Here is a 112,660-nt window from a genome sequence, read left to right as displayed (position 1 = left end):
CCGGACTCGTGCCACGGTACGCGCAGGAGCTGCGCGGTGCGCGGGCCGCCGTGCTGTCCCGGCTGTGGCGGGCCCTCGCCCATGAGCCGCTGCCGTGGATCACCGGCCGGGAGCGGGGCCGGGACGCGCTGGTCCTGCGGCTTCGCGACGGCCGCCGGCTCAGCGGGCCGCCGGCGGATCCGTACGCCACGGCGGCCTACGTGACGGTCGTACACCTCGACGGAACGCCCTACGACGATCCGGCGGCCCTGGCAACGGCCCTCGCCGTGCCGCACGGTGACGCCTTGGCGGCCGAACTGGCCCACAGCGTCGCCTCCTTGGCGCTGTCGCGCGCCGATCAGCCGGCCCCGTCCGGTGCCCACCCGAACGAGTGGCCCGCCGAGGACTGGCAGTGGGAGCAGCGGGTGGTCGACGGTCACCCCTTCCATCCGAACTGCCGTGCGCGGCCCGGTTTCTCGGTGGCCGAGCAGCTGGCGTACGGGCCGGAGCACCGTCCTTCGGTGGAGCTGGGTCTGCTGCCGGTGGCGCGGGAGGAGTGCCTGGTGTCGGGGGTCTGGCCCGAGGAACTGCGCGACGGGCGGCGGCTGCTCGTGCCGGTGCATCCCTGGCAGGCGGCGCACGTGCTCAAGCGGCCCCGCGAGGAACGCGCGCTCACCGCCCACCCGCTGATGTCGCTGCGCACCCTGGCGCTGCCCGGCGGGCCGCACGTCAAGACGGCGCTCACCGCCCGGTTGACCTCCTCGGTGCGGGACATCTCGGTCGGCTCGGTCGCCGCGTCGGCGGCGCTGTCGGAGTTCGGGCAGGTTCTGGCCGGACGCACGGACGGCCTGCTCGGGATCACCCGCACACCGGCCGCGATCGCGGCCGGCTCCCCGGACCTCGCGGCGCTGTGGCGCGAGTCGCCACGCGCCTGCGCGGGCCCCGGCGAGCACGTACTGCCGGTGGCGGCCCTCGCCGCCACGGAACTGCCTCACTCCCCGGGCTGGTTGGCCGCATTCACCCGGCTGGCGCTCACCGCCGGGCTGCGGCTGCTGGAGCTGGGCGTGGCCCTGGAGGCGCACGGTCAGAACCTGCTGGTGGTCCTCTCCGGGTCGGGCGAGCCGCTGCGCCTGGTCTACCGCGACCTCGCCGACATCCGCGTCAGCCCCGCCCGGCTGGCCCGGCACGGCATCCCCGTGCCCGACCTGCCCGCCAGGAACCTCACCGACGACCCGGTGGCCCTGCGCCGCAAGCTGTTCGGCTCCCTGGTCGCGGGGGCGCTGGCCGGCGCGGCGGGTTCGGGGCCGGCGCTGGGTGCGGCCCTGGAGCCGGCCGTACGGGATCTGCCGCGCACACCGGACGTGCTGTCGCTGCGTCAGGATCCGGTGCCAACCAAGGCGTTGACGCTGATGAGGCTGTCGCCCGGGACTCCCGGCGACCAGTGGACCGAGCTGCCCAACCCGCTCGTTTTGGAGCCGCGCGCGTCCGGTCAATAAGATCCGCCGATGATCACAAGACAACGGCTGGCGGCGGGAGTCTGTGCTCTGCTCGCCGCCCTGACGGCCGGGTTCGCCCTGCCCGCCGGCGCCGTCGCCGACGAGACCGACGGCCAGGCCGCCCCCAAGGTCGAACTCGTCCTGGACGTCAGCGGCTCCATGCGGACGCGGGACATCGACGGGGGCACGCGCATGGCCGCGGCCAAGCAGGCGTTCAACGAGGTCCTCGACGCCACGCCCGAGGACGTCCAGCTCGGCATCCGCACCCTCGGCGCCAACTACCGCGGCGACGACCGCAAGACGGGTTGCAAGGACACCGCCCAGCTCTACCCGGTCGGCCCGCTGAACCGCACCGACGCCAAGACCGCCGTCGCGACGCTGACCCCGACCGGCTGGACCCCCATCGGACCCGCGCTCCTGAAGGCGGCCGACGACCTCCAGGGGGGCAACGGCACCCGCCGTATCGTGCTGATCAGTGACGGCGAGGACACCTGCCAGCCGCTGGACCCCTGCGAGGTGGCCCGCGAGATCGCCGCCAAGGGCGTCGGCCTGACCATCGACACCCTCGGCCTGGTGCCGGACGCCAAGACCCGCGACCAGCTCAGCTGCATCGCGGACGCGACCGGCGGCACCTACACCTCCGTACAGCACAAGGAGCAACTCAGCAACCGGGTCGGCCAGTTGGTCGACCGGGCCGCCGACCCGGTGGTGACGCCGGTGGCCACCGAGGGCGCCGCCGACTGCACCAGGGCGCCCGCGCTCAAGTCGGGCCTCTACACCGACCGCGAGGAGTTCGGGCAGCAGCGCTGGTACCGGGTGGACGTCAACCCCGGGCAGGAGCTGCGCGCTTCGGTGAGCGTGGCCGACGACCGCACCGTGAACCCCGACTACGGGGTGCTGCTGCGCGCGGTGACCGTGCACGGCCGGGAGATCGTGCGCGGTGAGGCGGCGGGCAACGGCCGCACCGACGTGATATCCACCGGCCTGCGCTACCCGCGGCCCGGGAGCGACGACGACAACGCCCCGGCCGAGACCGTGTGCCTGCAGGTCACCAACTCCTTCTCGGCCGCGCCGGGCGTGAAGACCACGCCCGGCCTGCCGCTGGAACTGACCGTGGACGTGGTGGACGGGCCGGCCAAGGCCGCCGACGTGGCCGCCTTCGGCCTGGGCCGCGGCTGGTGGCTGCTCGGCGTGCTCGTACTGACCGGCTTCCTCGCCGGACTGCTGTGGGGCTGGGTGTCACGCTGGCGGATCGCGGTCTGGAGGACCAACTGATGCGGATCACAAGAGCACTGGGCGCACTGACCGCCGCGCTCCTCACCCTCGGGGCGGTGGCCGCCGGCCCCGCGGCGGCGGACTCCACCCCCTCCCCGAGCCCCTCGGGCGACTCGAAGACGCCGACGCAGGCCGGTACGTCGTTCCGTACGGCGACGGAGATCGAGCAGGGGCAGCGGGCCACCGCGAGCGCCGCCGCCGGCGACTACCTGTACTGGTCGTTCCCCGCGGACGCCGGCGTGCGCCCCACCGTCCGGGCGACGGTGAAGCTGCCCGGGACGCACGCGTCGCAGACCTGGCAGATCGACGTCTACGACGGTCTGCGGCGCCGCCAGTCGTGCCAGTACGGCGCCCAGACGCGCACCGCCGCGCAGGGCACCGCCTCGGTGGAGCTCGCGTGCGTGCTGCGCACGGTCCGCGCCTGGTCGGAGGCGTGGTCCAACGACCCGCTGCCGGGCACGTACTACATCCGGCTGACGGCGGTGGGCCTTCAGCCCTCCGACCTCGGTCTGCCGGTGAGCGCCGAGGTGCGGGTCGACTCCAAGGACATCGGCGGCGCGGCCGCGGTGGACGGCTCGCTGGCGCAGCCGCTGGTGCCGGGCGTCGCGGTGACCTCGCGGCAGAGCGGGAGTGACTCCGGGTCCGGGTCGGACTCCGGGTCCAGCTCCGGATCCGGCTCCGGTTCCAAGAAGGCGGCGGTGCTCTCCAGCATCGAGCCGGACGGCGGCTGGTCGTCCGGCTGGTGGTCCGACCGGTGGGTGTGGACGGGGATCGGCGCCGTGCTGGCCGCCCTCGCGGGCATCGGCGGCTACGCGCTGACGCGCGGTTCGGGCCGGCCGACGCGGGTGCCGCCGGGAGCCTGACAAGCAGTCATGCGCCGGTGGTGGAAGGCCCGTTCCTGAGGGAGCGGGCCTTCCGTCATTCCTCCCGCAGGGCGCGCAGCGCCTTCGCCGGCGTGCCCTCGCCGGACACCTCGATCCGTCCCGCGCGCACCGCGTCCGCCAGGCTCAGCTCCCCCCGGGCGAGGGCCGTGCAGGTCGGCGAGTCCAGCACCAGCCGGGCGTCCGGCTCGCCCGGGGCCGGCCCGTCCCCGTAGACGGGCCCGTGCTGCGCGCCCACGTACAGGTGGAAGTCCCCCTCCTCCAGACGCACTTCGACGACACCCTCGCCCTCCAGCGCGCGCAGCAGCGGCAGGGCGAACCAGTGGGCGCGCACCGCGTCGGTGGGGCGCGGCTCACCGAGTTCGCTCTCCCCCCACTCCCCCAGCGCCTGGAGCACGGGCAGCAACGCGGTGCCGCGCTCGGTGAGTTCGTAGACGAAGGCGGCGGCGGGCGGGGGCAGCCTGCGCCGGGTGGCGAGTCCGTCGCGCTCCATGTCCTTCAGCCGCGAGGCGAGCACGTCGGTGCTCACTCCGGGCAGGTCGGCGTGCAGGTCCGTGTAGCGGCGCGGGCCGGCCAGCAACTCCCGGACGATCAGCAGGGTCCAGCGGTCGCCGACGGCGTCGAGCGCGCGGGCGGCGGAGCAGTACTGGTCGTAGCTTCGGCGAGGTGACATGCGACGCAGTCTAGACATGTTGTTGGACTTTCCAAGCTCGAACTTGGTAAAACCAAGCAACACCTGATGGCGGAGGGGAAGCGACGCATGGAGTTCCGGCAGTCGAGCAAGCTCAGCGAGGTCTGCTACGAGATCCGCGGTCCGGTGATCGAGCACGCCAACGCGCTGGAGGAGGCGGGCCACAGCGTGCTCCGCCTGAACACGGGCAACCCCGCGCTCTTCGGCTTCGAGGCGCCCGAGGAGATCCTCCAGGACATGATCCGGATGCTGCCGCGGGCGCACGGCTACACCGACTCGCGCGGTGTCCTCTCCGCCCGCCGTGCGGTGGCCCAGCGCTATCAGGAGCGCGGGCTGGAGGTGGGCGTCGACGACGTGTTCCTCGGCAACGGCGTCTCGGAGCTGGTGTCGATGGCCGTACAGGCGCTGGTGGAGGACGGCGACGAAATCCTCATCCCCGCGCCGGACTTCCCGCTCTGGACGGCCGTCACGACCCTGGCCGGCGGCAAGGCGGTGCACTACCTGTGCGACGAACAGGCCGACTGGTACCCGGACCTGGACGACATGGCCTCGAAGATCACCGACCGCACCAAGGCCGTGGTGATCATCAACCCGAACAACCCCACCGGCGCGGTCTACCCGAAGGAGATCATCGAGGGCATCCTCGACCTCGCCCGCCGGCACGGCCTGATGGTCTTCGCCGACGAGATCTACGACCAGATCCTCTACGACGGCGCCGTGCACCACAGCGCCGCCGCGCTCGCCCCGGACCTGGTGGTCCTCACCTTCTGCGGACTGTCCAAGACCTACCGCGTCGCGGGCTTCCGCTCCGGGTGGCTGGTGGTGAGCGGGCCCAGGCAGCACGCGAAGGACTACCTGGAGGGCCTGACCATGCTGGCCTCCATGCGTCTGTGCGCCAACGCGCCCGCGCAGTACGCCATCCAGGCCGCGCTCGGCGGGCGCCAGTCGATCACGGAACTCACCGCGCCCGGCGGGCGGTTGCACGAACAGCGCGATGTGGCCTGGGAGAAGCTCAACGAGATCCCGGGCGTGTCCTGCGTGAAGCCCAAGGGCGCGCTGTACGCCTTCGCGCGCCTCGACCCCAAGGTGCACCGCATCCACGACGACGAGCGGTTCGTGCTCGACCTGCTGCTGCGCGAGAAGATCCAGGTCGTCCAGGGCACCGGCTTCAACTGGCCCGCCCCGGACCACTTCCGCATCCTCACGCTGCCGCACGCCGACGTCCTGGAGACGGCGATCGGCCGGATCGGCCGCTTCCTCAGCGGCTACCGACAGTAGCGCGCTCGCCGGACGACGCGAGGCCACTCGGTGCCGCGCCGGGCCACGGGGGACCGCCCGGTGCCGCGCCGGGCCACGGGGGCCGCTCGGTGCCCCGCCGGGCGACCGGGGCGGCCCCTGCCGCGCGACCGGGGCGGCCCCTGCCGTGCCCCGCCCCGTCCGGCGCAGTCCGCCCTGCGGGGCCGGGGGCGGGTGTGGCAGGCTGCTGACGCACGTGTCAGGAAGGGACGACGGGACGGAACGACGGCGTGGGTGATCTCTTTCTCGTCCGCCACGGCGAGACCGAGTGGTCGAGGTCCGGGCGGCACACCGGGTACACGGACGTGCCGCTGACCGAGCGGGGCCGCGAGGAGGCGCGCCGACTGGTGCCGCTGATCCGTTCGCACCGCATCGGCGCGGTGTTCGTGAGCCCGCTCCAGCGGGCCCGGGAGACGGCCGAGCTGATCGGCGTCCAGGACGCCCGCGTCGACTCGGACCTGCGCGAGTGGGACTACGGCGGCTACGAGGGCGTCACCACCGTCGAGATCCAGCGCACCCGGCCCGGCTGGTTCCTGTTCACCGACGGGGTGGTGCCGGGGCCCCCGGCGCACCCCGGGGAGACCCCGGAACAGGTCGGGGAGCGCGCCGACCGCGTGCTGAGCAAGGTCGACGCCGCGCTCGCCAACACCGAGGGAGTCGTCCTGCTCGTGGCCCACGGCCACTTCCTGCGCGTCCTCACCGCCCGCAGGCTGGGCCTGGCGCCCGAGGCCGGCGCCCTCTTCCAGCTGGCCACGGGCACGGTGTGCCGCCTCGGCACGGAACACGGCCGCCCGGTGATCGCGGGCTGGAACATCAGGCCCACGCCCCAGGCGTAGCCCGGGGACCGGGCCCCGGGGCTCGTGGCGGGGGCGTTGTCAGTGGTGGGCCGTAGTCTTCAAGTGGGCCGCACGACCATCGGCAACGGGGAGGAGTGCGTCGTGACACGAGTGCCGACCGCCGCGCAGCGGCGCGTCATCGACGGCGCCGATCCCGGGACCGGGCGGGTCAGGGGGACCGAGTCCCAGCTGGCGGGGCTGGTGAAGCGCGGGCTCGTCTTCCGGCATCCGCGGCCGCCGCACGATCATTTCCTGACGCCTGCCGGTCATCGGATACGTGAGGCGGCGCCCGGTGCGCCCGGTGCCGGGGAACCGGGTCCTGCGGCCCGTACGGGCGTGTTCGCCGCGCGCGTCGGCGGGGACGAGGACGCGGGGACGGCGGCGGAGGACGGTCCCGCACGGGCCCGCGAGGTGCACAGCGCGTGGCAGGGGCTGCTGGAGCTGCGCCGGATGACCAACCCGGACGCGGACACCGGCCGGCCCTGCGGCTGGGAGCGCGCTCATCTGGTGCAGGCCGCCGCACTCGCCCTGGAGGCGGCGGGTCACCGTGCGGCGGGACCGGGGGGCGACGGCTACCGGGTGCGGGCGACTCCACAGCCCGAGGCGGTCGCGGTGTACGGGCCGGACACCGGCGTACTGCGGGCCTGCGCGGCCACGCTGGAGGCGGCGGGCTGGCAGGCCGGCGAGTACACGGAGCCGCGTACGCGGGCGCGGTATCTGCTGGCTTCGCCCCGCAGGGTGTGAGGCGCGTGTCAGGATCGGGAGAGCAGAGAAACAGGATCAGAGCTTTCGTACGAGGCGAGGGAGTGCAGTGAGCGAGCCGTTCTCCGTCCGGGTGACCGTGCGCGGGTACGAGACCGATGTGCAGGGCCACCTCAACCAGGCCGTCTACCTCAACTACGCGGAGCACGCCCGCTGGTCGCTGCTCCAGGCCGCGGGCATAGGCCAGGCGGACCTGGTGGCGTCAGGCGTGGGGCCGGTCGCCCTGGAGACGACCATCCGCTACCGGCGGGAACTGCTCGCCGGTGACGAGGTCGATGTGACCTGCGCCTTCGAGTGGGGCACGGGCAAGACGTTCACCATCGCGCAGACCATCCGCAAGACGGACGGCACCGTCGCCGCGGAGATCACCGCGGTGGGCGGGCTGATGGACCTCAAGGCACGCAGACTCGTCGCCGACCCGCGGGAGCACTTCAAGGAACTGACGGCGGATCCGGCGCTGTTCGGCCTGTGAGGCCCGCTCGCCCCGTGGCGGAGTGGCTCAGGAACCGGCGGGCTCCCGCGTCGGAACCGGAAGCTGGTTGTAGCCGTAGTAGAGGGCGATCAGGGCGTGCGCTGCCAGGGTCAGCGGGGCCGATACGAAGGCGAGTCCCACGGTGACCGGGTAGGCGAGCGAGCCCAGCGCGAAGCGGACCCGAGTCGCGCGGGCGGCCGGGGCGTCGACACGCTCGTCGAACAGGTGGCCCGTGCGGGTGAGATGCCACCACAGGGCCTGGAAGGTGTACGCCATCACCACCATGACCAGGCTGTAGACCGCGGCGGCCACGTGCGAGGTCCGGTCCTCGCGCAGATACGCGGCGAGCATGGCCGTGGGCCAGGGCACCGCGGCCACCACCATGAGCACCAGCAGGTTGAGGAACATCAGCGTGCGGTCGACCCGCTTGACGTAACTGAACAGCTGGTGGTGGTTGATCCACATGATGCCGATGACCAGGAAGCTGACCACGTAGGCGGCGTACGACGGCCACTGGGCGCCCAGGGCGCGCCACAGGTCGCCGTTCTCGCCGACCTCGGGGACCTTGATCTCCAGGATGAGCAGGGTGATGGCGATGGCGAACACGCCGTCGCTGAAGGCCTCTACCCGGCCGGATTCGTTCATGGCGCCAAGCCTGCCGCATCACGTGCGCGGGGCGCGGCGCAACGGCCGTGCCCCGCGGACGAGTTCAGCGGTCCGGCTCGGTGGGCCGGCTCGGTGGCTTCCGTGGCGAGTTCAGTGGACGGCGGCGATCTCCTCGGCGGTCTCCATGGGGTGGGTGACCTCGCGGGCCTCGCGGCCCTTGCCGACGTGGTTGAACAGGAGGTTGAGGACGACCGCCACCAGGCAGCCGGTGGAGATGCCGGAGTCGAGGACGATCCGCGCGGTCTGGGGGAAGGAGTGGTAGAAGTGCGGCGCGGTGATGGGGATGATCCCGGCGGCGAGCGACACGGCCACGATGAGGACGTTGTTGTCCTTGTCCAGCCCGGCCCGTACGAGGGTCTGGATGCCGCTCGCGGCCACCGACCCGAACAGCACCACGCCCGCGCCGCCGAGCACCGGACGCGGCACCACGGCGATGAGGGAGGCGGCGGCCGGGCACAGGCCCATCAGGACCAGGAAGCCACCGCCGAAGGCGACCACGAACCGGCTGCGGATGCGGGTCATCGCCACCAGCCCGATGTTCTGCGCGAAGGCGCTGCACATGAAGCCGTTGAACAGCGGGCTGAGCGCGGAGCCGAGGGTGTCGGCGCGCAGGCCGGCGGCGATGGTCCGCTCGTCTGCTGGACGTTCGACGACCTCGCCGAGGGCCAGCATGTCGGCGGTGGACTCGGTCATCGACACCACCATCACCACGCACATCGACAGGATCGCGGCGAGCTGGAACTGCGGGGCGCCGAAGTGGAAGGGGGTGGGGAAGCCGATCAGCCGGGCCTGTGCGACCGGGCCGAAGTCGGTCATCCCGAACGGTACGGCGACGAGCGTGCCGGCGACCATGCCGAGGAGGACGGCGATCTGCTTGACGAAGCCCCGGGTGAAGCGGCGCAGCAGCAGGACGAGAAGCAGGGTGGCCCCGGCGAGGGCGAGGTGGGACGGCGAGCCGTAGTCGGCGGCGGCCGGGTCGGGGCCCTGGGCCCAGCCGAAGGCGACGGGCAGCAGGGACACGCCGATGAGGGTGATCACGCTGCCGGTGACGACGGGCGGGAAGAACCGGATCGCCTTGCAGAAGACGGGTGCGGCCAGGAAGCCGAGGAGGCCGGCCACGATCACCGCGCCGAAGATGACCGGCAGGGCGTCGGACTTGTCCTTGGTGGAGGCGACGATCGCGGTCATCGGGGCGACCCCGGCGAAGGTGACGCCGTTGACGAAGGGCAGCCGGGCGCCGATCTTCCAGACGCCGAGGGTCTGCAGGAAGGTGGCGAGTCCGGCAGTGAACAGGCAGGCGCCGGTGAGGAAGGTGAGTTCGGCGCCGGACAGGCCCACGGCCGCGCCGACGATCAGGGGCGGGGCGACCACGCCCGCGTACATGGCGGCCACGTGCTGGAGGCCGCTGGTCGCCATCTTCAGAGCGGGAAGTTTCTCGTCGACGGGATGGGTGGACCCCGCCGGGGTCGGTATCTCGTCGATCTTGTCGCGGGGCGTGCGGTGAGCGGCCACGGCGGCTCCTCCGGTCGGTGGACACGTCGTCGTTGACGTGGGTTCAGGGAGGTGGTGCGTGTGTGGTCGTGCGGGACCGGGGGCGGGGGCCCTGGGCAGGGTCCTCGGGTGGGCGACGGAGGACCGTTCCGGGGCGCGCTGCCACGCGCGCCCCGGAGACGGCCCGCCGCGGACCGCTCGGGTCCACGGCCACCGGCCGGGAGCCGTCCCTCCCGGCCGGGGTTCTGGGGGTTCGGCCGCTCAGGCCCGCGCGCCGGCACGCGCGAGCCGGCTGGGCCTGCCCGGCCCGCCCGATGGTGCGGGCGGGCCGCTGGGCCTGTTCAGGCCCGCCCGGCGATGCGTGCGAGCCGCTGGGCCTGCTCGCGGGTGGAGCGCGCGATGGCGTCCTCGTCGGCGTGCAGCAGCCGGCCGTCCGCCACGATCTGCCGGCCGCCCACGAACGAGGCGGTGACCGGGGCGGCGGCGCCGAGGACCAGCGCGGCCACCGGGTCGGCGATCGAGGCGTGGGCGAGGGTGTCCAGCCTCCACAGCACCAGGTCGGCCAGCTTCCCCGGTTCCAGGGAGCCGGTCTGCCCTGCGCGGCCGAGCACCCGCGCGCCACCGTAGGTGCCCAGGCGCAGTGCCTGACGGGCGGTCAGGGCCCTTTCCCTGTGCGGGCCCAGGCGGTTGACGAGCAGGGCGTTGCGCAGTTCGGTGTGGAGTTCGCCGGACTCGTTGGAGGCGGTGCCGTCCACGCCGAGGCCGACCGGGATCCCGGCCGCCAGCATGTCGGGGACCCGGGCGATGCCGGCCGCGAGCCGGGCGTTGGACGAGGGGCAGTGGGCCACCCCGGTGCCGGTGCGGGCGAAGGCGGCGATGTCGGAGTCGTTCATGTGGACGCAGTGGGCCATCCACACGTCCTCGCCGAGCCAGCCCGTCGACTCGAAGTAGTCGGTGGGGCCCATGCCGAACAGCTCGTGGCAGAACTTCTCCTCCTCGACCGTCTCCGAGCCGTGGGTGTGCAGGCGCACACCCTTGCGACGGGCCAACTCGGCGCCCTGCCTGAGCAGTTCCGTGGTCACGGAGAACGGCGAGCAGGGCGCGACGGCCACCTGGGTCATGGCGCCGAAGGAGTCGTCGTGGTGCTCGTCGATCGCCGCCTCGGTCGCGGCGAGCGCTCCGTCGATGCTCTCGACGGCGAAGTCCGGCGGCAGGCCGCCGTCCGACTCCCCGCGGTCCATCGAGCCGCGGGCCAGGGTGAAGCGCACGCCCGTCTCACGTGCGGCGCGCACGATCGCGCCGGTCAGGTCGCCGCAGCCGCGCGGGTACACGTAGTGGTGGTCCATGGCCAGGGTGACGCCGCCGCGGGCCATCATGGCCAGCGATCCCTGGGCGGCCGCGTGGACCATGTCCTCGTCGATGCGGGCCCACGTCGGGTACAGCGCGACCAGCCAGTCGAAGAGGTTGTGGTCCGTTGCCAGACCCCGGGTGATCCACTGGTAGAAGTGGTGGTGGGTGTTGACCAGGCCCGGGGTGAGCAGGTGGCCGGTCGCGTCGATCCGGCGTACGACGCCGTCCAGGTCACCGGGGGCCCGGCCCGCGCCGACGGACTCGATGCGGTCGCCGGCGATGACCAGGTGTCCGGAGGCGTACTCGGTGTCGCGCGCGTCGACGGTCGCGACGGCGCAGTTCTCGATGACGATGCGCTGGGGCGCCATGTTCGTCCTTCTCGCTTCCGTCACAGGTTGGTGAGGTCCGCCGGGATGCGCGCCTCGCGGCCGTCGCGCAGGACGGTGGCCTCGATCAGGCCGTAGGGGCGGTCGGCGGCGAAGTAGACCTCGTTGTCGTTCTTCATCCCGAACGGCCGCAGGTCCACGAGGAAGTGGTGCTTGTTCGGGAGGGAGAAGCGGATCTCGTCGATCTCGGCCCGGTGCTCGATGATCCGCGTGCCCATCTGGTACAGCGTCTGCTGGAGCGACAGGGAGTAGGTCTCGGCGAAGGCCTCGAGCATGTGCTTCTTCACCTGCTCGTAGGACTCGTTCCAGTCGGGCGTCTCCTCGGCGCCGTCGCTCCAGCCGAACCGCCAGCGGGCGCAGACGTCGGTGGCCAGGATGCGGTCGTGCGTCTCGGGGAGCGTCGTGTACTTGTCCTTGACGTAGCCCCAGAACTCGGAGTCCGTGGAGTTCAGCACCGTCAGGTCCTTCAGGCCGGAGACCACCTCCCAGGACGAGCCGTCGTACGTGATCTGGGCCAGCCGGGTCTCCTGGCCCTTGCGGACGAAGGAGTGCGCGCCGCGCCCCGCGTGCTCGATGCGCTCCCAGGCGTACTCCTCGACGCGTATGCGGGCCCGGTGGATCGCCGGCTGGGAGGTGACGAAGTGGCGTGCGAGGTGGATGCCGAACTGCTCGGCGGAGTCGATGCCGTGCTCCTTGGCGAAGGCGAACACGGTGTTCTTGGTGGTGTCGGTCGGCAGGACGCTGGCGTTGGAGCCGGACGTGTGGACCTCGTCCATGTCGCCGGAGAGGGCGACGGAGACGTTCAGGTCCTTGATGTAGTGGGTGTCGCCGTCCCGCGTGATCCTGACGACGCGGCTCTCGGCCTTGCCGTACTGGTTCTGTCCCAGGACCACGGGAGCGGCGGGGTGGGCGGGGCGGGAATTGTCTGCCATGTGTCTGCTAGCTCCCTCGGTATACGGAGTAGCCGAACGGGTTGAGCAGCAGCGGCACGTGGTAGTGCTCGCCCGGTGCGACGGCGAACGTGATCGCCACCTCCGGGAAGAACACGCCCGGGCCGCTGTCCCGATTCGCGGGGGCGTCCTGCTGCGCCTCGGCTTGCTTGTCGGTGAAGTAGGGCTCCACGGCGAAGTCGAGCCGTACGTGGGTGGTCCCCTCCGGCAGGGCCGGGAGGTCCTTGCACCGCCCGTCGGCGTCGGTCGACGAGCCGCCGAGCGACCGCCAGTCCGCGTCCCGGCCCGGGCGGGCGGAGACGTGGACGGCGACTCCGGCGGCGGGCCGGCCGGCGGAGGTGTCCAGGATGTGCGTGGACACGGAGGGTACGGAGGCGTCGGCGGCGGTGCTCATGGGTCAGGCGTCCTCTTCGGCGAGTCGGGTCAGTCGGATGCGGTTGATCTTCCCCAGCTCGGTGCGGACGATCTCGCGCTCGCGCTCGGGTGAGTTGCCGATCCGTTCCTCGATCGCGTCCCGCATCTGCTCGCCGGTCCTGCCGGTGGCGCAGATGAGGAAGACATGGCCGAACTTCTCCTGGTAGGCCAGGTTGAGTTCGAGCATCCGCTCCCTGAGTTCCGGGGAGGCCCCCGCCATGCCGCGCTGCTCCCGGGCGGAGGCCGGGTCGCCCGGCCTGGGGCGGCCGATCGGCGGGTGCCCCGCCATCGCCTCCTCCAGGCCGGCGGCGTCGAGCTCCGCCGTGGCGGCGTCACCGGCGGCGCACAGGTCGTCGACGGTGGCGTACGGACGTGCGGCGAGCAGGTGCCGGGCCCACGCCGTGGCGGCGCAGACCTCCAGGAGCGCGGCGCGGGCCGCGGGTTCCGGGAGGTCGTTGAGGCGGGCGAGGCCCGGCGGCATGGAATGCGAAGTCACGGCAGCCTCCGTGGCCGCGAACGGCCGTCGTGCTGAACGGGCTGCGGATAGCTAACGCCCTGAGGAACAGGCCGTCAACACTTTGTTGAAAATTCCGGGTTATGGGGGCTGGGTGGGCCCCGGGGCGGCCCTGCGGGGGCGGCGGGTGCGGGCGCCGGGGGGCGCGAGGGGTCAGGTTCCCTTTTCGCGGTTCAGGTAGTTGTAGACCGTGAAGCGGCTGACGCCCAGGGCGCCGGCCACGGTTTCCACTCCGTGGCGCACCGAGAAGGCGCCGCGCGCCTCCAGGGTCCGTACGACCTCCTGCTTGGCCTTGCGGTCGAGGTCGGCGAGCGGCACACCCCTGCGGCGCTCCATCGCGGCCAGGATGTGATCGAGGGAGTCGGCGAGCTGCGGCAGGCGCACGGCGACGGCGTCGGCACCCTCCCAGGTCAGCACAACGTCGTCGGGGCCGGCCTCGTCCGGCGGCAGCAGCTCGCCGCCGATCGCGTCGACCAGCGGTTTGACGGCCGCGATGAAGGGCTCGTCGCCGGTCACCCCTGCCCCTCCCCGCCCGGCGCGGCGCCGCCCTGCGCGGTCCCGCCCGGGGCCTCGGCGATCACGTTGACCTGGAGGGAGATCCGGGTGGCGCCGGCGTCCAGGGTCCTGCGCAGCAGGGCGTCCACGGCGGCGAGGACCACGTCCGCGCCACCCTCCACGGTGTTGCCGAACGGCCCGACGTCCACGGCGTCCAGTTCCGCCGACTCGACGACCCGGCGGGCCTCCAGCGCGTGGGCGGGCGCCTCGTCCAGGTCGAAGGGCTCGGTCGTGAACTCCACTCTCAATCGCACGGGCTCAACCTAACGCGCGCGAGGGCCCCCGGGGCAGCCCCGGTCCGGACGGACGCACCCCTTGACAAGCCACGACGGACGACGGCAGTCTTCCATTAAGCAGAAACAAACTTCCGCTATACGGAATAGCCGGAAGGGCGACCACGGAAGGGAGCGCGGCCCCGATGGGATTCGCAGACCAGCGCTTCAACGTCAACCTGTCGATCCTCTTCACCGAACTCCCGCTCCTGGAGCGCCCCGCGGCCGCCGCGGCGGCGGGCTTCACCGCGGTCGAGCTGTGGTGGCCCTGGGTCGACACCCCCACGCCCGCGCAGCCGGAGCTGGACGCGCTGAGGAAGGCGATCGAGGACGCCGGCGTACGGCTCACCGGCCTGAACTTCTACGCCGGCCGGCTGCCCGGCCCCGACCGGGGCGCGCTGTCGGTCCCGGGCGAGGAGTCGGAGCGGTTCCGCGCCAACGTCGAGGTGGCCGCCGGCTTCGCACACTCGCTCGGCTGCCGCGCCCTCAACGCCCTCTACGGCAACCGCGTCGAGGGCGCTGACCCGGCCGAGCAGGACGCGCTCGCCCTGGAGAACCTCCTGCTCGCGGCCCGGGCCGCCGACCGCATCGGCGCGACCCTGCTGATCGAGGCGCTGAACCGGCCGGAGTCGCCGCGCTACCCGCTGGTGTCGGCCCCGGCCGCCGTCGGGATCGTCGAGCAGGTCAACGAGGCGACGGGCCTCGGGAACGCGAAGTTCCTGATGGACCTGTACCACCTGGCCATGAACGGCGAGGACCTGCCCACGGTCGTCGACCGGTACGCACCCGTCACGGGCCATGTGCAGATCGCCGACAGCCCCGGCCGTGGTGCCCCCGGCACGGGCTCGCTCCCCCTGGAGGACCTGCTCGACCAGTTGCGGAAGGCCGGTTACGACGGCTGGGTCGGCCTGGAGTACAAGCCGGGCGACCGCCCCAGCGCCGAGGCCTTCGAGTGGCTGCCGCGCGAAGCGCGCTGAACTGTCCGACCCCGCCCGGAAGTCGGGCCAGAAGTCAGGAAGGCATTCCCGTCATCATGAGCAGCAACCTCCCGAAGATCGCCTGGATCGGCCTCGGCATCATGGGCTCCCCCATGTCCGAGAACCTGATCAAGGCGGGTTACGACGTCACCGGGCACACGCTGGAGCAGGAGAAGCTGGACCGGCTGGCCGCCGCCGGAGGCAGGGCCGCCTCCTCCATCGCCGAGGCCGTGCGCGACGCCGACGTGATCATCACGATGGTGCCCGCGTCCCCGCAGGTGGAGGCCATCGCCTACGGCCCCGGCGGCATCCTGGGCAACGCCCGCGCCGGCGCCCTGCTGATCGACATGTCCTCGATCACCCCGCAGACCTCGGTCGACCTGGCCGGGGCCGCCCGGGCCAAGGGCATCCGCGTACTGGACGCCCCGGTGTCCGGCGGGGAGGCAGGCGCGGTCGAGGGGGTGCTGTCCATCATGGTCGGCGGCGAGCAGGCCGACTTCGACGAGGCCCGGCCCATTTTCGAGGCCCTCGGCAGGACCATCGTGCTGTGCGGCCCGCACGGGTCGGGGCAGACCGTGAAGGCCGCCAACCAGCTGATCGTCGCCGTCAACATCCAGGCGTGCGCCGAGGCCGTGGTGTTCCTGGAGAAGTCGGGCGTGGACCTGAAGGCCGCGCTGGACGTGCTCAACGGGGGGCTGGCCGGCTCGACCGTGCTGACGCGCAAGAAGGACAACTTCCTGGACCGCGACTTCAAGCCCGGCTTCCGCATCGACCTGCACCACAAGGACATGGGCATCGTCACCGACGCCGCCCGTGCGGTGGGCGCCGCGCTGCCGGTCGGCGCGGTGGTCGCCCAGCTGGTCGCGTCGCTGCGCGCCCAGGGCGACGGGGGCCTCGACCACTCGGCCCTGCTGCGGGCCGTCGAGCGCCTGTCCGGCGCCCGCGTGTAAGGACTTCCGGGCCGTGGTGCCGCCGACACTTGTCCTGTCGCGCCCAGGCGGCACCGCGGCCCGGAATCACAGCAAGCCGCGTTCCGGGTGCCTTCTGCGCGCCCCGGACGCGTACGCCCCGCACGGGGGCCCGGACGACGACCCGGATGAGGGACGGCCGTCCGGCCGCCGGCCGTGCGGTAGGGGCTGGGACCGCGGTGGTGTGCGAGCCAGTGCGGTGGTGAAGGGGACGCGGCGTCCTCCCGCCCAGAGGGAGAACGCCCGACCCCCATCGCACCCACCGCGGTCCCAACCCGCCCCACCCACTCCCGACGGCGCCGGCCACACGATCCCGTGACCGGCGCCGCAGCCGTGTCCGCCCCCGCGGGGCCGGACACGGCCAAGGGGGGCCTGGGGCAGCACCCCGGTGACGGTCCCCTCTGACCCCACCGAGACGAACGGGCGGCCAGGAAACCGGTGCGCAGGGGGCACAACCCCCGACCGGGGTCCGGGGGCGAAGCCCCAAACGGGGAGGGGGACGTGGCCCAGGACTGGGGCTGGGGCGGGGCCCCGGACGAGGGCCGAGGCGGTGCCCCAGACGAGCCCCGGGGCGTTGCCCCGGACGGGGCCCGGGCCAGTGCCCGACCGAGGGCTGCGGCGGAGCGCCGGACGAGGGCTGGGGCGGTGTCCCAACGAGGGCTGCGGCGGAGCGCCGGACGAGGGCTGGGCCAGGGCCCCGAGCGAGGGCTGGACCGGAGCGCCAGACGGACCCGGGCCGGTGTCCCGGACGAGGGCTTGGGCGGAGCCCCGTGGGCGGTCACCTCTGAGCCCACCGCGACGGGTGGGTGGGTGGGAAACGGGGGTGCAGGGGGCGGAGCCCCCTGCCGGGGGCTGGGGCGGAGCCCCAGGGACGGTCAGCCCTCGGCCTACCGAGACGGGCGGGTGGGTGGGCGGGGGTGCGCACACGCGTCGCCGGCGAGAGGGTGAACGTATGGACAACCTCACCCAGCATCCGCACATCGTCGTGCACGCACCGGCCCTCGACGGCTCCCGGCGGGTGACCGAGGGGGACGTGACCCTCGGCCTGGCGTCCCACCTGGACGACGTGGTCGAGATCCTCCGGCTCGCCGACCTCGACCGCGTCGAGGTGGAGGAGAGCGACCTCATCGAATGGCAGGGCGGCGGCCCCGAGGACTGGCCGGGCCTGACGGAACACGAGGACGCATGAGCCCCCGTCCCCACGGGAGGTAGGAGGCACCCCCGCCCCCGCCGCACCGCAAAGCCAAAGGGGCGGCCCTCCTCGCAGGCGGGCCGCCCCTGTCAGCCGGCGCGCGACGCCCGGCGCGCAGCGCGCGGCGTCAGACCTTCAGAGGCCTGACGGCCGTCGGCGCGTGCCCGCCCTCCGTCGCCAGGTCCTCGAACTCCACCACGTTCGCGATGTCGTTGGTGACCGACATGGCGATGTTGGTGACGCGCTCGAGGATCGCCTCGACCACCACCGGCACCCGGAACTCCGCGGCGAGCTTCCTCGCCCGCTCGAACGCGGCGCCCAGTTCCCCCGGCTCCCTCACCCGGATCGCCTTGCACCCCAGCCCCTCGGCGACCTTGACATGGTCGACGCCGTACACCCCCAGCTCGGGCGAGTTGACGTTCTCGAACTCCAGCTTGACCTGGAAGTCGATGTCGAACGCCCGCTGCGCCTGGCGGATCAGCCCCAGGTAGGAGTTGTTGACCAGCACGTGCACGTACGGGATCTTGTGCTGCGCGCCCACGGCCAGTTCCTCCAGCATGAACTGGAAGTCGTAGTCACCGGAGAGCGCCACCACCTCCGCCCCGGGATCGGCCTTGGCCACCCCCAGCGCGGCCGGGACCGTCCAGCCCAGCGGGCCCGCCTGGCCGCAGTTGATCCAGTGCCGCGGCCGGTACACGTGCAGCATCTGCGCACCGGCGATCTGCGAGAGGCCGATCGTGGAGACGTACCGCGTCTCGGGCCCGAAGGCCTTGTTCATCTCCTCGTAGACCCGCTGCGGCTTGATCGGCACGTCGTCGAAGTGCGTATGGCGCTGGAGCCGCGCCCGCTTCTCCTGCGCCGCCGCGGCCCACGCGGAGCGGTCGGGCAGCCGGCCGGCCGCCTTCTGCTCCCGGGCCACCTCGACGAACAGCTCGAGCGCCGCCTTCGCGTCGGAGGCGATGCCGTAGTCGGGCGCGAAGATCCGGCCGATCTGGGTCGGTTCGATGTCGACGTGCACGAAGGTGCGGCCGGCGGTGTAGACGTCGATGCGGCCGGTGTGGCGGTTGGCCCAGCGGTTGCCGATGCCGAGGACGAAGTCGGACTCGAGGAACGTGGCGTTGCCGTAGCGGTGGGAGGTCTGCAGCCCGACCATGCCCGCGTTCAGGTCGTGGTCGTCGGGCAGGACGCCCCAGCCCATCAGCGTCGGCACGACCGGAGTGCCGGTCAACTCGGCGAACTCGGCGAGGAGTTCGGCGGCGTCCGCGTTGATCACCCCGCCGCCCGCGACGATCAGCGGGCGCTCGGACGCGTTCAGCATGCCGAGCGCCTTCTCGATCTGGGCGCGGGTGGCGGCCGGCTTGTAGACCGGCAGCGGCTCGTACGTCTCGGGGTCGAACTCGATCTCGGTCTGCTGCACGTCGATCGGCAGGTCGATCAGCACCGGCCCGGGCCGGCCGGAGCGCATCAGGTGGAACGCCTGCTGGAAGACGCCCGGGACCTGCGCGGCCTCCAGGACGGTGACGGCCATCTTGGTCACCGGCGCGGCGATGGAGGCGATGTCGACGGCCTGGAAGTCCTCCTTGTGGATCACGGCGGTCGGGGCCTGGCCCGTGATGCACAGGATCGGGATCGAGTCGCCGATGGCCGAGTACAGGCCGGTGATCATGTCGGTGCCGGCCGGCCCTGAGGTGCCGACGCAGACGCCGATGTTCCCGGCACGCGCGCGCGTGTAGCCCTCGGCCATGTGCGAGGCGCCCTCGACATGGCGGGCGAGGGTGTGGGTGATGCCGCCGGAGGCCTTGAGCTCCGCGTAGAAGGGGTTGATCGCCGCGCCCGGCACACCGAACGCGTCGGTGACGCCCTCGCGCTTGAGGATCTCAACTGCCGCTCGGGCAGCGGTCATACGAGCCATGGAGTACTCCTGCTTCGGCTGACTTCAGCTGTCTTCGGCTGCCGGATTCGCACGCCCGTCGCGCCCTGCGGGAGCTCTTCCGTAGCTCTCCAGTTGTCGTGCACGGGATCCACGCGGTCACCCATGCTTTCCGCATTACGGAAACCAACTTCTACTATCTGGAAGCAATGTAGAGGGGGGCCTCGGGAGCGTCAAGAGAGGGCAAGAAGGTGCCTGGCGGCGCCCGGCGGCGCCCGGCAGTGTCCGAAGTGCCGAACGGCGGAGGCGGGCGGGAACACCGCGGGAGGCTGCCTCGACCGCGAGCTCGATAAGACGTCCGATGCGATAAGACGTCCGATACGACGTCCCGGAGGGGCCATGGCGGAGACCAGCGGGACGGCCGCCCGGCGATGTACGGGCCGCCGCGCCACGGCGGCGGCGGAAACGCGTGGACCGCGCCCGCCGACGGAGGCGGGCCCCAGCCCCCCGCCCCCCGCTTGACGGCAGCTCGGCCGCGAGCCCCCTACAGCCCGTACTTCTCCCGCAGTTCGACCTTGCGCACCTTGCCCGACACCGTCATCGGGAAGGAGTCGAGTATCCGCAGCCGGCTGGGGATCTTGTAGTGCGCCAGCCGGTCCTCGCAGAAGGCCCGCAGCTCCTCCAGGGTCAGCGGGTCGGCCGGGTCCAGCGGGATGACGCAGGCCAGCACCTCCTCGCCGTACCTCTCGTGCGGGACGCCGACGACCTGGACGTCGCGAATCTTCGGGTGGCCGTAGAGGAACTCCTCGACCTCGCGCGGGTAGACGTTCTCGCCGCCCCGGATGATCATGTCCTTGATGCGGCCGACGATCTCGACGTATCCGTCCTCGCGCATCACCGCGAGGTCGCCGGTGTGCATCCAGCGGCCGGGGTCGACGGCCTCGGCGGTCTTCTCGGGCTCGTTCCAGTAGCCGAGCATCACGCTGTAGCCGCGGGTGCACAACTCGCCCGCCGTGCCGCGCGGCTGGGTCACGCCGGTGGCCGGGTCGACGATCTTCACCTCGATGTGCGGCAGCACACGGCCGACCGTGCCGGTGCGGTGTTCGAGGTCGTCGTCCATGCGGGTCTGGAGGGAGACCGGGGAGGTCTCGGTCATGCCGTAGCCGATGGAGACCTCCTCCATGTGCATCTCGCCGACGACCCGTTTCATCACCTCCACCGGGCAGGGCGAGCCCGCCATGATGCCGGTGCGCAGGGAGGTGAGGTCGTACTCGGCGAAGCCGGGGAGGTTCAGCTCGGCGATGAACATCGTCGGCACGCCGTACAGGGAGGTGCAGCGCTCCTGCTGGACGGCGTCCAGGGTGGCCTTCGGCTCGAAGGAGGGCGCCGGGATGACGATGCAGGCGCCGTGCGAGGTGACGCCCAGGTTGCCCATGACCATGCCGAAGCAGTGGTAGAACGGCACGGGCAGGCACACCCGGTCCTGTTCGGTGTAGCCGACCGTCTGGCCCACCCAGTAGCCGTTGTTGAGGATGTTGTGGTGGGAGAGGGTGGCGCCCTTGGGGAAGCCGGTGGTGCCCGAGGTGTACTGGATGTTGACCGGGTCGTCGCAGCTCAGCTCCGCCTGCGCGGCGGCGAGCCGCTCGGCCGGGACCCGCTCGGCGGCCGCGGTCAGCGCGTCCCAGGTCGGGTCGCCGATGTAGACGGTCTCGCGCAAGTCGGGGCAGCGGCCGCGGACTTCGTCGACCAGGGCGCGGTAGTCGCTGCCCTTGTGCGCCAGGGAGGCGATGAGCACCGAGATGCCGGCCTGCCGGAGCACGTACTCCAACTCGTGGGCGCGGTAGGCCGGGTTGATGTTGACCATGATGGCGCCGATGCGGGCGGTGGCGTACTGGACGAGCACCCACTCGGGGCAGTTGATCGCCCAGATCCCGACCCGGTCGCCCTTGACCACGCCCTTGGCGAGCAGGCCGCGCGCCACCTCGTCGACGGCGGCGCCGAACTCGGCGTAGGTCCAGCGGCGTCCGGAGGGCACGTCGACGAGCGCCTCGCGCTCGGGGAAGGCGGCGACGGCCCGGTCGAGGTTCTCGCCGATGGTGTCGCCGAGCAGGGGGGTGGTGCTGGTTCCGTGGGCGTACGACGGCTGCGTGGTCACCGGAAGTCCTCCTCGCGGTACTCGGCCTGCGAGCCCTCGGCCGTGGCCTCGCGCAGCTCGATCCGGCGGATCTTGCCGGAGACGGTCTTGGGCAGCTCGCCGAACTCCAGCCGGCGGATGCGCTTGTAGGGGGCGAGGACCTTGCGGGAGTGCTCGAAGAGCACCTTCGCGGTGTCGGGTCCGGGCTCGTAGCCGGCGGCGAGGACCACGTACGCCTTCGGCACCGCCAGGCGCAGTTCGTCCGGCGCGGGCACGACGGCCGCCTCGGCCACCGCCTCGTGCTCCAGCAGGGCGCTCTCCAGCTCGAACGGGCTGATCTTGTAGTCGGAGGCCTTGAAGACGTCGTCGCTCCGGCCGATATAGGTCAGATATCCGTCTTCGTCGCGTGATGCGACGTCGCCCGTGCGGTAGTAGCCGCCCGCCATCGCCTCCGCGGTGCGGTCGGCGTCGCCGTGGTAGCCGGTCATCAGGCCGACCGGGCGTGCGGAGAGGTCGAGGGCGATCTCGCCCTCGCTCGCGCCGGGCGCGCCGGAGACCGGGTCGAGGAGTTCCACGCGGTAGCCGGGGCTGGGCCGTCCCATGGAGCCGGTCTTCAGCGGCTGGCCGGGGCTGTTGGAGACCTGCACGGCCGTCTCGGTCTGCCCGAAGCCGTCCCGGATGGTCACCCCCCAGGCCCGCCGGACCTGCTCGATGACCTCGGGGTTCAGCGGCTCGCCCGCGGCCACGGCCTCGCGGGGCGGGGTGCGCAGCTGGGTGAGGTCGGCCTGGATGAGCATGCGCCACACGGTGGGCGGGGCGCAGAAGGTGGTGACGCCCGCGCGGTCCATCTCGGCCATCAGCCGGGCCGCGTCGAAGCGGGTGTAGTTGTGGATGAAGACGGTCGCCTCGGCGTTCCACGGCGCGAACAGGTTGGACCAGGCGTGCTTGGCCCAGCCGGGCGAGGAGATGTTCAGGTGCACGTCGCCGGGTTTCAGGCCGATCCAGTACATGGTGGCCAGGTGCCCGATCGGGTACGAGGCGTGGGTGTGCTCGACCAGCTTGGGGCGGGCGGTGGTGCCCGAGGTGAAGTAGAGCATCAGCGGGTCGTCGGCGAGGGTGGGGCCGTCGGGCAGGAACTCGGCGGGGGCGGTGTAGCCGTCCTCGTAGGGCTCCCAGCCCTCCTCGGGCAGCCCGCCGACCGAGATACGGGTGTAGGCGCCGGGAACGTCGGCGAACTTTGCGGTGTCCTCGGCGCGCACGATCACGTGTTTGACCCGGCCGCGCTCGACGCGGTCGCGCAGGTCGGCCGGGCCGAGCAGCGGGGTGGCCGGGATGACGACCGCGCGCAGCTTCATCGCGGCGAGCGCGGTCTCCCACAGCTCGGCCTGGTTGCCGAGCATGACGAGGACGCGGTCCTCGGCGGCGACGCCGCGGTCGCGCAGCCAGTTGGCGATTCGGTTGGAGCGCTCGGCCATCTCGGCGAAGGAGAGCCGGGTCTCGGTGCCGTCCTCCTCGACGATGTGCAGGGCGGCGCGGTCGTTGCCCTCGGCGACGGCGTCGAACCAGTCCAGCGCCCAGTTGAAGTGCCCGGGGCGGGGCCACTCGAAGCCCTCGTAGGCGGTGGCGTAGTCCTCGCGGTGTTCCAGCAGGAAGTCCCGCGCCCCGCGGAACTCCTCCGTCGCCGTCGTCATCTGTCCTCCTCGGTGCCGGACCATTGCCGGGCGGCTCTGTCACATCGTGTAATCCGTGATGCGGGTCTCACTACCCCCGAACGGGGGTGTGGTGAGCACGGGTCCGTGAAGAAGGAGCGAGCGGGTGACGGCGAACGCGTCCGGGACGGTGGAGATTCGGGCCGCACTGGTGCGGCTGCGGCGCGCGACGGGCCTGCCGGTCGCCTTCGGCGGGCTGGTCGAGCCGGGCCGGCCCCGGGTGCGGATCAGCGAGCTGACCGGCACGTCGACGCTCGCGCTCCGCGCGCTCGCGGTGACCTCGGGCAACGGGCTCGGCGGCAAGGCGGTGGCGCTGGCCAGGCCGTGCGCGGTGACCGACTACTCGCTGTCCCGGCAGATCAGCCACGAGTACGACGTGCCGGTCGCCGCGGAGGGGCTGCGCTCGGTGCTGGCGGTGCCGGTGGTGGTACGGCGCCGGGTGCGCGGGGTGCTGTACGGGGCGCTGCGCACGGCCCAGCCGCTGGGCGACCGCACGCTGAGCGCGGCGGTGGCCGCGGCGCGGGACGTGGAGCAGGCGCTGGTGGTGCGGGAGGCGGCGCGTGACCTCCTGGCGGCGGCCCGGCCGCTGCCGGCCGCCGAGGCGGCGGGACCCGGCGCCGAGTGGTCCGGAGCGGCCTGGGAGGAGGTGCGCGAGGCGCACCGGGAGCTGCGCTCGCTGGCCCCGCGTGTCGCGGACCCGGCACTGCGGGCCGAGGTGCTGGGGGTGTGCCGGCGGCTCGCGGGGGCCGCGCCGGCGGACCTCCTGTGGGAAGCCGGGGAGGCCAGGGAGGCAGGCCGGGGCGTGGCGGGTGAGGCCGGGGCGGACGGGTGCGCGCGGGCGGCCGGGCTGTCGCCCCGGGAGCTGGACGTGCTGGCGTACGTGGCGGCGGGCGCGACCAACGCGGCGGTGGCCGCACGGCTGGGCGTACGGGCGGAGACGGTGAAGGGCTATCTGCGCTCGGCCATGCGCAAGCTCGCCGCCCACACCAGGGGCGAGGCGGTGGTGTCCGCCCGGCGGGCGGGACTGCTGCCGTAGACCTCGACGGCGCCTTCGGACAAGAGCACCCCCGGGATCCCTCCGGGGCCTTTTTGCGGCGACAGGAGACTGAATCGGAGTCGGGGCCGGAGCCGCGGTCGGGGCCGGAGCCTGGAGCCGTGCGCGGGGAGTCCGGGCAGGAGCCCGCGACCGGCGCCGAGCGGCGGCTGCACCTGCACCACTGCCCGTTCCGCGAGGTGGCCCAGCGCCGCCCGGACATCGTCTGCGCCATCCATCTGGGCCTGATGCGGGGCACCGTGGAGACCCTGCGCGCCCCGCTGGCCGCGGAGGGCCTGGAGCCGTTCGTCACCCCGCACCTGTGCGTGGCGACCCTGCGCCGAACCGACGCGGGCTGAACCCGGCAGAGGTCCCGGTCCAGGTCAGGGCGGTGCCGGTCACGTCCGCGCCGCGGTACCTGTCTCCTGCGTGATCCGCTCGATCAGGCCCTGCAGTACGCGCTCGGCCTGCTCCGGGTCGAAGTCCTCGCCCAGCCGCTTGCGCACCCCGTCGTCGCTGAGCAGGTGGTGCACGGCCGGCGTGACGCCGTGCCGGGCCAGGCAGCTGCGGGCGCACTGGAGCACGCAGCCGTCGACGGCGATGACGGGCCGGTCGCCGCGCGCCTTGCGCACCAGGCTCGGCACGTCCCCGCCGACGCCGGCGATGCACGACATCTCGGCGATGCCGCGCCGGTCGAGCTGGACGGCGATCCAGTTCGTCATCTGCGCCGCGCTCGAACAGCCGGAGCAGGAGTACACAAGGGGCAGATCACGGCGACGGGTCACCAAGGCGGGCCTCACTCAACGCAGCGCTCGACGCGGCAGGAACAGGGCGAGCCTAGGACGGGCGGACGGCGCGATCCTGGGCCGACCGGGGTCCGGAAAGGTCCGTTCGGGCCCTGTGAGCTGTTGCTCTTCGGTCACCTTGTTATCTCCCTCACCGCCCTGACCCCCCTCAAGGCAATGGTCCGCTGCCTAAGATTGGCCTGGACGCGACATAAGAGGGGAGCGGCGGTCCGTGGGAGGAGACTTCATGGAGCCGGGCATACCCCGCACCGACGTCCTGATCGGCCGGGAGGAGCTGCTCGCGGGGGCGCGCGCACAACTCTCGCGCGGAGGCAGCCTGGTCGTCCAGGGTCCCGCCGGAATCGGCAAGTCGACCGTGCTGCGCACCCTGGCCGCGGAGCTGTCCGGCACCGTCCGGACCGTGCTGCGCTGCACCGCCACGGAGTCCGAGTCCCACCTGCCCTTCCTCGCCCTGGCCGACCTGTTCGGCCTGGTCCTGGACGAGGTGTCGGCCGGCCTGCCCGCCGCCCAGCGCACCGCCCTGGAGTCGGCGCTCACCGGACGCGGCGAGTCCAGCCTCCAGCGCGACGGCCTCGCCCTGCGCCTGGCGGTGCTGTCCGCGCTGCGCGCGCTCGCCGCCAAGGGCCCGGTCCTGGTCGTCGCCGACGACCTCCAGTGGCTGGATTCGGCCAGCGCCGAACTGCTCGGCTTCGCCGCCCGCCGGCTGGGCGAGACGCCCGTGCAGATGCTGTGCGCGGTGCGCACCGAGGACGAGGACTGGGACCGCCATCTGCGCGCCTGCCCGCCCGACACCCTCGCCGTGCGGATCGGACCGCTCTCGCGCACCCAGGTCTCCGCCCTGCTCGACCACCGCGGCTACACCGGCCTGCCCCGCTCCACCGTCCGCGACATCCACCGCACCAGCGGCGGCAACCCGCTCTTCGCCCTGGAACTCGGCCGCGCCCTGGCCGAGAACCCCACCCCGCCCCGACCGGGCGAGCCGCTGCCGGTACCCACCTCGCTGCGCGCGCTGGTGCTCAGCCGACTGGAGATGCTGTCCGACGAGGCCCGCCGCACCCTGCTCGTGGCCAGCGCCGGCGCCCGCCCCACCCCGGCGCTGCTGCACGCGGCGGGCCGGGAGAACGCCGAGGCCGAGTGCGCCCAGGCCGCCGAACTCGGGCTGCTGGCCACCGAGCCCGAGGGCCCGGCCGTACGGTTCGCGCACCCGCTCATCTCGGCCGCGCTGTACGCGGAGGCGCCCGCGCAGGAACGCCGGGCCGCCCACTCCGCGCTGTCCACGGCGGCCTCCGACCCCATCGAGCGGGCCCGCCACCTGGCGCTGGCCAGCACCGGCACCGACCCGGGGGTGGCCGCCCGGCTGGCCGAGGCGGCCGAGCTGGCCCGGGACCGGGGGGCGCCGTCGGTGGCGGCCTCGCTGTCCCTGCTCGCCGCCCGGCACACCCCCGCCGACGGCGAGCCGGCCCCGGACGACCGGCGCCTGGAGGCCGCCGAGGACGCCATCACGGCCGGCGAGGTGGACCTCGCCCGGGACATCGCCCGCGAGGTGCTGACCCGGGCCACCATGCCCGCCGACCGGGTGCGGGCGTGGATGGTCGTCGTCGAGGCGGCCGGCCAGGCACTCGGGGACGTCGACGCGGTCTTCCCGCAGGCGCTGGCCGACGCCGGGGACGACCCGCGGCTGCTCGCCCTGGTCCACTACCAGCTGGCCTGGCGCGCCATGGTGGTGGAGGGCGACTTCGCCGAGGCCCGCGCGGAGGCCGCGCACGCCGCCGAACTCGCCGCGCGCGGCCGGGACCGGCGCACCGAGCTGATGGCGCTCGCCTTCCAGTCCTCCACCGAGACCCTGATGGGCCATCCGGACGCGCCCGTCACCATCAAGCGCGCGCTGAAGGAGCCTCAGGACCCCTACGTGGCCTGCCACCACAACGGCGTCGGCTCGGCCCGCTTCCGCTGGCTGCTGATGAGCGACCAGTTGACCGAGGCCCGGGCCACCATCACCGGGCTGCTGCGCGAGGTGCGGCGGCGCGGCATGGTCGAGAGCGAGGTGCACTACCTGCGGCTGCTCGCCGAGACCGAACTGCACGCCGGGCACTGCGGCCGCGCCCTGGACCTGGCCCGCGAGAGCCTGCGGCTGGCCCGGGACACCGGCATCGGCGAGGGCGCCTCCGCGATGCTGGCCTGCTTCGCCGAGGCATCCGGCGGCGACACCGGCCGGGCGCTGGCGCTGGCCCGGGAGGCGGTGGAGCACGCCGAGGAGGACGGCGACCAGATGTACCTCTCGCGCGCCCTGGCCGCCCTGGGATACGCCCACTTCGTCGCCGGGGACGCGCCCGCCGCCGTGGAGGCGCTGCGCCGGGTGCGGGAGCTGGAACAGGGGCTCGGCATCACCGACCCGGCGCGCGGCCGCTGGCACGGCGACCTGGCGGAGGCGCTGGTGCTCGTCGGGGAGCCGGCCGAGGCGCAGCAGGTCATCGACGTGGCGCGGGGGCACGCGATGCGGCTCGGCCGGGAGAGCGTGCTGGCCGTCCTGGACCGCTCCGAGGCGCTGGTGCGGGCGGCGCGCGGCGACGAGGAGTCCGCCGCCGTCCGGCTGACGTCGGCACAGGACCGGCTGGCCAGGCTCGGACACGGCCTCGAGGAGGCGCGGGCCGCGTTCGCGCTGGCCCGGCTGCGCACCACCCGGCGTCAGGGCCCGACGTCGTACGACGAGGCGGCCCGGCTGTTCCGGCGCTGCCGCGCACTGCCGTGGCTGCGCCTGGTGGACGCGGCGGCCGTCGCCCGTCCGGCGGAGTCGGGGATCGCGCCCGGGGCGCTGGACGGGCTCGCCACGATGGAGCGTCAGGTGGCCGCGCTGGTCATGGAGGGCGCGACCAACCGGGAGATCGCCGGGCGGCTGTTCGTCAGCGTGAAGACGGTGGAGGCGACGCTCACCCGGGTCTACCGCAAGCTGGGCATCCGTTCGCGTGTGGACATCGTCCGTTTGGCGGCGGGCCGGCGCGCGCGCTGAGCCCGGCGCGGGTTGACTGACCGCGTGGATCCAGTGAGGGCGGCCACCGGGTGGCGCGCCGCCGGACGGCCGGGAAACGCCGGCCGGGACCGCCGGGCCGGACCGAGGGTTTTCCCTGTCCGACTCCCCTAGGGGGTTCCCTCATTGGAGGAGGGTGGGCCCGGTCCTAGCGTATGGGGCGTGCCGCTCGCCCGGGCACACGGGGTTCTGTGCAGAACTCCCATGGACTCCCGTGCTTCCGCCCCCGCCCGCGCGACCCCCCACCGGCCAGCCCTCGAGGAGACGCATTGTTCCGCCTCACCCGAGCCAGACGGGCCGCCGCCGCGCTCGCGGCAGGCGCCGCCACCGCCGCCCTCGCGCTGTTCACCGCTCCCTGCGCGGCCGCCGTGCCGCAGCCCGTCGTCGGCGGCACCACGACGACCACGGCCGCCTACCCGTTCGTCATGCAGATCACCGACGCGTCCGGCAACCAGTTCTGCGGGGGCACTCTGGTCGCGGCCCGGAAGGTCGTCACCGCCGCGCACTGCGTGGTCGACGAGAGCACGGACAGCGTCCGCGTGGTCGGCGGCCGCACCTACCTCAACGGCACCGACGGCACGGTCAGCAAGGTCAGCCGGATCTGGGTGGACCCCGGCTACACGGACGCCACCAGCGGCGACGACGTGGCCGTGCTGACCCTGTCCACCTCCATGCCGTACACGGCGGCGAAGTACGTCTCGGCCTCCGACACGGGCGTCTACACGGCCGGCGCCACCGCCCGCGTCCTCGGCTGGGGCACCACCTCCGAGAGCGGCGGCTCCTCCAACCAGCTGCGGACCGCGACCGTGCCGGTCATGTCCGACTCCAGCTGCCGCGACTCGTACGGCTCCGACTTCGTCGCGAGCGACATGGTTTGCGCCGGATACTCCTCCGGCGGCGTAGACACCTGCCAGGGCGACAGCGGCGGTCCCCTGTTCATCGGGGGCGTCCTGGCAGGGATCACTTCCTGGGGCAACGGCTGTGCGGAAGCGGGTTATCCGGGTGTCTACACCCGGCTGACCACCTTCTCCGGCCTGGTCAGCGCGCAGGTCGGCACCTGAGAGCCCTGCCCCGGTGAAGCCAGGGGGCGTTGCGAGCCACCACGAGCGGCCCGCAGCGCCCCCTCTCCATGCCCGCGCCGCCGTGTCAGCGGGGCACGACCGTCCCGAAGCGGACCTCGTACGGCTCTCCCGGGTGCAGCACGGACATCGTGCGCAGCCCTTCCTCCACCACCTCGTCCCGCTGGGCGGCGGTCAGCTCCCCGAACGGCTCCACGACGACCACGCCGGCGTCCGGCTTCCACACGCCCGCGAGGAACCCGTCGACGAGGAGCGTGCGGAAGGCCTGGTTGCCCCGCCTGCCGCGGCCCCGGAACTCCGGCGGTACCACCCGGCTCCGGTCGGCGTGGGAGAGGAGCAGGTTGTCGTACTCGGGCAGGAAGCGGGGCGGGGCCGGGGTGTCCGGGTCGGGGCGGGGGGCTTCGGGGAGGTCGAACAGCTCGGTGCCGTTCTCGTCGTCGAAGGTGACGAGGCGTGGGCGCAGGCGTTCGAAGGCCTCGCGCAGGCGGGTGAGCCCGGCCCAGGTCTGCATGTCCTTCACGGAGGCGGGACCGAAGGCGGCGAGGTAGCGGAGCACGGTCGCGTCGGCAGTGGGCGCCTCGGGCGCGGGTGCCTCGGGCGCGGGCGCCTCGGGTGCGGGTGCCTCGGGTGCGGCGGGTGAGGAGTCGCCGAGCCAGTGGCCGGCGGTCGTGAGGGCGACCTGGCCGCTTCTGCCCCACAGCCCGCGCGGGGTGACCTGGACCAGCGGCAGCCGGCAGCGCGCGGCCAGGGCGAGGGCCTGCGGATCGGCGTCCGGCCACCGCGCGGTGAGCGCCTCGCGCAACTGCGCCATGGTGCGCGGCTCGGCCTCCACCAGTTCCCGGACGAGAACGACAAGCAGGTCGAGGTCCACGCCCGTCAGCCCCCGGCGGAACTGGCCGAGTTCGCGGTCGCGGGCGGGCTGCACGAGCGGGCGCAGGGTCCGGCAGTCCTCGGCGGTGTGGGTGTGGATGGTCGAGCGCAGGGTGACGATCCGGACCACCTCGCGCTCGGCCATCAGCCGCGAGAGCTCCTCGGGCGCGAAGCCGTCGAGGCGGGCGGCGAGGGCGTAGTACGGCGGCTCGACGTTCTGGGCCTGGAGCCCGAGCAGATGCCCCACGGCGTCCCGGGCGCCCATCGTCGAACGGCGCAGGAGCAGCTGGCGCGCGAGAGTGGCCCGGTTCAGCGCGCGCGGCCCGAGCACGGGAGGAGCGGCGGAGGTGGTCTTCCTCGTCATGCCCGGCACCGTAGCGCCGTATGCGGACAGGTGTTGTCCTCGATCAGCGGTTGGGGTCGGCGTTGCTGATGTCCGCGAGGGCGGAGTGCGGGTCCTCGGTGGCGGCGAGGTCGCCGAGGCTCACCATGCCCACGGGGCAGCCGCCGTGCTCGACGACCGGGAGCCGGCGCACGGCGTACCGGCGCATCAGCTCGACCGCGTGGTCGGTGGTGTCCTCGGGGGCCAGGGTGACCACCGGGGGCCGGGTGCAGACCGAGCCGACGGTCGCCTCGTGCGGGTCGCGGCCCTCGGCCACGGCACGGATCACGATGTCGCGGTCGGTGAGGACGCCGAAGAGGTCGCAGTCGTAGGCCACCAGGACGTCGCCGACGTTCTGCTCGCGCATCACGTACGCCGCCCGCTCCAGTGTGGTCATCGGCTCTACGGCCACCGCGCCGGGTGACATCACGTCGCGCACTCGCCGGGTCATGGGGCACCTCCCGGATCGGATCCTCGGTGGTCAGCGGCTGCCCGCCGCGTAGCCAGAACCGGCGGTCCCAAACGGCGGCGGGCCGGCGGGACCGGCGGGCGGCGGGTCCGCGGGGAGCGCGTACGGTGTGTCCGGCGCGTCCGCGGATGGTGCGTCGGCTGCCCGCCAGCCGGTCCAGCGGTGGACGGTGACGGCGATCACCGGGCCCTCGGGCGGGGTGCGCCGGTACTGGGCGTACTTCTCACGCAGAAGGGCGAGCGCCAGTCCGCACTCCCGGCGCGTCTCGGGGTCGGTGGCATCGGCGTGCAGGATCCGCGCGCCGCCGTCCGCGCGGGCCCACCACAGCCGGTCCCAGTCCTCGTCGTAGACGTCGGCCAGCAGGCACACCGCCGGGGTGACCTCGATGTCGTGCAGGCGGGCCAGGCGTGAGGTGCTCTTCGGCTTGCGGTCGACCGCCGTGACGATCCCGTCGCGACCGTGGGCGGCGAAGACCACCGGGACCAGGCGCGGCAGGCCGGCGTCGTCCACCGTGGCCAGCCGCGCCACCCGGGCGGCCGTGAACCGCCGGCGCGCCTCGCCGGCGTCCATCCTTGGCACGGGCGTGCCCCCTCTTCGCGTCCCCCGCCTTCCGGCACGTCTTCCTCCCATGTCGGGTACCCCTTTCCGGCGACGGACGAGCACGTACGGGCACACAATGGGGCGGCGGGGCGGACGCGCCGGCGACGGGAGGCGACCTATGCCGTGGCTTGCGGCCGGGCTGTGGGACGTGGGCAACGGGCAGGGCGGGCGCCAGCTCGCCGAGCTGGGGCTCGCGCTGCTGCTGTCGAGCCTGATCGGCTGGGAGCGGGCCGCGCAGCAGAAGAGCGCGGGGATGCGCACCCACACCCTGGTCGGCGTCGCGAGCGCGCTGATGATGGAGGTGTCCCAGCACGGGTTCACCAGTGTCCTGGGGCTGGAGAACGTCTCCTTCGACCCCTCGCGGGTGGCCGCGCAGATCGTCTCCGGGATCGGCTTCATCGGCGGCGGGCTGATCTTCGTACGGCGGGACGCCGTGCGCGGGCTGACGACGGCCGCCACCATCTGGCTGACCTGCGCGGTCGGCATGGCCTGCGGGGGCGGCCTGCCGATCCTTGCGCTGGCGGCCACCGCGCTGCACTTCCTGGTCGTGCGCGGCTACCCGCGGCTGCCCGGCCGGCTCTCCCCCGGCCCGATGCCCGCCACCGTCGAGCTGCGGCTGACGTATCTGACCGGCCGGGCGCTGCTGCCCCGGCTGATGGAGACGTGCACCCAGCGGGGCTTTCGCATCGTGCAGGTCAGGGCCGACCGGCTGCCCGGCCGCACGGACTTTGCCGCCCGCGTGCTGCTCCGGCTGGAGGGCACGGCGGACGCCGGTCGGCTGGCCTCCGAGCTGTTCCACGGCGAGGGCGTGCTCGACGTCGATCTGAGCCTGGGGGACGGCGACGACCAGGACGAGTGAAGGGGCGGGCGGTCGGGCGGGCCGGCCGTGATTGGTGTGGAGCCCGCCGGGCACCCGGGGCGCACTGTGCACCAGGAACGGCGAGCGTCACGGATTCTGCTCACGGGGTGGTTCAGCTTCCCGGACGGGGAGGCGACCGCCGGTGACGTGCTGGCGCTGCACCGCGTGGAGGACGTGCTGCGGCGGTCCGCCCTCCCCTACGACGTCGCCTGGAGCCCCGGTTTCCGGCCCGGCGCGCTGCACCTGGACGACGTGGACGCCGGACGGTACGGGCGGCTGGTGTTCCTGTGCGGTCCGCTGCACGGGCCGCAGGTCGAGGCGTTGCACCGCCGGTTCGCGCACTGTCTGCGCGTCGCCGTGGGCACCTCCGTGATCGATCCGGACGGCCCCGCCGTGACCGGCTTCCATCACGTCATCGCCCGCGACGCCCCGCGTTGCGAGCCGGCCCTGGACCTGGCGGCCCGCGCCCCCGCCCTTCCGGCGCCGCCCGTGGTGGGCGTGGTGCTCACCCATGGGCAGCACGAGTACGGGCGGGCCAGACGCCACGACGTGGTCGCCCGGGAGGTGGGCTCCTGGCTGCACGGCAAGGACTGCGCGCGCGTGGAACTGGAGACCCGGCTCGACGCCCACGACTGGCGGCTGTGCGCCACGCCCGCCCAACTGGAGTCGGTCCTCGCACGGTTGGACCTGGTCGTCACCGACCGGCTGCACGGGATGGTGCTGGCGCTGCGCGCGGGGACGCCCGCGCTGGCCGTGGACCCGGTCGAGGGCGGGGCGAAGGTGACCGCGCAGGCGCGGGCCTGCGGCTGGCCCGCGTTGGTGGCCGCCGAGCGGCTGGACCCGGGGGAACTGGACCGCTGGTGGGACTGGTGCCTGTCCTCCGGTACGGCGGCCGCACGCCGGGTGCGGGACGGCTTCGCCGGGGACGGCACGGGGCGGAGCGGCATCTGCCGGGGAGGCATCGACCGGGAAGGCGCGCGGGACGGTGCGGAAGGGCTCCTGGAGGCGCTGGGGGCGGGCCGCGCCGGTTAGTCCTCCGGCGGCCGGGCACCCGGGATTCGACGCGGCAGCCAGGTCGGTCCCCCCTCGTACGCCCGTAGGAGCAACAGTGTCGACAAGCCGACTCCCCGATCGCGAACAGCGGATCCTCAACGAGATAGAGCGTGCCCTCAGCCGTGACCGGCGCCTGGCGCGGCGCCTGCGCGCGGCGCGCCGTCGCCGCCGGCCGGATCTGTCCCGGGTGGTGGCCTACTCGCCGCGCCCGTGGACCGTCGTCGTACTGCTCGCGGTGGCCGTCGCGCTCATGGCGGCCGGGATCGTCACCTCGCGGCCCGGGGTGATCTGGGCGTTCGCACTGGTGTGGCCGGTGAGCCTGTACGCCGCCTTCCGGCTGCTGTGCCGCTGGTCGGGGTCGGCGGGGCACTGAGCGTTTGTCCAGGGAGACGGAGGGGACCCGCGGGGCAGGAGGTGATCGTCGTGCCCGAGCCCGGAAGCAAGAAGTACGACACCAAGCGCGCCCGTGCCCGCAAGGAGGCCGAGCGGTCCGGGATCTCCGACCAGGACGCCAACGACGCCGCGAACGCGGAGCTCCAGCAGGACCCGAAGTTCCGCAGCAGCGGCCCGCGCACGGAGCGCGGCCGGGGCCCGAAGGGCGAACGCCCAGGCAGCACCGGCTGACCGACTGGCCGGCTGATCGACCGGTCTTCCGAACTGATTCTTCCGAAGTGATCACAGGCCCCGTCGCATTTCCGGCGGGGCCCGACGCGCTCAGCCCTCAGCCCTCACCCGGTGTAGCGGCGGGCCGTGGAACGCCGCTGGCTGTCCTCCAGGAGCCGGAGCCGCCCCTCCACCTCGGGCGGCAGCACGCGGCGCTCGCGCAGGACCCACGGCAGTGCCGCGCCCGCCTCGGCGAAGGCGCGCAGCGAGGCGGTGTCGCGCGGCACGGTGCGCGCCAGGTGCAGGGTACGGCGCAGGGCGGGCCGGGCCGGCCGGCGCAGCCAGGTGAACCACAGGGTGTTGCGGATGCCGTCCCGGCGGCGGCGCCTGGAGTCCCTCGCCACCGACGGATGGTGATGGATCGTCAGGTCTTCCGCGTACGTGAGCCACCAGCCGTCCGCGGCCAGGTCGGCGGCGAGCAGTTCCTCCTCACCGCCCAGCCACAGGCGCGGGTTGAAGCCGCCCGCGCGGCGGAAGGCGTCGGTGCGCAGCACGGTGGCCGCGGCGAGGAAGGAGCCGAGGGCGGGGCCGGGGAGCCAACGCGGGCCGGGAACGGGTGAGTTGCGCAGCTCCTCGACGATCGGGTCCTCGGTGCCGTCCGGTTCGACGACGATGCGGGCGGTGACCGCGCCCAGCGCGGCGTGCCGGTCGAGGAGGTCGGCGGCGCCGGACAGGGCGCCGGGGGCCCACCAGGAGTCGTCGTCGCAGAAGGCGACGTACGGCGTGCGCACGCGGCGGACGGCGAGGTTGCGGCCGACGGCGCCCAGGTTGCGGCCGGGGCGCAGCAGCCGTACGTGCGGGTGGTGGCGGGCCACGGCGGCGGAGGTGCCGTCGGTGGAGCCGTTGTCGGTGACGAACACCTCGGGGTGTTCGGGGAGTTCGGCGAGGCGGTCCAGGGTGCGCAGGAGTTCGGGGCGCCGATTGTGGGTGATCACCACGACGGTGGTGCGGGGGTCGGTCATGTGCGGGCCTCCGGGCGGGCGCCGTCCAGGAGGCGGGCGGCGTTCTCGACGTGCGGGGGGAGGGGGCGGCGGGCGCGGACGGCGGCCGGCAGGCGGGCCAGGGCGCCGCGGAGGGCGGCCCGGGCGTGCGGGTCGCGGCGGGCCTCGGCGGTCAGGTCGCGGGTGCGGGCGAGGGCGAGCGGCAGGGGGCGGCGCAGCCAGGTGGTGAGCAGTTCGTTGCGGCGCTGCACGGCGGGGCGGCCGGTGCGGGGGGCGGGCGCCGGATGGTGGTGGGCGGTCACCTCGGGGCAGTGGGTGACGCCCCAGCCGCGGGCGGCGAGGTCGTAGGCGAGCAGGGTCTCCTCGCCGCCGAAGAACAGCACCGGGTGGAAGCCGCCGGCGTCCAGGTAGGCGGTGCGGCGGGTGACCGAGGCGCAGGCGAGGAAGCCCAGTACCTGGGTGCCGGGCAGGTCGGTGGCGGTGCCGAGGGGCGAGTCGGCGAGGAGCTTGTCGAGCGGGTCGGGTTCCTCTTCGGGGCCGACGAGGGTGTGGGCGGCGAGCAGGCCGAGCCGCGGGTGCTCGTCGAAGAGGCGGGCGGCCCGGGCGAGGGCGCCGGGCGCCCACCAGGAGTCGTCGTCGCTGAAGGCCACGTAGGGGGTGGTCAGGGCGCGGACCCCGTCGGTGCGGGCGAGGGCGCCGCGGTTGACGGGCAGGGCGAGCACGCGGACCTCGGGGAAGTCGCGGGCGAGCATCGCGCGGGTGCCGTCGGTGGAGGCGTTGTCGGCGACGACGATCTCGGGGCGTTCGGGGAGGGCGAGCAGGTGGCGGAGGGTGACGGCCAGGCTGGCGCGGCGGTCGCGGGTGGCGATGACCACGCCGACGGGTGAGCGTTCCATGGTGCGGGTCCCCATCGTGTCGGCGGCATGTGTCGGTCGGCGGACGCACGGCGGGTACGTCAGCGGGGCGGTGGCGGCCCGGGGAGCGCGTCGAGGGCGTCGACGACCTCCTCGGGGGTGATCCGCAGGAGTGCGGGGTCGGGGCGGCGGCCGTGCGGGTCTCCCTCGGTGCCGTGCCACAGGGCGCGGTGGCGGGGTTCGTCCGGGGGCGGACCCCAGCGGCTGGGCGGGACCGGGCCGCACAGGGTCACCGAGGGGGTGCCGTGGGCGACGGCGAGGTGGGCGATGCCGGTGTCGCCGCTGACGACGGCGCGGGCGCCGGCGACCAGGGCGGAGAACCGGTCGTGGGGAAGGCCGCCGCCGAACACGTCGGTGTCGGGCAGCCCGGCGCGCTTGGCGAGGGTGGCGACGAGGTCGCCCTCGTCCGCTCCCCCGGTGACGACGACGCGGTGCCCGCGGGCGAGCAGGGTCCCGGCCACGGCCGCGAACCGGTCCACGGGCCAGCGGCGGGCCGGTGATCCGGCGCCGGGGTGCAGGACGACCGCGCCGGGCGCCGGGGAGGGGCCGGGCGGCCGGGGCAGGCGGAGGTCGGTGGGGTCGGCGTCGACGCCGTACCAGCGCAGCAGGCGGCACCAGCGGTCCCGTTCGTGCTCCTCGGCGTACCACGGCGGGCCCTCGATCTCCGGCGTCCCCGGGTGCGCGAAGGCGAACAGCCGGCCGGGGCCGAGGTCCGCGAGCAGCCGGTGGCTGGGCGGCCCGTTGCCGTGCAGGTCGACGGCGACTTCCGGCGCCGGCCCGGTCCAGTCGAGGCCGCCCGGCACGGCACGGCCGGGCGCGGACGCGGGCAGCAGCCGGTCCACCGCTCCGGTCGCCGCGGCCAGCGGCTCCAGCTCGGCGGGAGCGGCCAGCACCACCTCGTGCCCGGGAAACCCCCGCCGCAGCGCCCGCAACGCCGGAATCCCGGCAAGCAGATCCCCGAGCCCCAGAGCCCGCAACACCAGCACCCGGGGCCGCCGCCCCCCGGTCGCGGTCCCCGGCGTCTTGGGCAGACGCCGAGCGCCGCCGGCCGGGGACCGGCCCGACCCGGGCCCACCGGCTTCGCGGTCGCGGCCCGGTGCCGTCGGGCGGGGCGCCGGACGCCCCGGCGTGCGCGGCGATGCGGCCATCGGAAGTCCCGCGCCCCCGCGCCGGCCGTCCGCACGGCCGCCGTCCGCGCGGCCGCCGGTCACTGCGGACGTCCGGTCCGGCAGGACATGAGGCCCGCCGGGCGGGGCCGGCAGGCGCCCCGTTCCCCCGGACACCGCGCCCGCCGGGCGGGTGCCCCCTTCGCCCACCGGTCCCTCCCCCGCCGGTCCCTCGCCGGGCTCGTGGACGCGGAGACGTGCGGGCGAGCCGGGCGCGGGGCGCTTGGGGAGACGCGCCGGCGCCGTCATCGGGCGCCCTCCGCCGCCCTCGCCAGGAGGGCCGTGGACGAGTGGCCGTCCAGGTACGGGAGGAGGACCGCCTGGCCGCCCCATTCCTCCAGGAGGCTCGCTTCGGGGAGGTCGGCGCCGGCGTAGTCGCCGCCCTTGACCCAGACGTCCGGGCGGAGTTCGGCGAGGAGGCGTTCGGGGGTGTCCTCGTCGAAGACGGCGACGGCGTCCACGCAGGCGAGCGCGCGCAGCACGCGGATACGGTCGGCCAGCGGGTTGACGGGCCGGCCCTCGCCCTTGCGGCGCCGCACGGAGGCGTCGGAGTTGACGCAGACGACCAGGCAGTCGCCGATCCGCCGGGCGGCCTGGAGCAGGCCCACGTGCCCGGCGTGCAGCAGGTCGAAGCAGCCGCCCGCGGCGACCACCGTGCCGCCGCCGGCCCGTACCCGGGCGACGAGGGCGGCCGGGTCGTCGCCGGGCGGCCGGGTGTCGCCGGCGGGCGCGGTGCCGAGCAGTCCGCCCGCTCCCCCGGCTCCGACGAAGGCGGTCGCCGCGGTGACGGCGCCCTCCACGGCCTCCCCGACCAGCGCGCCGTCGGCCAGCAGGCCGGCCGCGGTGGCGGCGAAGCGGTCGCCCGCGCCGCACGGGTCGCCCTGGTGGGCGGCGGTCACGGGCACCAGCAGCGGGTGCTCGCCGTAGGACAGCAGCGCGCCGCGCGCGCCGAGGGTGACCGTGACGGCGGCGACGCGCCAGTGCCGTACGAGGGCGCAGGCCTCGTGGGCGACGGAGCGCAGTTCGTTGCCGGGGCCGCCGGGGGCCGCCCGGTCCTCGGCGTCGCCGCGCTCGGCGGCCAGGGCGGCCGCGAAGCCGTGGGCCTCGGCGCGGGCCGGGGTGACCAGGCGGGTGCCGGGCGCCGGGGGGCCGCCGCGTGGGTGGGGGTCCCACACCGCCGGGGGGCGGCGGCGCAGTTCGTCGCGCAGGGCGTCCGCCGTGCCGCGGCCGTAGTCGGAGACGAGGACGGCGGAGGCGGAGGCCAGCGCGGCGCGCGCCTCGGCGGTGGCCTCGCGGGCGCGGCCGCCGCCCCGGTCGAGGCGGACGACCGGGCGGCCGCGGGCCAGGACGCGGGTCTTCTCCGGCAGTTCGCCCGTCATCGGCAGCGGGACGAGCCGCAGCCAGGGCTCGAGGAGCCGGCGCAGCTCGCGGGCGGCCGGGCCGTCGTCGAGGCCGGTGATCAGGGTGACGTCGCGGCCGTCGCGGGCGGCGAGGTACGCGGCGAGGGCGGCGCCGCCCGGCCGCAGCCGCTCGTCGCAGTCGGCCACGACCGGTACGGGCGCGTCGGGCGCGAGCCGGTCCGCGTGTCCGGTGAGGTCGCGGTCCAGCAGGGCGTCGCCGACCACGACGAGGGGTGCCTTGCCCGTCATGTCACCTCCCGCCCTGCTCGAGGGCCGCGTCGAAGGCCGCGCACACCATGTGCACGGCGACCAGGTGGAGTTCCTGCACGGTGGCGGTGGAGGCCCCGGCCACGCACAGCGCCTCGTCGCTGCCCGCGCTGAGCGGGTTGGGCGCCGGTCCGGTCAGCGCCCACACGCGCATGCCGGCGGCGCGTCCGGCGTCGGCGGCGGAGAGCAGGTTGGCGCTGGCGCCGCTGGTGGACAGCAGCATCAGCACGTCGCCGCGGCGGCCGTGGGCGCGCACTTGGCGGGCGAAAACCTCGTCCACGCCGTAGTCGTTGGCGATGGCGGTGGTGCTGGAGGTGTCGGCGTGCAGGGCGATCGCGGAGAACGGGGGGCGGTCGTCGCGGTAGCGGCCGACGAGTTCGGCGGTCAGGTGCTGGGCCTGGGCGGCGCTGCCGCCGTTGCCCGCGGCGAGCATCCGCCCGCCGCCGCCGAGCACGGCGGCCAGCCGCTCCCCCCACCGCTGGGTGATGTGTGCGGAGCCGCGGAACTGGCCGAGGGCGGCGAGGAGTTCGTCGCAGTGGCCGGTGACGGCCGGTGTGTCGACGCTCATGACGTCACCTCCGGAGGTTCAGGGGACGGCGGACCGGGTGGCCGGTTCGGGCGCGCATCAGGCCACCTCCGGCTTCAGTTCGCGCTCTGCGGTGACCCGCCGGTAGACCTGTTCGGCGCCGTCGGCGACGCGCCGCCAGGTGAAGCGGGCGAGGACGCGTTCGCGTCCCGCGGTGCCGTAGCGGCGGCGGGTGCGGTCGCTGCCGAGCAGTTCGCGGGCGGCGGCGGCGATCGCCCCGGGGTCGCCCTCGGGGACGAGCCGGCCGGTGCGCCCGTCGGCGACCGAGTCGCGGTGGCCGCCCACGTCGGTGGCGACGACGGGCACCCCGCACGCCATGGCCTCCAGCGGCACGATGCCGAAGGGCTCGTACGTCGGTGTGCACAGCACGAGGTCGCTGCTGCGCATCAGCGCGGGCATCCGCCGCGGGTCGACGGCGCCCAGCAGCCGTACCCGGTCGCCGACGCCCTCCTCGTCGGCGAGTCGCAGCAGCCGTTCCGCCTCGGGCTCGGTGTGCAGGAGTTCGGCGGGCGGGCCGCCGGCGACGAGGAGTTCGGCGTGCGGGATCCGGGTCAGGGCGCGGATGGCCTGGTCGTAGCCCTTGCGGCGGACCAGCCGGCCGCAGGCGAGCAGCCGGTGCCGCTGTTCCCGCGCGGGCACGCCCAAGTCCTCGCGCAAGGCGCCGGGGTGGAAGTGGCCGGCGTCGACGCCGCAGGGCACGACGGAGACGTGGTTCGGGGAGATGCCCATGGCGGCGAGTTCGTGCACCTCGTCGCCGCAGGTGGCCAGCACGCGTTCGCAGGTGCGGCCGATCTGCCGCTCGATGCCGATGCGCTCGCGCGGGCTGGTGTCCTCGCGGCCCTGGTGGCGGCGCTTGACGGTGCCGAGCGCGTGGAAGGTCTGGATGACGGGGATGCCGTGCGGGCCGGCGCCGAGCAGGGAGGCCATGCCGGACATCCAGAAGTGGGCGTGCACGACGTCGGGCGGCTCGCGGCGCCAGACGCGCGCCAGGTACGCGCCGAAGGACGGCATGTGCGCGAACAGGGCGTCCTTGGGGATGGCTTCGGGCGGTCCGGCGGGCACGTGCTCGACCACCGCGCCGCCGGGCAGCGGCACGCGGTCGGGCAGTTCGGCGCTGTCCCGGCGGGTGTAGACGGTGACGTCGTGTCCGCGCCGCGCCAGCTCTTCGGTGAGGCGGGCGACGTACACGTTCTGGCCACCGGCGTCGACCCCGCCGAGCGCGGCGAGCGGGCTCGCGTGCTCGGACACCATGGCGATCCTCATCGGGTCACCTCCTTGAGCAGCCGCTCCCAGTCGTCCAGGAAGCGGGCGAGGCCGTAGCGGGCGAGCGCGGCGGCCCGTGCTCCCTCGCCGGCCGCGCGGGCGTGCAGCGGGTCGGCGACGAAGTCCCGTACGGCGTCGGTCAGTACATCGATCCGGTTGGAGACCACCCCGGCGCCCGGGGGCACCGCCTCGGTGACCTCGGTGGTGGCGAGGGCGACCACGGGCATGCCCAGGTGCATGGCCTCCAGCAGGGACAGTCCGAGGGAGGTCCAGCGGACGGGGTGGAGGTAGAGGCGGCGCCTGGCCATGGCCGAGTGGAGGTCCTTCTGGACGAGTTCGTGGGTGCGGCACCGCTCGGGCGGCAGGCCGAGGTGGCCGGCGAGGCCGTCCGTGCCCATGCCGAAGACGTCCAGCGGGGCGGCCCGCGCGAACGCCGGCAGCAGGTCGGTGCCCGTGGTACGGCCGCGCCGCACGGGCTCGTTGACGACGACGGCCGCGTGGGGCAGTTCGCCGGTCCACAGCGGGCCGGGGTCGACGATGCCGTGCTCGATGACGGCGGTCTCGGCGCCTCCGGCGTCCCACATCAGCCGGTTGAAGTGGGTGACGTGCACCAGCGGGATGCCGCCGGGGAGTTCGGCGACGGGGTGCCGGGTGTCGGGCACGTTCCCGTGCGGGGCGTTGTGCTCCAGGTAGACCATCGGCGGGCGGCGGCCCAGCCATCGGCGTACGAGGTCGTACTCGTGCGGGCGTTGCAGCACGACGAGGTCGATGTCCGCCTCGCGCAGCCGCTCGGGCGGGAGTTCGGTCACCGAGTCGGGCCAGTCGAAGGTGCGGGCGCGGCCGAGGCCGTCGGGTCCGCGGTCGGGGGTGACGGGGACGATGTAGGTGTGCGGGCCCTGGACGAAAGCGGTCGTCCAGGAGCCGTGCACGTGCCAGATGAGGATCCTCACGCCTGCATCACCTTCTCCACGGCGGCGAGCACGTCATGTGCGGTCACCGACTCAAGGCAGGGGTGTCCGGGCACCGGGCAGTTCCGGGCGCGGCTGTCGGCGCACGGCGCCTTCTGGTCGCCGAGCAGTACGTAGGGCACGCCGTAGGGGCGCCAGCGTTCGGCGGGCACGACCGGCGCGAACAGGGAGACGACCGGGGTGCCGACGGCGGCGGCCAGGTGCGCGGGGCCGGTGTTGCCGGTGACGACCGCGCGGGCGCCGGCCAGTACCCCGGCCAGTTCGGGGGCTCCGGTGCGGCCGCCGAGGTCGAGGCCGTGGGCGCCGGCCACGCGTGCGGTCAGGTCCCTCTCGCCGCGGCCCCCGGTGACCACCACGCGGTGTCCGGCCGCGGTGAGTTCGCGTACGGCCTGGGCGCAGCGTCCGGGGCTCCAGGCGCGGGCCGGGACGCTCGCGCCTGGGTGCACCACGAGGTAGGGCTCCGGGCCGGTGAGCGCGGAGGTGGCGGGCGGGGGCAGCACGCGCAGCCGGGTGTCGTCGGGGCGGGGGAATCCGGCGGCCTCGGCGAGGTCGAGGGCGGCCTCGGCCTCGTGGGCGTGCGGGGCGCGCTGGTGGCGTACGTCGAGCAGGGAGCCGGGGTAGTCCACGCTGTCCGCGGCGATGCGGCGGACGCCGGCCAGGCGCAGCAGCAGGGCGGTGGGCAGCGGTGACTGGTGGAAGGAGGTGAGGACGAGGGCGGTGTCGGCGTCGACGGCGGCGAGGAGGGCGTCGATCTCCGCCCGGTTCACGGGCGGCGGCTCGAACCCGGCCCAGGGCGCGTCCCACACGAGGATGTCGTCCACGCCGGGCAGCAGCCGCGCGGCGGGCTCGCCGCGCGGTCCGCACAGCAGGGTGACGTGGCCGGCGCGGGCGGCGACGGCACGGACGGCGGGCCCGGCGAGGAGCACGTCGCCGAAGCTGTCGAGCCGGGTGACCAGGGCCTTCATCGGGGCCTCCGGGCGGCCGCGCCGGGTGCGGGCGGGGTGCCGCCGGCGAAGGCGGCCTCGGCGGGGCGTTCGTCGGCGAGGACGCGGCCCCGGGGCGGGCCGGCCAGGATCGCGCGGACGGCGGTGGTCAGGTCGGGGGCCACGTGCTCGGCGCGGGCGGTCTCCTCGGGGCGGGTGACCGGGGTGGGGACGAGGATGCCGTGGGCTCCGGCGCGGCGGGCGGCCTCCATGTCGGCGCCGATGTCGCCGACCACGACGATGCCGGCGGGTTCGGCGCACAGCCGGCCGGCCGCCCACTGGATCATTCCGGGTGCGGGTTTGCGGCAGTGGCAGCCGTCGCCGGGTCCGTGCGGGCAGACGGCCCACACGTCGAAGGGGCCGAGCAGCGCGTCGACGCGTTCGTTGACGCGGCGTACGTCGGCCGCGGTGATCAGGCCGCGCGCGATCCCCGACTGGTTGGTGACCACGCCGGTGCGGATGCCCCGCGCCCGCAGCAGCCGCACGGCCTCGCGGGCGCCGTCGACGGGGCGTACGAGGTCCGGGTCGCCGTTGTAGGGGACGTCCTCGACGAGGGTGCCGTCGCGGTCGAACAGCACGGCGCGCACGGGGCGCCGGGGGCGGCTCGCGGCGCCGCCTCCTGCCGGGCGGGGGCGGTTCACGGCGCCACCTCCTGCCAGGCGGGGGCGCTCCGGTGGCGCCACCGTCCGCTGAGCCAGTGCCAGCTGGCGGCGGGCGGGATGAGCACGCTGGTGGCGGCCATGGTGGTGACCTCCTCCCGGGTGCGCGGTCCGGGCGCGATGCGCGCCCAGGCGAACTCGGCAGTGCCGGCCGCCCAGCCGAGCGCGGCGAGCGCGGCGGCCCGGCGGTGCCCGGTCAGCGCGAGCGCGCAGGCGGCGGCGCCGGCGGCGGTGACCGCGAGGTGGGCGCGGATGCGGCCGCGCGGGGCGACCGCCTTCTGCCACCAGTCGGGGCCGTGCAGGCGCAGCATGAGCGCGTCGTCGGCGTTGCCGCGCTGGGCGCGCAGGGACACCCAGCGGTCGGCCGGGCGGACGGGGTGCCGGGTGGTGCGGCGGCCCTGGCGGATGCGCCAGCCGGCGTCGAGGACGCGCAGCGCGAGGTCGGCGTCCTCGCGGAAGGCGCGGCGGAAGCGTTCGTCGAAGCCGGCGACCTGCTTGAGGGTCTCGGTGCGGTACGCCATGTCGGCGGTGATCCAGCGGGCGCGGGCCAGGCCCGCGGTGCCGCGCTCCCAGTCGGTGGGGCGGCGCTCGCCGGGCAGGGGAACGGCGATGACGCCCTGGACGGCCCCGGTGTCGGGGCTCGCCTCGGCGAGGTCCTGGGCGAGCTGGTCGCACCAGTGGGGGCCGACCTGCACGTCGTCGTCGAGGAAGGCGACCCAGCCGGTGGTGACCGCGCGCAGCCCGGTGTTGCGGGCGGCGGCGGGTCCGCGGCCGCCGCTGGTGAGCACGGTGGCGCGGGCGCGCAGGTCGCCGAGCACGCTCAACGGGTGCTCCAGGTCGGCCGGTTCGGGCTCGGGCCGGTCGTCGACGAGGACGATCTCCTCGGGCCCGGGTCCGTGCGCGGCGGCGAGCGCGGCCAGGCAGTCGGCCAGCGTGTCCCGCGCCAGGGTGGGGATCACCACGGCGTAGGCGGGCCCGGCGGCGGGGCTGCTCATGCGTACGCCCTTCCCCTGCGCACCGCGTACGGGCCGATCGCCAGCAGGTCGACGGGCGCGGATCCGAAGCACTCCAGCGCGTCGCGGGGGTCGTCGACCATGGGCCGGCCGGCGGTGTTGAGGCTGGTGTTGACGACGACGGGCAGTCCGGTGCGCCGCTCGAAGCCGCGCAGCATCGCCGCGACCAGGGGTTCCTGCCGCTCGTCGACGGTCTGGATGCGGGCGGTGCCGTCGACGTGCACCACGGCGGGGATGCGCTCGCGCCAGTCGCGGTGGACGTCGTGCACGAACAGCATGTACGGGCTCGGGACCGGTCCCTCGAACAGTTCGTGCGCGCGCTCGGCGAGGACCATGGGGGCGACCGGCCGGAACTCCTCGCGGCCCTTGACCCGGTTGAGCCGTTCCAGGTTCTCGGCGCGGCCCGGGTGGGCGAGCAGGGAGCGGTGGCCGAGGGCGCGCGGCCCGTACTCGCTGCGGCCCTGGAACCAGGCGACCACGCCGTCGCGGGCCAGTTCCTCGGCGACCGTCTCGGCGATGTCGTCGGGCCGCTCGTACGGTACGGCGGCCTCCTCCAGCCAGGCGCGCAGTTCGTCGTCGCTCCAGCCGCGGCCGAGGTCGGCGCCGGGCATGGGCGCGGGCACGTTGCCCTCGCTCGCGGCGAGGTAGAGGGCGCCGCCGAGGGCGGTGCCGGCGTCACCGGCGGCGGGCTGCACCCAGACGTGCCGGTACGGGCCCAGCGCGGCGATCTTGGAGTTGGCGACGCAGTTGAGGGCGACGCCGCCGGCCATGGCGAGGGCCTCGCCGCCGGCCTCGCGGTGCAGCCAGTGGACGAGTTCGAGCAGGACCTCCTCCAGTACGGCCTGGCAGCTGGCCGCGAGGTCGGCGTGCTCCTGGGTCCACGGCTCGTGCTTGCCGCGCGGCGTGGCGAGGGCGGCCCAGTCGACGCCGTGGGCGCGGAAGCCGCCGTCGCCGGTGGGGTGGACGTACTGGCGCAGCCGGGGCAGGAAGCGGGGCTTGCCGTAGGAGGCGAGCGCCATGACCTTGTACTCGTCGCTGCTGCGCAGGAAGCCGAGGTGTTCGGTGAGTTCCTCGTAGACCAGGCCGAGGGAGTCGGGCAGGGCCTGCGCGGCGAGGGTGTCGAGCTTGCCGTCGTGGAAGCGGCCCGCGAGGTGGGAGGCGGCCTCGCCGCGGCCGTCCAGGACGAGGACGGCGCTGTCGGGGTGCGGGGAGGCGGGCCCGGCGGAGGCGGCGTGCGCCACGTGGTGGGGGACGAACACGACCTTGGCCGGGTCAAGGCCGGGCAGCGCCTCGGCGAGGAACTCGGGGGCGCGGCTCGCGTACTCCAGGCGCAGCGGGTCCCAGGGGTCGTTCAGGCCCATGTCGGCGGCGGGCCGGGCGAGGGCCGGGTCGAAGGAGTAGGTGACCGCGTCGAGCTCGTCGGCGCGCAGTCCGGCGTGTTCCAGGCACCAGCGGGCGGACAGTTCCGGCAGTTCCCACGCGGAGAAGGGCACCGGGCGCTTGCCGTGCTTGCGGCGGCTGAAGCGCTCCTCCTCCCCGGCCGCGACCGTCCTGCCGTCGACGACGAGGGCGGCGGCCGGGTCGTGGAACAGGGCGTTGATTCCAAGGATGCGCATGGGGTGGGCTCCGTCCCGTTCGGCTGCTGCGGTGCGGGTGGGACCGGTCGGTGCCGGTGGGTGCCACGGGCTTCTGGGTGCCGCGTCCCAGCTGTCTCAAACACGTGAAGACAACTGGCCCCGAAAAAGGCAGACTTTTCCCCCTATGTCATTTCTTAGTCACCCTGCGTGAGACGCACTGGCCAGGGCGGCGCAGTACGGTTCAGGACACCGCGGTCGACCGCCGCCGGGGGCGTACGCCGCCTGGTGAGCGGCCCACGCGGCGACCGGTCTGCGCGGCGACCGGCCTACGCGGCGACGGCGCGGGTGAACCAGCCGATGGTGCGCTCCAGCCCCTGCGACCAGGGGACGCGCGGCTGCCAGCCGAGCCGCTCGCGGGCGAGCCGGGTGTCGGGCCTGCGCCGGCAGGGGTCGTCCGCGGGGCGGTCGACGAAGCGGATGCGGGAGGCGGAGCCGGTCAGGTCGACGATCCGGCGGGCCAGCTCCAGCATGGTGATCTCGTCGGTGCCGCCGATGTTGACCGGGCCGTCCTCGCCGGAGGCGGCCAGGGCGAGGATGCCGTCGACCGTGTCGTCGACGTAGCACAGGGAGCGGGTCTGGCTGCCGTCGCCGGCGACGGTGAGCGGCATTCCGTCCAGCGCCTGCGCGATGAAGGTGGGTACGGCCCGGCCGTCCCCGGTGCGCATGCGGGGGCCGTAGGTGTTGAAGATGCGCACGATGGCCGCGTCGGTGCGGTGGACCTTGCGGTGCGCGGTGACCAGGGCCTCGGCGAAGCGCTTGGACTCGTCGTAGACGCTGCGCGGGCCGACGGGGTTGACGTTGCCCCAGTAGTCCTCGCGCTGCGGGTGCTCCAGCGGGTCGCCGTACACCTCGGAGGTGGAGGCGAGCAGGAAGCGGGCGCCGTCGGCGCGGGCCCGCTCCAGCGCGTTGCGGGTGCCGTCGCTGCCGGCCCCGAGGGTCTCCAGGGGCAGGCGCAGGTAGTCGGCGGGCGAGGCGGGGCAGGCGAGGTGCAGGACCAGGTCGAAGCGTCCGGGCAGCCCGCGCACGGCGTCGGCGTCGGTGGCGTCGGCGCGTACGAAGCGGAAGCCGCGGTGCTGTTCGAGTTCGGCGACGTTGGCGTGCGAGCCGGTGGCCAGGTTGTCCAGGCACACGACGCCGGTCCCGGCGTCGAGCAGCCGCGCGCACAGATGGGATCCCACGAAGCCGGCTCCGCCGGTCACCAGGGCCCGGCGCCAGGTGCGTCCGCTCACGGGACTCTCCTCCCTCTCGCCTTCACTTGCGTGTCGGCTTGAGTAACCCCGTGGCGGCCGGGCACACATCGGGGCCAACCATGCCCGAACGGGATCGATCACCTGTCCGTCGAGCACGTTTTCGACACCCGTGCACAACGCACCCGTACGCCCTGCATAGAGTCCCCCGCATGCCTTCTGCGACCAGGAAGACGAAGACGAGGGGGCCGGGCGCGGGGGTCCGGCGGGGGCTGCGCGCGGCCGGGGCGCTGGCGGCGGCCGCGTGCCTGACCCTGACACTGTCCGGCTGCGGCCACGGGGACGCGATACGGCCGAGCTCCGCGCGGGCCCGGGCGGCGGACGCGCCCGCCCGGTTCGGCACCGTCGACTGCCGTCAGGCCAAGTGCATCGCGCTGACCTTCGACGCCGGACCGAGCGAGAACTCCGCCCGGCTGCTGGACATCCTCAAGCGGAAGCAGGTCCCGGCGACCTTCTTCCTGCTGGGCGCGCGGCACATCGACAAGTACCCCGAACTGGTGCGGCGGATGGCGGCCGAGGGCCACGAAGTGGCCAGCCACACCTGGGACCACGAGATCCTCACCCGGATCCCCCCGGCGCGGATACGCGACGAACTCGGCCGCACCAACGACGCGATAGAGCGCCTGACCGGGCACAAGCCGACCCTGATGCGCCCGCCGCAGGGCCGTACCGACTCCACCGTGCACGGCATCTGCAAGGAGATGGGTCTGTCCGAGGTGCTGTGGAGCGTGACCGCCAAGGACTACGCCACCACCGACTCCGCGCTGATCACCAGGCGCGTCCTCGACCAGGCGACCCGGGACGGCATCATCCTGCTGCACGACATCTACCAGGGCACCGTGCCGGCCGTGCCCGGCATCATCGACGCCCTCAAGGCGCGCGGCTACGTCTTCGTGACCGTGCCCCAGCTCCTCGCCCCGGGCAGGGCGGAACCGGGCAAGGTGTACCGGCCCTGACGCGCCGTACGGCCACGCGGGTGAGCCGGGTCCGAACGGGCAGGCCACGGCCGCTCGTTGCCTACGATCGAGCCGTGGTCAACTTCTCCCTCGAACGCACCCCGCCGCTGCCCCCCGACGAGGCCTGGCGGCGGCTCACCCGGTGGCAGCGGCACGCCGACGCCGTGCCGCTGACCCGCGTGACCGTTCTCACCCCTGAACCGACCCGTGAGGGCACGCGGTTCGTGGCGCGCACCGCGCTCGGCCCGCTCGGCTTCGACGACCCGATGGAGGTCACCGTGTGGCGCCCGCCGGCCGGCGGCGAGCCGGGCCTGTGCCGGCTGGAGAAGCGCGGCCGGGTCGTCCTGGGCTGGGCCGAGATCGAGGTGCGGACCGGTCCGGGCGGCCGGGCGCGCGTGGTGTGGCGGGAGGAGCTGCGGATCCGCTTCCTGCCGGGCCTCTTCGACCCACTGGTGGCGGGCTCGGCGCGGTCGGTCTTCGGCCGGGCGGTGAACAGGCTGCTGCGGCGCGGCTGAACGACGGATGCCGGCCCCTCACGAGGGCCCCGAAGCCCCGGAAGAGCCGTATGGCCCTCCTCACGGTCCGGACGGCCCCGGACTGCGCACCGCTAGGTAAGGGTAGCCTCTCTTCACTGGAAGGTGTCGTGGGGGCGGGTTCGCCCGGCGTAGTACCGGAGACGGAATGAACAGTGGTGACCGGGATGTGGATACCGAGCCGGGACGCAGGGCCGCCGGCCCGGACCCGGACGGCGCCGGCCGGGCGCTGGCGGAGCTGCCGCCCGGCGCGCGGGGCAGGGTCGTGACCGTGACCGACGACGGCTCCTCCCGCACGGCCCGCCGGCTCAGGGACCTCGGCTTCACCCCGGGCACGGTGGTGGAGGTGGTCCGCCGGGCCCCGCTGCGCGATCCGGTCGTCTTCCGCGTCAAGGACTACGACCTGTGCCTGCGCCGCGCGCAGGCCGCCTGCGTACGCGTCGTCGAGGTGGGACCGTGACCACGAGCTGCCACGACGTCGCGGGCGGAGGGGAGGTCACCGCGGGGCAGCCGCGGTTCGCCCTGGTCGGCAGCCCCAACGCCGGCAAGACCAGCGTCTTCAACGGACTGACCGGGCTGAACGCCAAGACCGGGAACTATCCCGGCGTGACCGTCGCCCGGTTCGTCGGCGTCTGCCGCACCGGCGGGGACAGCTGCCTGATCGAGGATCTTCCCGGGACGTACAGCCTGGAGGCCATCAGCCCGGACGAGCAGATCACCGTCGACGTGCTCGACGGCCGCCTGGACGGCGTCGACCGGCCGGACGCGCTCCTGTTGGTCGCCGACGCCACCACGCTGCGCCGCTCGCTGCCCTTCGTCGCCCAGGTGCTCGCCCGCTCCCTGCCGACCTGCCTGGTGATCACCTTCACCGACGAACTGGCCCGCCGCCAGGGCACCCTGGACACCGACGCGCTCGGCGAGGCCCTGGGCGTACCCGTGCTGGCCGTGGTCGGGCACCGCGGACGCGGGGTCGCACAGTTGCGGGACCGGCTCGCCGAGTGGGCGTCGTGGCCCACGCCGGTCCTCGCGCCGCCCACCGACCCCGACGAGGTGGACGCCTGGGCCGAGTCGGTGCTGGAGTTCGCCGGCTACCGCGCTCCCGAACGGCACCGCGTCACCCAGCGGGTCGACGCGGTGCTGCTCCACCCGCTGTGGGGCACCCTGGTCTTCTTCGCCGTGATGATGCTGTTCTTCCAGACCGTCTTCACGCTCGCCGCCCCCTTGCAGGGCGCGGTGGAGTCCGCGTTCGGGGAGCTGTCGCGGCTGGTCTCGGCGCACGTCGGCAACAGCTGGCTGTCCGGGCTGCTGGGCGACGCGCTCATCGGCGGGGTCGGCGCGGTCATGGTGTTCGTACCGCAGATCATGCTGCTGTTCCTGCTGCTCGCGCTCCTGGAGGGCGTGGGCTACATGTCGCGGGCCGCCTTCCTGATGGACCGGGTGATGGCCCGGGTCGGGCTGGAGGGCCGGGCCTTCGTGGCGCTGCTGTCGTCGTTCGCCTGCGCGATCCCCGGCATCATGGCCACCCGCACCCTGCCCTCGGCCCGGGACCGGCTCGCCACGATGATGGCCGCCCCGCTGATCACCTGCTCGGCCCGGCTGCCGGTGTACGTGCTGCTGATCGGGCTGCTGGTCGACCCGTCGTACCGGGTGGGCCCGTTCGGCGCGCAGGGCCTGGTGATGTTCGGGCTGTACGTGCTGGGCGCGGTGTCGGCGATGCTGGCCGCGTGGGCGTTCAAGAAGCTGGGCGACCATCGTGGCGCGCTGCTGCCGTTCCACATGGAGCTGCCGCCCTACCGGCTGCCGTCCCCGCGTTCGGTGCTGGTGATGACGTGGTCCTCGGCGCGCGCGTTCCTGCGCAAGTGCACGACCGTCATCGCCGCCACCAGCGTGCTGCTGTGGCTGCTGCTGAACCTGCCCCTGCACCCGGCGGCCGAGCTGCGGGCGGCCGGCGTCGACACCACCGACCGCACCGCCGTCTCCGCCTACCAGGCCGACCACAGCTACGCCGCCGGCCTCGGGCACCTCGCCGCCCCGGTGTTCTCCCCGCTGGGCTTCGACTGGCGCATCAACGTCGGTGTGCTGTCGGCCCAGTCGGCCCGGGAGACATTCGTCGCCACGCTCGGCCAGGTCTCGGCCGCGCAGGACCCCGAGAACCCGGCGCGGGCCCTGCGGACCATGACCTACCCGGACGGCCCGCACGCCGGTGAGCGGATCTTCACCGCGCCCACCATCGCGGCCCTGCTGGTCTACTTCGCCTACGCCCTGCAGTGCATGGCCACGGTCGCGGTGCTGCGCCGGGAGACCGGCACCTGGAGATGGCCGGCGATCGCCTTCACGTATCTGACGGGGCTGGCCTGGGTGATGGCGTACCTGGCCCGTACGCTCACGGCGTGGCTGGGCGGGTGAGGAACCGGTGATCCCCCTCCACCCCCAGCCCGTGCCCGGTCACTCCGACCGGCTGCGCTGGATCGTTCCTCCGGACGCGCTCCCCTGCGCCGGTCCGCTCGCCGGGGTGCCCGGTCCGCTGGCCGCGCTGCTCGACGACGGCACGCTCGCCAAAGTCACGGCGGAGCCCGGCGCCGTGGTCACCAGCCTCGGGGCCGGCCGCACCTGGACCGGCGCGGGCGCCCGCGTGCGCACGGCGCTGCACGCGGCCCTGGAGGACCCGGACGGCTGGACGCCCGCCCCCGACGCGGACGGCGACGGCGGCGACGCGCTGCTGCGTGCCGCCGTCACCGAACTGCTCACCGGCCCGGTCGGCGGGGTCGCCCGCTCGCACGGCGGCGGCATCGAACTCGTCGGCGTGCACGACGGCGTCGTCACCGTCCGCCTGCACGGCGCCTGCCACGGCTGCCCCGCCGCCTGGTTCACGCTGCACCGGCGCCTGGAGGCCCAGCTGCGCCGCACCTGCCCCCAACTGCGGGAGATACGGGCGGCCGGCGCGGCGTGAGAAGACCCGGAGCGGCATGAGAAAACCGGGCACACCCGAGGGTGCGCCCGGTTTTCCAGTGGCCGGCCCTCCACCAGGCCGGCCGGTCCATTGGGTCCGGACCGGGCGGTTCAGCGGGCTCCGCCGGGGCGGGACAGGTCCCGTGCGGTGAGCACGAGCGCCGCGCCCACGCCGGTGAACAGGGCGCCCAGGCCCTGGACGAGCGTGGTCAGTTGCCAGGCCTGGTAGGCCGACAGCAGGGAGCCGCGCAGGGTCTCGCCCATGAACGCGGTCTGCCTGAGCCGGGTCAGCTTCTCGTCGTCGCCGCCGGTGGCGTGCAGTTCCTCGGTGATCTCCGCGTAGGTGCGGCCGCCGGTGGCGTGGGTGAGGTGGTCCTTGATCAGCTCGGCGTAGGCGTGGGCCTGCGGGCCGGTCCGCACGGCCGCGCCGGCGTGGGGCGCGAGGCGGGCCGGCAACCCGTGGCCGGGGAACGCGATCCGCTGCGCCGCGAGTTCGGCGCGGATCTCCTTCCGGCCGCCGCGGCCCCGCAGCAGCATGACGGCCCCGGCGGCCACCATGGCCGCGCCGGCCGGCCCGACCAGGGCCGCGGCCCGGCGGTGCACACAACGCATTGACGTGTCTTCTTCCCCTGTGGGCCCTTGCGGGCCGGGTGACTGAACTCGTGCGGGCGGCGCGGCCCGGGGGCGGCCGCCGTCAGTGGTGGCTCAGGAGCAGCCGCCAGGCCTCCGGGCCCCGCTGGAGGTACTCCACCGCGAAGGCGCCGGGGGCGCGGTGCTCGATCTGGGCGAGCAGCGGGAGCGGGTCGTGCGGGGCCACCAGCACCATGGCGCCGCCGGCCGGTACGGCGTCGAGGGCGCCGAACACCGTGGCGTGGCGCAGGGCGTGGGGCACCTGCCGCACGTCCAGCTCGGGCACGCCCGCCTCGTCGGCGCCGCCGCAGCCGCAGGCCCCGCCGCAGCCGGTCTCCTCGGGCTCCTGGTCGTTCACCGTGCTGTCTCCTCGCCCGTCCCGGGCGCCGGCGGCGCCGTCAGTGGGTGTGTGGTGTCCGACCCGGCCGTGCATGTCCCCGAGCAGCTGGGCCAGGGAGACGCCGGGTTCCCTGGCGAGCAGGGACAGCACCATGCCGTTCTCCTTGACCACGTGCTCCTCGAACAGCACCTGCAGGGCCCGCGCGTCGGCGGCCGCGGCGACCGGTGCGGCGGCGCCCCGCAGCGCGTCGACGAGCGCGGCCAGCCGGCGGTGCTCGCCGATCAGCGCCTCGACCAGCAGCCGGGCGTCGGGGAGGCGGTGGGCGGCGGCGTAGAGGGTGTCCTCCTCGGCGGCGGCGTGCGGCAGCAGGTCACGCTCGCAGAAGGCCACCAGGCCCGTCCGGGGGCCTTCGACGGTACGTGGATCGCTTTCGGCGGCGGTCAGCAGCAGACCGACGTGTCCGGCCATCTGCCCGACCAGGTGGGCGTGGTGTGCCTCGGCGGCTTCGAGGGCGGTGGCGTCCTCGGGGGCCGATGCGAGAGTGAGGGCGCTCATGGCGGTCCTCCAACGGTTCGGGGTGGTCCGGGTGCGGACCGGTCGGATGCGGTGGCCGGCCCTCCGGGCGCCGGGCCCGGTGGGTCCGGGCCGGCGCCGCACCTGGCGTGCCGGGCCGGCGGCGGGGCCGGGACGGGGCGGGGCGGGCCGGGTGCCCGGCCGTGGCAGGTGGGCGGCCGGGCACCGGCCGGACCGGGGCCCGCCGTGCCTGCCACGGCCGTCGGCACGAGAAGACGTGGCCGGACAGGCAGGGTGCGGCGATCGGCGGCGGGTCCCGGTCGGTCGAAGGCCAGCATCTCCGTGCCGCCGCGGGCGGCGCTTGGGTCGTACGGTCCTTCCCGGCGGGGGCCGCTGGTCCCTGCCCCGCGGCCCCGGGCAGGGCCGGACGGCGGCCGCCAAGGGGCCGCCCCGGCCCAAGGAGCCCCGCCGGGCGGGCGTCTAGCGTGCGGTTGCATGCACCAGCGGCGACGTGGACCATCCCGGCGCCCGCGAGCGAGGGGATCGGCGAAAGAGATGACGGCACGTCCCGGACGGCCCGCGCCGCACGCACCCGCGACGGCGGGGCGCACGCCATGATCCTGGAGGACCTGCGCACCGCCTGCCGCAAGGATCCCGCCCTGCACGGCGCCCATGTCGTCGAGGTGCTGCTGTACCCGGGCCTGTGGGCGATCTGGTCGCACCGCGTGGCGCACCGGCTGCACCGGCTCGGGCTGCCGCTGCTGCCCCGGCTGGTCTCCCAGCTCTCACGCGCCCTGACCGGCATCGAGATCCACCCCGGTGCGGTCATCGGCCGCCGCTTCTTCATCGACCACGGCATGGGCGTGGTGATCGGCGAGACCGCGGTGGTGGGCGACGACGTGATGCTCTACCACCGCGTGACCCTGGGCGGCACCGGCTGGTGGACCGACACCCCGGGCGCCCGCCGGCACCCCGTCGTCGGCGACCGGGTGGTCCTCGGCGTGGGGGCCACCGTGCTGGGCCCCGTGCGCGTCGGGCACGACACCGTCGTCGGGGCCCACTCCCTGGTCCTGTCCGACGTGGCCGCCCACTCCTCCGTCCGCGCCGCCCAGTCCGGCGCCCTCGTCCGCACCCGCGACGCCCGCGCGGCGGCGCACCGCACCACAGCTCCGCGTCCGGAGCCGACCCGGAAGGCAGCCCCATGACGGCGATTCACCCCTCGGTCACCGCGCTGATCGGCCGGACTCCCCTGGTGGAGCTGTCCCGCTACGGCGCGGACCTGCCCGTCCGCCTGGTCGCCAAGCTGGAGTCCGCGAACCCCGGCGGCAGCGTCAAGGACCGCATCGCCCTGGCGATGATCGAGGACGCGGAGGCCACCGGCGCGCTCCGGCCCGGTGTCCGCATCGTCGAGCCGACCAGCGGCAACACGGGCATCGGCCTGGCCATGGTGGCCGCCGCCAAGGGCCACCAGGTGACCTTCACCATGCCGGAGAGCATGAGCGCCGAGCGGCGGGCCCTGCTGCGCGCGTACGGCGCGGAGCTGATCCTCACCCCGGCCGCCGAGGGCATGCGGGGCGCGATCGGCCGTGCCGTCCAACTGGCCGAGAAGCACGGCTGGTTCATGCCGCAGCAGTTCCGCAACCCGGCCAACCCGGACGCCCACCGCCGCACCACCGCGCAGGAGATCTGGCAGGACACCGACGGACAGGTCGACGTCCTGGTGGCCGGGGTGGGGACCGGCGGCACCGTCACCGGGGTCGGGCGGCTGCTCAAGGAGAAGAAGCCGGAGGTCACCGTGGTGGCCGTGGAGCCCGCCGAGTCCGCGGTGCTGTCCGGCGGCTCCCCCGGCCCGCACCGCATCCAGGGACTCGGCGCCGGCTTCGTCCCGGACACCCTGGACACCGGGGTCTACGACGCCGTCCACCGCGTGGGCCTGGAGGACGCGCAGGCCGCCGCGCGCCGCCTGGCCCGCACCGAGGGCGTCCTCGCGGGCGTGTCCAGCGGTGCGGCGCTCCACGCGGCCACCACGCTGGCCCGCTACCCCCGGCACGAGGGCGCGCTGATCGTCGTGGTCCTGCCCGACACCGGCGAACGGTACCTGAGCACCGGCCTGTTCGCCTGACCGCGAGGCCGGGCCGGCGCCGCTACGTCCCCGCCTCCCGCAGGGCCCGGCCCCAGACCGAGCGGGCGGCCGCGGCCAGCAGGAGGCGTTCGCGGGGCGGGCGCGGGCCGACCGGGAGCCAGGCCAGGTCGGTGTCCGTGGCGGAGGCGGAGCGGGTGCGCAGGGCGACCACGTCGTCGTGGGCGAGCAGGGCGCGGCGGAACAGCGTGTGGCTGCCGGTGTCCTCGGCCAAGGTGGCGGGCCGCCACCCGTGTTCGGCGAGCCGGGCCCGTACGGCGGCCGCGTAGGCGGGCGCCCGCCGCTCGGGGAACCACAGCAGCCGCAGGCCGGCGAGGTCCTCCCAGCGCAGTTCCGGGCGGGCGGCCAGCCGATGGCGGCGCGGCAGCAGCACGCCGAGCGGCTCGTCGCCGATGACCCGCACTTCCAGACCGGTGGCGTCGTCGGCGGGCGCCCGCAGGATGCCGTACGACAGGGCCCCGGTGCGCAGGAGTTCGCCCTGGCGGGCGGAGTCGGCCTGTTCGTGGACGACGCGCAGCGGCCGGGCGGCCGTCAGGAGGCGCTCGGCGCGCTCCAGCACCTCGGGCGGTACGCCCCTGCACACTCCCACGGTCGCCGTCACGGGCACGGCGCGGGCGGCGGCCACCGCCGAACCGAGCGTGTCCAGCGCCTGGTTGACGCCGTCCAGGAGCAGCCGGCCGGCCTCGGTCAGCTCCATGCCCCGCGGCAGCCGCCGGAACAGCTCGGTGCCGACGCGGCGTTCGAGCGTCGCGATCTGCTGGCTCAGGCTCGGCTGGGCGATGCGCAGGCGGCGGGCCGCCTCGGTGACGGTGCCCGCCTCGGCGACGGCGGCGAAGTAGCGCAGCTGCCGCAGCTCGAGCCCGCCGTGCCCGGGACTTGCTGGGTCCATAGGCACCAGCCTATATGTCCCGGGGCGACCGGTCTTGGCGCGGGGAGGCTCCCGTGCCGTTGGCTGGAGGCATGTTCGTGATCGTGTTCAAGTACCGTGCCCCGCTGGAGACCGTCGACGCGCTCAAGGAGGCGCACTACACCCACCCGGAGGGCGTGTTCGGCCGGGGGCTGGCCCGGCTCGCGGGCCCGCTGGAGCCCCGTACGGGCGGAGTGGTGATCGCCGACGGGCCGCGCGAGGCGGTCGAGGCCGCCGTCGCCGCGGACCCGTTCGTCACCAGCGGCGCGGCCACCGCCGACATCCTCGGCTTCCGGCCCGTCTTCCGCGCCCCCGGGACACCGGACACCGGGAACGGAGACAGCGACGGCGACGGCCTGTGAGGCTCAGGCCACCGACCCGATCCGCCGTGCCGAGGTGACCTTCCGGGTTGCCGTGTCGTGGTGGATCGGGGTGCGGGCGCCGGTGAGGGGCGCTCCGCTGCCCCCGCGGCGGGCCGCGACGATCTCCGCGGCGATGGACAGGGCCGTCTCCTCCGGTGTGCGGGCCCCGAGGTCCAGCCCGATGGGCGAGCGGAGGCGGGCCAGCTCCACTTCGCTCAGGCCGGCTTCGCGCAGCCGCCGGTCGCGGTCCAGGTGCGTGCGGCGGGAGCCCATCGCGCCGACGTACGCCACCGGCAGCCGCAGCGCCAGTTCCAGCAGCGGCACGTCGAACTTGGCGTCGTGGGTCAGCACGCACAGCACCGTACGGCCGTCCACGTGGGTGCGTGCGAGGTACTGGTGCGGCCACTCCACGACGATCTCGTCGGCCTCCGGGAAGCGCGCCCGGGTGGCGAAGACGGGCCGGGCGTCGCACACCGTCACATGGTGGCCGAGGAACTTGCCGACGCGCACCAGGGCCGAGGCGAAGTCGACGGCGCCGAAGACGATCATGCGGGGCGGCGGCACCGAGGACTCGACGAGGACCGTGACCGGGGCGCCGCAGCGGGAGCCCTCGGCGCCGATCTCCAGGGTGCCGGTGCGGCCCGCGTCCAGGAAGGCCGCCGCCTCGCCCGCCACCGTGCGGTCCAGTTCCGGGTGCGCCCCGAAGCCACCGATCGCGCCCTCACCCGCCCCGTCAGGGTGGACCAGCAGGGCCCTGCCCAGCAGTTGGGCCGGGCCGGACACCACGCGTGCGAGGGCCGCCGCCTCCCTCGAGGCCGCGGCGGCCAGCGCGGCCTCGCACACCGGCCGGGCGGGGTCGCCGGCCCGTACCGGTGTGACCAGGATGTCGATGACGCCGCCGCAGGTCAGGCCGACCGCGAAGGCGTCCTCGTCGCTGTAGCCGAAGCGCTGGAGGACGGTTTCGCCGTCCGTCAGCGCCTGTTGGCACAGCTCGTAGACCGCGCCCTCCACACAGCCGCCGGAGACCGAGCCGATCGCCGTGCCGCCGGCGTCCACCGCGAGGGCGGCGCCGGGACGGCGCGGCGCGCTGCCGCCGACCGCCACCACGGTGGCGACGGCGAAGTCCCGGCCCTCACGGGCCCAGCGGTTCAGCTCCTCGGCGATGTCCAGCATCTGTCGCTCTCCCAGGACTGCGTCTGTATGGAGGGTCGCGGTGTCGTGGCCGTCCGTCCGCTAGTGGACGCCCAGCCAGCTCTCGATCGGGTGCAGGGCGAAGTACACGAGGAAGACCGCCGTCAGGGCCCACATGAAGGCCCCGATCTCGCGTGCCCTGCCCTGGGCGGCCTTGATGACCGTGTACGAGATGACGCCGGCGGCCACGCCGGTGGTGATGGTGTACGTGAACGGCATGAGCACCACGGTCAGGAAGACCGGGATCGCGGTGGCCCGGTCGGACCAGTCCACGTGCCTCGCGTTCATCAGCATCATCGCGCCGATGACCACCAGGGCGGCCGAGGCGACCTCCTGGGGCACGAGCGCGGTGAGCGGGGTGAAGAACAGGCAGGCCGCGAAGAACAGTCCGGTCACCACGGAGGCGAGGCCGGTGCGCGCGCCCTCGCCGACCCCGGTCGCCGACTCGATGAACACGGTCTGCCCGGAGCCGCCGGCCACACCGCCGACCGCGCCGCCCGCGCCGTCGATGAACAGCGCCTTGGACAGTCCCGGCATCCGGCCCTGTTCGTCGGTGAGCCTCGCCTCGGTACCGACGCCGATGATGGTGGCCATCGCGTCGAAGAAACCGGCCAGGACCAGCGTGAAGACGATCACCCCGACGGTCATCGCGCCGACCTTGCCCCAGCCGCCGAACCCGACGTGCCCGAAGAGCGAGAAGTCCGGCATCGACACCGCGCCGCCGTGGAGTTCGGGGGCGCCGTTCGCCCAGGCGCCGGACCCGACCACGCCGGCGGCGTTGAGCACGGCCGCGACGACGGTGCCGGTGACGATGCCGATGAGGATGGCGCCGGGCACGTCGCGGGCCTGGAGCGCGAAGATGAGCAGCAGGGTGCCGGCGAACAACAGCACGGGCCAGCCCGCCAGTTCGCCCGCCGGGCCGAGGGTGACCGGGGTGGCCTTGCCCTGGTGCACGAAGCCGGACTTGTAGAAGCCGATGAGGGCGATGAACAGGCCGATGCCCATGGTGATGCCGTGCTTGAGCGCCTGCGGGATCGCGTTCATGATCATCTCGCGCAGTCCGGTGACCACCAGCACCATGATGACCACGCCGTAGACCACGCACATGCCCATGGCCTGCGGCCAGGTCATCTGCGGGGCCACCTGCGAGGAGATCACGCCCGAGACGGACAGTCCGGCGGCGAGCGCGAGCGGCACCTTGCCGACGAAGCCCATCAGCAGCGTGGTGAAGGCCGCCGCGAACGCGGTCGCGGTGATCAGCGCCTTCTGGCCGAGGGTGTCCCCGGCCGCGTCCTTGCCGGACAGGATCAGGGGGTTGAGCAGCAGGATGTACGCCATCGCCATGAAGGTGGTGACGCCGCCGCGCACTTCGCGCGCGACCGTGGATCCCCGCCGGGATATGTGGAAGTACCGGTCGAGCCAGGACCGTCCCGCCGGGACGCGGCTGCCCGCGCCCGCGTCTTCGGCGGTGGTCCCCGGCTCCACTGACTGCTGGGTCATGGGCCATCTCCCAAGGTTCACAGGGGCACCCGTGCGGTGGTTCTCGGCGGTGCACGGGATTTGGGAATGGACGACCCGGGGGACGGCCCGAGACGCACGTGTGGGTACTGAAGTGGGTACTGCCGTGTGGGTACTGAAGTGGGTACTGCCGTGCTCACCGCGGTCGTCGCCGCGGTGGAGCGGCCGCCCCTACGCGGTGCCCGTCAGGTGTTCCGGACGTACGGGCGTGCGGTTGAGCTCCAGCCCGGTCGCGTTCCGGATCGCCGCGAGGACGGCCGGGGTCGACGACAGGGTGGGGGCCTCGCCGATGCCCCGCAGCCCGTACGGCGCGTGGTCGTCGGCGAGTTCGAGCACGTCGACGGGGATGACCGGCGTGTCGAGAATCGTGGGGATGAGGTAGTCCGTGAAGGACGGGTTGCGCACCTTGGCGGTCACGGGGTCGACGACGATCTCCTCCATGACCGCGATGCCCAGGCCCTGGGTCGTGCCGCCCTGGATCTGGCCCACCACGGACAGCGGGTTGAGCGCCTTGCCGACGTCCTGGGCGCAGGCCAGTTCGATCACCTTGACCAGGCCGAGTTCGGTGTCGACCTCGACGACGGCGCGGTGCGCGGCGAAGGAGTACTGGACGTGGCCGTTGCCCTGTCCGGTGCGCAGGTCGAAGGGCTCGGTCGGCCGGTGCCGCCACTCCCGCTCGACCTCGACGGCCTCGTCCTCCAGCACGTCCACCAGGTCGGCGAGGACCTCGCCGCCGTCGGTGACGACCTTGCCGCCCTCCAGCAGGAGTTCGGCGCTCGCCCACGCCGGGTGGTAGGAGCCGAACCTGCGCCGGCCGATGTCGAGCACCTTCTCGCGGACGAGTTCGCAGGCGTTCTTCACGGCGCCGCCGGTGACGTAGGTCTGCCGGGAGGCGGAGGTCGAACCGGCGCTGCCGACCTGGGTGTCGGCGGGGTGGATGGTGACCCGGGCGACGCCGAGTTCGGTGCGGGCGATCTGCGCGTGGACGGTGACACCGCCCTGGCCGACCTCCGCCATCGCGGTGTGCACGGTGGCCACGGGCTCGCCGGCGACGACCTCCACGCGCACCCTGGCGGTGGAGTAGTCGTCGAAGCCCTCGGAGAAGCCGACGTTCTTGATGCCGACCGCGTAGCCGACCCCGCGCACGACGCCCTCGCCGTGCGTGGTGTTGGACAGGCCGCCGGGCAGCTGCCGTACGTCCGCGCCCTCGGAGCTCTCCCACTGGCGCTCCGGCGGCATCGGCATCGCCTTGACGCGGCGCAGGAGTTCGGCGACCGGGGCCGGGGAGTCGACGGGCTGTCCGGTCGGCATGACCGTGCCCTGGCTCATGGCGTTGAGCTGCCGGAACTCCACGCGGTCCATGCCGACCGCGTCGGCCAGCCTGTCCATCTGCGCCTCGTAGGCGAAGCACGCCTGGACCGCGCCGAAGCCGCGCATCGCGCCGCAGGGCGGGTTGTTGGTGTAGAGGGCGACGGCCTCGATGTCCACGTCGTCGACGACGTACGGGCCGACGCCGAGCGAGGCGGCGTTGCCGACGACCGCCGGGGAGGCGGAGGCGTACGCGCCGCCGTCCAGCACGATGCGGCACTTGACGTGGGTCAGCTTGCCGTCCTTGGTCGCCCCGTGCTCGTAGTACAGCTTGGCGGGGTGGCGGTGGACGTGGCCGAAGAAGGACTCGAAGCGGTTGTAGACGATCTTGACGGGCTTGCCGGTGCGCAGCGCGAGCAGGCAGGCGTGGATCTGCATGGACAGGTCCTCGCGGCCGCCGAAGGCGCCGCCGACACCGGCGAGCGTCATCCGCACCTTGTCCTCGGGCAGTCCGAGCACGGGCGCGATCTGGCGCAGGTCGGAGTGGAGCCACTGGGTGGCGATGTAGAGGTGGACGCCGCCGTCCTCCTCGGGCACGGCGAGCCCGGACTCGGGGCCGAGGAAGGCCTGGTCCTGCATGCCGAAGTGGTACTCGCCCTTGACGACGAAGTCGGCCCTGGCGGCGGCCTGTTCGGCGTCGCCGCGCACGATCGGCTGGCGGTGCACGATGTTCGGGTGGGGGACGTGGCCCACGTGGTGGTCGGTGCGGCCCTCGTGGAGGAGGATCGCGTCGGGCGCGGTCGCGGAGGCCTCGTCGGTGATGACGGGCAGCTCCCGGTACTCCACCTTGATCTTCGCGGCGGCGCGGCGGGCGGTCTCCGGGTGGTCCGCGGCGACGATCGCGACCGGCTCGCCGTGGTGGCGCACCCTGCCGTGGGCGAGGACGGGGGTGTCCTGGATCTCCAGGCCGTAGTGCTTCACCTCGGCGGGCAGGTCGTCGTACGTCATCACGGCGTACACGCCCGGTGTGGCGAGGGCCTCGGCGGTGTCGATGGAGAGGATCTCGGCGTGGGCGACGGTGGAGCGCAGGATCTGGCCCCAGAGCATGTCCTCGTGCCACATGTCGGAGGAGTACGCGAACTCGCCGGTGACCTTGAGGATGCCGTCAGGGCGGAGCGTGGACTCGCCGATGCCGCCCTTGGTCTTCGACCCCTGCGTGATCCTGGTGGGAGCGCCGGTGGGGGCGCCGCCCTGCGCGAACGCGGGCGGGAGCTTGGGGGAGGACATGCTCAGACCTCCTCGGACTGCCGGGCGGCCGCGAGGCGGACCGCGTCCATGATCTTCTCGTAGCCCGTGCAGCGGCACAGGTTGCCCGAGAGCGCCTCGCGGATGTCCGCGTCGCTCGGGCTGGGGTTGCGCTCCAGCATCTCGTCGGCGGCGACGAGCAGACCGGGGGTGCAGAAGCCGCACTGGACGGCGCCGGCGTCGATGAACGCCTGCTGGACCGGGGAGAGTTCGGCGCCCTCGCCGGTGTGCGGGCCGGCGCCCCGGGCCTGCCACGCCCTGGCCTCGTCGAGGGACGTGCCCGAGGCGCCGGGACCGCCGGACGAGCCGCGGGTTCCCTCGGAGCGGGCGCGCTGCCTGGCGAAGTCCGCCAGCCCCTCGACGGTCACCACCTCGCGGCCCTCGACCTGGCCGGCCGCGACCAGGCAGGAGCACACCGGCACCCCGTCCAGGCGGACCGTGCAGGAGCCGCACTCGCCCTGTTCGCAGGCGTTCTTGGAGCCGGGCAGGCCGAGGCGCTCGCGCAGCACGTACAGCAGGGACTCGCCCTCCCAGACGTCGTCGGCCTCCTGCGGGCGTCCGTTGACGGTGAAGTTGACGCGCATCACGCGGCTCCCTTCGAGGCGTTGCGGGCGCCGCGGTACGACTCCCAGGTCCAGGTGAGCGTCCGGCGGGCCATCACGCCGACCGCGTGGCGGCGGTAGCCGGCGGTGCCCCGCACGTCGTCGATCGGGTTGCAGGCGGCCGAGCAGAGCTGGGCGAACTGCTTGGCCACGGACGGGGTGATGACCTTGCCGTTGTCCCAGAAGCCGCCCTCCTGAAGGGCCGCGTTCAGGAACTCCTCCGCGGCGCGGGCGCGCACCGGGGTCGGGGCGGCCGAGCCGATGCCGGTGCGGACCGTGCGGGTTTCGGGGTGCAGGGCGAGGCCGAAGGCGCACACCGCGATGACCATGGCGTTGCGGGTGCCGACCTTGGAGTACTGCTGGGGGCCGTCGGCCTTCTTGACGTGTACGGCGCGGATCAGCTCGTCGGGGGCGAGCGCGTTGCGCTTGACGCCGGTGTAGAAGTCGTCGATCGGGATGCGGCGGGCGCCGCGCGCGGCCGACTCGGCCTCGACCTCGGCGCCGGCGGCGAGGAGTGCGGGGTGGGCGTCGCCGGCGGGAGAGGCCGTGCCGAGGTTGCCGCCGACGCCGCCGCGGTTGCGGATCTGCGGGGAGGCGACCGTGTGCGAGGCGAGCGCCAGGCCGGGCAGCTCGGCACGGAGATGTTCCATGATCTTGGCGTAGGGCACGGAGGCGCCCAGCCGCACGCTGTCCTCGCCGGCCTCCCACTCGTGGAGTTCGCCGACGCGGTTGAGGTCGAGGAGGTACTCGGGCCTGCGGTGGTCGAAGTTGATCTCCACCATCACGTCGGTGCCACCCGCAATCGGCACAGCGGTGGGGTGCTCGGCCTTCGCGGCGAGCGCCTCCTCCCAGCTGGCGGGGCGAAGGAAGTCCATGACCGGCTCTCTTCTTCGTCTCGTGGGGAGTCGTGGGGATCGAGCCAATCCGGTGCGGCGGGCGCGGCTCGTTCATGTGATGTTCACGCTGAGTGGGCCAAGTACACAGGTGTGTGCTCCGGTGGGGTCAGTCACCGAAACCATGAAGGGTTTGGCTGGCCAGGGCGGGCATCTTGTAGATTCGTATGAACGGAGCTGCTGACCGGTCGCAGGGCCGGCCCCTCGCCACAGCACACCAACGTAGTTTTCGAGACAAAAGAACGGCGGCGACGAGACATGCGGCTGCGCGCACTGCTGGAGACCGACGCGCTGGGCCTGAAGCTGCTCGGCGGCGAGCCCGAACTGGACCGCACCGTCCGCGGGGTCATGACCACCGACCTGCGCGACCCCAGCCGCTACCTCTCAGGCGGCGAACTGGTGCTGTCCGGGCTGGCCTGGCGCCGCGACGCGGCCGACTCCGAGCCGTTCGTACGGATCCTCGCGCAGGCCGGCGTGGCCGCGCTCGCGGCCGGCGAGGCGGAGCTGGGCGAGGTGCCCGAAGACCTGGTGGTGGCCTGCGCCCGGCACCGGCTGCCGCTGTTCGCGGTCAACGAGTCGGTGGCGTTCGCGACGATCACCGAACACGTCGTACGGCAGGTGTCCGGGGAGCGCGCCGGCGACCTCGCGGCCGTCGTCGACCGGCACCGGCGGATGATGACCGCCGGCCCGGCCGGCGGCGGCCCCGACGTCGTCCTGGACCTGCTGGGCTCCGACCTGGACCTGCGGGCCTGGCTGCTCTCCCCCGCCGGGCGGCTCATCGCCGGCCCGAAGACGGGCGGTGGCGGAGCCGGTCCCGCCCTGCCCGCCGAACTGTGCGCGCGGCTCGCCGCCGAGCACCTCGCGGCCGCCCGCACCGGCCGGCGCGGCCCCCACCGGGTGACGCTGGGCGCGACGACGTACTCCCTGTTCCCCATCCGCGCCGGCGGCGGCCGGGTGCCGCCGGCCGGGCAGGCGGGACAGGACGCGCGGGGCGGGCAGGACGCGCGCGCGAGCGTGCTGTCGGAGTGGCTGCTGGCGGTCGAGGCGGACGCGGGCGACTGGCCCGAGGAGCGCCTCGACCTGCTGCACGGCGTCACCCAGCTGATCGCGGTCGAGCGGGACCGCCGGGACGCGGCCCGCACGGTGCGCCGCAGGCTCGCCCAGGAGGTGCTGGAGCTGGTGCAGACGGGCGCGCCGCCCGCCGAGATCGCCGCGCGCCTCAGGGTCGCGGCGCCGGTGCTGCTGCCGGGCCTCGGGTCGGCCCCGCACTGGCAGGTGGTCGTCGCCCGCGTCGAGTGGGAGGGCCAGGCGGAGGGGACCGGCCCGGTCGCCCAGTCCCTGCTGGAGGAGATCCTCGTCGACCCCCGCGCCACCGGACCGGAGCCCTCCGACCGGATAGCGGTCGCGCACACCGGCGACGAGGCGGTCGCGCTCGTGCCGCTGCCGGCCGTCCCCGCCGAGGGCGACGGCGCCGAGCCGGGCATCCTCGCGGACGCGCTCCTCGGCGCCGTGAGGGACCCGCTGTCGGCCGGGCTCGACGGCGACGGGCGGCTCACGCTCGGCGTCAGCGCCGCCGTGCACTCGGCGGAGGGGCTGCGCGGTGCGCTGGAGGAGGCACGGCACGCCCGGCGGGTCGCGGCGGCCCGGCCCGGGCGGGTGTGCGCGGCCGGGCACCAGGAGCTGGCCTCGCACGTACTGCTGCTGCCCTTCGTCCCCGACGACGTGCGGCGCGCCTTCACCGCCCGGCTGCTGGATCCCCTGCGCGACTACGACCGCCGTCACCGCGCCGAGCTGATCCCGACCCTGGAGGCGTTCCTCGACTGCGACGGCTCCTGGACGCGCTGCGCCACCCGGCTCCACCTGCACGTCAACACGCTGCGGTACCGGGTGGGGCGGATCGAGCAGTTGACGGGGCGTGATCTTTCGCGGCTGGAGGACAAGCTCGACTTCTTCCTGGCGCTGCGCATGAGTTGAGGGCCCGCGGCCGCCGGCCGTCCCACGACTTTGTGAAATCTTTCACCCACCCTCTTGGCCGGGCCCCGGGATTCGTGCTGAGATGCCGCCACCACTCAAGGCTCGAAGGCGTGCTCGGGGAGGGCAACGTGGCGCATACCGCCATGTCTGGTAACGGAACGACCCCTGGTGACGATCCACTCCAGACCGCGGTATGGCGGCTGCGCTCACGCGCGTGCTGGACCGACGCCGCCGCGCTGCTGCCGGGGGCCACCGCGGCAGCGGCCCTGCAGAGAACCGTGCTGATGGTGGAGCGGTGCCTGTACACCGAGGCCGGCTGGGAGGACGCCGAGGACGCGCTGCGCACGGCGGAGGCCCTGGCCCACGACGACGAGGAGCGGGGCGCGGCCGCTTGTGAACGCGGGTACTTGGCATACGCGGCCACCCTGCACGGCGTGCGCGACCGGGCCGACGAGGCGCGGGCCGCGCTCGGCCGGGCGGCGGCGCTGCTCGCGCCCGGGGCGCCGGGGCGGGCCCTGCTGGACTTCCGGCGCGGGCTGATCGCGGAGAACCTCACCCGCTCCCCGCAGGCCGCGCGCGCCGCCTACCGCCGCGCGCACGCGGGCGCGACCGCCCACGCCGACCCGCTGCTGCTGTCCTTCACCTGGCGGCATCTGGCCGGACTGGCGCTGCGGGAAGGGGAGTTGGCCGAGGCGCGGCACGGGTTCGCCGAGTCGCTGCGGATCCGCGAGGAGCTCGGGTATCTCGTCGGTACGGCCCCCGCGCTGGCCTCGCTGGCCGAGACGGAGGCGGAGCCGGAGGCGTCCCGGCTGCGGGACGAGGCGCGGCGGCTGTTCCGGCTGCTGGGCGGCGTGCCCACGTGGCTGGCCCGGCAGCTGAGCCCGTCGCCGCCGGCGGCGGGGGCGGCCACGGCCTGAAACACGCGGTGGTCCGTGTCACTCAGGAGTGCTCGGTGGTGCTCAGAGCAAGCTGAGAGGTTTCTGTGCCAGGCTGACACGCCCGAACACGCGGACGGGACAGACCTGTGTCCTGACACCCCCCGTCCCGCTGCGTGCACCCCCCACGGCCGCCCCTGGAGGAGCGTCTGATGAGCCTGATCAACGGCCTGCCCGCGCACGTGCTGCTGGTCCATGTCGTGGTCGTCCTGGTCCCCCTCACCGCCCTGGCACTGGTGATCTGCTCGCTGTGGCCGCAGGGCGCCCGGCGGCTGGGACTCGTACTGCCGATCCTCGCCCTCGTCACGCTGGTGAGCGTGCCGCTGGCCACGCAGGCCGGCGAGTGGCTGGAGCGGCACGTGGACAGCGACCCGCTGGTGCGGCGGCACGCCGAACTGGGCGACGGCATGCTCCCGTGGGCGGTGGGCCTGTTCGTCCTCGCGGCCGGCGTCTGGTGGCTCGCTCGCCGCACCCCGGCCCCGGAGACCGCCGGCCCCCGCTCGGGTTCGGCCCCGGAGGCCGCCGGCCCCCGCTCGGGCCCGGGCCCGGTGATCCGCGTCGCCGCGGTGGTCCTTTCCGTGGCTGTCGCCGCGGGCGCGGTCGTGACGGTCTACCGGATCGGCGACTCCGGCGCGAAGGCCGCCTGGCACGACGCCTACTCCAAGACCGCCACCAAGGGTGGCGACGACTGACATCCCCGCGTACGTGTGGCCCGGCCGGGACCCCGGCCGGGCCACACGTACGTCCGCACGCAAGCGGGGGCCGGTCCGCCGACGACGCCCCTACCCCCGCCCGGCCACCTGGCGGGACGCAGAGCGGTTGGGGCACACGCGGCCACCCAGCGGGCGGGACGCAGAGCGGTTGGGAAACGCCCCGCCGGCCCGCTCCGGACCCCAGCGCGGGCTCACCGGACGCAGCGGCCCGTCCCGCCGCCAGGTGGGGCGCAGGGCGGTTGCGGCGTGCCCGGCCGCCAGGTAGGGCGCAGGGCGGTTGCGGCATGGCCGGCCCGCAGGGCGCAGGGCCCGTGCGCAGGGCGGTCGCGGTTGCGGCATGGCCGGCCGCCAGGTAGGGCACAGGGCGGTTGTACGGTTGCGGCACGCCCGGCCCGCGGGGCGCAGGGCGGTTGCGGCATGCCCGGCCGCCAGGTAAGGCCGCAGGACGGTTGCGCGGTTGCGGCATGCCCGGCCGCCGCGCCCGGTGCGAAGGGAACGCCCCCGCAGCCACCACCCCGCCCCAAGCCCGCCCAGCCCCGCCCACACGAGCGCCGCCGCTCCTCCCCCGCCGCCGGCCAGCCCACTCGGGCGTACCCGGAGCATTGCCCACGGCGGGCGCGATCGGGATCTCAGCGCGGGCTCACCAGGCACGGCCGCCCGTCCCGCCGCCAGACGGGCCGCAGGGCCGTTGCGGCATGCTTGGTCGCCAGGTAGGGCGCAGGACGGTTGCGCGGTTGCAGCATGCCCGGCCGCCATCCCCGGCGCGAAGGGAACGCCCCCGCAGCCACCACCCCGCCCCAAGCCCGCCCAGCCCCGCCCACACGAGCGCCGCCGCTCCTCCCCCGCCGCCGGCCAGCCCACTCGGGCGTACCCGGAGCACCGGCCACGGCGAGCCCGCTCGGGACCCCAGCGCGGGCCCACCGGCCGAAGCAGCCCGTGCCGACGCGCGGTGGATGGAGGTGCGCCCGGTCAGGTCGGACTGGAGGGCCCTGGCCGCTCCGGGGTGCGGGTCTGCGGCCTGTGTGCGCTGCTCAGGGGGTCCGGGGCGCAGGTGTCAGGTGCTGGTGGAGGAGGTGGGCTGTCAGGGGGAGGTCGCCTGCTACGAGGGCGTCCAGGAGCGTGGTGTGGGCTGTGGCGTCCGCCAGGAGGTCGGGGCGGGTCGTGGCGGCGGTCAGGGGCCACTGGGCGCGGCGGTGGAGGTCTTCGGCGATGTCGGCGAGCTGGGTGTTGCCGGCCAGGGAGAGCAGAGCGCGGTGGAAGGCGCGGTCGGACTCGGCGTAGGTGGCCCGGCAGCCGGAGGCGGCGGCTCGGACCGTGGCCTCGGCCGGCTCGCGCAGCTCGTCCCAGCGCTCGGCGGGCAGCGTACGGGCGAGTCGCAGGACCACCGGGACCTCGATCAGCGCCCGCACCTCGGCCAGCTCCGCCAGCTCGCGCGCCCCCCGCTCGACCACCCGGAAGCCGCGGTTGGGCACGACCTCGACGGCGCCCTCCAGGGCGAGCTGCTGCATCGCCTCCCGCACGGGCGTCGCCGACACCCCGAACCGCTCCCCCAGCGCGGGCCCGGAGTACACCTCGCCCGGCTTCAGCTCCCCGGCGAGCAGCGCGGTGCGCAGCGCGTCGAGGATCTGGCCGCGCACGGAGGAGCGCTGCACCACGGGGCGGGGCCGCGGCAGGGGCGGCTCGGCGTGGGTGTGCTCACCCCGGGTGGGCTCGCCGCCGACGGCCTGCGCGCCCGGGCTGTCGTTCCGCCCGCGCCCGCGGTCCCCCGGCCCCGGCTGCCGGGGCACCCGTGCCGCCGCGGCGGCCGCCCGGCCCGTTCCGTCCTCCCGGGTTCCGGTGCCGGTGGAGTCCTGCGCGCCCTGCTTCACGGTCCTCCTCCGGGCTTGGGAGTGCTTGGGGTCATTACGGCGGGTTGTTACTCACCCGTCAAGCACCATAGGCGCTTGAGGCCAGTGGTTCACAGTCCGTCGACATGAAGCAAGGTAAGCCTTACTTCACATGACCTACGTTCGAGTGCGCCCCTCAGGCGTGGCGGACTCCTGCACCCGCCCGACCGAGGACGACGCACAGGTACAGCGCGACTACGGCACCCGGCCCCGCCCGGACGTCGTGGCGAGCCTCGCCCGCCCGCGCGGTCGCACCGTGCGCCCCGAGGACACCCGCACGCCCTGTCCGCGCACCCGCGCCACCGACCGCGTCGCCCAAAGCGAGCGCCACCCGCGCCCGCTGACCGGGCGTCACGTAAGATCACCCCGGTGCGGGACCCCCACACGCCCTTCAGGTGATTCACAACTTCCTCACCTGTCACGGGAACTTTCCGTGGAACCGCCCGTACGGGTAGTCTTATTCGAACTCAACTCCCGCCCCTCAAGCGGCAGTTCGAGCAGAACGCTGCCCTGGGCAAGCCCTTGCACTTTCTTGGCGGCCTCTTGCCCCGAAACCCCCTGAGGGCCGGTGGGGTTGGGCCACTATGGCGGGCGTTACGCCCTATCCCAATGCAAGGGACCCCTAGATGAGACTGACCGACATATCGCTGAACTGGCTGCTTCCGGGCGCCGTGCTGCTCCTGGGCGTGCTGGCGGCGGTGGCGGTGCTCGTGCGCGGCAAGCGGTCCGGGGAGAGCACGAGCGCGGACGACTCGTGGGAGCGCAGTGAGGAGCGCCGCAGGCGCAAGGAGGCCATCTACGGAACCGCCTCCTACGTCCTGCTGTTCTGCTGTGCGGCGGTCGCCGCCGCGCTCTCCTTCCACGGCCTGGTGGGCTTCGGCGAGCAGAACCTCGGCCTGACCGACGGCTGGCAGTACCTGGTGCCGTTCGGCCTGGACGGTGCGGCGATGTTCTGTTCCGTGCTCGCGGTGCGCGAGGCCAGCCACGGTGACGCGGCCCTCGGCTCCCGCATACTCGTGTGGATGTTCGCCGCCGCCGCGGCCTGGTTCAACTGGGTGCACGCGCCCAGGGGCGTCGCCCACGCCGGCGCGCCGCAGTTCTTCGCCGGGATGTCCCTGTCGGCGGCGGTCCTGTTCGACCGCGCGCTCAAGCAGACCCGCCGCGCCGCCCTGCGCGAGCAGGGCCTCGTCCCGCGCCCCCTGCCGCAGATCCGCATGGTGCGGTGGCTGCGCGCCCCGCGCGAGACCTACCGCGCCTGGTCGCTCATGCTCCTCGAGGGTGTGCGCAGCCTGGACGAGGCGGTCGAGGAGGTGCGCGAGGACCGGCGCCAGAAGGAGGACCGGCAGCGGCTGCGGCGCGAGCAGGAGCGCGTGGAGCGCGCCCAGCTCAAGGCGATCAGCCGGGGCCACCGCGGCTTCGTGGGCCGGGGCGGCCGGCAGGTGGAGGCACAGGCCCTGGAGCGCGGCTCCTCGCAGGTCACCGCGGAGCCTGCCATATCCACCGCGGACCAGCTGCCCGTCCGCGCGCGTCCCTCCCTCCAGCCCGTCCGCAAGGGGTCTGACCCGATCACCGTCGACCTCACCGCGGAGGACGACACCATGGCCCTGCCGCGGCTGGACTCCCTGGAGCGCAAGCTCAAGGACCTGGAGCAGCAGTTCGGCTGAGCCCGGCCCCGGCTCCTCGCCGGGTCCGGTGACGCACGCCGGGAGGGGGCGCGGCCCGCGGGCCGCGCCCCCTCCCGTTTTCCGTTCACGCGGCGCCGGCGCCCGGGCCCAGTACGAACCACACGGACTTGCCCACCCCGTGCGGGCTCACGCCCCAGGCGTCCGCCAGGGACTGCACCAGTACGAGCCCCCGGCCGCTGGTGTCCTCCTCGCCGGCCGGCCGCCTCGCACGCGGCCGACGGGACACGAAGTCCCGTACCTCCACGCGCAGTTGTCCCGGTGACACGGTGGCCGTGAGGATCGCGTCGTCGTCGGTGTGGACCAGCGCGTTGGTGACCAGTTCGCTGGCGAGCAGTTCGGCGACCTCCGAGGTGCCGGGCCGCCCCCAGTGGCGCAGCAGCTCCCGCAGCGCCCTTCTCGCCTCGGGCACCGCCTTCAGGTCCGCCCGGCCCAGTCTGCGCCTGAGCTGCGGCGCACCGGGCCCCGCCATCACCCCGCCGGTCTCTTCCTCCACCGTCTCAGCCGAGGAGGCCCCGACCGTCATGGGACCGCCCCCTCGTGCCTGCCTCTTCATGACCCCCGCCCGCGTGCCGATGTCGGTTCCCCTCCACTTCGAACACGTTCACGGGGATCCATGCCCAGTAGGGCACGCGCCAGTCATGCCCCGCCGCCGACGACCAGGTGTTCGGCCACCCGCACACCGCACCACGGCACCCGCACGAGTGGCCGGCCGCCCGTTTCCGGCCCGGCGTCGGCCCCGTCCGGACGGGCGGGACCGTGCCGACTGGGCCCAACTGCCCATGAGGGCGTGCCGATCCGGTCGTATTCGGGTAAACAACGGCGCGCCGACTGGCCGTCGTACGATCCCGCGGGCACCCCGCGCGTCCCCGGGGCGCCCGCGGCGGCCGCGCGCCAACTTGGCCGGAGTACGACCCCTTCGGCCCTCAGGGCCGGGGAACGTTGCGCAGGTTGGAGCGCGCCATCTGCAGCATCCGGCCCACCCCGCCCTCCAGCACGATTTTCGAGGCGGACAGCGCGAACCCGGTCACCATCTCGGCGCTGATCTTCGGCGGGATGGACAGCGCGTTGGGGTCGGTGACGACGTCCACGAGTGCCGGGCCCTTGTGCCGGAAGGCGTCCTTGAGGGCACCCGGCAGATCCTTCGGCCGCTCCACCCGTACCCCGTGCGCGCCGCAGGCGCGGGCGACGGCGGCGAAGTCGGGGTTGGTGTTCGCGGTGCCGTACGAGGGCAGGCCCGCGACCAGCATCTCCAACTCCACCATGCCGAGGGAGGAGTTGTTGAAGAGGACCACCTTCACCGGCAGGTCGTACTGCACCAGTGTCAGGAAGTCGCCCATCAGCATGGAGAATCCGCCGTCCCCGGACATGGAGACGACCTGCCGGCCCCGGTCGGTGAACTGGGCGCCGATCGCCATCGGCAGCGCGTTGGCCATCGACCCGTGCGAGAACGAACCGATGATGCGGCGGCGGCCGTTGGGCGAGATGTACCGGGCGCCCCACACGTTGCACATCCCGGTGTCGATGGTGAACACCGCGTCGTCGTCGGCGACTTCGTCGAGCACGGCGGCCACGTACTCCGGATGGATCGGGACGTGCTTGTCGACCTTCCTGGTGTACGCCTTGACCACGCCCTCCAGCGCGTCCGCGTGCTTCTTGAGCATCCGGTCCAGGAACCGCCGGTTCTTCTTCTCCTTCACCCTCGGGATCAGGCAGCGCAGCGTCTCGCGCACATCACCCCACACGGCCAGGTCCAGCCGGGAGCGGCGGCCGAGGTTCTCGGGCCGGACGTCGACCTGCGCGATCTTCACGTCGGTGGGCAGGAACGCGTTGTAGGGGAAGTCCGTGCCGAGCAGGATCAGCAGGTCGCACTCGTGGGTGGCCTCGTAGGCGGCGCCGTAGCCGAGCAGACCGCTCATCCCGACGTCGTACGGGTTGTCGTACTGGATGAACTCCTTGCCGCGCAGCGCGTGCCCCACCGGGGACTTGATGCGGCCGGCGAACTCCATCACCTCGGCGTGCGCGCCCGCCGTGCCGCTGCCGCAGAACAGGGTGACCTTGCCGGCCTCGTCGATCATCTTCACCAGCCGGTCGATCTCGGCGTCGCCGGGCCGGACGGTGGGCCGGGAGGTGACGATGGCGGTCTCGGCCGCCTTCTCCGGGGCCGGCTCGTCGGCGATGTCACCGGGCAGCGCCACCACGCTCACCCCGCTGCGGCCGACCGCGTTCTGGATGGCGGTGTCCAGCAGCCGCGGCATCTGCTTCGGGCTGGAGATCAGCTCGCTGTAGTGGCTGCACTCGGCGAACAGGCGGTCGGGGTGGGTCTCCTGGAAGTAGCCGAGGCCGATCTCGCTGGAGGGGATGTGCGAGGCCAGCGCGAGGACCGGGGCCATGGAGCGGTGGGCGTCGTACAGGCCGTTGATCAGGTGCAGGTTGCCGGGGCCGCAGGAACCGGCGCAGGCCGCCAGCCGGCCCGTGATCTGCGCCTCGGCCCCGGCCGCGAAGGCGGCGGTCTCCTCGTGGCGTACGTGGATCCAGTCGATCGCGGCGTTGCGGCGGACCGCGTCGACGACCGGGTTGAGGCTGTCCCCGACCACCCCGTACAGACGTTTGACTCCGGCGCGGACGAGGATGTCGACGAACTGCTCTGCGACGTTCTGCTTGGCCATGGCTTTCGGACGCCCCTTCGGTCTCCCGCGGATTCCTCTGGTTGCTGGTTTCCCTGCGTCCATGAATTCACAGCCGCCGCGCTCACGCCTCCCACACGGCGGCGGCCGTACGGTCGTCCGAGTAGCCCTTGACCCGTACCTGCGAGTCGGCCAGGAAGGCCGCCAGGCCGGGCGGGGTCGGCCCGGACCACCTGCGCCCGAGGTACGCGCACAGCTCCGGCTCGCCCCGCAGCGGTTCGGCGAGGCCCGCGGTGCACATCAGCAGCGCATCACCCGGCCGGGCTACGGAGGCCCGGAACCGGAAGGGTTCCGGGGGCGGCCCGGGGTCGGGTTCGTACGCGTTCCCGGGCGGTGCGGCGGTGATCCCGAGGTCCATGGTGAGCCGGTCGCCCTCGGGGGTCTCGGCGGGGACGTCGGCTCCGGCCGCCCGTGCCGTGCCGGGCTGCTCGGGGACGTAGGGCTCGATGTCCTGCCACTCGCCGTCCCGCAGGCGGAACAGCCCGCCCTCCCCCACGCCGAAGAAGACCCGCGTACGGCACTCGGGGTCGGCGGGCAGGAGCAGGCAGCGCAGGCCGGCCGTGTACTCCTCCGGCGCCACGCCCTGTTCGGCGGCGCCGGCGCGGAGCCTGCCCAGGCTGCGGTCGGTCAGGCGGTGCAGGCCCGACTTCAGGTCGCCGCGCCGGGCGGCCCTGATGTCCTCCACCAGCCGGGCGTGACTGCGGCCCACCGCCCGCGCGGTCCACCGGCACACCTCGGCGGCCGCGAGGTGCGCGGCGGGGGCGGCGCGGGCGCCGGTGGCCATCGCGACGAGGACCAGCGCCTGTTCGCCCGAGCCGAACCTCGCGGTGAGCAGCGCGTCGCGGCGCGGCTCGCCCCGGTACCGCGCGGAGTCACCGCGCAGGGACACCGCCCGTATCGTGCAGGCGCCGTAACGGGCACCGTCCAGCACGGTGTCCGGCACCAGCTCGTCCAGCCCGTCCGGGTCGGCGGGCGGCAACGCGGTGGGCTCGGGGTCGTAGGTGGGAGGGCCGGAACCGATGTAGTCGAGGGCGGGGGGCGGGAGTTGGGGAGCCGCCGGGTGCTCGGGGGTGGCCGGTGCGGTGGGGGGCGGGGGCGTGCGGTTCTCGGGGGCGGTGTCTGCGGGAGCGGTGGCTGTGGGCGTGGGTGCGGGGGCGGGGGCGGCGGGGGGTGCGGGTACGGGTACGGGCTCGGGCTCTGGTGCTGCGGGGGCCGGGTCGGGCGCGGGGCCCGGCGGGGCCAGGGCCGGGGTGGGAGGCGGCGGGGAATCCCACGGGGTACGGAGCCACCAGTCGGGCCCCCGGGGATCCTGCGGATCCGGCTCGGCGCCGGCGGTCGGCTCGACGGCGGGCTCGGCGCGGGGCGCCGGGACGGCCGCAGTCGGCGGGGGCGGGGGCGCGGACGCGGGCGCCGGTGCCGGGCGGGGTGCAGGGGCGGGCGTGGGCGCTGATACCGGCCGGGACGCGGACGTCGGTGGCGACGCGGGCGCGGGCGCCGATGCAGGCCTGGGCGGCGGCGCGGACGTCGGGAAGGACGGCGCGGACGCCGGTGGCGGCGGCGCGGGCGCGGGCTCCGGCGCGGGCCGGGGCTCAGGCGCCGACGCGGTACTCGGCGGCGGTGCGGACCCGGACCCCGGCGCGGACCCCGGCGGCGGTGCGGACGCGGACGCGGCCGGCGACCCCGGTGCGGGCGCCGACGCGGGCCTCGGCGGCGGTGTCGCCGGCGCGAAGCCCGGTGCGGGCGCGGGCGCCGAGGCCGGCCTCGGCGGCGGTCCGGCCGGTGGGGTCGGCGGGCCGGATGCCGTTGTCGGCCGGCGGTCCTCCGGGGCGGCGGCCACCCCCCTGCCCAACGTGCCCGCCGCCGAGGCGAAGCGGTCGTCCAGGGAGTCGGCCGCGGCCGTGGGGCCGGTGTCCTCGGTGGAGTCGTCGTACAACTGCCGCCACCAGTCGTCCTCGTGACCGGTGGGCCTTCCCCCCTGCTGGCTCATGCCCCCAATTGTCCACCGCGCGGGCGGTATGAAAACGGGGCATCCGGAAAATCCGGTGGGCGGCCGCCCCCTCGAACACCTCACCGAGTGAACTCTCGAATACCGGCTCGAATACCGGTGGGGCACAAAGCCGCCGGGTGGTCCCACCCCCCACGGGAAGACCACCCGGCGGCATTGGGCGACCCGGCGCCGGATCCCCTGATCCGCGCAGGCCACGTACCCGACCGGACACCGGGAAGATCCACAGGTGATCCGGTGGCGCCACCTTGTCAGAGTGACGGCGGGTACGGCGATGATGTCCTGCGGCGGGTTTGCGCCGTGGCCGGTTTCCGCCACCGCGCGGGCCTGCCGGGGTCAGTGGGCCGGTGGCCCGGAAGGGGAGGGACGGCAGCCGATGCTGGGAGCGATAGGCCTGGACGACAGACACGAGTCGGCGTACCGCGCGCTGGTGTCCGTGGGCGCCGCCGAGGTACCGGATCTCGCACGCCGGCTGATGCTCGGCGAGAAGGACACCGAGCAGGCCCTGCGCCGCCTGGAACGGCACGGGCTGGCCGCGCAGTCCTCGGCGCGGCCCGGCCGGTGGGTCGCCGCGCCGCCCGCGGTGGCGCTGGGCGCGCTGCTCACCCAGCGGCGGCACGAGCTGGAGCAGGCGGAGCTGGCGACCGCGCTGCTCGCCGAGGAGTACCGCGCGGCGGCGGCCGAGCCGGCGGTGCACGACCTGGTGGGGGTGGTCACCGGCGCCTCGGCGGTCGCGCAGCGCTTCCTCCAGCTCCAGCTGGGCGCGACCGAGGAGGTGTGCGCGCTGGTCACCGGCCGTCCCGTGGCCGTCTCCAGCACGGAGAACGACGCCGAGGAACAGGCCGCGGGCCGCGGGGTGCGCTACCGCGTGGTGGTCGAGCGGGCGGTGCTCGACCTGCCGGACGGGCTGACCGAGCTGACCACGGCGCTGGAGCGCGACGAGCAGGTGCGGGTGGCCGACAGCGTGCCGACCAAGCTGGTGGTCGCCGACCGGGCGCTGGCGATGGTGCCGCTCACCTCGCACACCGCCGAGCCGGCCGCGCTCGTCGTGCACGCCGGCGGACTGCTGGAGCTGCTGTCCGGGCTGTTCGAGTCGGTGTGGCGGGAGGCGCTGCCGCTGCGCCTGGGTGCCTCGGGCGTCACCGAGCAGGCCCCGGACGGCCCCGACGCGGCCGACCTGGAGGTGCTGTCCCTGCTCCTGGCCAGCCTCACCGACGCGAGCGTCGCCAAGCAGCTCGGCCTGGGCCTGCGGACCGTTCAGCGGCGGGTGAAGCGGCTGATGGAGCTGACCGGGGTGACGACCCGCCTGCAACTGGGCTGGCACGCCTACGAGCGCGGCTGGGTCTCCCGCGACCGGCACGGCTGCTGACCACCTCGACCGCCCTGACCACCCTGACCGCAGCCGAGCAGCGTCCCGAGGACCACCGAGTCGGCCACCGCCCGCAGGCCGGCGTCGTCGAGGTGGAGGTGGTCGCCGGAGTCGTAGGCGGGCCGGATCCGCCAGGGCCGCGCCGGATCCCGTACGACGGCGTCGAAGTCGGCGACCGCGTCGAAGAGGCCGCCGTGCCGGATCAGGTCGTTGACCTCCCGCCGTACGGCCTCGCGGGCCGCCGTGTACGCGCCGTGGCCGCCGTACGGAGTGAGGGTCGCGCCGACGACCCGGATGCCCCGGGCGTGCGCGCGGGCCACGATCGCGCGGTACGCCGTCGCGAAGGCGGCGGGGTCGCCCGCCTCCGGGGTGCCCTTGACGTCGTTGATGCCCTCCCAGACCACCAGCGCCCGCACCCCGGCCCGCGAGAGCGCGTCGGCGTCGAGCCGGGTCAGGGCCGCCGGTCCCTCGCCGTCGCGCAGCAGGCGGTTGCCGGAGACGCCGGCGTTGAGGACGGCGAGGCGGCGGGCCGGGGGGAGCGCGCGGAGGCGTTCGGCGAGCCGGTCGGGCCAGCGGCGGCCGGTGTCGAAGGTGGAGCCGGTGCCGTCGGTGAGCGAGTCGCCGAAGGCGACGACGCTGCCGGCCGCGCGGGCGCCGAGCACGTCGACGCCGGTGACGTAGTACCAGTGGGTGGTGGTGACGGTGTACGCGCTGCCGTCGGCGTCGGCGGCACGGTCGCCGCCGGGTGCGACGTAGCCGGTCCGCAGGGCGGTGCGGTGGTAGGTCGCGGGGCCGGAGTCGCCCGGGGTGTAGACGGTGACCAGGAGGTCCGCGGCGGCCGGGACGGCGAGCCGCACCGGATCGCTGACCACGTCCCGCCCCGGCGGCACGGTGACCGTCCGGGCTCCGCGGAAGACGGCGGCGCGCAGCGAACCCGGGACGGCCCCCGGACCGCCCGCCCGGCGCAGCGCCACCGTGACGGCGCCGAGCCGCAGGGGCGCCCGGCCGAGCCGGTTGCTGAGCCGCACGCGCAGCGCGGCGCCGCCGACGCTGGTGCGGATCACGTTGCGGATGGAGGCGCCGGGGAGGGCGGGGGCGGTGCCGGAGGGCGCGGATTCCCAGGTGCCGGTCCAGACGGGCGGGCGCGCCGGGTCGGGGCGGAGGGGGGCGATCGGGGCGGGAGCGGCCCTCGCCGTCGCGGCCGTGGCCGGGATGGCCGTGGCCGTGGTGGCCGTCGCCGCCGTGGTCCCCGGCAGAAGGAGCAGCGCGGCCAGAACCCGCGCGGCCGCGCGCACCGCCGCCCGCCTCCCGTGCTCCATGTCGCGTCCGCCGTCCTTCCGCCCGCCCCCGCCCGAAGGCGACCGTGCCACACCCGGCGGGCCGGGGAGGGCACCGCACGGGCACGGTCACCCGCCCGGCCGAGCGGGCGCGCGAGCCGGGGCTACGACGGCTGCGGCAGCACGCCCTCCAGGCCGAGCAGCCGGATCTTCCGCTCCAGACCGCCCGCGTACCCGGTGAGGGAGCCGTCCGCGCCGATCACCCGGTGGCAGGGGCGCAGGACGAGCAGCGGGTTGGCGCCGATGGCGCCGCCGACCGCCCGTACGGCCGCCCGGGAGGCGCCGGCGCGGGCCGCGATCTCGCCGTACGTGGCGGTCGCCCCGTAGGGGATGTCGTTCAGCGCGGCCCACACCCGCTCGCGGAACTCGGTCCCGGCCGTGCTCAACGGCAGGTCGAACTCCTTGAGTTCACCGGCGAAGTACGCCTGGAGCTGCGCCTCGGCCGCACGGAAGGGCCCGGGGTCGCGCCGCCAGCCGTCCTGGACGCTGCGGCCGCCCTTCTGCCCGGGCACGGACAGGGACGTGAGGGCGCCGTCCGGGCCGGCGGTCAGGAGCAGCGGGCCGAGGGGACTGTCGAGACTGGTCCAGTACGTGGTCGAGGTGGCGGACGTGATCATCGTTTCTCCCACTCCCCTGCGGTGCGCGGGTGGCGCGTACCCGCCGCTCTCATCCATCACACGACTCAGTCTCCGTCCCGCCGCGGCCGACCGCTGGCGGAATTCGGACATGACGTCGCCGACGGTACGACGAACCCGTCCCCCGGGCCACGCGGGCCCCGACGCTGACCACACCGACCCGGTAGGCGGGGCGGCACGCCTGCACGACGGCCGGGGCAGCATGCGAGCGACCACCGGGCCGCACGCACACGACCGCCGGAGAGGCACCCGCACGACGACCCGGCCGCACCACGCACAACCACCGGGACGGCGCCCGCACCCCGGCGGCGTGCCAAACCACGCACGGCCGTCGACCGGCAGCCCGCCATACGGTCGCCGCCGCCTCGTGGCCGGGCCGTCCCGGGCCACGCGGGCCGCACGACGGCCGAGCCGCACCGCGCACGGCCGCCGACCGGCAGCCCGCCGGGCGGTCGTCGCCGCCGCCTCGTGGCCGGGCCGTCCCGGGGCGCGCGGGCGGGCACGCCGCCGGGCGGGCGGCCGGGCCGCCGGCGGGCTCGCCGGGGCGGCACGGGCGCGGCCGGTCCGGTGGGCGGTGGTGGTCAGCGCGAGCGGCCCCGCTTGGCCTCCATCGCGGCGCGGCCCGCCGCGCCCTTGCGTTTCCAGTCGCGGCGGATCTCCGCGCGCAGCCGCGCGTCGGTCTTGGCGACGATCCACTGGTTCTCGCGCACCAGCTTGCGGTAGCTCTCCAGGCGCCGTTCGGGCAGTTCGCCGGAGTCGATGGCGGCGAGCACCGCGCAGCCGGGCTCGCTGCCGTGGGCGCAGTCCTGGAAGCGGCAGCCTTCGGCGAGTTCCTCGATCTCGGAGAAGACCTGGCCGACCCCGGTCCCGGCGTCCCAGAGGCCCACCCCGCGCAGTCCGGGTGTGTCGATGAGTACGCCGCCGCCGGGCAGCGGGAGCAGGTTGCGGGTGGTCGTGGTGTGCCGGCCCTTGCCGTCGACGTCACGGATCGCCCGTACGTCCATGACGTCCTCGCCGAGCAGCGCGTTGGCGAGGGTGGACTTGCCGGCGCCGGACTGCCCGAGCAGCACGGACGTACCGCCGGCGACCACGGCGACGAGCACGTCGAGCCCGTCCCCGGTCACCGCGCTGACCGGCAGCACCGGCACCCCGGGCGCGGTCGTCTCCACGTCCTGGACGAGATACGACAGCCCGGTCGCGTCGGGCACGAGGTCGGCCTTGGTGAGGACGACCAGCGGCTGGGCGCCCGACTCCCAGGCGAGGGCGAGGAAGCGCTCGACGCGCCCGAGGTCCAGTTCGACCGCGAGCGAGACGGCGACGACGGCGTAGTCCACGTTGGCGGCGAGGATCTGGCCCTCGGACCGCTTGGACGAGGTGGACCGCACGAACGCGGTGCGCCGGGGCAGCAGCGTCCGCACGTAACGGGGGTCACCGCCGGCGTCGACGGCGGCCCAGTCGCCCGTGCACACGACCTTCGTCGGGTCACGGGGCACGACGAACTCGGTGTCGGCGCGGACGGTTCCGCCGGCGGTGACGACGTCGCACTGACCGCGGTCGACGCGGACCACGCGTCCGGGCACGAGGCCCTGCCCGGCGTGGGCGGAGAACTCGGCCTCCCACTGCTCGTCCCAGCCGTAGGGCGCGAGCGGGTGCGGGGAAGTGGCGTGGAAAGAGGGGTGGTTCAAGGGGAACCCTTCGGGAGGGCGGCCCCGACCGCCCGCGCGTGTGGGCGCGGGTCGTTCACGAAAGAGGTCAGCCGGAGACCGCGGAGGTGGAGTGGGTGTGCTTCTCGGCGCGGGCAGCGCCCATCACGAAGACAGCCATGGGTCACACCTCCTGTTTCTCGGCGGCCGGACGCGGGCGGCGCCGGGCCGCCCGCTGGATGCTTGCGGGTTCACCGTAGAGGGGTACGGCCAGGGGCGCCACCGTATTTCGGTGGCGCCCCTGGCGGCCGGTGGCAGGGTCGTCACCTGCTGTCGCTGGTCTGCGTGCCCTCCAGGGTGGCCCTGGCCGCCTCCAGGCGGGCGGCCGGGAGGCGGAAGGGGGAGCAGGAGACGTAGTCGAGGCCGGCTCGGTGGAAGAAGTGGATGGAGGCGGGGTCGCCGCCGTGTTCTCCGCAGACCCCGGTCTCCAAGCCGGGGTTGACGGTGCGGGCGGCCTGGACGGCCAGTTCGACCAGCTTGCCGACGCCCTCCTGGTCGATGGTCTCGAAGGGGGAGACGTCGAAGACGCCCTTGTCGAGGTAGAGCGGGAAGAAGGAGGCCTCGGCGTCGTCGCGGGACAGGCCCCAGGTGGTCTGGGTGAGGTCGTTGGTGCCGAAGGAGAAGAAGTCGGCGGCCTCGGCGATGCGTCCGGCGGTGAGGGCGGCGCGCGGCAGCTCGATCATGGTGCCGATCGGGCAGTCGAGGGCGGTGCCGGTCTCGGCTGCGACCTCCGCGAGGACGCGTTCGGCCTCGGCGCGGGCCAGCCGCAGTTCCTCGACGGTGCCGACCAGCGGGATCATGATCTCGGCGCGGGGCCGGCCGCCGTCGCGCAGCCGCGCGACGACCGCCTCGGCGACGGCGCGGACCTGCATGGCCATCAGGCCGGGCACGGCCAGGCCCAGGCGCACTCCGCGCAGGCCGAGCATCGGGTTCTGCTCGTGGGTGCGTTCGACCGCGTCGAGCAGTTCACGCTCGTGCGGGTCGGGGTGCTCGGTGCGGGCGAGACGTACGGCCAGTTCGGTGCGGTCGGGCAGGAACTCGTGCAGCGGCGGGTCGATCAGACGGATCGTCACCGGCAGGCCGTCCATCGCCGTCAGGATGCCGGTGAAGTCCTCGCGCTGGAGCGGGAGCAGGGCGGCGAGCGCGCGCTCGCGGGCGGTGTCGTCGCGGGCGAGGATCATCGCCTCGACCAGGGACCGGCGTTCGCCGAGGAACATGTGCTCGGTGCGGCACAGGCCGATGCCCTGGGCGCCGAGCGCGCGGGCGCGGACGGCGTCCTCGGGGGTGTCGGCGTTGGCCCGCACCTGCAGACGGCGTACGGCGTCGGCGTGCGCGAGGGTGTCGAGCACGGCCGCGGTCAGCTCGTCGGTGGCCTCGCCGGTCTCCAGGGCGCGGCCCACCTCGGAGGCGGTGAGCGGCAGCGCGCCGAGGTGGACGGTGCCGGCGGTGCCGTCGACGGAGACGGTGTCGCCCTCGCGTACCACCACGCCCGTGTCGGTGGTGAACCGCTTCGCGGCCACGTCCACGGTGAGGGACTCGGCGCCGCAGACGCAGACCTTGCCCATGCCGCGGGCGACGACCGCCGCGTGGCTGGTCTTGCCGCCGCGGCTGGTGAGCACGGCCTGGGCGGCGATCATGCCGGGCAGGTCGTCGGGGGTGGTCTCGCGGCGGACCAGGACGACGTCCTCGCCTTCCGCGGCGCGGCGCCGGGCCGTCGCCGGGTCGAACACGACGACGCCGACCGCCGCGCCCGGCGAGGCGGGCACGCCGTGCGCGAGGGGCGCGTCGGTGGGGCGCACGTCGAAGCGGGGGAACATCAGCCGGGTGAGCTCGGCGCCGTCCACACGGACCAGGGCCTCGTCGGCGGTGATGGTCTTCTCCTCGCGCAGGTCGTGCGCGATGCGGAAGGCGGCCTGGGCGGTGCGCTTGCCGACGCGGGTCTGCAGGATCCACAGCCGGCCGCGCTCGACGGTGAACTCGACGTCGCACAGGTCGCGGTAGTGGTCTTCCAACGTCCGCAGGTGGTCGCCGAGTTCGACGTAGGAGCGCGGGTCGAGCCGCTTCAGCTCGGCCAGCGGCACGGCGTCGCGGACGCCGGCGACGACGTCCTCGCCCTGGGCGTCGGACAGGTAGTCGCCGTACATGCCGCGGGCGCCGGTGGCCGGGTCGCGGGTGAAGGCGACGCCGGTGCCGGAGTCGGCGCCGAGGTTGCCGAAGACCATCGCCTGGACGTTGACGGCGGTGCCGAGGTCCTCGGGGATGTGTTCGCGGTGGCGGTAGACGTGGGCGCGTTCGCCGTTCCAGGAGTCGAAGACCGCGCGGATGGCGCGGCGCAGTTGCTCGGCCGGGTGCTGCGGGAAGTCCTCGCCGGTCTCGCGGCGGATGATCTCCTTGAACTCCTCGGTGAGTTCGGCGAGTTCGGCGGCGTCCAGTTCCTGGTCGACGGTGACGGAGCGCTTGGCGCGGTGCGCGGCGATGGCGTCCTGGAACAGGTCGCCGTCGACGCCCATCACCGTGTGCCCGAACATCTGCACGAGGCGCCGGTAGGAGTCCCAGGCGAACCGCTCCTGGCCGGAGGCCTTGGCCAGCCCGTGCACGGAGGCGTCGTTGAGGCCGATGTCGAGGATGGTCTCCATCATGCCCGGCATGGAGAAGCGGGCGCCGGAGCGCACGGAGACCAGCAGCGGGTCGTCGGGCGCGCCGAGGTCGCGGCCCATGGCCCGCTCCAGGCCGGCGAGGGCGCGGGCGAGTTCGACGGCCAGCTCGGGCGGCTCCTCGCCGGTGGCGAGGTAGACCTTGCAGGCCTCGGTGGTGACGGTGAACCCGGGCGGGACGGGCAGACCCAGGCGGGTCATCTCGGCGAGTCCGGCTCCCTTGCCGCCGAGGAGTGCGGCCATGTCCCGGCCGCCCTCGGCGAAGGCGTACACGTAGGTCCTGGGCGCGTTCATCGCGGCCGGTCCTCTCACTCGTGGAAGACGACCGCCACGGGGCAGCCGACGTGGTGGATGGCGGAGTGGGCGACGGGGCCGGTGCGGGGGCCCGCGGGGCGTCCGGGCGCTCGGCGGCCCACGACGAGCAGGCTCGCCTGGGAGGCGGCGCGCACCAGCGCGGTGGACGGCTTCTCGTTGACGACCGTCTCCACGACCTCGACGTCGGGGTACTTGTCCCGCCACACCTGGAGTACGGCGGACAGGAAGCCCTGCCACTCCTCGGCCCGGCCGGGGTCGTCCACCAGCGAGATCTCGCCGGGGCCGAGCCCCAGCGCGGACGGCTGCTGCCAGGCGTACACCGCGCGCAGCCGGGCGTGGCGCAGGCGCGCCTCCTCGAAGGCGAACTCGATGACCTCGTCGCACGGGACGGCGACGTCCAGGCCGAGCACCACGTCGCGGTAGCCGGTGTCGGTGGAGGCGCTGCCGTCGTCCGCCGGGAGGTGCTCGTCGGCGGCCTCCTCGCCGGCGCGGACGAGGACGACGGGGCACTCGGCGCGGGCCACGGTGCCCAGGGCGACGGAGCCCACCAGGAATCCGGTGAACCCGCTGAGGCCGCGGGAGCCGAGGACGAGGAGGTCGGCGTGCTCGGCGGCGCGCAGCAGGGCCGTGGTGGCCGGTCCGAGGACCTGCTCCTCCTCCAGGCGTACGCCGGGGCAGACCGCGCGGACCCTGTCCTCGGCCTGGTTCAGCACCTGACGGGCCAGGTGGCGCTGGGCCGCGTCGACCCGGGCGCCGTCGCTCGGGCGGGGGTGCCAGTTCCAGGCGTGGAACAGCCGGAGGTTGCGTCCGCGGCGCTCGGCCTCTCGTGCGGCCCATTCGGCCGCGGCCAGACTCTCCTGCGAACCATCGACTCCGGCGACGACGGGTGACTGCATGGCGCACACCTCCTGCGGGTAGGGCGCTCTATGCGCTCTCATCGTCAGGGTGTCGCCGACGGACGGCCACGTGCAGGGGCCGCCCGGGGGCGGAGTGGGGGCCGTTAGGCCCCCGGGGACCTAGCCCACCACGCCGCCGCCGCACCCGCACCGCGGGCTCCGCTCCGTGACGACTCAGTCGGCGGTGCCCGGCTCCACGACCCACTCGGCTCGCGAGCCGCTCACTGATGCGATCATGTCGAAGTCGCCGTCGTAGTGCAGGACCGTGGCCCGATGCCGCTCGGCGGTTGCCGCGACGAGGACGTCGGCGAGCGACAGTGCCCGGTGAAAGCCGGCGTTCAGGGCCAGGGCCTGGATCTCGAGCGCCCGCTCGAACTCTTCGTCATTGCAGGGCAAGTAGTCGAATCCACGGAACAGGGTGCGCAGCCGCAGCGCCTCGGGCTTTCCGCGTGCCGAGTACAGAATCTCGTACTCGGTCGGGGCGCACACCGCCAGGAGTCCCTCGCGGTCCAGCGCGTCCAGCCGCGCTCGCACCGCCGGTTGGCCCCGGCGGGCCAGCGCCGACTTGTCGATGAGGTAGCGCCCCTTCACGCCGCCGAGGCCCCGCCGTCACGCTTGAGCGAGCCGTCCGGATTCCGCGGTCCCGTCTGCGAGCGGATCTCCGCGAACACCTCCTCGAACTCACCGTCGTCCATGGCGTCGAACAGCTCCCGGCGCAGCCGCAGCCTCACTCCTTCCTCCATGGCCGCCCGCACCGCGGCGGCCTTCGTCTTCATCCCGTACAGCCGCATCGCCTGCTCGACGATCTCCTCGTCCAGATCGATCACGGTCCTGGCCATCAGTTGTCCCTCCACAGACCGACGACACCTCAACGATATCAATTCATTGCCCAAAATGATATCGAAGGGAGGGGTGGCGGCCCGGCGGCGAGGGGTGTCAGCCGACCCGTTCCCAGCCCCGTCGTGGCGGCCTGTTGCCCAGTTGGGCGTCTCGGCTGCGGTAGACGATGTACGGGCGGGTGAGGTAGCCGAGGGGGGCCGTGAGCATGTGGACGAGGCGGGTGAAGGGCCAGAGGGCGAAGAGGACCAGGGCGCTGAGGGCGTGGAGTTTGTAGAGGACGGGGGCCTGGCTCATCAGGTTGGGGTCCGGCTGGACGTAGAAGATGGAGCGGAACCAGGGGGAGATGGTCTCGCGGTAGTTGTAGCCGCCCTCGACGATGTTGGCGTCGATGGTCGCGGCGAGGCCGAGGGCGATCGTCAGGGTGAGCGAGACGTACATGACCTTGTCGTTGCGGGTGGTCGCGGAGAACACCGGGCCGACCGTGCGGCGGCGGTAGATCAGGATGGCGATGCCGCCCAGGGTGCACACGCCGGCGACCGTGCCCAGGGTGACCGCCACCACGTGGTACTGGGTCTCGGTGATCCCGGCCGCCCCGGTCCAGCTGTCGGGGATGAGCAGGCCGATGACGTGGCCGATCAGCACGACCAGGATGCCGAAGTGGAACAGCGGGCTGCCGATGCGCAGCAGCCGCTTCTCGTACAGCTCCGAGGAGCGGGTGGTCCAGCCGAACTTGTCGTAGCGGTAGCGCCAGACGTGGCCGAGGACGAACACCGCCAGGGAGAGGTACGGCAGCACCACCCACAGCACGATGGCGCCCGTGCCGGCCCCGGCGGCCAGGGTCTCGGTGCCGTCGGGCCACGTGGTCGGGACGGTCATCGCGGGCCTCCTCGGGGGTCGGGCATGAACTGCGGGGGCGTGTACGGGGCGAGCCCGACCTCCTCGCCGGGCGGCCCCTCGGCGGCGAGCCGTGCGACCGCCTCGTGCTCGTCGCCCTTGAGCGGCGGCAGGGTCGCGCAGACGGAGCGCAGCAGGTGCGCCCAGGGCGAGTCGTCCTCGGCGAGGGCGAGGCGCAGCAGTTCGAGGCCGGCGCGGTGTTCGAGGAGCATGCGGTGCCCGGCGGCGGGTTCGGCGCCGGCGAACTCCAGGACGACGGCGAGGTGATCGGGCAGTTCGTCCTCGGCCAGACGCAGCCCGGCGGCGGCGTAGGCCTGCTTGAGGCGGAGCAGGGCGATGCCCCGCTTGCGGGTGTCGCCGTGCGCGTAGTACGTCAGGTACGGGCAGCAGCGCTTGCGGTGGTCGAAGGTGGCGACGTAGGCGGCGCTCAGCTCGGCGGCCGGGGTCGCCCCGGCGTGCGCGGTGAACGCGAGCAGGGGGTCGCGGACCGGCTCGGGCAGGGCGGGGGCGACCCGGCGGGCCAGGGACAGCTTCTGCCCGAAGTCCTCGTCGGGGTAGGCCAGGAGCAGGGACTGGGCCTGCCAGGCGTAGGGGTGCCAGGGCTCGGTGCGCGGGGTCGCGGGGCGCAGTTTCCGTTTCAGGTCCGGGGCCTTCATGGCTTGGGCTCGACCTCTCCGCCGCCGTCCACGGCCGTGTCGTCGCCGGGCGCGCCGGCCTGGGGCGGGAACAGTCCGGGTGGCGCTCCCTTGCCGTCCCAGTTGAGGAGGTTGACGCGGGTCTCCTTGTCGACGGGCGCGGCGGGGGTGTCGGACGTCTGGCGGTCGCGCAGGGCGTGGAAGTTCTCCACCGCGATGGGGGCGGCGCCGCCGGAGGCCTCGCCGAAGGGCCCGGAGCCTCCCATGCCGGGGCCGCCCTCGTAGTCCAGGCTGCACTCGGTGGCCAGTTCCTCGAGCTTGTGGGCCTGTTCGGCGTGGGCGGGCGGGATGACGTAGCGCTCGTCGTACTTGGCCAGCGCCAGCAGCCGGTACATGTCGTACATCTGCTCCTCGCCCATCCCGACCTGCTCGGGGATGGCCGCGTCCGGCTCGCGCCCGAGGTTGATGTCGCGCATGTAGGAGCGCATGGCCGCGAGCCGGCGCAGCACCGCGTCCACCGGGGCGGGGTCGCCCGCGGTGAACAGTTCGGCGAGGTAGCTCACCGGGATGCGCAGGGCGTCGACCGCGGCGAACAGGTTGCGGTGGTCCTCGGCGTCCTGGCCGGTGTCGCGCACGGCGTCGACGACCGGGGAGAGCGGCGGGACGTACCAGACCATGGGCATGGTCCGGTACTCCGGGTGCAGCGGCAGCGCCACCTTGTACGTGTTGATCAGGGCGTGCACCGGGGAGCGCTGGGCGGCCTCGATCCAGTCGCGCGGGATGCCGGCCCGCTCGGCCTCGGCGATCACGTGGGGGTCGTCGGGGTCGAGGAGCACGGAGCGCTGCGCCTCGTACAGGTCGGTGTCGTTCGGGGTGGAGGCGGCCTCCAGGACCTTGTCGGCGTCGTAGAGGACGAGGCCGATGTAGCGCAGGCGGCCGACGCAGGTCTCGGAGCAGACGGTGGGCAGGCCGACCTCGACGCGCGGGAAGCAGAAGGTGCACTTCTCCGCCTTGCCGGTGCGGTGGTTGAAGTACACCTTCTTGTACGGGCATCCGGTCACGCACATCCGCCAGCCCCGGCACCGGTCCTGGTCGACCAGCACGATGCCGTCCTCGCTGCGCTTGTAGATCGCGCCGGAGGGACAGGAGGCCGCGCAGGAGGGGTTGAGGCAGTGCTCGCAGATGCGCGGCAGGTAGAACATGAAGGTCTGCTCGAACTCGAGCTTGATCTTCTCGGAGATCTCGTTCAGTACGACGTCCTGGTCGCCGTGGAGCGCCGAGCCGCCGAGGTCGTCGTCCCAGTTGGCCGACCAGGAGATCTTCATGTCCTTGCCGGTGATCAGGGACTTGGGGCGGGCGACCGGGGTGTGCTCCTGGAGCGGGGCGTTGGTCAGCGTCTCGTAGTCGTACGTCCAGGGCTGGTAGTAGTCGTCGAGGGAGGGCATGACCGGGTTGGAGAAGATGGTGATGAGCTTCTTGAAGCGGCCGCCCGCCTTCAGCGAGAGCCGGCCGCGCTTGTTCAGCTCCCAGCCGCCGCGCCAGGTGCCCTGGTCCTCGTAGCGGCGGGGGTAGCCCTGGCCGGGGCGGGTCTCGACGTTGTTGAACCACACGTACTCGACGCCGGTGCGGTTGGTCCACGCCTGTTTGCAGGTGACCGAGCAGGTGTGGCAGCCGATGCACTTGTCGAGGTTCATCACCATCGCCATCTGGGCCATGACGCGCATCAGTACGTCACCTCCTGGTTCGAGCGGCGGCGGATGACGGTGACCTCGTCGCGCTGGTTCCCGGTCGGGCCGAGGTAGTTGAAGGCGTAGGAGAGCTGGGCGTAGCCGCCGATGAGGTGGCTGGGCTTGACCAGCAGCCGGGTGAGGGAGTTGTGGATGCCGCCGCGGCGGCCGGTGGTCTCGGTGCGGGGCACGTCGATCAGCCGGTCCTGCGCGTGGTACATGTACACGGTGCCCTCGGGCATGCGGTGCGAGACGACGGCGCGGGCGGCGACGACGCCGTTGCGGTTGACCGCCTCGATCCAGTCGTTGTCGCGCACGCCGATCTTCGCCGCGTCCTGGGTGCTCATCCAGATGGTGGGGCCGCCCCGGGACAGCGACAGCATGAACAGGTTGTCCTGGTACTCGGAGTGGATGGACCACTTGTTGTGCGGGGTGAGGTAGCGCACGCTCACGCCGAGTTCGCCCGTCTCGCCCAGGCACGGCTCACCGAACAGTGCGTGCATGTTCAACGGGGGCCGGTACACGGGCAGTTGCTCGCCGAGCGCGGTCATCCAGTCGTGGTCGAGGTAGAAGTGCTGGCGGCCGGTGAGGGTGTGCCAGGGCTTGAGCCGCTCGACGTTGACGGTGAACGCGGAGTAGCGGCGCCCGCCGGTCTCCGAGCCGGACCACTCGGGGCTGGTGATGACCGGCACGGGCGCGGCCTGGGTGTCCGCGAAGGTGACCTGCTTGCCCTCGTGCTCGGCGGCCAGGTCGGCGAGGCGGGTGCCGGTGCGGGCCTCCAGGGTGTGGAAGCCCTGGGTGGCCAGGTGCCCGTTGGTGGTGCCGGACAGGGCGAGGATCGCCTCGCAGGCGTGCACGTCCCGGGCGAGCGAGGGCCGCCCGTCGCCCACTCCCCCGCGCACGGTGCCGTTCTTGTGGCGCAGGTAGTCGAGTTCGCGCTCCACCTTGAAGGTGACGCCCTTGGTGGTGGCGCCCAGCGAGTCGAGCAGCGGACCGAGCGCGGTCATCTTCTGGGCGATCGCCCCGTAGTCGCGCTCCACGGTGATCAGCTTCGGCATGGTTTTGCCGGGCACGGGCTCGCAGGCGCCGGTCCCCCAGTCGCGCACGCGGCCGTGCGGGGTGGCCATCTCGTCCGGGGTGTCGTGCAGCAGCGGGGCGGCCACGACGTCGTTGCGCACCCCGAGGTGGGTCGCGGCCAGCTCGCTGAATGTGCGGGCCAGGGTGTTGAAGGCGTCGAAGTCGGTGCGGGTCTGCCAGGGCGGCGCGATCGCCGGGTTGAAGGCGTGCACGTAGGGGTGCATGTCGGTGCTGGACAGGTCGTGCTTCTCGTACCAGGTCGCGGCGGGGAACACCACGTCGGAGAAGATCGTCGTACTGGTCATCCGGAAGTCGAGGGTGAGCAGCAGGTCCAGCTTCCCGGTGGGGGCCTCCTCCCGCCACACCACGTCCCGGGGGCGGGCCTCGGGCGGCGCCTCGGTGGCGTTGACGGAGGAGTCGGTGCCCAGCAGGTGCTTGAGGAAGTACTCGTTGCCCTTGGCCGAGGAGCCGAGCAGGTTGGCCCGCCAGACGGTGAGCACGCGCGGGAAGTTCTCCGGCGCGTCCGGGTCCTCGCCGGCGAACCTCAGCCGTCCGGCCTTGAGTTCGTCCACGATGTGCTCGCCGGGCGGGCGTCCGGCGGCCTCCGCCTCGTCGGCGAGGTCGAGCGGGTTGCGGTCGAAGGTCGGGTACGAGGGCATCCAGCCCATGCGGGCCGAGGCGGCGATCACGTCGGCGGTGGCCATCCCGGCGAAGGGGCCGCCGGCGCCGGCCGCGGCCAGGGTGTCGGCGGAGAAGGGGTCGTAGCGGAACTGGTCGCTGTGCAGGTACCAGTACGCCGTCTGGATCATCTGGCGGGCCGGGCGGTTCCAGTCGGCGGCGGTGGAGAACGCCGAGTAGCCGGTGAGCGGGCGGACCTTCTCCTGGCCTACGTAGTGCGCCCAGCCGCCGCCGTTGACGCCCTGGCAGCCGGTCAGCGTGGTCAGGGTGAGGAAGGCGCGGTAGATCGTGTCGGAGTGGAACCAGTGGTTGGCGCCCGCGCCCATGATGATCATCGAACGGCCGCGGGACTCCACGGCGTTGGCGGCGAACTCGCGGGCGATGCGGGCCGCCCGGCCGGCGTCCACGCCGGTGATCGCGGCCTGCCAGGCGGGGGTGTACGGCTCCTCGGCGTCCTCGTAGGAGGTGGGCCAGCGGCCGGGCAGACCGGGGCGGCCGACGCCGTACTGGGCGAGCAGCAGGTCGAAGACCGTGGTCACCAGGCGTCCGGCGACGCGCCGCACCGGGACCCCGCGCAGCAGGGTGCCCGCGCTGCCGTCGGGGGCGTCGAAGCGCGGGAGTTCGACCGTGACGGGGGGCTCGGCGCCGCCCTCGGCCGTGAGCAGGGGGTCCACGCCGTCGAGGTCGAGGTTCCACTTGCCGGCGCCGCTCTCGCCGAAGCGGTCGCCGAGGGTGCCGTTGGGGACGACCGGGTTGCCGGCCGCGTCGAGCAGCACGGTGCGGAACTCGGCGTGCTCGGCGGCCGCGTGCTCGCCGCCGAGGTCGGCGGCGGTGAGGAACTTGCCCGGCGCGTACGTCGCCCGCGTGCCGGCGCCCGTACCCGCCGCGGCACCTGTGCCCGCCGCCGCGCCCGTGCCCGGCTCGCGCTCGTCGAGGGCGACCAGGAAGGGCAGGTCGGTGTACCGCTTGACGTACTCGTCGAAGTACGGGGTGCCGCGGTCGACGAAGAACTCCTTGAGCACCACGTGGCCCATGGCCATCGCCAGCGCGCCGTCGGTGCCCGGCTGGGCGGGCAGCCACTCGTCGGCGAACTTGACGCTGTCCGCGTAGTCCGGCGAGACCGCGATGACCTTCTGGCCGCGGTACCGGGCCTCGGTCATCCAGTGCGCGTCCGGGGTGCGGGTCACCGGCACGTTGGAGCCCCACATGATCAGGTAGCCGGCGTCCCACCAGTCCCCGGACTCGGGGACGTCGGTCTGGTCGCCGAAGACCTGCGGGGAGGCGACCGGCAGGTCGGCGTACCAGTCGTAGAAGGAGAGCATCACGCCGCCGAGCAGCGAGTAGAAGCGGGCGCCGGCCGCGTGGGAGACCATCGACATCGCGGGGATGGGCGAGAAGCCGGCCAGGCGGTCGGGGCCGTACTCCTTGATGGTGTGCACGTGCGCGGCGGCGACCATCTCCACCGCCTCGTCCCATGTGGCCCGCACCAGGCCGCCCTTGCCGCGGACGGACTTGTAACGGCGGGCGCGCTCGGGGTCGGAGACGATGTCGGCCCAGGCGGCGACCGGGTCGCCGAGGCGGGCCTTGGCCTCGCGGTACATCTGGAGGAGTACGCCCCGGACGTACGGGTACCGGACACGGGTCGGCGAGTAGGTGTACCAGGAGAAGGCGGCGCCGCGGGGGCAGCCGCGCGGCTCGTACTCGGGGCGGTCGGGGCCGACGGAGGGGTAGTCGGTCTGCTGGGCCTCCCAGGTGATGATGCCGTCCTTGACGTACACCTTCCAGGAGCAGGATCCGGTGCAGTTCACGCCGTGGGTGGAGCGGACGACCTTGTCGTGGGACCAGCGGTCCCGGTAGAAGTCGTCCGCGCGGCGGCCGCCCGTCTTGTGCAGGGTGCGGAGGTCCTTGGAGACCTCCGCCCGGGTGAAGTACCGGCGGGAGCGCACCAGAGCGTCCGTCAGTTCGCTGTCCAGTCCGGGCCGTGGTGCTCCGCGCGCCGGTATCGACGCCGGGTCGGTCTCCGTGGCCACCGCGCCGCTCCCTCCCGGGTCCTCACCCGTGGTTGCTCACTCGCTCGTGCTCTTGATCCCTTGTGATCCCTTGCCGTTTCAATCACCACAGTGCCTACCGCATATGACGCGTCCGACACATGCGAACCCAGGATTTCATCGAACGGACGACCGCGCCGCCCGGCGCGGGAAGCGCCGGGCGGCGGGAGTGATGCGAGTGGCCGGAGCAGGAGGACCAGCAGGAGTGGCGCGGGAAGTCAGGACACCGGGGCGGTCACGCGGGCCCGGACCGCCTCGACGGTCTCCCACTGTTCCGTGCTCAGGAAGGCCAGGGCGGCGGGGAAGACGCCGTCCTGCTCCTTGAGGATGTGGTCGCGGAGCATGGCCAGGGCCTCCAGGAGACGGTCCGGCCAGCGGGGGTCCGCCGGGGTGCCGTGCTCCGCCTCGGCCAGTACGGCCTCGATCACGCGGTGCTCCTCCTCCAGCGCGGCGATCTTCTCGGGGAAGTCGTCGGCCAGGGCGGGGAACAGTCCGTGCTCCTCCACCTCGGTGTGCGGTTCGAGGACCGAGGCGATCCGCCGGGCCAGTTCCGCCACGCGGGTGAGGTCGCCCGCCCCGTGCGCGTCGCGGACCAGGCCGATCAGGTTCACCACCGTGTCGTGCTCGCTGGTCAGCTTCTCGATCGATTCCACTGCCTGGCAGCCGCAGTACTCGCACATGGGACGGTTCTCCTCCTCTTGACTCGGTCAGAGCCGGGGCTGGTTCAGAGCTGGGACTGGTTCAGAGCTGGTTCACAGCTGGGGCTGGGCCACGCGCCGGGTGCGGCGGGTGACGGCGGTGCGGACTCCGGTCCCGGTGAAGGCGAGGGCCGCGAGGGCGACCAGGGCCAGCAGGATCAGGCCGACCGCGTAGGAGCCGTAGGTGCCGTACAGCGAGCCCATGACCAGCGGCGGTACGAAGCCGCCCAGACCGCCGGCGGCGCCGACGATGCCGGTGACCGAACCGACCTGGTTGGCCGGGGCCAGCAGGGCGACCAGGGCGAAGACCGCGCCGCTGCCCGCGCCGAGCGCGGCGGCCATGGCGAGGAAGGCGATGGTGCCGGTCGGGGCGAGGGTCGGGGTGAGGGACTGCACGAAGGCCGCGATCACCACCGCGCTCAGCGCCGCCGCCAGCACCCGCACCGCGCCGATGCGGTCCGACAGCCAGCCGCCGACCGGGCGCATCGCCACCGCCAGGAGCACGAAGCCCGCCATCCGGTTCGCCGCGTCCGCCTGGGCCAGGCCGTAGCCGGTCTTCAGGTAGGTGGGCAGGTAGACGGAGAAGGCGACGTACCCGCCGAAGCACACCGCGTACAGCGCCGAGGCCTGCCAGGTGACGGGCAGCTTGCAGGTCGCGAGGAGCCGGCGGCCGAGGGGCTCGGTCGGCACGACGCGTCCGGGGGCGTCCCGCAGCAGGAGCGCGGCGAGGACCGCGTAGGCGGCGAGGACGGCCGCGGTGATCAGGAAGGGGTTCGCCATGCCGTGCGCGTTGACCAGCTTGACCGTGGTCAGCGCGCTGATCGCGGTGCCGCCCATGCCCATGCCGAAGACGCCGATGGCGAGGCCTCGCCGCTGCGGCGGGAACCAGGCGTTGACGAAGGGCACGCCGACCGCGAACGCGGTGCCGCCGATGCCCAGGAAGAACCCGCCGGCCAGCAGCGCGGCGAGCGAGTCGTGCCCGGCCAGGCCCAGGTAGAGCACCGGGACGATGGTGGCCGCGGACACCAGCGGGAACATCACCCGGCCGCCGAACCTGTCGGTCAGCGCGCCCACGGGTATGCGGCCGAGCGAGCCGACCACGACCGGCACGGCCACCAGCAGCGACTGCTGGAAGGACGACAGGTCCAGGGTGTCCTTGAACCGGGGGCCCAGCGGGCTGAGCAGCGCCCAGGCCCAGAAGTTCACGGCGAAGCCGACCGTGGCCAGCGCCAGCATCAGCCAGGCCCGCCCGGACACGGGGGCGGCCTGTGACGCCGGCCCGTCCTTCTTCTTCCCTGACGGCTGAAGCATGCCGCCTTTCCCTTCACTCGCCGAGTAGTACGCGACCGGGTCCCACCCGGTCCGCGGGTCCCCCGTTCTCCAACCCGGTGGCCCGATTTCAACTATCCGTGGCGCCTGACGCCCCGAGCAGGGACCGAGGGTCCCTACGTGCGCGGCGGACCGTCCCGATCAAGCGGGCCCGGTCGTCCCGGTCCCGGACGGGGTACCCGCCCCCGGGTTCGCCGTGATCGTCCGTGCGCGGGCCGGACACCCGTTCCCGCGCGGCGGGAAAGGCCCGCGCGCAGATGTGGGCCGACCGGCCCTAACGGCGGGGGGCGGGCGGCACGCACGATGGAGGGATGTTGAAGAACGACGCCTTTCGCTCGATGGACCGGCAGGAGTGCCTGCGGCTGCTGGCCAAAGTGCCTGTCGGCCGTGTCGTGTACACGCGGCACGCGCTGCCCGCGGTGCTCCCGGTGAACTTCGCCCTGGACGCCGACTCCTCGGTGCTGCTGCGCACCTCGGCGGGGTCGGACCTGGTGCGGGCCGTCGACGGAGTGGTCGTCGCGTTCGAGGCCGACGAGTTCGACGCCGACAGCCGGTCCGGGTGGAGCGTGGTCGTCACCGGCCGGGCCACCGCAGTGACCGACCCGGCCGAGCACGAGCAGCTGATGCGCACCGGTCCGCGCTCCTGGATGCCCATTCAGCAGGACGTCTTCATCCGCATCGAGGCCGCGATGGTCACCGGCCGCGAACTCACCGACCTGCGCGTGAACGACTGACCGGGCCGGCGCGCGAGCCGCTTCACGCGGCCGCCCCGCCGGCCCCGTCGCGTCCCCGCCGGCCCGGTCGCGTCTCCGCCGGCCCGGTCGCGTCCCCTCCGGCCCGGCTGCGGGCCGCGGGCAGCCGGCTCAGGCCAGGTCCGCCACCTCGGCGCCGTCCACGTCGGCGGCGCCCTCCGTCGTGTCCGGGCGCGTGGTGGCGCGCGGGGTGCGGCCGCCGTCCGGGCCGTAGCCGAAGCGGACCACCAGATGCGGGAAGCGGCGGTGCCGTGAGCCCGCCACGGCCGCGCGCAGGTCCGGCCACTCCATGGCCTGGTGCAGCATCGAGGTGCGCACGCCGTGCCCGGTGGCCACCAGCAGCGCCCGCTCCAGCGCCTGCCCGGCCCGCAGCCAGTCCTCCCGGCGGTCGTACGGCGTCCACAGCAGGGCCACCTGCGCGTGCCGCTCGAAGCGCAGCGCGGGCAGCCGCAGCCCCGGCAGCGGGCCGGCGAAGTCCCGCATCGGCATCCGCCCGGCCGCGTCCGCCGGGCCGAGCGAGGTGAGCGGAATGCCGTACGGGGCGTGCGCGTCCGGCGCGTTGATCCACGACCGTGCCTCGGCGGCGCGGGCCGGGTCGGCGGCGTTGCGCGCCTCGGCGGCGGAGGTGAGGCTGAGCAGCCGGCGGGTGCCGGCGAAGTCGGGCACGTCCAGGTGGGCGCCCTCGGCCCGGGCCGCGGCCACCATCTCCGACACGATGTGCTCCGGCACCGGCCGCCCGGTGAAGGGCATCCGGCTGGTGTGGCGGCGCGCGACGGCGTCGTAGAGCCGGCCGTACGACGGCTGCGCGCCCGGCATGGCCACGCCCAGCCGGACGGTGGCCAGCAGGTCGGGGTCGCCCGGGTCGGGCAGCAGCCGTACGACGGGGTCCCAGCCGAGGTGCGCGGCGGCGACCTTCAGGTTGAAGACGGCCGCGCCCACGGACAGGTGCTGGGCGCGCAGCCGCGGGTCGGTCAGCGGGAGGGGGCGGCTGCGGTCGGCGCGGACGTGGATCGACCGGGTGCCGGCGTCCATGCCGAACCGCCACGGCTGGGTGTTGTGGATCGACGGGGCCGCCACGGCCGAGTACAGCAGGCTCTCCAGGGCTGTCGCGTCGACTTCCGGCGTCTTCATGACGGCTCCTTTCGCGGCGTCCCTCATAAGTCGTTGCCCTGTCCACCCTCCGTCTCCGCCCGGCCGGGAAGAGAGGGCTCACCGGGTCCTTCCGGGGGCCGCAGGTCCCGGGCCCGCCGCGTGGGTCCGGCGCGCACCGGACCCGCAGGTCCCGGGCCCCCGGGTTCGGCGCCGGCCGCCGGCATCCCCCGTACCGCACGTCAGGTCGCCGGAAGGGCGGTGGCCAGGAGTACGACCCCGAGCGAACCGACCAGGGACGCGACGGCCAGTGCGCGGGCGAGGTCGGGGCGGTGCCTGGCGTGGGCCCAGCCGTGGGCGGCGGCGGCGAGCATGACCAGGGCGAACAGGCCCAGCTTGGTGGCCAGTACGCGGCCGTAGCCGGGCTCGCCCAGGGAGGCCCAGGTGACGCCCTTGTGCCAGGCGATGGCCCAGCCGGTGCCCAGCTGGAGCGGCAGGAACAGGGCCGCCGTCAGGATCCCGAAGCGGCGGCCCACCCGCGCGGCCAGCGCGTCGCGGTCGTCCGCCGCCAGCGTCCGCCGGGACAGCGGGAGCACCACCAGCGACAGCGCCAGCTGTCCCCCGACCCACAGCACCGCGCCGGTGACGTGCAGGAACCGCACCAGCGACCAGAGGCCGACGCCCATCACCTCACCTCCACCACGCCGTGCGCCCCGGCCTCGGCGTGCCGCATGTCGTGGTCGACGAACGCGTAGTGGCCGGCCTCGGGGAACACCGTCTCCACGAAACCGCCCTGGGCCGCCGACAGGTCGAGCGCCTGGGAGCCGCCCGTGCCGCCCGGCCGCAGCAGGTAGGCGCCTTCCTTGTAGACGGTGTCGAAGACGGTGCCCACGATGTGGAAGGCGATGCCGTCGTTGGGGCCGGCCGCGACCACCCAGAAGCGGACCCGCTCGCCGGCGCGCACGCTCAGCGGCGCCTTGTCGTACTGTGCGGCGACGCCGTTGAACATCCAGGCGTCCGGGGTGTTCTGACGCATCTTCGCGACCTGGGCCGTGCTGCCCGGGGTGCCGAGGAAGAGCTCGGAGGAGACGAGCACGTACTCGTGGCCGGCCTTCGCCAGTCCGGGCGGGTCGATGATCACCGCGCCGTACATGCCGTTGCCGATGTGCTGGAGCATGGGCATGGTGCTGCAGTGGTACAGCCAGGCGCCGGACCGCGCGGCGCGGAAGCGGTAGACGAGACGCTCGCCCGGCTGGATGGTGCGCATCGGCTTGTCGGGGGCGAGGGAGCCGGCGTGGAAGTCGATGCCGTGGCCCATCGTGGGGTCGTCGTTGACGAGGGTGACCTCGAAGACGTCGCCGACCCTGCCGCGCAGGGTGGGGCCGGGGGCGGTGCCGCCGAAGGTCCACATCTCCTGCTCGACGCCCGGGGCGACCTCCACCGTGCGGCGCATGGCGTGCAGTTCGACCTTGTGCACGGTGGCGGCGGGCGCGGCGGGCAGGGCCGCGGAGCGGGGCTGCCAGCCGTGGGAGAAGTCTGCGGCGAGGTCGGGGGCGGTGGCCGTGGAGCCGTCGCCCCGGCCCTGGCTGCCGCTGTGCATGCCGTTCATGCCGTTCATGCCGTCCATCCCGGCCGTGTTGTCCGTGCCGGTCGTCGCTCCGCTGCCCGTGCCGCCCTTGACCACGATGTCGAGGGTCATGCCGGCCGCGCGGTGGCCCGGGACCGTGCACCAGCCCTTGCGGTCGGCGGTGATCGTGCCGAGGTCGAGGGTGCGTGACTGCCCGTCGGACAGCAGTGCGGTGGCCGGGCCGCCGTCGATCTTCAGGTCGTGGCGCTGCGCGTCGCGGTTGGTGACGTCCAGGCGCAGCGCGGTGCCCTCGGCGACCTCGATGCGGCTGGGGGTGATGCGCATGTTGCCCAGTGACACCGCCACGGTTCGGGTGGTGGTGGCGACACCGCCGCCCGGCTGCCCCGCGGCCACGTCCGAGCCGCCGCCGGTGCCGCCGCTGCCCGCGACCAGCACGGCGAGCACGGTGACGACCACGGCGGCCGCGGTGCCGAGCAGTACGGGGGTGCGTGACGGCTCGTCGGGCCGGCTCCGGTGGCCCAGCACGGCGACGACGAGGGCGAGGAACGCGAGCGCGGAGGCCGCGGCCAGTACCGTGCCCGCGGTGGCGGCCGGGCCGGGCAGGGGCAGGACGAGCAGCGCCACGGCGAGGTCGAGGGCGGCCAGCCGGGGCGCCCAGCCGCGCTCGAGCACCGCCCGCAGTCCGGCGCGCTCCTTGGGGCCGGAGGACAGCACGACCGGCAGCAGGTACGTCAGCGCGCCGACGAGGACCTGGGCGACGAAGCCGAACAGGATCAGGGGGACCAGGGCGTCCACGCCGTCCTGGGCGGCGCTCTCGGAGCGGGTGGCCAGCAGTACCAGGTCGAAGGCGACCCCGGCCGCCAGCCAGGCGGCGGACGCGGCCAGCGACCAGGCGGCGGCGACCGAGACGGGGCCGCGGCCGCGGCGCACGGTGGCGACCAGGAGCCGCAGGGCCAGGGCCAGTCCGGCGGCGTACGCGGCGAGACCGGCGACCGCGGCCCAGCGCAGGTCGGCCGCGAGGCCGGTCACCGCGACGGCGAGTCCACCGCCGGCGCAGACCAGGACCCGGCGGGCCGTCGCCGTGGTGGCCTCGTGCATCCGGACGCCCAGGACGGTGGGCCAGAGCATGAACAGGGTGCCGAGGACGGGCAGTCCGATCCAGCCGAAGAGGGTGACGTGGATGTGGGCGAGCCGCAGCCCGGTGTGCGTGTGCGCGCCCGCGGCGCCGGTGGCCAGCAGGCCGCCCAGCACCGCGCCCACGATGAGCGCGGCGGTGCCCGTGCGGTAGTACGCGGCGATGGGTGCCAGCCGGCCGCCGAGCGCGCCGCGGCCCAGGCGCACCAGCACGAACAGGTGCGCCGCGACGGCGGTGACCAGGCCGGCGCAGGCCGCCACCGTCAGCGCGGGCAGTTCGGCCCACACGCCGGTGAGCACGCCGGCCACGGCGAGGTTCACCCCGGCGAGCCGGACGGCGCTCCAGCGCTGGTCGGGGAGTTTCGCGTGCAGCATGGCGACGGCGAAGTGCTCGGTCCACACCACGATCGCGGTGGTGGCCGCGCCGAGCAGGAAGAGGTGGACGGCGAGCCAGCGCGCCACGGGCAGGGTGCTCTGGGCGGTGGCCGCGAGCAGGGCGAGGCCCGCCCAGCCGGCGACGAGGATGTGCGCGCGCAGGTGGCGGGAGCGCACGCCCGACCGCTTGAAGCGGCTGGGGCGGGCTTCGGCGTCGGCGGGCCGGAGGAGCGGGAGTTGCCGGCGGCCGTCGGCCCTCGGTCCGTTGTCGAGCTCGTTCACGGTGCTCCTCGCACGTCCTCCGGCCGGGCGGGCGTCGCGTCGCCGTGCGCCGCCGCCGGCGCGGACAGCAGTGCGGCCAGCTCCCGCTGGTAGGGGAAGGATCCGGGGACGTAGCCGCACCACGGCTCCTCGGCGTACGGGTCTCCGGTGAGGCCGTAGGCGCGGGAGCGGGAGCCGCCGCACACGCGGCGGAACTCGCAGGAGCCGCAGCGGCCGCCCAGCCGGTCGGCGTCGCGCAGGCCGGTGAACAGCTCGGAGGTGCGGTAGATCTCGGTCAGCGGACGTTCGCGCACGCTGCCCGCGCCGAGCGGCAGGAAGCCGCTGGGGTGCACGGTGCCGGTGTGCGAGACGAAGACGAAGCCGCGGCCGGCGTTGACGTCGAGCGGGGGGCGGCGGGCGCGGCGGCCCCCGCCGGTCAGGCCCAGCCCGGCCGCGCGGTCCCGCAACTCCCGGTACAGCGGCCCGAGTCGGAGCACCTTCTCGTGGTCCTCGCCCAGGTCGGCGAGGATGCGGCGCTGGAGGGCGACGCGGCGGAAGTGGTGGGCCTCGGTGGTCTTGGCGGGCACGGTGAGGCCGACGTCGTGGACGAAGTTCAGCACGTCCTCGGTCTCCTCGGGGGTGAGCGAACCGAGGGCGGCGCCGCGTCCGGTGGGCACCAGGAAGAACGCGCTCCACAGCATCGCGCCGTGGGTGTGCACCAGGCGCACGATGTCCGGGAGGTCGTGCAGGTTGTGCCGGGTGACGGTGGTGTTGATCTGCACCTTCATGCCCAGCTCGCGGGCGGTGTCCCAGGCGTCGATGGTCCAGCCGTAGACGCCGGGCACGCCCCGGAATCCGTCGTGGAGCTCGGGGGTGGAGCCGTCCAGGCTGAGCGAGAGCGCCGCCGCGCCGACCTCGTGCACGGCCCGCAGGCGGTCCGCGGTGAGGGTGGGGGTGCCCGAGGGCGAGACGGCGACGCGTACGCCGGCCTCCTTGCCGTAGGCGATGAGTTCGAGCAGGTCGGGGCGCTGGAAGGGGTCGCCGCCGGTGATCACGAAGAGGGGGGCCGGCTGCCCGAAGGCGGCGATCTGCCGCATCAGGTCCTTGGCGGCCTCGGTGCCGAGCTCGCGCGGATCCCGGTCGGGCACGGCCTCGGCGCGGCAGTGCAGGCACGCCAGCGGGCAGGCCCGGGTCGACTCCCAGATCACGATGAAGGGCCGCTCGCCCACGTCCTGCCGCTGCACCCGGACGACCCGCCCCCGGGGCCCGGGCACTCGCGGGGCGGTCATCGGGCGGGCCGTTCCGGGCGGAGGTGTCCGGCCCGCCGGGCGTCAGGGCAGACTGGGCCGGTGGCCGGACTGTGACCGAACCGGAGGGGGGCGCATGCCGTCCGGCGTGCCTGCCTCGGCCTGGGACGGGGGATGGGGCCGGGCCGGCACCGGGTGCGGTCGTACATGCGCTGCCTCCGATTCGATCACCGCCCAGCCTGCACCGCGCGAGGCCCCCGCCCGCACCGCCGAGGGGCCCTGGCCGTAGGGCCATTGGTCCCTGGCCGGGCGGCCGGACCGGGGCCTTAAGGCATGGGGCGGGGGGCATTCGGCCCAAGGATCACCGCCATGCCGCGCGCATAGGTTTCCGGCCATGGAGAACGACGAAAACGCACGGCAGCGGGGACCGCGCGCCGCACAGGGCTGGCCGCTTGCAGCCCGCAGGCTGCTGACCCGTAGCGAGGTCTCCGCCGACGGGCGAGCCGTCTTCGGCGAGAACGACGGCAAGTGGGAGGGCTTCTACCGGGACCGCTGGTCCCACGACAAGGTGGTGCGCTCCACCCACGGAGTGAACTGCACGGGTTCCTGCTCGTGGATGGTGTACGTCAAGGACGGCATCATCACCTGGGAGCACCAGGCCACCGACTACCCCTCGATCGGCGCGGACTGCCCCGAGTACGAGCCGCGCGGCTGCCCGCGCGGCGCCTCGTTCTCCTGGTACACCTACTCGCCCAGCCGGGTCCGCTACCCGTATGTGCGCGGCACGCTGCTGAAGATGTGGCGCGAGGCCCGCCGCCGGCTCGGCGACCCGGTCGCCGCGTGGGCGGAGATCACCTCCGACCCGGCCAAGGCGCGGGCGTACAAGCGGGCCCGCGGCAAGGGCGGTTTGGTGCGCGCCGGCTGGGACGAGGTGACCGAGCTGGTGGCCGCCGCCCATGTGCACACCATCAAGAACTACGGCCCCGACCGGGTGGCGGGCTTCTCGCCGATCCCGGCGATGTCGATGGCGTCCTTCGCGGCCGGCTCCCGCTTCATGTCGCTGATCGGCGGCACGCTGCTGTCGTTCTACGACTGGTACGCCGACCTGCCGGTGGCCTCGCCGCAGATGTTCGGCGACCAGACCGACGTGCCCGAGGCGGCGGACTGGTGGAACGCGGGCTACCTGGTGATGTGGGGCTCCAACATCCCCGTCACCCGCACCCCGGACGCGCACTTCCTGACCGAGACCCGCTACAACGGCACCAAGGTCGTCGCGGTCAGCCCCGACTACGCGGACAACGTGAAGTTCGCCGACGAGTGGATGGCGCCGCACCCGGGCACCGACGGGGCGCTGGCGATGGCCATGGGCCACGTGATCCTGCGCGAGTTCCTCATCGACCGCGAAGTTCCCTACTTCCGCGACTACTTGCGCACCTACACCGACGCACCGTTCCTGGTGGCGCTGCGGGAGGGCGAGCACGGGCTCGTCCCCGACGGGTTCCTGACGGCGGCCGACCTGGGCCGTGACGAGGAGCACGCGGACGCCAAGACGGTGCTGATGGACCGGACCACCGGCGAGGCGGTGGTCCCGGGCGGCTCGCTCGGCTTCCGGTGGGGGGAAGCCGGGCGAGGCCGCTGGAACCTCGATCTGGGTGACGTGGTGCCCGAGTTGAGCCTGCTGGAGACGGCCGAGGACACCGTCCGGGTGGCGCTGCCCCGCTTCGACGAGGGCGCGACCGAGGGCGGCTCGGTGATGGTGCGCGGCGTGCCCGTCAAGCGCGTGGGCGGCCGGCTGGTCACCACCGTGTTCGACCTGATGCTCGCCCAGTACGGCGTGGCCCGGCCGGGCCTGCCGGGTGTGTGGCCGCTGGCGTACGACGACGCCTCCCAGCCGTACACCCCGGCCTGGCAGGAGACCATCACGTCGGTGCCGGCCGAGCAGGCGGCCCGGATCGCCCGGGAGTTCGCCCGCAACGCCGAGCGCACCAACGGCCGTTCGATGATCGCGATGGGCGCGGGCACCAACCACTGGTTCCACTCCGACACGATCTACCGGGCGTTCCTGGCGCTGACCACGATGACCGGCTGCCAGGGCGTCAACGGCGGTGGCTGGGCGCACTACGTGGGCCAGGAGAAGGTCCGCCCGCTCACCGGCTTCCAGCACCTGGCGTTCGCCTTCGACTGGCAGCGCCCGACCCGGCACATGACGGGCACCTCCTACTGGTACCTGAACACCGACCAGTGGCGTTACGAGGCGTTCGGGCCCGACGAGCTGGCCTCGCCGCTGGGCGAGGGCCGCTTCAAGGGCAAGGCGTTCGCGGACTGTCTGGCGCAGGCGGTGCGCCTGGGCTGGACGCCCGGTCACCCCGGCTTCGACCGCAACCCGCTGGACCTGGCCGACGAGGCCGCGGCCGGGGGGCGCGGCGTCGCCGAGCACGTCGTGGACGAACTGAAGTCGGGGCGGCTCAGGTTCGCCGCCGAGGACCCCGACGACCCGGCCAACTTCCCCCGCGTGCTCACCGTGTGGCGGGCCAACCTGCTGGGCTCCTCCGGCAAGGGCAACGAGTACTTCCTGCGCCACCTGCTGGGCACGGACGCCGCGGTGCGCTCCGCCGAGTCCCCCGAGGACGAGCGGCCCGAGGAGGTGGTGTGGCACGAGGAGGCGCCCGAGGGCAAGCTCGACCTGATGGTCACCATGGACTTCCGGATGACCTCCACCGCCCTGCTGGCCGACGTGGTCCTGCCGGCCGCGACCTGGTACGAGAAGGACGACCTGTCCAGCACGGACATGCACCCCTTCGTGCACGCCTTCACCCCCGCCATCGCCCCGCCCTGGCAGGCCCGTACCGACTACGACACCTTCCTCGGCATCGCCGACCGGTTCAGCGAGCTGGCCGCCGAGCACCTGGGCACCCGCACCGACGTCCTGGCCGTGCCGCTCGCGCACGACACCCCAGACGAACTCGCCCAGCCCGGCGGGGTGGTGCGGGACTGGAAGAAGGGCGAGTGCGAGCCGGTGCCGGGCCGCACGATGCCGAAGCTGGTCGTGGTGGAGCGCGACTACGCGGCCGTGGCGCAGAAGATGCGCGCGATCGGCCCGCTGCTGGACACGCTCGGCACCACCACCAAGGGCGTCACCGTCCACCCGGACCGCGAGATCGAGGAGCTGCGGCACCGCAACGGCACGGTGCGCGACGGAGCCGGCGCGGGCCGGCCGGCGCTGGCCACCGCGAGCGACATGTGCGAGGCGATCCTCGCGCTGTCCGGCACCACCAACGGCCGCCTGGCGACCGAGGGTTTCCGGGAGCTGGAGCGGCAGACCGGCAGCGAGGGCCTGGTGGAGCTGTCCGCCGAGCGCGAGGCCGAGCGGATCACGTTCGCCGACACCCGCACCCAGCCGCGCTCGGTGATGACCTCCTACGAGTGGTCGGGCTCGGAGACCGGCGGCCGCCGCTACTCCCCCTTCGTCATCAACGTCGAGCACAAGAAGCCCTGGCACACCCTCACCGGCCGCCAGCACTTCTTCGTCCAGCACGACTGGATGAGCGAGCTGGGCGAGCAACTGCCCGTCTACCGGCCGCCGCTGAACGCGATCCGGCACTACGGCGACGAGCACCTGGGCGAGGACGGCCGCGCGGAGGTCACGGTGCGCTACCTGACCCCGCACTCGAAGTGGTCCATCCACTCCAACTACCAGGACAACAAGTACATGCTCGACCTGTCGCGCGGCGGCCCGGTCATCTGGATGTCGAACGCGGACGCGGAGAAGATCGGCGTGCGCGACAACGAGTGGATCGAGGCGTACAACCGCAACGGCGTCGTGGCCGCCCGTGCGGTGGTCACCCACCGGATGCCCGAGGGCACGGTGTACATGTACCACGCCCAGGACCGCAACGTGAACGTGCCGAAGACCGAGATCACCGGCAAGCGCGGCGGCATGCACAACTCGCTGACCCGGCTGCTGCTCAAGCCCACCCATCTGGCGGGCGGCTACGCCCAGTTCACCTACGCCTTCAACTACTACGGCCCCACCGGCAACCAGCGTGACGAGGTCACCGTCATACGCCGCCGCAGCCAGCAAGTGGAGTACTGACATGCGCGTCATGGCTCAGATCGCCATGGTGATGAACCTGGACAAGTGCATCGGGTGCCACACCTGCTCGGTCACCTGCAAGCAGACCTGGACCAACCGGACCGGCGTGGAGTACGCCTGGTTCAACAACGTGGAGACCAAGCCGGGCGTCGGCTACCCGCGCCGGTACGAGGACCAGGAGCAGTGGAAGGGCGGCTGGACGCTGGACCGCAAGGGCCGCCTGGTGCTGCGCTCCGGCGGCCGGCTCAAGCGCCTGCTGTCGCTGTTCTCCAACCCTGACCTGCCGTCCATCGAGGACTACTACGAGCCGGTCACCTACGACTACGACAACCTGGTCAGCGCCCCGGCCGGACCCGACATGCCGGTCGCCCGGCCCCGCTCGGTCCTCACCGGGCAGCCCACCTCCATCACGTGGGGCGCCAACTGGGAGGACGGCCTGGGCGGCGCGTCCGAGCACGCGGGCGGCGACCCGAACCTGACCGGCGAGTGGGCCCGGAAGGTGAAGTTCGAGTTCGAGCAGACCTTCATGTTCCACCTGCCGAGGCTGTGCGAGCACTGCCTCAACCCGGCCTGTGTGTCGGCCTGCCCGTCGGGCGCGATGTACAAGCGGGAGGAGGACGGCATCGTCCTGGTCGACCAGGACCGCTGCCGCGGCTGGCGGATGTGCGTGACGGCGTGCCCGTACAAGAAGGTGTACGTCAACCACGCCACCGGCAAGGCCGAGAAGTGCACGTTCTGCTTCCCGCGCATCGAGGCGGGGCAGCCCACGGTCTGCTCGGAGACGTGCGTGGGCCGGCTGCGCTACCTCGGGCTGCTGCTGTACGACGCCGACAAGGTGGGCGAAGCCGCGGCGACGCCGAACGAGCAGGACCTGCTGGACGCCCAGCGGGGCGTGTTCCTCGACCCGTTCGACCCCGGGGTGATCGCCGCGGCGCGGGAGTCGGGCATCCCCGAGGACTGGCTGGACGCGGCCCGCCGCTCCCCGGTGTACGCGCTGGTGTCGAAGTACAAGGTGGCGCTGCCGCTGCACCCGGAGTACCGCACGCTGCCGATGGTCTGGTACGTGCCGCCGCTCTCCCCCGTCCTGGACGCGGTGACCTCGGCGGGCGGCAACCAGGACGACCCGGACCACGTGTTCGCGGCCGTGACCCGGCTGCGGATCCCGCTGGAGTACCTGGCGGAGCTGTTCACCGCCGGGGACACCGACGTGGTCGGCGGGGTGCTGATGAAGCTGACCGCGCTGCGCTCCTTCATGCGGGAGCGGACCCTCGGCGAGGCCGGTGACGAGAGCGCGCTGAAGGCCGTGGGGCTGACCGCGCGCGAGGCGGAGGACCTGCACCGGCTGCTGGCGGTCGCCAAGTACAGCGACCGGTACGTGGTGCCGGCCGCCCACAAGGAGGACGCGGCCGCGCTCACCGCCATGGAGAACCGCTGCCCGGTGGAGTCCTCCGGCGAGCCCGCCGAGCGCAAGGTGATGCTCGGCATCCCCACCCTGCGCCGCCGTGACCCCGAAGCCCCCGCAGGAGGCCACGCGTGAGCCCGCTGCCCACATCCGTGCCTGCCATCGTCCGCACCCGGCTGCGGGCGGCCACCCGCCGCCCCGCCCGGCTCACCCCCGAGGAGATCCTGGACCGCGCCCTGGTGCTGCGGCTGCTGTCGCTGCTGCTGCAGTACCCGGACGCCGAACTCGCCGCCGCGCGGCCCACCGTGGCCGCCACCGTCGAGGCGCTGCCGCCGTCCCCGGCGGCCGGCGAACTCGCCGCGTTCACCGACTGGTTCACCGGGCAGGAGCCCGAGGCGCTGGAGCGGCACTACGTCGAGATGTTCGACCTGCGCCGCAAGAGCAGCCTCTACCTCACCTACTACCTGCACGGCGACACCCGCCGCCGGGGCATGGCCCTGCTCACCCTGGCCCAGCGCTACCGGGCCGCGGGCTGGGAGACCGGCGGCGGCGAGCTGCCCGACCACCTGCCGGTGGTGCTGGAGTTCGCCGCGCTGTGCGGACCGGGCCCGGGCGAGGCTCCGCTGCGCCAGCACCGGCGCGGTCTGGAGCTGATCCACCACGCGCTGGCCGACGCCGACTCGCCCTACCGGCACCTGCTGGCCGCGCTGATCGGCCTGATGCCGCCGGCCACCGAGGCCGACCTCGCGGCCGTGGCCGAGCTGGCCGCCGAGGGACCGCCCAACGAGGACGTGGGCCTGGACCCGTACGCGGGCGGCTCCTTCGCCCCGCCCGGCGGCTTCGCGGCCCCCGGGACGTTCGCCCCGCCCGGCACCTTCGTCCCGCCCGAGCAGGCCCCGCCCACCCTCGTGCCACCCTTCCCGTCGTCCACGGATGGTCCTCGATGAACGCTTCAGGTACCGACCTCCTGCTCTGGGTCGCCTTCCCCTACATCTGCCTGGCCGTGTTCGCCGTGGGGCACGTCTGGCGCTACCGGCAGGACCAGTTCGGCTGGACCTCGCGCACCAGCCAGCTCCTCGAGCACCGCTGGCTGCGCTGGGGCAGCCCGCTGTTCCACCTCGGCGCGTTCATGGTGATCGCCGGGCACGTGGTCGGGCTCGCGGTCCCGGCCTCCTGGACCGAGGCGGCGGGCATCAGCGAGCACATGTACCACACCACCGCCGTGTGGGCGGGCTCGGTCGCGGGCGTCGCCATGGTCACCGGGCTGGGCATGCTGTGCGCCCGCCGGCTGCTGAGCAGGCGGATCAGGCTCGGCACCGACCGCAGCGACAAGGTGCTGTTCCCGCTGCTGTCGGCCACCGTGCTGCTCGGCATCTCGGCGACGGCCGCGCACAACGTCTTCGGCGGGGGCTACGACTACCGGGAGACCGTCTCGGTGTGGTTCCGCGGGGTGTTCACCCTCCAGCCGCAGCCGGAGGCGATCTCCGGCGCGCCGCTGCTGTTCCAGCTGCACGCCCTGAGCGCCTGCCTGCTCTTCGCGTTCTGGCCGTTCTCCCGGCTGGTGCACGTGTGGAGCGCCCCGATCGGCTACCTCGTGCGCCCCTACGTGGTCTACCGCCACCGGGCGGCCGCCAGGGCGACCGTCGTGCGCGGCGCCTCCGCCCGTGAGGCGCGGACCCGGCGCGCCGCATGACGACGCCCGCGACGCGGGAGGCGGGCCGGCGGATCGGCTGGCTCATGACGCTGGCCGGCGTCGTCGGCTGGCTCGCCTCCTTCCAGCTCACCGTGGACGACTGGCGGCTGCTGAAGGACCCGTCCTACCAGCCGCCGTGCAACATCAGCCCGGTCGTCAGCTGCGGCAGCGTGATGTCCAGCCCCGAGGGCAGCGTGTTCGGGTTCCCCAACATGCTGCTGGGCCTCGGGGCCTTCGCCGCGGTCGCCGTCCTCGGCGTCGCCGTGCTCACCGGGGCCCGGCTGGGCCGCCTGATGTGGCTGGCCCTGAACGCGGGCGCCCTCGTGGGCGTGGTGTTCGTGCACTGGCTGATCCTCCGGTCCGTCTTCGGCCTGGGCCGCCTGTGCCCGTACTGCGTCGTCGTCTGGATCGTCACCATCGCGCTGTTCTGGTACGTCACCCTGCGCAACCTCCGGCGCGGCGTCATCCCGGTGCCGCCGGCCGGCCGCGGCGTCCTCTCCCTGGTCCTGGACACCCACTGGCTGCTCCTGGCCGCCTGGTACGGCGTCATCGCCGTGCTGGTGCTCACCCGTTTCTGGTCGTACTGGAGCACCCTGCTGTGACCTGCGGCCGGACGGGGGGACCGGCGAGGCGGGGACGTTCGGCCCATAACGGTACGGAAGCTGAAAGTTAGGCTGGCCTAAGCAGGTCCGGCGGGCGAGGGACGGGAAGCGCGCCGGCGGAAAGCGAGGCACGCGCATGGCGACCATCGGCCACCCCGAACCGCTCCGCCACTCCCCCGCCCTGCCCGGCGACAGACCTCCCGCCGCTCTGCGCGGCGAGGGGCTGGACGCCGCCCGTGTGCCCGCACACCGGCTGCGCGCGCGGCTCGGGAAGCGGGTGCCGCGGCCCGGGGGCCTCGAGCTGACGCGACGGATGCCGGACGCGCCGCGGATCGGGCCGCGGGACCGGGTGGCCGAGCCGGCCGGCGGCCTCGGGGCCACCGCCCGGATCACGCTCGCGCGCGGTCCCGCCGCGTACACCGCCGCCGACCGCGACCCCGCCGCCGTGACCGCGCTCAGCGCGCCGACCGCGCCCGGCCGTACCGGCGTACGCGGGGTCCGGGCCGACGCCGCCCGCACCGGACTGTCGGACGGCACGGCCACCGTCGTACGCGGCGAGGCGATGCCGTCCACGCACCCCGAGCCCGCCGAACGCCGTGTCGCCGCCGAGGCGCGGCGGCTGCTCGCGGACCCCTCCGGCCGCTCTGCCCCGCACGAACCGCGCCCGCACCCCGGAGACCCGGCTCCGGCGCTCGCCGGACGCACCGGCGCGGACCTCGCGGGCGCGCCGCGCGCGTCGGCGCCCGGCCGCTCACCCCGTCCGGGTGGGCCGGACCGCTCGCCGCCGGGGGCTTCACCGTGACCGCCCGGCGCATCGCGCCGACGGCGCTGCACGAACCCGGCCGGCTCGTCGCCGACGAGGGGCTCGCGGGCGCGCCGGGCAGCGCCGCCGGGTCCCGCGGGGCCCGGCGGCGCGCGCAGGGTGCTGCGGGACCCGGCGGCGCCGCGCGGGGTGCCGCGGACGCGCCGCGGCTTCCGCCGCCACCTGGCCCACCCGGGCGCCGTCACCCTCGTCGCCCGTCCCACCACCACCGACCCGTCCACGTACTGAAACCGAGGAGACCCTCATGCCCGCCACCGTGATCCACGACCTCGTCGCCGAACTGCCCGTCCCCGAGGACGGCACGCTCAGCCGGGTGCTGTACCGCGACGACCGGCTGCGCGTGGTCGGCTTCGCCTTCGCCGAGGGCGAGGAATTGACCGAGCACACCTCGGCGCTGCCCGTCGTCATCCAGGTGATCAAGGGCCGGCTCGAACTGGTCCTCGGCGAGGAGAAGACGGAGGCGCGGCCGGGGACGTGGGCCCATCTGCCGGCCCGGCTGCCGCACACCGTGCGGGCCCTCGAGCCCAGCGTGATGCTGCTGACCATGCTCCCGGCGCCCCGGTCCGACGAGGGCTGATCCGCCCCGCCCCGCGCGCGCGAAGCCCCCGGCAGCCGGACGGTGCTGCCGGGGGCTTCGGGTGCGCGCACGAGGGTGCGCCGGGCGCGTCAGCCCTCCGCGTGGGCCAGCCACAGGTCGGGGCCGAAGACCTCGTAGCGGATGCGGCGGGCAGGCACACCGGCCTTGAGGAGCTGGGTGCGTACGGCGCGCATGAAGGGCAGCGAGCCGCACAGGTACACGTCGGCGTCGGCCGGGAGTTGCAGCCCCTCGATCTCCATCAGGCCCTCGCGGGCGCCGGCTTCGGCGGCGGCGTCCTGCTCGTACCAGAACTGGGCGCGGGCGTCGGGCAGTTCGTCCACCAGGCGGCGCATGTCGGCGCGCAGGGCGTGGTCGGCGGGGCTGCGGTCGGCGTGCAGGACCCACACCTCGCGGCCGGAACCGGTGGCGGCGAGGTGTTCGAGCATGCCGGCCATGGGGGTGCAGCCGATGCCGGCGGAGACCAGCAGCAGCGGCGCGTCGGAGTCGTCGAGGACCACGTCGCCGAACGGGGCGGACAGGGTGAGCTCGTCGCCGGCGCGGACGGTGCGGTGCAGCTGGTTGGACACCTCGCCCTCGGGGGCCTCGTCCGCGCCGGGGACGCGCTTGACGGTGATGCGGCGCAGCTGCTCGTCCGGGCCGCCGGAGAGGCTGTACTGGCGCAGCTGGTGGACGCCGTCGGGCATCAGGACGCGGACGCTGACGTACTGTCCGGCGCGGGCCGGCGGGACCGGCTCGCCGTCGGCCGGGCGCAGCAGGAAGGACACCACGTCGGCGGTCTCCTCGCGGCGCTCCACGACGGTCCACTGCCGCCAGGGCCGGCGCGGGTCGATCCCGGCGTCCTGGTAGAGGCGGGCCTCACGGGCTATCAGCGCGCCCGCCATCAGCCAGTACACCTCGTCCCAGGCACCGGCCACCTCGGGGGTGACCGCGTCGCCGAGGACGTCGCCGATGGCGCGGAAGAGGTACTTGTGGACGATCGTGTACTGGTCCTCGGTGACGCCGAGCGCGGCGTGCTTGTGGGCGATCCGGGACAGCAGCGCGTCGGGGCGGGCGTCGGGGTCGGCGAGGAGGGCCTGGGCGAAGGCGGCGATGGAGCCGGCCAGGGCCCGGCGCTGCTCGCCGCTGGCCTGGTTGCCGCGGTTGAACAAGCCGTCGAGTAGCTCCGGCTGTTCGCTGAACATCGTGCCGTAGAAGCGAGTCGTGATCTCGTCGAGGGCTCCGCCCACGGCGGGCAGGGTGGCACGGACGACGGCGGCGGACTCGGGCGAAAGCATGGGTCTCCTTCAGGAGTTACGGGCGTCGGGGGTGCGGCTCACGCATCGCAGCCACCATTCGTCTATCAGCCGGTACGGCCCTCGAGGGGCCCTGACCGGTTGATCGAGGCCGAACGGCGGCGCAGGTCAGGACGGTCGGGTCCGGGGGCGCGGGCGAACCGGGGCCGTACGGCCCTACCGGCCTGACCGGCCGTCACACCTCGCGAACCCGCTGTGTGACCTCCAGCACCTCCGCGACCGGGCGGCGGGGAGTGGCGGGGCCGGCCGGGCCGTAGCCGAGGCGCAGCACCATCTGGACGTGGCCCAGGCCCGAGACGGGGTCGCGCGCCAGCATGCGCAGGTCGCCGCGCTCCAGGGGGTGCGAGGTGAGGGAGGTGGCGAGACCGGCCCCGGTGGCCCGGAGCAGGACGCGCTCCAGTGCCTGCCCGGCGAGCAGCCAGTCGGCGGGCGTGTCGCCGTGGGTGCTCAGCAGGGCGAGGTGGGGGTGCCGTTCGAACGCGGCTCCGCCGCGGTCCGGCACCGGGCGGCGCCCGGCGAAGTCGCGCAGGGGCGAGCGGCCGTCGCGCGGACGCGGCCCGAAGGCGTACTCCGGTACGCCGTCGGCGGCCGCACCGGCGTCCGGCCCACGCCGGGTCCAGCGCGCCAGATCCCCGGCGGCGGCCGGGTCGATGGCGTCGCGGCTCTCCGCGTCCCGGACGAGCTCGAGGACGGCCTCGGTGTGCCAGGTGCCGGCGAACAGCAACTCGGCCCCTTCGCGCTCGGCCGCGTCCACGAGCGCACCCCGCACGTCCTCGGGCACGTCCCGCTCCTCGAAGGGGTACCGGCTGGTATGCCGCAGGGCGATGGCGGGGTACAGCGACCGCAGATCCTCCGTGTCGCCCCGGTCGTCGAAGGCGGCGGAGGCGGAGGCGCCGACGGCAGCATCCGCCCCGGAACCCGGGGCCGGGGCGTCCGAAGCGGCCGGGGCCGCCGGGGCGACGGTGTTCTGCGTGGCCGAGGTGGCCGGGGCCGCGTCGGACCCCGTACCGCGGCCCGGACCGGCATGGGCAGCCGCCCCGACACCACCAGCGGCATCCGCCGCAGAGCCCAAGGCCGGGGCGGGCGCGTGAGCCCCGCCGGCGGCGTCCGCCCGGGAGCCCGCGCTCGCCCGGGCGGCCGGGCCGGCCGCGTCCTGGCCGGCCGGGGCGGACGTGCCGGGCCGGGCGGCCGAGCCCGGGGCCGCCGGGGCTCCCGGGGTGCACGTGCCCAGTCGGGCGGACGTGCCCGGTGGGGCGGGCTCCGGCGGGCCCGTTTCCTCCGCCGGGGTGAAGTGGACCGACGCGAGGAGCTGTGGGTCCGCGGGGTCGGGCAGGAGGTGGACCGTGCAGGGCAGGCCCGCGTGGGCCGCGGCCACGCGGAGGTTGAACAGGGCCGCCCCGCAGCCGATGTGGAGGGAGCGGTTGCCGGGGTCCGTGTGGTGCATCGCGCGGGTCAGGTCGGCGTGGAGCAGCAGCGTGTGCGCGTCGCACACGTACCGGAACCGCCATGGCTGGGCGTTGTGCATCGAGGGGGCGGCCGTGGCGTCGGCGACCAGCGCGGTCACCGTCCTCGCGTCGAGCTGTCGTACGGACATCGCAGCCTCCTGGGACCGGCAGCGCGCCGGTTGCCGGGCCGGCGTCTCTTCCGTGCTGCCAGTCAACCGCCCGGCGGCCGCCCGCGCATGTGCCGACCGGCCCGCGGTCAAGGTCCCGTTGGACCCGTTCCGGGCACTCGGGTATGTGTTTCCGGTCTCAGCGGTCCGTGCCCGCCACGGGGGCGTGCCAGGTCAGGCGGGTGCCGCCGCCCTCCGGCGTGACCCACTCCATGT

97 protein-coding genes and 2 pseudogenes (1 of these 99 cut by a window edge) are annotated in these 112,660 nt (G+C 74.3%); 39 read left to right on the top strand and 60 right to left on the bottom strand.

Going from position 1 to position 112,660, the window contains the following annotated elements:
• The 3 genes in view from IE217_RS18260 to IE217_RS18250 are tightly spaced (at most 9 nt apart) and all read left to right on the top strand, a layout consistent with a single transcriptional unit that may run on beyond the window.
• Positions 1 to 1,475, top strand: partial view of an IucA/IucC family protein gene (locus tag IE217_RS18260; protein ID WP_190178960.1) — the 3' portion only. The gene continues 58 nt to the left of window position 1, outside the view; 1,475 of the gene's 1,533 nt are visible here — the last part of the coding sequence; its start codon lies off the left edge, out of view; the stop codon is at positions 1,473 to 1,475.
• Positions 1,476 to 1,484: 9 nt separating this feature from the next.
• Positions 1,485 to 2,750: a VWA domain-containing protein gene (locus IE217_RS18255; protein WP_190178959.1), complete on the top strand. Its 1,266-nt coding sequence runs from the start codon at positions 1,485 to 1,487 to the stop codon at positions 2,748 to 2,750.
• A complete protein-coding gene (locus tag IE217_RS18250; RefSeq protein WP_190178958.1) occupies positions 2,750 to 3,613 on the top strand; it encodes a hypothetical protein in 864 nt (287 codons plus the stop codon). Before IE217_RS18255 ends, IE217_RS18250 begins: the two co-directional genes overlap by 1 nt.
• Before the next feature lie 55 nt (positions 3,614 to 3,668).
• On the opposite strand, the gene IE217_RS18245 is transcribed toward IE217_RS18250, so the two are convergent.
• Positions 3,669 to 4,304, bottom strand: coding sequence for a winged helix-turn-helix transcriptional regulator (locus IE217_RS18245; protein WP_190178957.1), 636 nt, complete (start codon positions 4,302 to 4,304; stop codon positions 3,669 to 3,671).
• Positions 4,305 to 4,391: 87 nt separating this feature from the next.
• Here IE217_RS18245 and IE217_RS18240 point away from each other — a divergent pair, with 87 nt between their 5' ends.
• The 4 genes from IE217_RS18240 (at position 4,392) to IE217_RS18225 (ending at position 7,688) form a co-directional block, all read left to right on the top strand.
• Positions 4,392 to 5,600, top strand: coding sequence for a pyridoxal phosphate-dependent aminotransferase (locus tag IE217_RS18240; RefSeq protein ID WP_190178956.1), 1,209 nt, complete (start codon positions 4,392 to 4,394; stop codon positions 5,598 to 5,600).
• 248 nt (positions 5,601 to 5,848) lie between these two features.
• On the top strand, positions 5,849 to 6,454 hold the full coding sequence (locus IE217_RS18235; RefSeq protein ID WP_190178955.1) for a histidine phosphatase family protein: 606 nt from the start codon (positions 5,849 to 5,851) through the stop codon (positions 6,452 to 6,454).
• Between the two features lie 102 nt (positions 6,455 to 6,556).
• On the top strand, positions 6,557 to 7,198 hold the full coding sequence (locus IE217_RS18230) for a hypothetical protein (protein ID WP_190178954.1): 642 nt from the start codon (positions 6,557 to 6,559) through the stop codon (positions 7,196 to 7,198).
• A gap of 67 nt (positions 7,199 to 7,265) precedes the next feature.
• Positions 7,266 to 7,688, top strand: coding sequence for an acyl-CoA thioesterase (locus IE217_RS18225; protein ID WP_190178953.1), 423 nt, complete (start codon positions 7,266 to 7,268; stop codon positions 7,686 to 7,688).
• 27 nt (positions 7,689 to 7,715) lie between these two features.
• On the opposite strand, the gene IE217_RS18220 is transcribed toward IE217_RS18225, so the two are convergent.
• The 8 genes from IE217_RS18220 to IE217_RS18185 all read right to left on the bottom strand — a co-directional run bounded on the left by IE217_RS18220 (position 7,716) and on the right by IE217_RS18185 (position 14,268).
• Positions 7,716 to 8,333: a TMEM175 family protein gene (locus tag IE217_RS18220; RefSeq protein WP_190178952.1), complete on the bottom strand. Its 618-nt coding sequence runs from the start codon at positions 8,331 to 8,333 to the stop codon at positions 7,716 to 7,718.
• Between the two features lie 111 nt (positions 8,334 to 8,444).
• Positions 8,445 to 9,770 carry a nucleobase:cation symporter-2 family protein gene (locus IE217_RS18215; RefSeq protein WP_190179114.1) on the bottom strand — a complete coding sequence of 442 codons (1,326 nt, stop codon included), beginning with the start codon at positions 9,768 to 9,770 and terminating at the stop codon, positions 8,445 to 8,447.
• Positions 9,771 to 10,186: 416 nt separating this feature from the next.
• Positions 10,187 to 11,563, bottom strand: coding sequence for an 8-oxoguanine deaminase (locus tag IE217_RS18210; RefSeq protein ID WP_190178951.1), 1,377 nt, complete (start codon positions 11,561 to 11,563; stop codon positions 10,187 to 10,189).
• A gap of 20 nt (positions 11,564 to 11,583) precedes the next feature.
• Complete coding sequence (gene pucL, locus IE217_RS18205; protein ID WP_190178950.1) at positions 11,584 to 12,513, bottom strand: factor-independent urate hydroxylase; 930 nt, start codon at positions 12,511 to 12,513, stop codon at positions 11,584 to 11,586.
• Between the two features lie 7 nt (positions 12,514 to 12,520).
• Entirely contained in the window at positions 12,521 to 12,925 is a 405-nt protein-coding gene (uraH, locus tag IE217_RS18200; RefSeq protein WP_190178949.1) for a hydroxyisourate hydrolase, read from the bottom strand.
• A gap of 3 nt (positions 12,926 to 12,928) precedes the next feature.
• On the bottom strand, positions 12,929 to 13,441 hold the full coding sequence (uraD, locus tag IE217_RS18195; RefSeq protein WP_190178948.1) for a 2-oxo-4-hydroxy-4-carboxy-5-ureidoimidazoline decarboxylase: 513 nt from the start codon (positions 13,439 to 13,441) through the stop codon (positions 12,929 to 12,931).
• 171 nt (positions 13,442 to 13,612) lie between these two features.
• Positions 13,613 to 13,975 carry a helix-turn-helix domain-containing protein gene (locus IE217_RS18190; RefSeq protein WP_190178947.1) on the bottom strand — a complete coding sequence of 121 codons (363 nt, stop codon included), beginning with the start codon at positions 13,973 to 13,975 and terminating at the stop codon, positions 13,613 to 13,615.
• Positions 13,972 to 14,268: a YkoF family thiamine-binding protein gene (locus IE217_RS18185; protein WP_190178946.1), complete on the bottom strand. Its 297-nt coding sequence runs from the start codon at positions 14,266 to 14,268 to the stop codon at positions 13,972 to 13,974. Before IE217_RS18185 ends, IE217_RS18190 begins: the two co-directional genes overlap by 4 nt.
• A 164-nt stretch (positions 14,269 to 14,432) precedes the next feature.
• Between IE217_RS18185 and IE217_RS18180 the strand changes: the two genes are divergently transcribed.
• The 3 genes from IE217_RS18180 to IE217_RS18170 all read left to right on the top strand — a co-directional run bounded on the left by IE217_RS18180 (position 14,433) and on the right by IE217_RS18170 (position 17,420).
• Positions 14,433 to 15,263, top strand: coding sequence for a TIM barrel protein (locus tag IE217_RS18180; RefSeq protein ID WP_190178945.1), 831 nt, complete (start codon positions 14,433 to 14,435; stop codon positions 15,261 to 15,263).
• A 56-nt stretch (positions 15,264 to 15,319) separates the two neighbouring features.
• Entirely contained in the window at positions 15,320 to 16,213 is an 894-nt protein-coding gene (locus tag IE217_RS18175; RefSeq protein WP_190178944.1) for a 2-hydroxy-3-oxopropionate reductase, read from the top strand.
• Between the two features lie 970 nt (positions 16,214 to 17,183).
• Entirely contained in the window at positions 17,184 to 17,420 is a 237-nt protein-coding gene (locus tag IE217_RS18170; RefSeq protein ID WP_190178943.1) for a hypothetical protein, read from the top strand.
• A 130-nt stretch (positions 17,421 to 17,550) separates the two neighbouring features.
• Here IE217_RS18170 and gcl read toward each other — a convergent pair whose 3' ends face one another.
• From gcl to IE217_RS18155, 3 genes are all read right to left on the bottom strand, one after another.
• Positions 17,551 to 19,335: a glyoxylate carboligase gene (gcl, locus tag IE217_RS18165; RefSeq protein ID WP_190178942.1), complete on the bottom strand. Its 1,785-nt coding sequence runs from the start codon at positions 19,333 to 19,335 to the stop codon at positions 17,551 to 17,553.
• A 502-nt stretch (positions 19,336 to 19,837) separates the two neighbouring features.
• On the bottom strand, positions 19,838 to 21,448 hold the full coding sequence (locus IE217_RS18160) for an AMP-binding protein (protein ID WP_190178941.1): 1,611 nt from the start codon (positions 21,446 to 21,448) through the stop codon (positions 19,838 to 19,840).
• Positions 21,445 to 23,118 carry an AMP-binding protein gene (locus IE217_RS18155; protein WP_190178940.1) on the bottom strand — a complete coding sequence of 558 codons (1,674 nt, stop codon included), beginning with the start codon at positions 23,116 to 23,118 and terminating at the stop codon, positions 21,445 to 21,447. The genes IE217_RS18160 and IE217_RS18155 overlap by 4 nt, the downstream gene beginning before the upstream one ends.
• Before the next feature lie 124 nt (positions 23,119 to 23,242).
• Here IE217_RS18155 and IE217_RS18150 point away from each other — a divergent pair, with 124 nt between their 5' ends.
• Together IE217_RS18150 and IE217_RS18145 are read left to right on the top strand one after the other, a co-directional pair.
• Entirely contained in the window at positions 23,243 to 24,172 is a 930-nt protein-coding gene (locus tag IE217_RS18150) for a response regulator transcription factor (protein WP_190178939.1), read from the top strand.
• 119 nt (positions 24,173 to 24,291) lie between these two features.
• The gene (locus tag IE217_RS18145) at positions 24,292 to 24,528 is read left to right on the top strand and encodes a hypothetical protein (RefSeq protein WP_190178938.1); all 237 of its coding nucleotides are present in this window, start codon (positions 24,292 to 24,294) and stop codon (positions 24,526 to 24,528) included.
• A 39-nt stretch (positions 24,529 to 24,567) separates the two neighbouring features.
• Here the strand turns inward: IE217_RS18145 and IE217_RS18140 are convergent, their stop codons facing one another.
• Positions 24,568 to 24,927, bottom strand: a complete 360-nt coding sequence (locus IE217_RS18140; protein ID WP_308432744.1) for a putative zinc-binding protein — start codon at positions 24,925 to 24,927, stop codon at positions 24,568 to 24,570.
• Positions 24,928 to 25,201: 274 nt separating this feature from the next.
• Between IE217_RS18140 and IE217_RS18135 the strand changes: the two genes are divergently transcribed.
• Entirely contained in the window at positions 25,202 to 27,982 is a 2,781-nt protein-coding gene (locus IE217_RS18135; protein ID WP_190178936.1) for a helix-turn-helix transcriptional regulator, read from the top strand.
• A gap of 287 nt (positions 27,983 to 28,269) precedes the next feature.
• Positions 28,270 to 29,061 (top strand): S1 family peptidase, encoded by a 792-nt coding sequence (locus IE217_RS18130; protein ID WP_190178935.1) that lies wholly within the window; start codon positions 28,270 to 28,272, stop codon positions 29,059 to 29,061.
• An 85-nt stretch (positions 29,062 to 29,146) separates the two neighbouring features.
• Here the strand turns inward: IE217_RS18130 and IE217_RS18125 are convergent, their stop codons facing one another.
• Genes IE217_RS18125 through IE217_RS18115 form a run of 3 tightly spaced genes read right to left on the bottom strand, consistent with a single transcriptional unit; the run spans position 29,147 to position 31,370 of the window.
• A complete protein-coding gene (locus tag IE217_RS18125) occupies positions 29,147 to 30,313 on the bottom strand; it encodes a winged helix DNA-binding domain-containing protein (protein ID WP_190178934.1) in 1,167 nt (388 codons plus the stop codon).
• Between the two features lie 43 nt (positions 30,314 to 30,356).
• A complete protein-coding gene (locus tag IE217_RS18120; RefSeq protein WP_190178933.1) occupies positions 30,357 to 30,782 on the bottom strand; it encodes a CBS domain-containing protein in 426 nt (141 codons plus the stop codon).
• A gap of 30 nt (positions 30,783 to 30,812) precedes the next feature.
• The gene (locus IE217_RS18115; RefSeq protein WP_308432743.1) at positions 30,813 to 31,370 is read right to left on the bottom strand and encodes a TIGR03668 family PPOX class F420-dependent oxidoreductase; all 558 of its coding nucleotides are present in this window, start codon (positions 31,368 to 31,370) and stop codon (positions 30,813 to 30,815) included.
• Positions 31,371 to 31,518: 148 nt separating this feature from the next.
• On the opposite strand from IE217_RS18115, the gene IE217_RS18110 reads away from it, so the two are divergent.
• The 4 genes from IE217_RS18110 to IE217_RS18095 all read left to right on the top strand — a co-directional run bounded on the left by IE217_RS18110 (position 31,519) and on the right by IE217_RS18095 (position 33,936).
• Positions 31,519 to 32,259, top strand: a complete 741-nt coding sequence (locus IE217_RS18110) for an MgtC/SapB family protein (RefSeq protein WP_190178931.1) — start codon at positions 31,519 to 31,521, stop codon at positions 32,257 to 32,259.
• Positions 32,260 to 32,325: 66 nt separating this feature from the next.
• A complete protein-coding gene (locus tag IE217_RS18105; protein WP_190178930.1) occupies positions 32,326 to 33,291 on the top strand; it encodes a polysaccharide pyruvyl transferase family protein in 966 nt (321 codons plus the stop codon).
• A 76-nt stretch (positions 33,292 to 33,367) separates the two neighbouring features.
• Positions 33,368 to 33,685 (top strand): DUF3040 domain-containing protein, encoded by a 318-nt coding sequence (locus tag IE217_RS18100; RefSeq protein ID WP_190178929.1) that lies wholly within the window; start codon positions 33,368 to 33,370, stop codon positions 33,683 to 33,685.
• Between the two features lie 50 nt (positions 33,686 to 33,735).
• Positions 33,736 to 33,936, top strand: coding sequence for a hypothetical protein (locus IE217_RS18095; RefSeq protein WP_190178928.1), 201 nt, complete (start codon positions 33,736 to 33,738; stop codon positions 33,934 to 33,936).
• Between the two features lie 104 nt (positions 33,937 to 34,040).
• Here the strand turns inward: IE217_RS18095 and IE217_RS18090 are convergent, their stop codons facing one another.
• The 12 genes from IE217_RS18090 to IE217_RS18035 form a co-directional block, all read right to left on the bottom strand.
• The gene (locus IE217_RS18090; protein WP_190178927.1) at positions 34,041 to 34,937 is read right to left on the bottom strand and encodes a glycosyltransferase family 2 protein; all 897 of its coding nucleotides are present in this window, start codon (positions 34,935 to 34,937) and stop codon (positions 34,041 to 34,043) included.
• The gene (locus tag IE217_RS18085) at positions 34,934 to 35,812 is read right to left on the bottom strand and encodes a glycosyltransferase family 2 protein (protein ID WP_190178926.1); all 879 of its coding nucleotides are present in this window, start codon (positions 35,810 to 35,812) and stop codon (positions 34,934 to 34,936) included. Before IE217_RS18085 ends, IE217_RS18090 begins: the two co-directional genes overlap by 4 nt.
• A gap of 59 nt (positions 35,813 to 35,871) precedes the next feature.
• Positions 35,872 to 36,978 (bottom strand): glycosyltransferase family 9 protein, encoded by a 1,107-nt coding sequence (locus IE217_RS18080; protein ID WP_190178925.1) that lies wholly within the window; start codon positions 36,976 to 36,978, stop codon positions 35,872 to 35,874.
• Between the two features lie 263 nt (positions 36,979 to 37,241).
• On the bottom strand, positions 37,242 to 38,645 hold the full coding sequence (gene rfaE2, locus IE217_RS18075; RefSeq protein ID WP_190178924.1) for a D-glycero-beta-D-manno-heptose 1-phosphate adenylyltransferase: 1,404 nt from the start codon (positions 38,643 to 38,645) through the stop codon (positions 37,242 to 37,244).
• A 1-nt stretch (position 38,646) separates the two neighbouring features.
• Entirely contained in the window at positions 38,647 to 39,231 is a 585-nt protein-coding gene (locus IE217_RS18070) for a D-sedoheptulose-7-phosphate isomerase (protein WP_190178923.1), read from the bottom strand.
• 57 nt (positions 39,232 to 39,288) lie between these two features.
• Positions 39,289 to 40,512, bottom strand: coding sequence for a glycosyltransferase (locus IE217_RS18065; RefSeq protein ID WP_190178922.1), 1,224 nt, complete (start codon positions 40,510 to 40,512; stop codon positions 39,289 to 39,291).
• On the bottom strand, positions 40,509 to 41,462 hold the full coding sequence (locus IE217_RS18060; protein WP_190178921.1) for a glycosyltransferase: 954 nt from the start codon (positions 41,460 to 41,462) through the stop codon (positions 40,509 to 40,511). The genes IE217_RS18065 and IE217_RS18060 overlap by 4 nt, the downstream gene beginning before the upstream one ends.
• Positions 41,459 to 42,445, bottom strand: coding sequence for a glycosyltransferase family 9 protein (locus IE217_RS18055; RefSeq protein ID WP_190178920.1), 987 nt, complete (start codon positions 42,443 to 42,445; stop codon positions 41,459 to 41,461). Before IE217_RS18055 ends, IE217_RS18060 begins: the two co-directional genes overlap by 4 nt.
• A complete protein-coding gene (locus IE217_RS18050; protein WP_190178919.1) occupies positions 42,442 to 43,104 on the bottom strand; it encodes a D-glycero-alpha-D-manno-heptose-1,7-bisphosphate 7-phosphatase in 663 nt (220 codons plus the stop codon). Before IE217_RS18050 ends, IE217_RS18055 begins: the two co-directional genes overlap by 4 nt.
• Entirely contained in the window at positions 43,101 to 44,117 is a 1,017-nt protein-coding gene (locus tag IE217_RS18045) for a glycosyltransferase family 2 protein (protein WP_190178918.1), read from the bottom strand. The genes IE217_RS18050 and IE217_RS18045 overlap by 4 nt, the downstream gene beginning before the upstream one ends.
• Positions 44,114 to 45,751 (bottom strand): carbamoyltransferase family protein, encoded by a 1,638-nt coding sequence (locus IE217_RS18040; protein ID WP_190178917.1) that lies wholly within the window; start codon positions 45,749 to 45,751, stop codon positions 44,114 to 44,116. Before IE217_RS18040 ends, IE217_RS18045 begins: the two co-directional genes overlap by 4 nt.
• Before the next feature lie 287 nt (positions 45,752 to 46,038).
• Positions 46,039 to 47,001 carry an NAD-dependent epimerase/dehydratase family protein gene (locus tag IE217_RS18035; RefSeq protein ID WP_190178916.1) on the bottom strand — a complete coding sequence of 321 codons (963 nt, stop codon included), beginning with the start codon at positions 46,999 to 47,001 and terminating at the stop codon, positions 46,039 to 46,041.
• A 170-nt stretch (positions 47,002 to 47,171) separates the two neighbouring features.
• On the opposite strand from IE217_RS18035, the gene IE217_RS18030 reads away from it, so the two are divergent.
• The 5 genes from IE217_RS18030 to IE217_RS18010 all read left to right on the top strand — a co-directional run bounded on the left by IE217_RS18030 (position 47,172) and on the right by IE217_RS18010 (position 51,458).
• Complete coding sequence (locus IE217_RS18030; protein WP_190178915.1) at positions 47,172 to 47,975, top strand: polysaccharide deacetylase family protein; 804 nt, start codon at positions 47,172 to 47,174, stop codon at positions 47,973 to 47,975.
• A 74-nt stretch (positions 47,976 to 48,049) separates the two neighbouring features.
• A complete protein-coding gene (locus tag IE217_RS18025; protein ID WP_190178914.1) occupies positions 48,050 to 48,490 on the top strand; it encodes an SRPBCC family protein in 441 nt (146 codons plus the stop codon).
• 187 nt (positions 48,491 to 48,677) lie between these two features.
• On the top strand, positions 48,678 to 48,968 hold the full coding sequence (locus tag IE217_RS18020; protein ID WP_229865368.1) for a FeoA family protein: 291 nt from the start codon (positions 48,678 to 48,680) through the stop codon (positions 48,966 to 48,968).
• Positions 48,965 to 50,914 carry a ferrous iron transporter B gene (gene feoB / locus IE217_RS18015; RefSeq protein ID WP_190178912.1) on the top strand — a complete coding sequence of 650 codons (1,950 nt, stop codon included), beginning with the start codon at positions 48,965 to 48,967 and terminating at the stop codon, positions 50,912 to 50,914. Before IE217_RS18020 ends, feoB begins: the two co-directional genes overlap by 4 nt.
• Before the next feature lie 31 nt (positions 50,915 to 50,945).
• A complete protein-coding gene (locus IE217_RS18010) occupies positions 50,946 to 51,458 on the top strand; it encodes a NifU family protein (protein WP_229865367.1) in 513 nt (170 codons plus the stop codon).
• Positions 51,459 to 51,568: 110 nt separating this feature from the next.
• Here IE217_RS18010 and IE217_RS18005 read toward each other — a convergent pair whose 3' ends face one another.
• Positions 51,569 to 52,069, bottom strand: a complete 501-nt coding sequence (locus IE217_RS18005; protein WP_190178910.1) for a hypothetical protein — start codon at positions 52,067 to 52,069, stop codon at positions 51,569 to 51,571.
• An 82-nt stretch (positions 52,070 to 52,151) separates the two neighbouring features.
• Positions 52,152 to 52,982: a DUF2249 domain-containing protein gene (locus IE217_RS18000; RefSeq protein ID WP_190178909.1), complete on the bottom strand. Its 831-nt coding sequence runs from the start codon at positions 52,980 to 52,982 to the stop codon at positions 52,152 to 52,154.
• A 572-nt stretch (positions 52,983 to 53,554) separates the two neighbouring features.
• On the opposite strand from IE217_RS18000, the gene epsC reads away from it, so the two are divergent.
• Together epsC and cysK are read left to right on the top strand one after the other, a co-directional pair.
• A complete protein-coding gene (gene epsC / locus IE217_RS17995; protein ID WP_190178908.1) occupies positions 53,555 to 54,145 on the top strand; it encodes a serine O-acetyltransferase EpsC in 591 nt (196 codons plus the stop codon).
• Positions 54,142 to 55,062 (top strand): cysteine synthase A, encoded by a 921-nt coding sequence (cysK, locus tag IE217_RS17990; RefSeq protein ID WP_190178907.1) that lies wholly within the window; start codon positions 54,142 to 54,144, stop codon positions 55,060 to 55,062. Before epsC ends, cysK begins: the two co-directional genes overlap by 4 nt.
• A 22-nt stretch (positions 55,063 to 55,084) precedes the next feature.
• Here the strand turns inward: cysK and IE217_RS17985 are convergent, their stop codons facing one another.
• The gene (locus IE217_RS17985; RefSeq protein WP_190178906.1) at positions 55,085 to 55,969 is read right to left on the bottom strand and encodes a LysR family transcriptional regulator; all 885 of its coding nucleotides are present in this window, start codon (positions 55,967 to 55,969) and stop codon (positions 55,085 to 55,087) included.
• Between the two features lie 53 nt (positions 55,970 to 56,022).
• Between IE217_RS17985 and IE217_RS17980 the strand changes: the two genes are divergently transcribed.
• Positions 56,023 to 56,349, top strand: a complete 327-nt coding sequence (locus IE217_RS17980) for a YciI family protein (RefSeq protein WP_229865366.1) — start codon at positions 56,023 to 56,025, stop codon at positions 56,347 to 56,349.
• A 3-nt stretch (positions 56,350 to 56,352) separates the two neighbouring features.
• On the opposite strand, the gene IE217_RS17975 is transcribed toward IE217_RS17980, so the two are convergent.
• From IE217_RS17975 to IE217_RS17955, 5 genes are all read right to left on the bottom strand, one after another.
• Positions 56,353 to 57,522, bottom strand: coding sequence for an XdhC family protein (locus tag IE217_RS17975; protein WP_190178905.1), 1,170 nt, complete (start codon positions 57,520 to 57,522; stop codon positions 56,353 to 56,355).
• A gap of 60 nt (positions 57,523 to 57,582) precedes the next feature.
• On the bottom strand, positions 57,583 to 59,040 hold the full coding sequence (locus IE217_RS17970) for an NCS2 family permease (protein ID WP_190178904.1): 1,458 nt from the start codon (positions 59,038 to 59,040) through the stop codon (positions 57,583 to 57,585).
• A gap of 189 nt (positions 59,041 to 59,229) precedes the next feature.
• Positions 59,230 to 61,653 (bottom strand): xanthine dehydrogenase family protein molybdopterin-binding subunit, encoded by a 2,424-nt coding sequence (locus tag IE217_RS17965; protein ID WP_190178903.1) that lies wholly within the window; start codon positions 61,651 to 61,653, stop codon positions 59,230 to 59,232.
• Positions 61,654 to 61,655: 2 nt separating this feature from the next.
• On the bottom strand, positions 61,656 to 62,255 hold the full coding sequence (locus tag IE217_RS17960) for a (2Fe-2S)-binding protein (protein ID WP_190178902.1): 600 nt from the start codon (positions 62,253 to 62,255) through the stop codon (positions 61,656 to 61,658).
• The gene (locus IE217_RS17955; RefSeq protein WP_190178901.1) at positions 62,255 to 63,148 is read right to left on the bottom strand and encodes an FAD binding domain-containing protein; all 894 of its coding nucleotides are present in this window, start codon (positions 63,146 to 63,148) and stop codon (positions 62,255 to 62,257) included. Before IE217_RS17955 ends, IE217_RS17960 begins: the two co-directional genes overlap by 1 nt.
• Before the next feature lie 276 nt (positions 63,149 to 63,424).
• Here IE217_RS17955 and IE217_RS17950 point away from each other — a divergent pair, with 276 nt between their 5' ends.
• From IE217_RS17950 to IE217_RS17940, 3 genes are all read left to right on the top strand, one after another.
• Positions 63,425 to 65,140 carry a PucR family transcriptional regulator gene (locus tag IE217_RS17950; RefSeq protein ID WP_190178900.1) on the top strand — a complete coding sequence of 572 codons (1,716 nt, stop codon included), beginning with the start codon at positions 63,425 to 63,427 and terminating at the stop codon, positions 65,138 to 65,140.
• Between the two features lie 143 nt (positions 65,141 to 65,283).
• Positions 65,284 to 66,057: a hypothetical protein gene (locus IE217_RS17945; RefSeq protein ID WP_190178899.1), complete on the top strand. Its 774-nt coding sequence runs from the start codon at positions 65,284 to 65,286 to the stop codon at positions 66,055 to 66,057.
• Between the two features lie 170 nt (positions 66,058 to 66,227).
• Positions 66,228 to 66,767, top strand: coding sequence for a DUF2231 domain-containing protein (locus tag IE217_RS17940; RefSeq protein WP_190178898.1), 540 nt, complete (start codon positions 66,228 to 66,230; stop codon positions 66,765 to 66,767).
• A 1,052-nt stretch (positions 66,768 to 67,819) separates the two neighbouring features.
• Here IE217_RS17940 and IE217_RS17935 read toward each other — a convergent pair.
• The gene (locus IE217_RS17935; RefSeq protein ID WP_190178897.1) at positions 67,820 to 68,656 is read right to left on the bottom strand and encodes a GntR family transcriptional regulator; all 837 of its coding nucleotides are present in this window, start codon (positions 68,654 to 68,656) and stop codon (positions 67,820 to 67,822) included.
• A 644-nt stretch (positions 68,657 to 69,300) separates the two neighbouring features.
• Here IE217_RS17935 and IE217_RS17930 point away from each other — a divergent pair.
• Entirely contained in the window at positions 69,301 to 70,338 is a 1,038-nt protein-coding gene (locus tag IE217_RS17930) for a DUF2637 domain-containing protein (protein ID WP_190178896.1), read from the top strand.
• 85 nt (positions 70,339 to 70,423) lie between these two features.
• Here IE217_RS17930 and IE217_RS17925 read toward each other — a convergent pair whose 3' ends face one another.
• The 3 genes from IE217_RS17925 to IE217_RS35525 all read right to left on the bottom strand — a co-directional run bounded on the left by IE217_RS17925 (position 70,424) and on the right by IE217_RS35525 (position 75,030).
• Positions 70,424 to 70,882 (bottom strand): ATP-binding protein, encoded by a 459-nt coding sequence (locus IE217_RS17925; protein WP_190178895.1) that lies wholly within the window; start codon positions 70,880 to 70,882, stop codon positions 70,424 to 70,426.
• A 400-nt stretch (positions 70,883 to 71,282) separates the two neighbouring features.
• The gene (locus tag IE217_RS17920) at positions 71,283 to 73,025 is read right to left on the bottom strand and encodes a pyruvate dehydrogenase (protein WP_190178894.1); all 1,743 of its coding nucleotides are present in this window, start codon (positions 73,023 to 73,025) and stop codon (positions 71,283 to 71,285) included.
• Between the two features lie 82 nt (positions 73,026 to 73,107).
• Positions 73,108 to 75,030, bottom strand: a complete 1,923-nt coding sequence (locus IE217_RS35525) for a protein phosphatase 2C domain-containing protein (RefSeq protein ID WP_190178893.1) — start codon at positions 75,028 to 75,030, stop codon at positions 73,108 to 73,110.
• A 394-nt stretch (positions 75,031 to 75,424) separates the two neighbouring features.
• On the opposite strand from IE217_RS35525, the gene IE217_RS17910 reads away from it, so the two are divergent.
• A complete protein-coding gene (locus IE217_RS17910; protein ID WP_190178892.1) occupies positions 75,425 to 76,417 on the top strand; it encodes a helix-turn-helix transcriptional regulator in 993 nt (330 codons plus the stop codon).
• Here IE217_RS17910 and IE217_RS17905 read toward each other — a convergent pair.
• From IE217_RS17905 to IE217_RS17845, 13 genes are all read right to left on the bottom strand, one after another.
• On the bottom strand, positions 76,375 to 77,736 hold the full coding sequence (locus IE217_RS17905) for an SGNH/GDSL hydrolase family protein (RefSeq protein ID WP_190178891.1): 1,362 nt from the start codon (positions 77,734 to 77,736) through the stop codon (positions 76,375 to 76,377). The genes IE217_RS17910 and IE217_RS17905 overlap by 43 nt on opposite strands.
• Positions 77,737 to 77,858: 122 nt before the next feature.
• On the bottom strand, positions 77,859 to 78,371 hold the full coding sequence (locus tag IE217_RS17900; RefSeq protein ID WP_190178890.1) for a methylated-DNA--[protein]-cysteine S-methyltransferase: 513 nt from the start codon (positions 78,369 to 78,371) through the stop codon (positions 77,859 to 77,861).
• 599 nt (positions 78,372 to 78,970) lie between these two features.
• Positions 78,971 to 80,074 (bottom strand): ribosome small subunit-dependent GTPase A, encoded by a 1,104-nt coding sequence (gene rsgA / locus IE217_RS17895; RefSeq protein WP_190178889.1) that lies wholly within the window; start codon positions 80,072 to 80,074, stop codon positions 78,971 to 78,973.
• Positions 80,075 to 80,355: 281 nt separating this feature from the next.
• Positions 80,356 to 83,040 carry a pyruvate, phosphate dikinase gene (gene ppdK, locus IE217_RS17890; RefSeq protein ID WP_190178888.1) on the bottom strand — a complete coding sequence of 895 codons (2,685 nt, stop codon included), beginning with the start codon at positions 83,038 to 83,040 and terminating at the stop codon, positions 80,356 to 80,358.
• Positions 83,041 to 83,054: 14 nt separating this feature from the next.
• The gene (locus IE217_RS17885; protein WP_190178887.1) at positions 83,055 to 83,957 is read right to left on the bottom strand and encodes a universal stress protein; all 903 of its coding nucleotides are present in this window, start codon (positions 83,955 to 83,957) and stop codon (positions 83,055 to 83,057) included.
• Positions 83,958 to 84,131: 174 nt separating this feature from the next.
• Entirely contained in the window at positions 84,132 to 84,548 is a 417-nt protein-coding gene (locus tag IE217_RS17880; RefSeq protein WP_190178886.1) for a PIN domain nuclease, read from the bottom strand.
• The gene (locus IE217_RS17875) at positions 84,545 to 84,796 is read right to left on the bottom strand and encodes a type II toxin-antitoxin system VapB family antitoxin (protein WP_190178885.1); all 252 of its coding nucleotides are present in this window, start codon (positions 84,794 to 84,796) and stop codon (positions 84,545 to 84,547) included. Before IE217_RS17875 ends, IE217_RS17880 begins: the two co-directional genes overlap by 4 nt.
• 97 nt (positions 84,797 to 84,893) lie before the next feature.
• Positions 84,894 to 85,673, bottom strand: a complete 780-nt coding sequence (gene narI, locus IE217_RS17870) for a respiratory nitrate reductase subunit gamma (RefSeq protein WP_190178884.1) — start codon at positions 85,671 to 85,673, stop codon at positions 84,894 to 84,896.
• Entirely contained in the window at positions 85,670 to 86,347 is a 678-nt protein-coding gene (gene narJ, locus IE217_RS17865; protein ID WP_190178883.1) for a nitrate reductase molybdenum cofactor assembly chaperone, read from the bottom strand. The genes narI (IE217_RS17870) and narJ (IE217_RS17865) overlap by 4 nt, the downstream gene beginning before the upstream one ends.
• The gene (narH, locus tag IE217_RS17860; RefSeq protein WP_190178882.1) at positions 86,344 to 88,050 is read right to left on the bottom strand and encodes a nitrate reductase subunit beta; all 1,707 of its coding nucleotides are present in this window, start codon (positions 88,048 to 88,050) and stop codon (positions 86,344 to 86,346) included. The genes narJ (IE217_RS17865) and narH (IE217_RS17860) overlap by 4 nt, the downstream gene beginning before the upstream one ends.
• Positions 88,050 to 91,838 carry a nitrate reductase subunit alpha gene (locus IE217_RS17855; RefSeq protein ID WP_373298053.1) on the bottom strand — a complete coding sequence of 1,263 codons (3,789 nt, stop codon included), beginning with the start codon at positions 91,836 to 91,838 and terminating at the stop codon, positions 88,050 to 88,052. Before IE217_RS17855 ends, narH (IE217_RS17860) begins: the two co-directional genes overlap by 1 nt.
• Positions 91,839 to 92,074: 236 nt before the next feature.
• Entirely contained in the window at positions 92,075 to 92,536 is a 462-nt protein-coding gene (locus tag IE217_RS17850) for a hemerythrin domain-containing protein (protein ID WP_190178881.1), read from the bottom strand.
• Positions 92,537 to 92,608: 72 nt separating this feature from the next.
• The gene (locus tag IE217_RS17845; RefSeq protein WP_308432734.1) at positions 92,609 to 93,865 is read right to left on the bottom strand and encodes a nitrate/nitrite transporter; all 1,257 of its coding nucleotides are present in this window, start codon (positions 93,863 to 93,865) and stop codon (positions 92,609 to 92,611) included.
• A gap of 329 nt (positions 93,866 to 94,194) precedes the next feature.
• Between IE217_RS17845 and IE217_RS17840 the strand changes: the two genes are divergently transcribed.
• Positions 94,195 to 94,617: a pyridoxamine 5'-phosphate oxidase family protein gene (locus tag IE217_RS17840; RefSeq protein ID WP_190178880.1), complete on the top strand. Its 423-nt coding sequence runs from the start codon at positions 94,195 to 94,197 to the stop codon at positions 94,615 to 94,617.
• Positions 94,618 to 94,746: 129 nt separating this feature from the next.
• Here the strand turns inward: IE217_RS17840 and IE217_RS17835 are convergent, their stop codons facing one another.
• From IE217_RS17835 to IE217_RS17820, 4 genes are all read right to left on the bottom strand, one after another.
• The gene (locus tag IE217_RS17835) at positions 94,747 to 95,766 is read right to left on the bottom strand and encodes an Acg family FMN-binding oxidoreductase (RefSeq protein WP_190178879.1); all 1,020 of its coding nucleotides are present in this window, start codon (positions 95,764 to 95,766) and stop codon (positions 94,747 to 94,749) included.
• Between the two features lie 200 nt (positions 95,767 to 95,966).
• Complete coding sequence (locus IE217_RS17830; protein ID WP_190178878.1) at positions 95,967 to 96,410, bottom strand: hypothetical protein; 444 nt, start codon at positions 96,408 to 96,410, stop codon at positions 95,967 to 95,969.
• A complete protein-coding gene (locus tag IE217_RS17825) occupies positions 96,410 to 99,103 on the bottom strand; it encodes a multicopper oxidase domain-containing protein (protein ID WP_229865365.1) in 2,694 nt (897 codons plus the stop codon). The genes IE217_RS17830 and IE217_RS17825 overlap by 1 nt, the downstream gene beginning before the upstream one ends.
• The gene (locus IE217_RS17820; RefSeq protein ID WP_190178877.1) at positions 99,100 to 100,371 is read right to left on the bottom strand and encodes a TIGR04053 family radical SAM/SPASM domain-containing protein; all 1,272 of its coding nucleotides are present in this window, start codon (positions 100,369 to 100,371) and stop codon (positions 99,100 to 99,102) included. Before IE217_RS17820 ends, IE217_RS17825 begins: the two co-directional genes overlap by 4 nt.
• Positions 100,372 to 100,723: 352 nt before the next feature.
• On the opposite strand from IE217_RS17820, the gene IE217_RS17815 reads away from it, so the two are divergent.
• The 7 genes from IE217_RS17815 (at position 100,724) to IE217_RS17785 (ending at position 109,519) form a co-directional block, all read left to right on the top strand.
• On the top strand, positions 100,724 to 104,422 hold the full coding sequence (locus tag IE217_RS17815) for a nitrate reductase subunit alpha (RefSeq protein WP_190178876.1): 3,699 nt from the start codon (positions 100,724 to 100,726) through the stop codon (positions 104,420 to 104,422).
• 1 nt (position 104,423) lies between these two features.
• Positions 104,424 to 105,959 carry a nitrate reductase subunit beta gene (gene narH, locus IE217_RS17810; protein WP_190178875.1) on the top strand — a complete coding sequence of 512 codons (1,536 nt, stop codon included), beginning with the start codon at positions 104,424 to 104,426 and terminating at the stop codon, positions 105,957 to 105,959.
• Positions 105,956 to 106,771, top strand: a complete 816-nt coding sequence (gene narJ, locus IE217_RS17805) for a nitrate reductase molybdenum cofactor assembly chaperone (protein ID WP_190178874.1) — start codon at positions 105,956 to 105,958, stop codon at positions 106,769 to 106,771. Before narH (IE217_RS17810) ends, narJ (IE217_RS17805) begins: the two co-directional genes overlap by 4 nt.
• Positions 106,768 to 107,517, top strand: a complete 750-nt coding sequence (gene narI, locus IE217_RS17800) for a respiratory nitrate reductase subunit gamma (protein WP_190178873.1) — start codon at positions 106,768 to 106,770, stop codon at positions 107,515 to 107,517. Before narJ (IE217_RS17805) ends, narI (IE217_RS17800) begins: the two co-directional genes overlap by 4 nt.
• A complete protein-coding gene (locus IE217_RS17795) occupies positions 107,514 to 108,119 on the top strand; it encodes a vitamin K epoxide reductase family protein (protein ID WP_229865364.1) in 606 nt (201 codons plus the stop codon). Before narI (IE217_RS17800) ends, IE217_RS17795 begins: the two co-directional genes overlap by 4 nt.
• Before the next feature lie 136 nt (positions 108,120 to 108,255).
• Positions 108,256 to 108,921: a hypothetical protein gene (locus IE217_RS17790; protein WP_190178872.1), complete on the top strand. Its 666-nt coding sequence runs from the start codon at positions 108,256 to 108,258 to the stop codon at positions 108,919 to 108,921.
• 265 nt (positions 108,922 to 109,186) lie between these two features.
• A complete protein-coding gene (locus IE217_RS17785) occupies positions 109,187 to 109,519 on the top strand; it encodes a cupin domain-containing protein (protein WP_190178871.1) in 333 nt (110 codons plus the stop codon).
• Between the two features lie 89 nt (positions 109,520 to 109,608).
• Here the strand turns inward: IE217_RS17785 and IE217_RS17780 are convergent, their stop codons facing one another.
• The 3 genes and pseudogenes from IE217_RS17780 to IE217_RS35520 all read right to left on the bottom strand — a co-directional run.
• Positions 109,609 to 110,814, bottom strand: a complete 1,206-nt coding sequence (locus IE217_RS17780) for a globin domain-containing protein (protein WP_190178870.1) — start codon at positions 110,812 to 110,814, stop codon at positions 109,609 to 109,611.
• Positions 110,815 to 111,007: 193 nt separating this feature from the next.
• Positions 111,008 to 111,778, bottom strand: a pseudogene (locus IE217_RS17775) (Acg family FMN-binding oxidoreductase); the annotation flags it as partial.
• Positions 111,779 to 112,105: 327 nt separating this feature from the next.
• Positions 112,106 to 112,426, bottom strand: a pseudogene (locus IE217_RS35520) (Acg family FMN-binding oxidoreductase); the annotation flags it as partial.
• Positions 112,427 to 112,660 lie beyond the last annotated feature (234 nt).

Origin of the sequence: Streptomyces naganishii JCM 4654 (assembly GCF_014650575.1) — a bacterium.
In the GTDB taxonomy this organism is placed as follows: Bacteria; Actinomycetota; Actinomycetes; order Streptomycetales; family Streptomycetaceae; genus Streptomyces; species Streptomyces naganishii.
The sequence above is the reverse complement of the archived record's forward strand: the minus strand, read 5'-3'. Positions and strand labels throughout refer to the sequence as shown.

What these genes read in the sequence shown, in the direction of transcription:
- IE217_RS18255 (WP_190178959.1), top strand. Translation starts at nt 1,485, where the DNA reads ATGATCACAAGACAACGGCTGGCGGCGGGAGTCTGTGCTCTGCTCGCC.
- IE217_RS18250 (WP_190178958.1), top strand. Translation starts at nt 2,750, where the DNA reads ATGCGGATCACAAGAGCACTGGGCGCACTGACCGCCGCGCTCCTCACC.
- IE217_RS18245 (WP_190178957.1), bottom strand. Translation starts at nt 4,304, where the DNA reads ATGTCACCTCGCCGAAGCTACGACCAGTACTGCTCCGCCGCCCGCGCG.
- IE217_RS18240 (WP_190178956.1), top strand. Translation starts at nt 4,392, where the DNA reads ATGGAGTTCCGGCAGTCGAGCAAGCTCAGCGAGGTCTGCTACGAGATC.
- IE217_RS18220 (WP_190178952.1), bottom strand. Translation starts at nt 8,333, where the DNA reads ATGAACGAATCCGGCCGGGTAGAGGCCTTCAGCGACGGCGTGTTCGCC.
- IE217_RS18215 (WP_190179114.1), bottom strand. Translation starts at nt 9,770, where the DNA reads ATGGCGACCAGCGGCCTCCAGCACGTGGCCGCCATGTACGCGGGCGTG.
- IE217_RS18210 (WP_190178951.1), bottom strand. Translation starts at nt 11,563, where the DNA reads ATGGCGCCCCAGCGCATCGTCATCGAGAACTGCGCCGTCGCGACCGTC.
- pucL (WP_190178950.1), bottom strand. Translation starts at nt 12,513, where the DNA reads ATGGCAGACAATTCCCGCCCCGCCCACCCCGCCGCTCCCGTGGTCCTG.
- uraH (WP_190178949.1), bottom strand. Translation starts at nt 12,925, where the DNA reads ATGAGCACCGCCGCCGACGCCTCCGTACCCTCCGTGTCCACGCACATC.
- IE217_RS18180 (WP_190178945.1), top strand. Translation starts at nt 14,433, where the DNA reads ATGGGATTCGCAGACCAGCGCTTCAACGTCAACCTGTCGATCCTCTTC.
- IE217_RS18175 (WP_190178944.1), top strand. Translation starts at nt 15,320, where the DNA reads ATGAGCAGCAACCTCCCGAAGATCGCCTGGATCGGCCTCGGCATCATG.
- IE217_RS18170 (WP_190178943.1), top strand. Translation starts at nt 17,184, where the DNA reads ATGGACAACCTCACCCAGCATCCGCACATCGTCGTGCACGCACCGGCC.
- gcl (WP_190178942.1), bottom strand. Translation starts at nt 19,335, where the DNA reads ATGGCTCGTATGACCGCTGCCCGAGCGGCAGTTGAGATCCTCAAGCGC.
- IE217_RS18155 (WP_190178940.1), bottom strand. Translation starts at nt 23,118, where the DNA reads ATGACGACGGCGACGGAGGAGTTCCGCGGGGCGCGGGACTTCCTGCTG.
- IE217_RS18135 (WP_190178936.1), top strand. Translation starts at nt 25,202, where the DNA reads ATGGAGCCGGGCATACCCCGCACCGACGTCCTGATCGGCCGGGAGGAG.
- IE217_RS18125 (WP_190178934.1), bottom strand. Translation starts at nt 30,313, where the DNA reads ATGACGAGGAAGACCACCTCCGCCGCTCCTCCCGTGCTCGGGCCGCGC.
- IE217_RS18120 (WP_190178933.1), bottom strand. Translation starts at nt 30,782, where the DNA reads ATGACCCGGCGAGTGCGCGACGTGATGTCACCCGGCGCGGTGGCCGTA.
- IE217_RS18115 (WP_308432743.1), bottom strand. Translation starts at nt 31,370, where the DNA reads ATGGACGCCGGCGAGGCGCGCCGGCGGTTCACGGCCGCCCGGGTGGCG.
- IE217_RS18110 (WP_190178931.1), top strand. Translation starts at nt 31,519, where the DNA reads ATGCCGTGGCTTGCGGCCGGGCTGTGGGACGTGGGCAACGGGCAGGGC.
- IE217_RS18090 (WP_190178927.1), bottom strand. Translation starts at nt 34,937, where the DNA reads ATGACCGACCCCCGCACCACCGTCGTGGTGATCACCCACAATCGGCGC.
- IE217_RS18085 (WP_190178926.1), bottom strand. Translation starts at nt 35,812, where the DNA reads ATGGAACGCTCACCCGTCGGCGTGGTCATCGCCACCCGCGACCGCCGC.
- IE217_RS18080 (WP_190178925.1), bottom strand. Translation starts at nt 36,978, where the DNA reads ATGGCCGCATCGCCGCGCACGCCGGGGCGTCCGGCGCCCCGCCCGACG.
- rfaE2 (WP_190178924.1), bottom strand. Translation starts at nt 38,645, where the DNA reads ATGACGGGCAAGGCACCCCTCGTCGTGGTCGGCGACGCCCTGCTGGAC.
- IE217_RS18070 (WP_190178923.1), bottom strand. Translation starts at nt 39,231, where the DNA reads ATGAGCGTCGACACACCGGCCGTCACCGGCCACTGCGACGAACTCCTC.
- IE217_RS18065 (WP_190178922.1), bottom strand. Translation starts at nt 40,512, where the DNA reads ATGAGGATCGCCATGGTGTCCGAGCACGCGAGCCCGCTCGCCGCGCTC.
- IE217_RS18055 (WP_190178920.1), bottom strand. Translation starts at nt 42,445, where the DNA reads ATGAAGGCCCTGGTCACCCGGCTCGACAGCTTCGGCGACGTGCTCCTC.
- IE217_RS18045 (WP_190178918.1), bottom strand. Translation starts at nt 44,117, where the DNA reads ATGAGCAGCCCCGCCGCCGGGCCCGCCTACGCCGTGGTGATCCCCACC.
- IE217_RS18040 (WP_190178917.1), bottom strand. Translation starts at nt 45,751, where the DNA reads ATGCGCATCCTTGGAATCAACGCCCTGTTCCACGACCCGGCCGCCGCC.
- IE217_RS18030 (WP_190178915.1), top strand. Translation starts at nt 47,172, where the DNA reads ATGCCTTCTGCGACCAGGAAGACGAAGACGAGGGGGCCGGGCGCGGGG.
- IE217_RS18005 (WP_190178910.1), bottom strand. Translation starts at nt 52,069, where the DNA reads ATGCGTTGTGTGCACCGCCGGGCCGCGGCCCTGGTCGGGCCGGCCGGC.
- IE217_RS18000 (WP_190178909.1), bottom strand. Translation starts at nt 52,982, where the DNA reads ATGAGCGCCCTCACTCTCGCATCGGCCCCCGAGGACGCCACCGCCCTC.
- epsC (WP_190178908.1), top strand. Translation starts at nt 53,555, where the DNA reads ATGATCCTGGAGGACCTGCGCACCGCCTGCCGCAAGGATCCCGCCCTG.
- cysK (WP_190178907.1), top strand. Translation starts at nt 54,142, where the DNA reads ATGACGGCGATTCACCCCTCGGTCACCGCGCTGATCGGCCGGACTCCC.
- IE217_RS17985 (WP_190178906.1), bottom strand. Translation starts at nt 55,969, where the DNA reads ATGGACCCAGCAAGTCCCGGGCACGGCGGGCTCGAGCTGCGGCAGCTG.
- IE217_RS17975 (WP_190178905.1), bottom strand. Translation starts at nt 57,522, where the DNA reads ATGCTGGACATCGCCGAGGAGCTGAACCGCTGGGCCCGTGAGGGCCGG.
- IE217_RS17970 (WP_190178904.1), bottom strand. Translation starts at nt 59,040, where the DNA reads ATGACCCAGCAGTCAGTGGAGCCGGGGACCACCGCCGAAGACGCGGGC.
- IE217_RS17965 (WP_190178903.1), bottom strand. Translation starts at nt 61,653, where the DNA reads ATGTCCTCCCCCAAGCTCCCGCCCGCGTTCGCGCAGGGCGGCGCCCCC.
- IE217_RS17960 (WP_190178902.1), bottom strand. Translation starts at nt 62,255, where the DNA reads ATGCGCGTCAACTTCACCGTCAACGGACGCCCGCAGGAGGCCGACGAC.
- IE217_RS17955 (WP_190178901.1), bottom strand. Translation starts at nt 63,148, where the DNA reads ATGGACTTCCTTCGCCCCGCCAGCTGGGAGGAGGCGCTCGCCGCGAAG.
- IE217_RS17950 (WP_190178900.1), top strand. Translation starts at nt 63,425, where the DNA reads ATGCGGCTGCGCGCACTGCTGGAGACCGACGCGCTGGGCCTGAAGCTG.
- IE217_RS17945 (WP_190178899.1), top strand. Translation starts at nt 65,284, where the DNA reads ATGTCTGGTAACGGAACGACCCCTGGTGACGATCCACTCCAGACCGCG.
- IE217_RS17940 (WP_190178898.1), top strand. Translation starts at nt 66,228, where the DNA reads ATGAGCCTGATCAACGGCCTGCCCGCGCACGTGCTGCTGGTCCATGTC.
- IE217_RS17930 (WP_190178896.1), top strand. Translation starts at nt 69,301, where the DNA reads ATGAGACTGACCGACATATCGCTGAACTGGCTGCTTCCGGGCGCCGTG.
- IE217_RS17925 (WP_190178895.1), bottom strand. Translation starts at nt 70,882, where the DNA reads ATGACGGTCGGGGCCTCCTCGGCTGAGACGGTGGAGGAAGAGACCGGC.
- IE217_RS17920 (WP_190178894.1), bottom strand. Translation starts at nt 73,025, where the DNA reads ATGGCCAAGCAGAACGTCGCAGAGCAGTTCGTCGACATCCTCGTCCGC.
- IE217_RS35525 (WP_190178893.1), bottom strand. Translation starts at nt 75,030, where the DNA reads ATGAGCCAGCAGGGGGGAAGGCCCACCGGTCACGAGGACGACTGGTGG.
- IE217_RS17910 (WP_190178892.1), top strand. Translation starts at nt 75,425, where the DNA reads ATGCTGGGAGCGATAGGCCTGGACGACAGACACGAGTCGGCGTACCGC.
- IE217_RS17905 (WP_190178891.1), bottom strand. Translation starts at nt 77,736, where the DNA reads ATGGAGCACGGGAGGCGGGCGGCGGTGCGCGCGGCCGCGCGGGTTCTG.
- IE217_RS17900 (WP_190178890.1), bottom strand. Translation starts at nt 78,371, where the DNA reads ATGATCACGTCCGCCACCTCGACCACGTACTGGACCAGTCTCGACAGT.
- ppdK (WP_190178888.1), bottom strand. Translation starts at nt 83,040, where the DNA reads ATGAACGCGCCCAGGACCTACGTGTACGCCTTCGCCGAGGGCGGCCGG.
- IE217_RS17885 (WP_190178887.1), bottom strand. Translation starts at nt 83,957, where the DNA reads ATGCAGTCACCCGTCGTCGCCGGAGTCGATGGTTCGCAGGAGAGTCTG.
- IE217_RS17875 (WP_190178885.1), bottom strand. Translation starts at nt 84,796, where the DNA reads ATGGCCAGGACCGTGATCGATCTGGACGAGGAGATCGTCGAGCAGGCG.
- narI (WP_190178884.1), bottom strand. Translation starts at nt 85,673, where the DNA reads ATGACCGTCCCGACCACGTGGCCCGACGGCACCGAGACCCTGGCCGCC.
- narJ (WP_190178883.1), bottom strand. Translation starts at nt 86,347, where the DNA reads ATGAAGGCCCCGGACCTGAAACGGAAACTGCGCCCCGCGACCCCGCGC.
- narH (WP_190178882.1), bottom strand. Translation starts at nt 88,050, where the DNA reads ATGCGCGTCATGGCCCAGATGGCGATGGTGATGAACCTCGACAAGTGC.
- IE217_RS17850 (WP_190178881.1), bottom strand. Translation starts at nt 92,536, where the DNA reads ATGTGCGAGTACTGCGGCTGCCAGGCAGTGGAATCGATCGAGAAGCTG.
- IE217_RS17845 (WP_308432734.1), bottom strand. Translation starts at nt 93,865, where the DNA reads ATGCTTCAGCCGTCAGGGAAGAAGAAGGACGGGCCGGCGTCACAGGCC.
- IE217_RS17840 (WP_190178880.1), top strand. Translation starts at nt 94,195, where the DNA reads ATGTTGAAGAACGACGCCTTTCGCTCGATGGACCGGCAGGAGTGCCTG.
- IE217_RS17835 (WP_190178879.1), bottom strand. Translation starts at nt 95,766, where the DNA reads ATGAAGACGCCGGAAGTCGACGCGACAGCCCTGGAGAGCCTGCTGTAC.
- IE217_RS17830 (WP_190178878.1), bottom strand. Translation starts at nt 96,410, where the DNA reads ATGGGCGTCGGCCTCTGGTCGCTGGTGCGGTTCCTGCACGTCACCGGC.
- IE217_RS17820 (WP_190178877.1), bottom strand. Translation starts at nt 100,371, where the DNA reads ATGACCGCCCCGCGAGTGCCCGGGCCCCGGGGGCGGGTCGTCCGGGTG.
- IE217_RS17815 (WP_190178876.1), top strand. Translation starts at nt 100,724, where the DNA reads ATGGAGAACGACGAAAACGCACGGCAGCGGGGACCGCGCGCCGCACAG.
- narH (WP_190178875.1), top strand. Translation starts at nt 104,424, where the DNA reads ATGCGCGTCATGGCTCAGATCGCCATGGTGATGAACCTGGACAAGTGC.
- narI (WP_190178873.1), top strand. Translation starts at nt 106,768, where the DNA reads ATGAACGCTTCAGGTACCGACCTCCTGCTCTGGGTCGCCTTCCCCTAC.
- IE217_RS17795 (WP_229865364.1), top strand. Translation starts at nt 107,514, where the DNA reads ATGACGACGCCCGCGACGCGGGAGGCGGGCCGGCGGATCGGCTGGCTC.
- IE217_RS17790 (WP_190178872.1), top strand. Translation starts at nt 108,256, where the DNA reads ATGGCGACCATCGGCCACCCCGAACCGCTCCGCCACTCCCCCGCCCTG.
- IE217_RS17785 (WP_190178871.1), top strand. Translation starts at nt 109,187, where the DNA reads ATGCCCGCCACCGTGATCCACGACCTCGTCGCCGAACTGCCCGTCCCC.
- IE217_RS17780 (WP_190178870.1), bottom strand. Translation starts at nt 110,814, where the DNA reads ATGCTTTCGCCCGAGTCCGCCGCCGTCGTCCGTGCCACCCTGCCCGCC.